Raw genomic sequence first — 115,343 nt, 5'->3', positions numbered from 1 at the left:
TCATCGATGCAAGAGATAAGCCAGAGAGTCCCGCGCACCCAAGGGCTTGGCCCAAGGAGACAGACTGCTCAAGGGCGGTGATTGAAGCCCTTAGGGCAAAGGGCTTTAGGATTGATGATGAGCTGCTGCACCGCTACCATATCTGCGGCTCTCCAAAGACCAAAGATGTGTAAAAGTGGATTCTAGTGATATGCTTATACTAAGCTTTGCAAAGCGAGTGGATCGCCACACTTTGCCTTACACTCGCAATGACAGCATAAGTAGATTCTAGCAATGCCGCAAAATCTGCGATCGCTTAAGCCAACGCCCAAAGTGCAATTTCCCAAAAGCAGGTATAAAATGGCTTCTATGACTTTTTGCGATTCTAGTTTTAATGCGCGTGTGCCACAAGCCCAGCACGAGTGCAAAGGCTCTAGGTTTTTGGGCTTTGTTGTGCGTGAGAGTGCGCTAGAATCCACTTTAAGCGAGCTTAAAGGCTTGCACCCAAAGGCAGTGCATTTTGTCTATGCTTTGCGTGCGTATCAAGGGGGGCAGATTATCGAGCGCAGTAGCGATGATGGCGAGCCTAAGGGCAGCTCTGGCGTGCCGGTGCTCAATGTCTTGCGCGGGTGGGAGATGATTGATAGCGCGGTGGTGGTGGTGCGATATTTTGGCGGGGTGAAGCTGGGTGTGGGCGGGCTTGTGCGTGCCTATACCCAAGCTGCCAAGCTTGCCCTAGAGTCTGCCAAGGAGCTAGGCGAGATCGTGCCATACATAGAGCGCGGGGAGAGGGCGGTGTGTGTGGGATATGGCGAGCTTAGGGCTATGCACTATCGCGTGAAAAAGCTAGGGCTTAGAGTGGTGGGGGAGGAGTTTGGGCAAAATGCCGTAACACTCCATATACAAGGCGATCTAGCCGCGCTGCAAGAGCTAGAGTCCTAGCAGGGCGCGCTCATCTGGGCTCAAATCGCCTTGGTCGCTTAGGTAGAAATATTTGCGCAGCACAAGCAGATTGCAGGCTTCTTCTATGCGCGGATTTTGGAAAGCTTGGCAGTAGGTGTTGGCATTGTGGATAATCTCCTTTGCGTCTTTTGGGTGGGCTGTGAAAAACTCCAGCAAGGCATCAAGATTGCCATAGTCATCATCAAGCAGGGCGTAATGCACATTTGCCTCTAGCTTTTCTTCCATAAACCAGCTTTCATAGCGCGGCTTTGGCATTATGCAAAGACTATTGCTCCCTAGGATCCACTTTAAGTTGCTTGCTACATCATTGCCCTCTAGGCTTAGGAGGAATTTATAGTGTAAATGCTTATTTTTAGGGACTTTGGGCGTGGTGAATTCTGGGTGCTCGCTCGGTGCGCCTGTGTGCCCAATGTCGCAGAGTGGGTGGGAGAAATATTGGTGCAAAAAGCGGCTTCTATGCTCCTGCGGACACGCCCCACGGAAAAAGAGTAGGTCGCGCTTTTTGTCATAAGGGATAGGGTCGTGGATAAAGCTGAAGTGGCGGTGTTTTTCGAGCTGGAGGAGGATGCTGTTTTCTTGCGCAGGCGTTGTGGTGGTGGATTCGGCTTTTGGGCTAGAATCGTGGATTTCATCGCCGCGCTGCGTCGATAGACACTCGAGTCTTATCTCCTTGCGCGGCTCGAAAAACCCCGATTCTAGCTCCAAAATCCTAGAATTCTCTGCCGAGTTGGTTAAATTTTTTGCTTCATCACTAGAATCCACTTTTTCTAAAGAAACTGCGTTTTTATTTTCGGCGTTGTTTTCTGTCATTGCGAGCGGTGCTTGCACCGCGTGGCAATCTACAAATTCTGCGCTAGCAGAATCACCACTCCTAGAATCCTCGTTCGCGGATTTATGGATCGCCACGCGAGCAAAGCTCACTCGCGATGACAGAAAAGAGGCGTTAGGGCTAGAATCCATTTTTTCGGTTTTTTCAAAAGTGGATTCTAGGGCGGTGGTTTTGTTTTCAGTTTGTTTTGTAAAGCCACTTTGGGATTCTAGGATTGTAGATGAGAAATTGGCGTTTTCAAGCGGTGGGCGCAGGGATTTATCTGGGCGATAATGAGCAAGCCCACCGCGCAGAATCGCCGATTTATCGCTACAAGCCGAATCTCCCGCCCCCCCCCTAGCTGAATGTATCGGTCGTGTCTTAGTAATCGCCGGCGAGCTAAGATAATAATTCACATCGCTAAATTCATAATTCCACACAAAATGATCTGGGAAGTAGCGCGTCCATTCATAAGAGTCATAAAAATACACGCTAGAGTGCTCTTTGGTGAGTTTATTATCGCGCAAAGCCCCAAAGTGCGGCGGCACGATCGTATCGCGCACAGGCTTGTGGCTAGGCAGGGCAAAGGGCTGTGGGCTAAAGTGGGAGTTTAGCTTGTGGTAGTGGGCTACACGCAGGGCGATAGTCTCTAGCGTGGCGCGATCTAGGGTAAAGATTGCTTGAATCTTGGAGCGTAGCAACGCCTGTGGGATCGCTCGTGGCAGGAGCATTCTGTATATGCCTTTTAGGTTGTAGAGGATTTTTGCGCCCATTTTGACTCCTTATTTTTTGTTTAGCATTGCATAGTAGCCACACGCCACGCACACAAGCAGGGCAAATGGCACTAGCACGCCCACTTCTGGCAAGACTACACCTGTGATAGAAAACTGACTAAGTGAAAAAAAGCTCCCCCACACAAGCAAAGCAAACACGATAAAGGCAAATCCCAGCAAGTAGAGATTCCCATAGCGTGCAAGGCTTGGGATATAGTAGGTGATGATGATCGCCACAAATGGCACAAACAGCGGCACAATGATAAGCGCGTAAAGCACCGCGCGGATCTTCTCGCTGCCGATTTTCTGCTCCTTTAAAAGCTGCAAAGATTGCAGGGCATCAACGATAGAAATCGATGGCTTTGCTTGAGAGAAAGAGTCTAGCACCTTTGGGTTGAAGTTTTTGAGTATGGGGAGCTTGGAAAAGGTCTTTATCTCTAAGCCCTTGCCTCCTAGCTCCCAAAGCTCTGGCACATCTTGGGTAATGGCATTATAAAGGATCCAATGCTCATCTTCAAACACGGCGTTTCTGGCTTGCGTGAAGCGCGTGAGATTCTGGCTAGGATCTAGCCCAAAGATGCGGATATTGCTCGCTTGGCGGATAAGATTGATCGAGCCAAAATAGACATAGTCATTGTTGTATTTGACAAAGAGGTCTGTCGTAGGCACGCTAGAATCCTTGGCGAAAAACTTCTCCACCTTTTCTTGCGCATAGGCAAAGGGCGTGGCATTTAGCCCGATATGGATACACGAGATAAGCACACTTAGCAGTAGCACCGGGCGCAAAAGCGTGCGCTTTGAGTAGCCTAGGGCGAGCAGGGCGGTGTATTGATTGGTCTTGATCAAAAACAAATAGCAAATCGCCATAGCAAGTAGCAAGGAGATGGGCAGGGTGAAATTCATCGCGTATAAAAAGTCATAGACAAAAAAGAGGATCAAAAGATTGGCAGAATCGGCAAAGTGATCGATATACTGCAAGCTATCAATACTCACAAAAAACAGCCCCAATGCTAGGAAAATCACCACAAAATAGCGCAGGTAGTAGGAGGCGATGAAGAGGAAGAGTCTAGTGGGCATAGTTAGGACTTTGCGTGGGTGCTGTGGTGGTGGATTCGGCTTTGTTTGGTTTGGGCGTTGGCTTTTGCGCGCTTTTGCGGGAGTCTGCGGCGTGGGCTTGCTCATTACCGCTAAGGTAAATCCCTTCGCCCACGCCTTGACAACCCACAAAATCATCGCAAAATCCTGCCGCCTGCGAGTTGGTTAAATTTTGAACTTCATCACTAGAATCCACTTTTTGTAATTCTGCGTTTTCATCAATGCCTACGAGATTTTTATCAAACACGCTTTTAGTTTTTTCGTTTTGCGGTGTTTCTATATTTTGGGCGTTTTCCCTAGAATCCTGTGCCGAGTTGGTTAGATTTTTTGCTTCATCACTAGAATCCACTTTTTCTAAAGAAACTGCGTTTTCATTTGCGGCGTTGTTTTCTGTCATTGCGAGACACTGCGTAGCAGTGGCGTGGCAATCCATATTTTTTGCGGTAGCAAAAATGGGGGTATCACTAGAATCCACTTTTTGCGTTTTTGCGGTGGGGTTGTCAAAAGTGGATTCTACATTTTTCACATTTGGGCTAGAATCTAGAGGGAAGAATAAGGCTGATTTAGTCGCTCGCGTGGCTATGGCGTGTGCTTGAGATCTGGGGCTAGAGTGCTTGCTTGCTGCGGATTGACTCTTTGTAGAATGGCTAAAGTGGCTTTGTGTGGCGGCAAAATCCCTTGTGATGATGAAAAATAGCAAGCCCCTCACGCTTTTATCAACAAGCTCCATTAGCGTGGTGTGCGGTAGCGTGAAATCCCCTAGCACAAAGTCTATCACCTGCTTGTGTTTGGGGATTTGTGCTTGGTCTTGTGCGGGGGCTTCTTTGATCCCAAAGCGCAAGCGCACATAATCCTGCCGATGCAGTGCGCTATCAATGGACTTTAGCCCATTGTGTCCGCCGCTACTGCCGCCAAGCTTGTAGCGGATCGTGCTAAGGGGGAGGTCTAGCTCATCGTGGGCGATACAAAGCTGATTGATTTTGTAAAAGCTTGTGATAGCGGCGATGGAGCTGCCTGAATGATTCATAAAGGTCTGGGGCTTTGCGATATGGATATGTGGGGCAAGCGTGGCGATATGCGCGTGAAACCTACTTGTATCGCGCATTTCAAGCTCCAAGCACTCACACAAGCGATCAATGATGATAAAGCCGATATTATGGCGGTTTTGGGCGTATTTCTCGCCCGGATTCCCAAGCCCAGCGATGAGTAAAGGACCCTGCTTTTGTATTTGTGGGAGATACTCTGCAAGCAAAGATCGCGCACTGCCTCTAGAGATGGGCAGGCTTTGTATTGTGGAGATTAGGTGCTTTGTGCGTGCAGGCATAGCCTACCTTGTGGGCAAGGCTATTTTGCTTTGATACAGCTAATGACAGCGACAGATTCGTTCTCGGTGATTTTCACGCCATCAATTTGCGGGAGATCGCGCACAAGGATAGAGTGCCCCACATCAAGCGCGCTTACATCAAGCGTGTAAGATGATGGGAGATTTTCTGGAGCGGCTTTGACGCGCACGCGCTTTTTAGCGATGAGTATCACGCCCTTGTTTTTCAGCCCCACGGCTGTGCCTTGTGCTTGCACGGGGATTTTGTAGTTTGCTACCACGCCCTTTTGGGCTACCATAAGATCGATATGCAAAATCGTGCCATACACGGGGTCTTTTTGATACTCTTGGATCACGACATCAAGGGTCTTGCCACCGACTTTGACAGGGAAGACTAGAGAAGTCTTTGTCTTGATCGTGCGGATAAAGTCATTGATCTTAAACGCGCAGTGGATATTCTCCACACCTTTTGCATAGATATTGGCAATTAGATAGCCATCTTTCCTCAAGGCTTTTGCATTTGCCTTTGAAATACTCTCTCTAATTTGTCCTTCAAGCATTCTGTGTCCTTTGCAGTGAAATAAGCGCGGATTGTAGCGATAGTTTGCTTAAACTTCCTAGAATGCGCGGTAATAGTAATGCAAAAAGTGGATTCTAGTAGGCAGCACGCAAGCTTATGCTAGCTAGGCTAAATGCCTAGCACTTTTGCCCAGACCCTGCCATCAAGCCTTAGCTCCATTGTTACTTGGCAGATCCCTTGCTCGCACGCGCTCTCGCGCACTTTGGCACCGCGTATAAGGGCGTTTAGCTTTGTTTTGATACTAGAGTTTTTTAGCATCATATTTTGCACTGTGTCATTGGCGTTTAGCTTGATCCCATACATCTGCTCGCCCAAATGCCTATACGCATCGATGATCGCTGCTCGCTTGGCAAGGGCTACTGCTTGGGCTGGGGAGCAAGACTCATTAGGAGCTACGCCGATCCCCACCGCCTCTATCTCAAGGACATCTTGCTCTGGCACAGAGACAACGGCTGGATTCTCATAAGCAGGGGTCTCAACGATAGCGACATTGGTATCTTCTTGCTGTGTGCTGGCTTGCTCAAGATCTGGGGCGGGCTTGCTCTTGGCAGCCATTAGCGTGCAAGCACTTGCTAGATATAGGCTTGCGACTATGGATAGCGCGCGTGATAGGGCGCGATTGTTGTGGTTTGTCATTGGATCTCCTTACATATAAGTAATGCTAGCTATATCGACACGGCGCGGATAATTTTAAATGCGCTTAAGGGGGTGGATTGGCTAGCTTTGTAAAGAGACTTTGTAAAGAGGCTTGGCTTTATGCTATGTCTTATACTATAGGATTCTAGGGCTAGGATTTACAGATTTACAAGAAAAGCTGCTAGAATCTAGCCTATCACATATCAAGGAGCAAAAATGCTATCAAAAGATATTGTTACCTATGCGAAAATGCGCTATGAGCTAAGGGCGTATCTCACCTTTCTTTTCACGCAAAATATTAAAAACTTTATGCCAGAGCCTAGCTTTGAAGTCGTGCTAAGTGGGCTAAAACGCATAAAAGATGAGATTAAGGTCTTTGATGCGATGTATATTTTGGATAAAAATGGCACGCAAATGAGCGATGTGCTACAAAGCAATGGTATCATCGAAAATACGGGGAAAAACTTCTCAAATCGTGCCTACTACTATGAGGCATTAGATGAGCAGCGATGTATCATCACAAATCCTTACCCCTCAAAGATCGATGGCAATCTTGTCGTAACGGCTGCCTATCCTGTGTATAATCAAAGCCACGAGCTGCTCTTTGTGGTGTGTATTGACATTCATCTGCGTGATGCGCTTAAAATCAGCTCACCCAATCGCTTGTTTCACATTTTTTCAATGCTAAGTGTGGGAATGTATTGCGTGCTTTCACTTGCACTAAGTTTTATCGCTATCTTGCTTGTGGTAGAAGGGGTGGTGAGGTTTTGGTCAGAAGATATTTTGCAGTTTCAAAGCTTTGATATTAAAGATATTTTTGAATCTACGATTTTGCTGACTCTTGCCCTAGCGATTTTTGATCTGGTCAAAGCGATTTTTGAAGAAGAAGTGCTAGGCAAAAATGTCGGCAGAAGCTACACCGTGCATAAGACAATGATCCGCTTCCTTGGCTCTATCATCATAGCCCTTGCCATTGAAGCCTTAATGCTTGTGTTTAAATTCACCTTTTCAGCTCCAGAGCAGCTACTCTATGCGGTGTATCTCATCGCTGGCGTGGCATTTTTGCTCATTGCTCTAGCTATCTATGTGAAGTTTGCCTATGGGGTGGGCAAGAAGTCCTAAAATAGCAAAGATTTATGTCATACTGAGTGCGGCGAAGTATCTCATCAAGTGGATTCTAGGATTTAGTGCTAGGGCTGCTTGTGGGGTTGTGCCATAGCTTGGGCTTCTAGCTCTAGGAGCTTGTCGTAGTTTCTCTTGCTGCACTCTAGCAGCTCATCAAACTTAAAGCCTAGCATAACAATGCGGTAAAGATTAGGCTTATGCTTTTTCCAATTATAGAGTGTTTTAGTATCAATGCCCAAAATCCCCGCCATATCACGCTGGGAGAGCTGCTTGCTGCTTGTAGCCTTGGGGGTGCGTGGCGTGGGAGTCTCTAGCGTGGGGCTTGACATAAGCGACCTTCATTGAATTTTTGCAAGGATATAAACTCTTAGCATAAAAATAAACAAAGTAATATTTACTTGATATATTACTTTTATAGGTAATTATTACTGATTATTAAGTGTAGTTAAAACTTTTTACCGATACACTCCCAAAGGATTTTGACAAGGCGCAGGGCGCAAATATAGGGCAAAGGTGCGGTATGAAAGTAGTGATTCTAGCTGGTGGGCTTGGGACAAGGCTTGCAGAAGAGACGGATATAAAGCCAAAGCCTATGGTAGAGATCGGCGGCTATCCTATTTTGTGGCATATTATGAAGCTTTATGGATTCTATGGGTTTAATGACTTTATTATCCTAACAGGCTACAAATCCCACATCATTAAAGAATACTTCACAAGCTACACTATGCGATATAGCAATGTAACTATCGATCTCTCCACAAACTCCCTGCAAATCCATAGCAGCAACGCCGAGCCTTGGAAAATCACCATACTCTACACCGGACAAGCAAATATGACAGGCTCTAGAATCCACCAAGCAAGAGACTATGTAGGCAATGAGTGCTTCGCGCTCACTTATGGCGATGGGCTAGGGGATATTGACTTACACGCGCTGCTAGACTTCCACAAGAAGCACAAAGGCGCGGTAACGATGACTTCTGTGCTACCTGAGGGGCGATTTGGCGCACTGCACTTTGATGAGAGTGGAGATAGGGTCAGCTCTTTTTATGAAAAGCCCAGAGGTGATGTGATGAGCGGAGATGCGATGAGCAAAGATACTAGCGCGCAGCAAGGCTGGATCAATGCTGGGTTTTTCATCTGTGAGCCTAGTGTGTTTGAGTATCTCTCAAGTGATGAATCTTGTATCTTTGAGCAAGAGCCACTGCACAATCTAGCTGCTTCGCGCAATCTCTATGCCTATAAGCATTATGGATTCTGGCAGTGTATGGATACTTTGCGCGATAAGCATAAGCTTGTAGAGCTATGGAGCAGCGGCAAAGCTCCTTGGGCATTATGGCAGCACACCACCACAAAGGACTAGTATGGAACTACAACGCAACGCAAGCGAGCTTACAGGGATTCTAGGGGCGGAGAAAATAGAGCTTCTGCAAGCTATCAATGACCCTATTTTATGGCGCAGCTATCGCGATACTTACGCCAAAGCGCAAAAGCTAGAGGTGCTTACGCCCTATCCCTTGCAGATAGATTTTGAGCTCAATGCTACTTGCAATCTCGCCTGCCCTATGTGCCCGCTATCAATGGAGCATAACGCAGAAAAATCCCATATCAATTTCCCCTATGAGCTGTTTTGCAAAATCATCGATGATGGCGTGCCAAAGGGCTTAAAGGCGATCAAGCTAAACTACCTAAATGAGCCACTGCTGCGCAAGGATTTAGAACGCTTCATCACCTATGCCAAAAAGGCGGGCGTGCTTGATGTGTATTTCTCTAGCAATGGACTTTTGCTGAATGAAAATCGCATACGCTCTTTGGTGGATTCTGGGCTAGATCGCTTGCAGATCTCTATTGATGCCAATTCCAAAGACATCTATGACATTATCCGCCCGGGTGGGGACTATAAGCGCGTGGTAGAAAATGTCCTAGCCCTTTTAGCCTACAAAAAGCAAAGAGGCTCGCTAACACCGCTTGTGCGGGTGAATTTTGTCCGCACACAGCGCAATGAATTTGAGCTGCAAGATTTCCTAGCATTTTGGCAAGATAAGGCTGATATGATCGGCGTGCAAGAGATGGTGCTACCCACAAAATCCAAAGAGACCATACGCTCCAAAACCACGCAAAAAAAGCATAATTTCTCCTGCTCCTTCCCCTATAAGCAGCTTGTCATCACTGCTGAGGGTAGCGTGCTGCCTTGCTGCACCTTTTGGGGTGAGAAGCTAGCTTTAGGCAATATCCTAGAATCTTATAAGCAAAGCGGGCGCGTGGATATAGAGGGCTTCTGGCTAGGGGAGAAAATGCAAGAGCTTCGCGCTTTGCATAAGGCAGGGGGATTTGCGAAAAGTGCTATTTGCAAGCAGTGTGTGCTAGGGGCGGTTGATGAAGCCTAGCCTAGAATCCACTTTTGAAAACGCCCAAAATGTAAGCGAGCTGCAGGCGGCAAAAGTGGATTCTAGAGAAAAAATGGATTGCCACGCCACTGCTAGCGCAGCGGCTCGCAATGACAGCACACAAAACGCTTACACAAGCATAAGCACCGCTTGCAATGGTGGTGAAAAAGTGGATTTTAGTGTGAAAGTGGATTTTCAATCCGCTTACAATGGCGGTGAAAACAGCCTTTGTGAAAAGGTGGATTCTACAAACGCACAAGAAATATCAAAAGTGGATTCTAGGAACGCGCAAAATCTACATAAGCAAGCTGACTCTACCTTTTTGTCATCGCGAGACTTCCGCAAGGAAGTCGTGGCGATCCATAAAGGCGTGAAAGCGGATTCTAGGAGTGATGATTGTGCTAGCGCAGAATTTGTGGATTCTAAAGAAACATCGGCTTGCGCCGAGCGGTATCCCTTGTTTTCTAAAGAAACTTCGCTTCGCTTGTTTTCTAAAGAAACCTGCTTCGGCTTCGCCTTGCACCGCTGTCGCTTGTTTTCTAAAGAAACATCGCGTTGCTCGTTTTCTAAAGAAACTGCGTTTTGCGATGACAAGCAGCCAAACGATTCTAAGAATTGCGGTGGGGCTTTGCGGGCTTTGGGGCAGTTTGGGGGTGGGAGTTACCTAAGCGGTAATGACTGCCCCCAAACTGCCCCAATCGCGTCAAATTGCTTACCCAAAGCTGAATTGATCGCACCCAAATTTCATATCTTTTTCAACGCCTCCACCCCCTACCTCAAATATCTATCCGTGCTTTTACACAGCATTGTAGCCCACGCCAATGCCGCTGATAGCACGCCTTTTAGCTTCCATATTTTGCTAGATTCTAGGGGCTTTGATGAATATAGCCCCCAAGAGCTAGCCAAGCTACCTGCTCTAGAATCCTTGCTAAATAGCGTGCATTCTTGCACGATTATCACGCACGATTGTGCCGCGCTTTTAGATACCTTGCCTGTGGAGGTAAATCCCTCTCGAGTGATTTATAGCAGGCTATTTCTCGCGCGTTTTGTTGATTTGCGTGTGGAGAAGTGCTTATATCTTGATGTAGATATGCTAGCACTTGGGGATATAAGGGAGATTTTTGCAAATGATTTGCAAGACTCTATCATCGCAGTAGCAAGAGATGTAGTAAGCACACAAGCCCCACTACCAGCCAAAGATCGCTCCAAAGCCCCCTATGTCTTTGGCAAAAAGCACTGCTACTTCAACTCTGGAATGATGCTAGTCAATCTCCCCAAGTGGCGTGCGTGCAAGATCGAGCAGCAGGCATTGGCATTTTTGCAAGCATATAGCCCTATATGCTTTGATCAAGATGTGCTAAATGCCATAATTAGCGATCAAATCACCTTGCTTGATATATGCTGGAATTTTCAAATGCAGTTTTATAATCAATATAGATTCTATGAATACCGCATAGCACAAGGACTATCACGCACCAATCCCCTAGCACAAAGCTTTCATAATAGAAAGCTTATCCACTATGTCTGCGAGCCAAAGCCGTGGGACTCCCCCTATCTCGCGCTAGATTCTACGCATTTGCCGATGTTTGGCTATGAGCGTGCGATCTGGTGGGATCTAGCACGGAAAACAACGCCCTTTGCCAAAGAGCTTGCAGAGCTAGAATCCAGCTTTGCAAGCACTGCGCTAGAAGACTACGCCCACGCACTAAGCAAGGATCTGCAAGCAATGCAGCTGCGAGTGGATAAAATCATAGCCCTACTCAAAAACCCTCTAGGCTTTGTGTATCGCGCGTGCAAGGCGAGATTTACACAATAATCTCTTGCAAAGCTACTTGCTAGAATCTAGCAGGGCTAGCTCATCTGCCACGCTTGCTTCAAAGCTCTCCCTAGGCTTAATCAGTCTCGCCCCATCAGCATAAATCCCCACTTCTGCTGGGCGCATTCTGGCATTATAGGTGCTAGCCATAGAGTAGCCATACGCCCCAGCATTGCTAAAGCCTAGCAATGCGCCATTGTGCAAGGGGGGCAGGGCGATATTTTTGCAAAAGGTGTCGCTGCTCTCACACACTGGTCCTACAATGTCAGCTTTTGGCATTGGCTTTGGCGTTGCATTTGAGCGATAAATCGTGGATTCTGCGGCGCGGGCTTGCTCATTATCGCCTAGATAAATCCCTTCGCCCGCGCCTTGAAAGCCACGATTTCTCATCTCAATTGCTGCCGCCTGCGGTTTTTTATCAAACACACTTTCTGCATTTTTCTCCAAAATCCTAGAATCCTTTGCTGGCTCGCTTAGAGTTGTGGCGGTGCTAGAATCCACTTTTTCTAAAGAAGCTACGCTTTGTGCTTGTGAGTTAGCGGAAGTTTCACAAGTGGATTCTAGAGTAGTATCCTCGCGGCAGGATTTTTGAGCTAAAAATGGGGCTTTGCAAGGCGATTCAAGGGATTTACCTTGCGTGGTAATGAGCGCAGAATCGCCGCCGCAATCGCCATTTTTAGCCAAAAAGCCAACGCGATCACTACAAGCCGAATTCTGTAAAATAATAGGCTGGTGATATGCACCATACAACGCCGGTCTCACAAGATCATTCATACCCGCATCGACAATGACAAATCGCTTTGACTCTGTGAGCTTCTGGCTAATGACTTGCGTAAGCAGCAGCCCACTATCGCCCACAATCCTTCTGCCCGGCTCGCAAATAATAGTCCAATCACAGCCACTAAGCGTGCTTAAAATGCCTTGCGCATAGCTATATAAATCAATAGGCTTTTCATCTTCATAGCGTATCCCAAGCCCCCCGCCGATGTCAAAAAAGCGCAGATTGACCCCAAGAGCTAGCAGCGAGCGCGCAAGATCAGCGATCTTACGCGCAGCTTGGGTGAGTGGCTCTAGATCTGTGAGCTGACTACCTATGTGAAAATGTATCCCCACAGGCTCTAAAAATGCGGATTTATGGGCGTAGAGATACATTTGCTTGGCACTCTCCATATCCACGCCAAATTTATTTTCGTGTAAGCCTGTGGAGATGTAGGGGTGGGTTTTGGCGTCGATATTAGGATTGACGCGGATAGAGATTCTGGCTTTTTTGGGGGATTCGGCTTGGCTTGGTTTTGGCGTTGCATTTCTAAAGAAACCTGCTTCGGCTTCGCCTTGCACCGCTGTCGCTGGTTTTGAGCGATAAATCGTGGATTCTGCGGCGCGGGCTTGCTCATTATCGCCTAGATAAATCCCTTCGCCCGCGCCTTGAAAGCCACGATTTCTCATCTCAACTGCTGCCGCCTGTGGCTCGCTCACATTTTGGGCGTTGCCACTAGAATCCACTTTTTTATTTGCGGCGGATTTTTCCAAACCGCCCTGTTTTTCTTCTTCAAGGATTCTAGGAATTGCGGTGGGGCTTGCGTAGTTTTTTGGGGATTTGGGGGCAGAGCTAGACTGATGGTCTGCGGTTGCCTCCAAATCCCCAAAATCTGCGGAATGACTACCCAAAGCCGAATCCACGAGCGATTTAGCTATCGCCTCTACACGCTTCAGCTCTTCAAACGACTCCACATTGATAAACAAAATCCCAAGCTCCAACGCTTCTTTTATCTCATCATCTTTTTTGCCCACACCAGAGAAGATGATTTTATACTTAGGGATTCCAGCTAGCAGTGCGCGCTTGACCTCGCCGATCGACACGCAGTCTGCCCCGCTGCCAAGCTCGGCTAAAAGGCGCAGGACGCTAAGGTTGGAGTTTGCTTTCAATGCGTAGCAAATAAGCGATTTACGCGCGTTAAAGGCTTGCTTAAAGCTAAGAAAATTGCGCTTGATTTGCTCCATATCATAGACATAAAGCGGTGTGCCATAAGTGTGTGCTAGCTCTTGTAGAAGCTGGATTCTCTCAGGGCTAAGGTGGCTTTTTGCAGTCATTATCTATCCTATTTGGTAAAACTTTGTGGCTATGCTACACGCGTAATGTTGCGAGTAAAACGACAAAAAATAAGCTAAAATTCTACCAAAATTATGAAAAGTTAGGTGTGTAAGGTCGAGTATATGGAAGAACTGCTCTTTTATCTTAGTTTGTTTATCTTTGTGATTTTAGCCTGCATTATTGTCGTAGCGCGTTTTAGCAAGCCCGCTCCTGTAAGGGACTCTAGCGATGAGTATGAGATCATCAATTTTGAGACAATGCTGTTGCCGCTTGAGTTTTCTTCTAGCTCAAATGATCAATTAGCCCAAGCTGTGGCAAAGATGTTTGAGCATTATGATGAGCTAGCGATGACCACCACGCAAAAGCGATTTTTCCTCTACTGCCTTAGCAAGCACCCAAATGTCCAAGCAGATCTCGTGCTACAAACGCTTGATGATATGAGCAATCTAAACCCTAGCATAGCCAAAGAGCTTGAAGCAAGTGTGAAAAAGGGGCTTGATAGGCGCGATCTAGTCAAGCGAATGGTCTAGCTAGATCTAGCAATGGAGCTAGTAGAATCCACTTTTATCCCGCTGTTTTTGGTATTTACTAGTGCGCTGGCATTGTCTTTGGGGCATTGCGTGGGTATGTGCGGAGGCATTGTGCTAGCTTTTACACAGATGAAAAAGCCTAGCTGGGTGGGGCATTTGGCATATAGTGTGGGGCGATTGTGTAGCTATGAGTGCATTGGCATAGGCTTTGCGCTGCTTGGCAGGGCATTTGCTCTAAGCTATGTGTGGCGTGAGTGGGCGAGCGTGCTTGTGGGGGTGCTGCTTATCATCTACGCGCTATGCTATGGCTTTTTCCCAAGGATCTTGCGCTTCTTAGAGCCAAAAGTGGATTCTAGGTGGCTTGGCAGGGCTTTTGGCACATTGCTGCATTCGCGCTCTTTATGGAGCTTTTTTGGCATTGGGGTGCTAAATGGCTTCCTGCCCTGTGGGCTGGTGTATTTTTTCGCTCTTTATACGCTAAATGAGCAGATTTTAGGGCTTAGTGGCGTGATGGGGGCGGTGTGTGTGATGGGGGTGTTTTGGCTAGGGAGCTTGCCTAGTATGCTAGGGCTAGGCACATTAGCTAGCGTGCTTCAAGCCTATCAAAAGCAGGCATTTTGGGTGAGTCTTGTGGCGATGCTAGGGCTTGGTTTATGGAATATTTATACAGGCATTACTATAATGCAGGGCTAAAGGAGTGTGATGAAAAAGGCGGTGTTTTTTGACAGAGATGGCGTGATCAATAAAGATCTAGGCTATGTGTATAGGCAAGAAGACTTTGTCTTTAATGATGGTATTTTTGATGCGCTGCGCTTTTGCAAGGAGCAGGGATTCTTGCTTTTTGTCATAACAAATCAAAGCGGCATAGGCAGGGGATACTACACGCTAGATGATTTCCGCGCGATCACTACATATATGCAAAATGAGCTAAAAAAGAAGCTTGGCTTTGGCTTTGATAGTATCTACTTCTGCCCCCATACAGAAGAAGAAGACTGCCTATGCCGCAAGCCTAGAGCTGGTATGATAGACCAAGCCAAAAAGGACTATGATCTAAAGCTTACTGAGTGCTTTATCATCGGTGATAAAATCACTGATATGCAAGCAGGGCAAGCAGGTGGGATCCGCCATAAACTCCTTGTAGGCAAGCTCCCTAAAGAACGCTTCGCCAAAATTGATCATCTCCACATAATCCCAAACACCTTGGCAATTTGCGAGAGTATGCAAACTATCCTTTCTATATAGGAGTGTAAAATGTCTATCCCCAATCCAAAAATCCCCGAGCATTTGCTCCCTGATCTAGCTGGCAAGAGTATCCTTATCACCGGTGGCGCGGGCTTTATCGGCAGCTCACTTGCTGCTTACTTCCAAGCCCATCATAAAGATACGCGCATAATCGTGCTAGATAAATTCCGCGATGGCGAGTGCTTCCCAAGTGGGAATCCCACTTCACTAGGGCATTTTAAAAATCTCTTAGGTTTTAATGGCGATGTGCTAGCCCTTGATATTACCAAAGGCTTAGAGATTTTAGAGAAAATCCACTTTGACTATGTCTTCCACCAAGCTGCCATAAGCGATACCACTGTAAGCAATCAAAAGCTAATGATAGAGACCAATCACCACGCGTTTTTAGAGCTTTTGCATATCACGCTACAAAAGGGCGCGAAGATGATTTATGCAAGCTCGGCAGGCACTTATGGCAACACGCCTGCCCCAAATATCATAGGCTCTGGTGAGAATCCAGAAAATATCTATGGCTACTCCAAATTGCTTATGGATAATAGTGTGCGTAAAATCCTAGCAGACGCTCCAAGCACGCCAATCGTGGGGCTGCGCTACTTCAATGTCTATGGCAGGAGAGAATTTTACAAGGGCAAAACCGCTTCGATGATTTTGCAGCTAGGCTTACAGGCGATACATTCTGGGCGTGTTAGGCTCTTTGAGTTTGGTGAGCAGATGAGAGATTTTGTGTATATCGATGATGTGGTAGCGGCAAATGTGCTAGCGATGAATGCGCAAAAAGGCGGGATCTATAATGTGGGCTTTGGGGTAAGCCGTAGCTTTAATGACATTATTGCGATTTTGCGCAAGGAGCTAGCTGCCCTAAGTGCGCATAAAAATCTAGCACCCCTAGGGGATTTCACGCTTGAATATATCAAAAACCCTTACACATTTTTCCAAACCCACACCCAAGCAGACATCACGCAAACAACCAGCGATCTAGGCTATACCCCAGCATATAGCCTAGAAGATGGCATAAAAGACTATATACAGGCAATTTATGCCCTATCTCAAGCAAAGGACTTGCTATGCTAAGACTGCATAATAAAACCCCTAGAATCCTTGTCATAGGGGATTTGATGGTAGATCACTATATCTGGGGGTCGTGTAATAGAATCTCCCCAGAAGCTCCTGTGCAAGTAGTCAATGTCAAGACCGAGAGCAATCGCCTAGGTGGGGCGTGCAATGTAGGGGCAAACCTTAACGCCCTTGGGGCAAGGGTGAGTATGTGTGGGATCATCGGTGATGATAGCTTAGGCAAATGGCTTGTTGGCGAGCTAGATCGGCTAGGGATTGATGTCTCTTACATTATCCCAACTAATCGCCCCACCACGCAAAAAAGTAGGATTCTAATCTCTCATCAGCAAGTTTTGCGTGTCGATAGGGAAGAATCCACCCCCATAACGCCCCAGCTAGAAGATGAGCTATTTGAGCTGCTATGCCATAAGCTGCATAATTTTGATGCCATTATTGTGAGCGATTATGCTAAGGGCTTGCTTACTCCAAGTTTCACAAAGCGGATCATCAGCCTTGCTAGAAGCTGCAATCGCCTTGTGCTTGTTGATCCAAAGGGGAGCGATTATGCCAAATACAAAAACGCCACACTACTGACGCCAAATAAGCTTGAAGCAAGCCTTGCTACACAGATACAAATCACTGATGATACAAGTCTAAAAGCTGCGATGAAAAAGCTCCAAGCTCTATGCAAGCTTGATATTTGCTTGGTTACACTTAGTGAAGATGGGATTGCTATTTTGCGTGATGATAGCCTAGTCAAATCCCCCACCATTGCTAAAGAAGTCTATGATGTAACAGGGGCTGGAGATACGGTTATAGCTGCCTTAGCCTTTGGGCTTAGCAGTGGGCTTGATATTTATCAAGCAAGTGATTTTGCCAATGCGGCTGCGGCGGTGGTGATCGGCAAGATCGGTAGTGCGAGCGCAAGCTTGAGTGAGATTATAAGCTTTTTGCACGATGGGGTATATGCGGATTCTAAGGTCATCAGCCAGCAAGAGTTACACGCACTGCTAAAGAGCCTACACGAGAAAAAGATCATATTCACCAATGGCTGCTTTGATATTTTGCACGCGGGGCATATTTCGTATTTGCAAAAGGCAAGGGAGCTTGGGGATGTGCTAATCGTGGGGCTAAATAGTGATAGCTCGGTGAAAAGGCTAAAGGGCGAGAGCCGCCCCATAATCCCCCAAGAAGATCGCGCCGCAGTGCTAGCTGGGCTAGAGTGCGTGGATTTTGTCGTGATCTTTGAAGAGGACACGCCTTTAGAGCTTATTAAGCTCATTAAGCCTGCTGTGCTTGTAAAAGGCGCGGACTACACGGGCAAAGAGGTTGTAGGCAGTGAGTTTGCTAAAGAAGTCAAGCTCATAGAGTTTGTGCAGGGCAGATCTAGCACAAGTATTATTGAAAAAATCCGCTCACACACACCATCACACAAGGAGTAAGAATGCAGAGCTTTATCCATAATGAAATCACTGAGAGTATCGCCACACTGCAAGCCACGCTTGCATTACAGCCACAAATCGAGCAAGTAGCAAGGAAGCTTAAGGCGGTGTTAGATTCTGGCGGGAAAATTATCGCCTTTGGCAATGGTGGCAGCGCGGCAGATGCGCAGCATTTTGCCGCGGAGCTTAGTGGGCGGTATAAAAAGGAGCGCAAAGCCTTGGCTGGGATTTCTATCACCACAGATACTTCAGCACTCACTGCCATAGGCAATGACTATGGGTTTGAGTTTGTGTTTTCTCGTCAAGTCGAAGCACTTGCGCACAAAGGGGACGCGCTCTTTGGCATTAGCACAAGTGGGAATTCTGCTAATGTGCTAAAAGCCTTTGAAGTAGGGCAAAAGCTTGGCTGCTACTGCGTGGGGCTAAGTGGCAAGGGTGGAGGCAAGATGAATGAGCTTAGTGAAAATCTCGTAATCCCAAGTGATAATACCCCTAGAATCCAAGAAGCCCATATCCTTGTGATCCATAGTATTTGCGGACTACTTGAAATGGATTATTAGGCTTAATACTCCACGCCGATCTCTCGCAGTCTTTCACGCAAAAGGCGCATTTGGATATTTTTGTCAAAGCACCATTTAGGTGCGAGCAAGCTCTCTTCGTGCGCACCAGCACTAATGCGGTGGATCACCACTTCAGGCGGGAGTATTTGGATAGATTTGATGATTAAATCCGCATAGGATTCTAAGTCGATTGGGATATAGCGATTAGCGTGATACATACGCGCTAAAGGTGTGCCTTCTATGACATAGAGCGGGTGGATTTTAATGCCATCAATCCCCCACTCAAGCACCTTTTGTAAAGAGTGTAGCATCATCTCGCTATCTTCACCCGGTAGCCCATAGATTAAATGCGCGCATACTTTGATCCCACTTGCTCTTGTTGCAGCAAATAGCTCTTTGATCCCCTTGCTTGTGTGGGCGCGATTGATCTTGCGCAAAGTTTCATCAAAGACTGATTGCACCCCATACTCCAGCCAGATCTCCGCGCCATTTTTGACAAACTTCCCTAGCATAGCAAGCACCCTAGAATCCACACAATCCACGCGCGTGCCGATACTTAGCCCCACGACATTAGCAAAGCCCAAAGCCTTGCTAAAAAGAGCTTGCAAGGTCTCTAAAGGCGCGTAGGTGTTGGTATAAGATTGGAAATACACCATATATTTTTGCACGCTAAATTTGCGCTTGTGAAATTCTGTATGCCACAAAAATTGCTCTTCTAGCTGGCTTAGCTGCTTAGGCAGCAAGGGGTTTGTGGAGAGATTTGGACGCATTGTGGGGCTAGAATCCACTTTTGGCACTTTGATCGCACTTGGCGAGAAGCTCTCATTGCAGCAGTAGATACAGCCGCCTTTAGCCAGTGTGCCATCGATATTAGGGCAGGTGAAGCCTTGCAGGGTTATGGGGATTTTACGCACGCGCTGCCCAAAGCGTGCCTTGAAATATCGCCCAAGCGTTAGCAGCTCTCTAGCTTGCAAGAGTGTGTGTGGCGAGACTTGGGATTGGTCAAAAGTGGATTCTAGGCTACGAGAGCGCGCAGAGTCAAAAGTGGATTCTAGCATCGCTGGGATTATCGCTTATAGATAGAATCCACATAGCAGCCATCAAAGCAGGCTTGGCAGTAGGAGAGCTTTTCTTGCTTTGGCTTGCCTACTACCGCGCTAGATTCTATGCTTTTTTGTAAGCCTTCTAGGGATAAAAAGCCTAGATAATCTGCGCCGATGAAGCTCTGCACTTCCTTTAAGCTATGGCTTGCACAGATTAGCTGCTCTTTTTCTGGGGTATCTACACCATAGTAGCAAGGAGCGATTGTGGGGGGCGCGGAGATTAGTAGGTAGATTTTACGCGCACCGGCTTGGCGCAGGATTTTGATGATTTGCTTGCTTGTGGTGCCTCGCACCAAAGAGTCATCAATCACGATAATATCTCTGCCTTTGATGAGTCCGGCTATGGGGTTTAATTTAAGCTTTACTTTTAGCTCCCTTGCTTGTTGCGTTGGCTCGATGAAGGTCCGCCCTACATAGTGATTGCGGATAATGCCTAGCTCAAAGTCTATGCCACTTTCTTTCGCATAGCCTAGGGCTGCTGCCACGCCAGAGTCTGGCACCGGGATCACCATATCAGCTTTGAGCTTATGCTCTTTTGCTAGCTGCTTGCCGAGATTTTTACGCACTTCATAGACATTGCGCGAGAATACCACGCTATCAGGACGCGCGAAATACACATACTCAAACACGCAGGGAAATGGCGTGGGGGCTTTGTAGTGATAGGATTTGTAGGTGGGGTTTGTCGCGCTTTTTTCAAAGACTAGCATTTCTCCGGGCTCAATATCGCGCACAAACTGCGCACCGATTAGATCAAAAGCACTCGTCTCGCTTGCCACAATGTAGCCTTGCGTGCCATCGTCATTTTCTATCTTGCCTAGGCTTAAGGGGCGCAAGCCATAGGGATCACGGATAGCAAACATCTTGGTGCGCGATAAAATCACTAGGGCAAACGCGCCATCGATTTGGCAGATGGATTCTATAATGCGCTCACTTAGCGTGGCACGCTGGGATTTGGCGATTAGGTGGATTAGCACTTCTGTATCAAGGTGGCTTTGGAAGATTGAGCCTTGTATGGTGAGATCATCGCGCAGTATATCGGCGTTGGTGAGATTGCCATTGTGGGCGATAGCGATTTGCCCAAGGGAATAGCGAGCGAAAATAGGCTGACACTCATTGATACTATCTTCGCCTGCGGTGGAGTAGCGATTGTGCCCGATAGCAGCAAAGCCCGTGAGATTTGCCAAAATCTCTGGCTCAAAGACTTGGGTTACAAGTCCGTTGTTTTTATATAGGGAGATTTTTTGGGCATTGCTTACGGCTATCCCGCTGGCTTCTTGCCCTCTGTGCTGCATAGCAAATAGCCCATAGTAAGCTAGGATATTGGCATTTGGCGCATTATACACGCCAACGACCGCGCATTTTTCTTTAAAATCTGCTAGTTTTGATGGACACATAATGACTCCTTAAGTGTGGTGGATAGGCAGAGGGCAAAAACTCTCGATAATGCAGCCCTCGATAGTAAAACTATTGACCCCATCACTATGCGTGTAAGTGATATTAAAATTTTGCGCATCAAGGGTGTTTTTGATGATATACATTCCAAGTCCAAAGCCCTGCGAGCTAGGCTTGGTAGAGTCCTTGAAGTAGGGCTTGCAGTAGTCTTCAAAGGGCATTGTAAGTGGTGCGCCGTAGTTAGAGATGATGAGATTGCGTCCATCGGATTCTAGGGATACTTTGCCATCGGTGCTGTATTTAATGGCATTATCGATGAGGTTTTTTACTGACATTGCAAAGAGATCAAAATCAGCTTTGATTAGGTCATTGGGGCAGTGGTTTGCTATGGGAGAGCATTCTAGCCTATCAATGAGAAGCATTTTTTCTACATAGCTTACAAGCTCTTGCACGCTAAATTCACTTTTTTGGAGATTGTAATTGTGCGAAGAGAGCTGCTCGATTTTGGCAAATTCATCGATTAGGAAATTTAGCCGATCAAAGGCAGAGACTAGGCGTTGCTTTTGCGTGGGGTTTTCTACCATTTCAGCAGTGATTCTGCCCTTGGTGATGGGGGTCTTTAGCTCGTGCATAATGGAGCGCAAAAAAAGCGTGCGAGAATTATTAAGCGCATTTATGCGCTTAATCGCTTTGTGAAACTCGTTTGCAAGCTCGCCTATCTCATCTTTTTGCGGGATCCTGCAATCTACCTGCACATCGCCTTTGGCAAATTTCCTAATCTGTCTGCGTAGATAAATCATCGGCAGCAGTGAGCGTATCACTAGGGCAAAAAGTAGCACCAAAATCACTGATCCTATTAAAATGACTAAGTAGTAATTAACATAAAAACTACGCATAGAATCCTTATATAAATACACTTCGCCCTCACTCACGACCAAGATCAGCAAATCATCTTGGATCTCCACAGATCGCAGAAAGATCCCGGGCGTGTCATAGGGGATCGGGATTGATTGGATAATGGCTTGGCGCAAGCGATTGTCGTTGATTTGTATAAAGCCCACTTCTTTTAGGTAGTTTTGTATGGTTTCAAGGTTGTTTTCTTGGGAGATTATGCGGTTAAAGACAATGCTGATTTTCTCGTATTTTTCTTTTTCATTAGTATTATCATATCGCTCGGCTTGAAATTTTAAGAAGTAAAATGAAAAGGCAAAAAAACTCCCCATAGCAAACAAAAATAGCATAGAGATTTTAAAAAATATTGAGTGTTTCATAGAGTAGGGGCGTGGCGTTTAAAATTCAAGCTTATAGCCCACACCACGCACAGAGATGATATGCTTTGGCTTTTTGGGGTCATCTTCGATTTTGGCACGCAGTCGCCCGATGATCACATCAATGCTTTTATTAGAGCTTTCTGGGTTTATGGATTCGGATTCTATGGCGATGGCTTCACGGGTAAAGACATTGCCCTTTTTGCTAATGAGCAGTGTCAAAATCTCGTATTCTGCGCGAGTGAGACTAAGCTTTTTATCGTGGAAGTAGATTTCACGGCTATTTTTATCGATACGGAAAGTTGGGCTTGCTTCTTTGATCTCATCTTTTTGGGGTTTGTTGTTGTAGCGGCGCAGGAGTGATTGGATCCTAGCTAGAAGCTCTTTGGGGTCATAGGGCTTTGGCAGATAGTCATCAGCCCCACTCTCTAATGCCCGCACTTTGTCATCGACATCACTACGAGCTGAAGAGATGATAATGGGGATATTTTTTTGCTTGGCGACTCGCTTGCACACTTCAAGCCCATCAAGATTAGGCAGAGTCAAATCAAGCAGCAATAGATCAAAATGCTTGGCATTGATCGCGCTCATACCAGTGTAGGGCTCATCATAGCTTGTTACATTTATGTCGTGTTGGGAGAGATACTCGCTCAAAATCTCTGCAAGCTCTACATCATCTTCTATCATCAAGACTTCTAGCATAGTATTCCTTTGGATAGCTATTGTGGGGCGTATCGTATCAAAAATAGTTTAAATAATGGATAAAGATTTGCAAAGAGTGAAAGAGAAGGGCTACTGCTGGAGGGGGGTGCAGTAGCCCAAGTAGCGCAGCTTTGGAGGGGATAAGCTACGCTACTGCCTTAAAGGCGAGCGGATTGTAGCGAGTTTTGGTAAATATGGCTAGAATCCAGCTCTTGCTAGGCTGCGTTAGTGGGATTTGCGCTTGAAGTCAAATGTATGGAGAAATTTGCGTGCGCGCTCGGTGGCAGGATTGGTGAAAAACTCATTAGGCGTGCTTTCTTGCACGATCTTCCCAGAATCCAAAAACACGATTTTATCGCTCACCGCCTTGGCAAAGCCCATTTCGTGCGTTACGATCATCATCGTCATACCAGAATCTGCTAGCTCTAATATCACATCAAGCACCTCTCTTACCATTTCTGGATCAAGTGAGGCGGTTACTTCATCAAAGAGCATAAGCTTTGGGTTCATACACAATGCCCGCACGATCGCTACGCGCTGCTTTTGCCCGCCGCTTAGCTCCTTGGGGTAGTGGCGTGATTTGGATTCTAGTCCTACGCGCTTTAGCAGGCTTTTGGCTTGGTCTAGCACTTCATCGCGCGCGCGTTTTTGCACCTTTATGGGTCCTAGCATAATGTTTTCTTCTACGCTTAAGTGTGGGAATAGCTCATAGTTTTGAAACACCATACCAATGTCTTGGCGCACCTTTGTGTAGTCTGTGTGCTTGGTGTTGATCTGCTTGGATTCTAGGTAGATCTCGCCTTTTTGCGTGGATTCTAGTCCGTTGATACAGCGCAGAAGCGTGGATTTGCCGCAGCCGCTAGGTCCTAGCAGAGTCAGCACGCAGCCTTTCTCAAGCTTTAGCGTGATGTCATCTAGCACAAGATGATTGCCATAAGATTTGCATAAATGTGTGATTTGAAGCATTTAGTGATCCTTTAGATTCTAGGCTTTGGCGCGATTTTCTAGGGATTTGGCTAGGCGTGAGAGCGGAAAGCACATCGCAAAATACCCCACAAGCAATGCGCCATATACGCTAAAAGCCGCAGTGGGGATAGAGCGGTTGGCTTCGATGATCTGGCGACCGACTTGTAGCATATCGGCAATACCGATGAAAAGCAAAAGAGCGGTTGTCTTAATCATACGGGTAAAGAGATTGATAAGCCCGGGCAAAAGTCTTTTGCTAGCAATGGGCAAGATGATGAAAATCTGTGCTTGCAGTGGCGATAGCCCAAGGGATAGGGCAGATTCTCTTTGATGTTTATCGACACTTGATAATGCCCCTCGCACGAGATCTGCCATCTCCGCTCCACCCCAGAAGCTAAAGACTAGCACCGCTACGGCGATGTTTGATAGGCTTATATGGAGGAGTTGCGGCAAGCCAAAGTAGCAGACATACAGCAAGGCTAGAATAGGGATAATGCGCACCGATTCTAAATAGAGCTTGCACACTATGCGCAAGATCATAAAGCGCGATAGCATCATAAACCCCACAACTATGCCAATGACAATCGAGCAAGCAATCGCCACAAGCGCGATAGAAAAGCTCACCCCAAGCCCCTGTAATAAACGCAAAAGATTATTCCCAGCAAATAACACTTCCATAGCTATCCTTATAGTCGTTTTTGCAAATGCGCTTCTAGCGCGCTTGCTGCTAGCGATATGGGCAAAAGTATCGCGATATATACGATAAGCAGCATACTCAATGCCTCGTAAGTTTTGCCATATAGATCAATAATATCTTTGCTAATGTATAAAATATCTGCTAGTGCCAAAATCCCAACGACAGAAGTTTCTTTGATGAGGAAGATGACATTTGCCGTGATCCCGGGCAGGGCTACACCTAGGGCTTGGGGCAAGACTACAAAGCGCAGTATCCCAAAGCGCGATAGCCCTATGCTAAGGGCGGATTCTACTTGGGCTTTGTGGATACTACTAAGCCCTGCGCGAAAGCTCTCGCACATATACCCACCCCCTAGAAATGCAAGTGCTGAAGTCGCGCAAGTAAAGGCAGAGAGCGTTATGCCAACTTTTGGCAAAGCAAAGTAGAGGAAAAAGAGCTGGATAAGCAAGGGGGTATTTCGCGCAAGCTCGACATAGCTTGTGATAAGCGCGTGTAAAGCCCGCAGGAAAAAGGCTTTTATCTTGCTACTATGGGCGATCTCACGCTCACACTCCACAAGCACGCAAGCACACACAAGCCCGATGATGATAGCTAGGGCAATACCGCAAAATGATATTTCAAGTGTCAGGATCACGCCGCTTGTAAAAAGCCCGATATGCTCCCACATAAACGCAAAATCAAGCATAATCTCTCCTTGAATGCTTGCTGAAGTGTCTAAGCTTAAAGCGCGCGATTATAGCATAAGTGGCATAGCGCAGTGCCTAGAATCCACTTTTGCAAACGCGCAAAAAGTGGATTCTAGGGGGTGGGCGATTCAGTCTTGAGTGAGCAATGTGGCAGTGTTGCAGCTTATGGCAAAGGCACGAACGCTAAGTTTGCTAACCTTTACCATAAGCCGCAAAGCTACCGCAGCCCCACCGCAATGCTTAGAATCGTGCGGCAGTAAAACAGGTTTTGTAAAGCAAACCAAGCTTTTTGAAGTAAAACAGGCTTTGTGAAAACGCCTGTTTCCGTCATCGCGAGCCGATGAGATCGGCGTGGCAATCCATAAGCAAGGCGCAACCGCGCTTCTTTAGTAATCCATAGACAATAAAACGCATAATCACAAAAAGTGGATTCTAGTGACGCTAAAAATCTACACCAGCAAGCCAACTCGCCCTATCTGTCATCGCGAGCCTTGTGCCAACAAGGCGTGGCGATCCATAACAAAACGCGGATTCTAGGATTAGGCTTTGTGGTGGGGGGATAGTAAATAAGATTTTTAATTGTATGATAAATATCAATGCAATAAAGCCAAACTTAAAACAAACAAGATAGAATCCACTTTTACACGATTTACGCAAACAAACTTAAGGTTACACAATGGCAAAAACAAAAGTAGCAAACACCAATCTCCACGATGCAAAGAAAAATAAAAAAGATGAGTTCTACACGCAACTAAGCGATATAGAAAACGAGCTGCAACACTACAAAGAGCATTTCAAAGATAAAATCGTCTATTGCAACTGCGATGACCCACTGCAAAGTGCCTTTTTTGAATACTTTTTCAAAAATTTCAAATGGCTTGACTTAAAGGCTCTTATCACCACTTGCTATAAAAGTCAAAATTACAGAGAAGTAAGCACAGAAGATTCCCCCAAAAAAGCCTATGCGATAAAGATCCACAGAGATGATGTGATAAAAGATGAGCTAATAAACCCACAAAAGCACTCCATTGATGATGTAGATAAAGTTTTATCATCAATGCACCCACTTAAACAAGTAGAAGCCGTTCTCTCTCTCTCTCTCTCTCTAATAGCCAAACACAATCACAAGAAACACTAAAAGCCTTTGAAGCTAATAAACATAAGCTTTTTGAAAATTTTAGAGCCGAGCTAGAATCTGGACTGCCCAAAGAATCCACACAAAACAAAAGCAAAAAATCCTATAAACAGCCTAGCCTTTTCCCACTTGATGAAGATAAAGGGCTAAATAATGCAGGGGATTTTAGAAGCAAAGACTGCATAGAGCTGCTTAAACTTGCAGATATTGTGGTAACAAATCCGCCTTTTTTACTTTTCCGTGAGTATGTCGCACAATTAGTGGAGTATGGAGAGAAAAAGAAAAAAGAGAGTGGGAAAGAATTAAATTTTGTGATATTGGGAAATCAAAACGCTATTACCTATAAAGAAATTTTTAAACTCATTAAAGAAAATAAGCTGTGGCTGGGCAGGACTTTATCTTATGCTGCTTTTAAAGTGCCAAACTACTATGAAGAAAGAAGCAATAGATTTTGGATTGATGAAAATGGGCAGAAGTGGCGAAGTTTTGGCAATATTTGTTGGTTCACAAATTTAACACATAAAAAACGCAATGAAATTTTAGAAACTATCGCTAGTTACAAAAAGAATCCAGAGCAATACCCAAAGTATGATAATTATGACGCTATCAATGTGGATAAAACTATTGAGATTCCGCTAGATTATGATGGGGTTATGGGCGTGCCGATAACTTTCTTAGATAAACATAATCCTAAGCAGTTTGAAATAGTGGCTTTGGGGATAGTTGGTTCGGTAGATTTTACTTGTAATAAAAAAATGGAAGTTTTGGATAAGTTTGGCAATAGCACAGGAAAATTTACTTTTAATGCTAAAGGCACACTTTATAGAAAGTTTAACCCACACACTGACAAAACTCCAGCTTTTAAGGATTGTGAAAGTGGAGAGCTTTATTCTAGCATTTACGCCAGAATCCTAATCCGCAAAATCGCTGAAGTCGATGAGCTAAGAAAACTTGAATTTGAAAAAATGTAATAAGGAGCAACAATGCAAATAGACAAAACAGAAATCAAAATAAAAGAGCTAATAGCAGGATACACAAGAGATGAGGAGAGTAGCCAAATAGTCGCCTATGCAGATTCTAGCGGAGTAGCAAGGCTTAACATACGCCCCAAATATCAAAGGGAGTTTGTGTATAAAGAAGCCCAAAGAAATGCCGTGATAGATACGATACTAAAGGGCTTTCCTTTAAATATAATGTATTGGGTGAAAAATGTGGATTCTAGTGCGGAGTGTGAATATGAAGTGCTAGATGGACAGCAAAGAACTATAAGTATATGCGAGTATGTTAAAGGGAGCTTTTCTGTGCTGTGGAATGATAAATCGCAGTATTTTCATACCTTATCCAAAGACTTGCAAGAGAAGTTTTTAGACTACAAGCTTAATGTGTATGTGTGTCAGGGGAGTGATAGCGAGAAGCTAGAGTGGTTTAAGACTATCAATATCGCAGGAGAGACACTAACTAACCAAGAGCTAAGAAATGCAGTATATGCGAGTGTGTGGCTAAGTGATGCAAAGAGACGATTTTCTAAGCCTAATGGACTAGCGGTGCTAAAGGGAGCTAAATATCTAAATGGCAGTGCATTGCGACAAGAAGTTTTAGAGAGTGCTATTGCTTGGATAGTGGATTCTAGGAAAGATGAAAAGATTTGCGAGTATATGGCTAAAAATGCCATAGATTCTAAAAATGCTGATGAGCTGTGGGAGTATTTTGCAAAGGTGATAGACTGGGTGGAGATGAAGTTTGAAAAATATCGCAAAGAGATGAAAGGGCTTGAATGGGGGCTTTTGTATAACCTCTATAAAGATAAGCCACTAGATGCTAAAGAGCTAGAATCTAAAATTATAGAGCTTATGCAAGATGATGAAGTGGGGAATAAAAAGGGCGTGTATCCATACTTGCTAAGTGGTGATAAGAAGCATTTAAGTCTAAGGGCATTTAGTGAGAGTGTAAAAAGGGCGGTGTATGAGAGGCAAGGGGGCGTGTGTGCAAATAGCGATGGGCATATAAAGGGCGTGAAATGCCCTAACGAAAAGCAAAAGCTTGATATTGAGCAAATGGAGGCAGATCATATAGTGCCTTGGAGCAAAGGCGGAAAAACGGAGAAAGAAAATTGTCAAATGCTGTGTGTAAAGTGTAATAGGGCAAAGAGTGCTAAGTAGATTCTAAAAAGAATCTAAAAGCAAGTGGCTAGAATCTAATATCAAGGCATATTGCGCACGACTTTTTTCAATCGCTTGATGTATATCTTCAAGCAAGTCTTTGCCATATTCAATGCCAACAGATAGGCGGATAAGATTTTCAGCTATCCCCATAGATTCACGCAGATCTTTAGGGATAGAGGCGTGGGTCATACTCGCAGGGTGGCAGAGCAGACTCTCCACGCCCCCCAAACTTTCAGCTAAAACGATAATACGCGTGGATTTAAAAAAGATCCTATAATCATACTCTGGCTTTAGGATAAAGCTTAGCATTCCTCCGCCACCGCGTGCTTGAGAGCTTTGCACTTCATATTCACTATCACTTTTTAGTCCCGGATAATACACTTTTTCTACCGCTTTGTGTTCGCTTAGAGCTTCTGCTAGAAACAGGGCGTTTTCACAATGTCGCTGCATTCGTAAGCCTAGCGTTTTCATACCACGGATAAGCAAAAAACTATCAAATGGCGCAAGCACTCCACCAATGCTATTTTGCAAGAATCCTATGCGTTCAGCCAAGCTCTCATCATCTACCACCACAAGCCCGGCTACAAGGTCGCTATGCCCGCCAAGATACTTTGTCGCAGAATGCACCACAATATCAATGCCAAGCTTCAAAGGCTGCTGGAGATAGGGCGTCATAAAGGTATTATCCACGATACTTAGCACGCCTTTTTGTCGGCAAAGCTGGGCAACTTTTGCCAAAGGCGTAACGCTTAAAAGCGGGTTGGCAGGGCTTTCAATCAGCACGGCTTTGACTTCAGAGGTTAAGGCAGCATTGAGCGCGTCTAAATCCCTTGTATCCACGATTTTATACACGATACCAAAGTTGTTAAAGACTTTATCTAAGATTCTAAAAGTCCCACCATAGACATTTTGTGAGATGATGAGGCAATCTCCACTTTTAAATAGGCTCAAAATCGTGCCAAGAGCTGCCATACCAGAGGCAAAGGCAAAGCCATATTTCCCGCCCTCACATTCAGCAATAAGGCTTTCAATCCCATCTCTTGTAGGGTTTTTGGTGCGAGAGTATTCATAGCCTTTGTGTTTGCCTAGCTCATCTTGTGCGTAAGTAGAGGTTTGGAAAATAGGCGTATTTACCGCCCCTGTGCGTGGGTCTGTGGTAAGTCCCCCGTGGATTAGTGTCGTATCAAAGCTACTTTGCATAGAAATCCTTAAGTTTAAATTTGATGCCAAAATAGGATTCTAGCAAATCTTTGATAACGCCCCCTAGAATCCGTGTTTGATCTAGAATCCACTTTTTTAAAGTGGATTCTAGTGCTATGGATTGCTTTGCGCTGTTGCTAAAGAAGCTTTGCGCTGGCTTTGCCACGCAGATGGCAGCCGCTCTCTGCGTATCTAGCTAGGGCTTGGAGCAGCCCTAGAGCTATTTGTATGATTCAAGTAGGGTGGTAAGATCTGTGCCTTGCAAATGCGTAGAATCTATAATGCCTTGCAAAAGCTCTTGTTCATAGGATTCTAGCTTATTGTCAATGAGCATACACGCCGCAAGATCTTTAAGCAAGGTCTCAATAAACGCACGCGCTTGTTCAGCCTCTAGCACATCGATGATTTCTCGCAAATAGCGCAGATAATTGGTGTGATCAAGCTTGATAATACGCGTATCATTCACTATGCTATCAAAGACTTTTTCTGCTATATCGCCTAGCTCTCTTGCTCGCTCGTGCATTTTTGCTTTTTGGAGCTGCTGCTGCTCTTTGGAGTTTTGCGGGTGGTTTAAGAGCATTTTATACAGACTAAAGAGGGCTAAAAACTCTTCATACGCTATTGCCTCTTGGGTGATGGGAATATCTCCTTTGCGGATAGTATCGATGAGTGCTTTCCGCTCTTCTTGCACAAGTCGCGGGAGGGCAAATTCATTATTGATCTCCATAAACGCCACACAAGCGGAGATAAGCTTGCTATTTTCTTGATTGTATTGGCTTTTGACATTGTTTAAATATCGCTTGGTGTGTGTGAGAAATTGCCCACGCAATTGCGCAGATAGGCTTAGCTCTTTGTCTTTATCGCTTTTGCGTATTTCTTCTACTAGCGTTGGATCAAGGATAGCAGAGTCAAATAGCTCCAAAAACTCCTGCCAATTTGGATTATGCTGTGTTTGTAAAAATCCATAGACACTTACTATCTCATCAGCCGCTGGAAAGATGAAAGGGTTTAGCACTCTTGTGGGCTGCACTTCAAATTGCCCTTGCTGTATGAATTCATCAGTCTTCTGCTCTTTGCCCCTATCTTTTGCCGAGCTGCTTATAAGCTTATACGCACCATAGCCGATAGCTGCTGTGCCTGCTGCTGCTCCAGCTACCAATGCCACAGGCGCAGCTGTGATTGTAGTAAATAGCGTAACGCCAAAGAGTCCCCAGCTTGTCGTAGTCGCCCCTAGTGTCGCCGCAGCTCCTGCTCCAGCTACTCCGCTAAGCCCTATCGCTGCTGTCGCTCCTGCGTATTCCAATACACCTACTTGATTGCCTAATGATTTGTGAAAAACTGCCGAGTAAGCCTCCTTGTAAGTAGTATTTCGCTCTTCAGGACTTGCTTTGCTAAGAATCTTAATAAGTGTTTTAATATTTTTAGACATAACAAGCGTTTTGTAGCTGTCTTTCCACTGCGTATTTCTTGGCGTGAGTCCTAGATCTCCTGCTTTTAGTTCAGCCATTTTGTCTCCTTTGTCGTTATTTGAAGTCGTTTTTCAACGCCGCTAAAATTTCTCTAATAAGCTTGAAAAACTCTTTTGTCGCATTTGTCGCGCCTACAAGCACCTTAGAAAGCGTGCCATCTACTTGTGTGCCACCTTTTTGCAGCTGGTCAAGATAGCTGCCGATAGTCGCTCCAAGAAATGTCGATAGCAGTGCCAAAATCCCGCCAATAAGCGGCACCGCGCTAAGAAACAGCCCAAATATCGCGCCAATAAGCGTGCCTAGTGCCATATTTGGATTCTGGCAGATAAAGTCCCAAAGCTTCACGCAAATGATCCTGCCGATATAGACAAGCTTGCCGCTTATGATTTTTGTCGTCTCAAAGAGCGTGCCCATCTTGCGTCTAAAATCCGCTGCGATAGGGGCAGGTAGATTTAGCCCGCTTATGATTTTCTCAATTAAGACATTGGATTCTTTTGGCGTGAAGCTTGTGTCATCAAACTTCACTAGCTCTGTTAGTGCTACTGATTGTGTCATTGGTATCTCCTATGAAATAATTTGCAAAATGCGGCTTGAGACTCTAACAAAAAAAAAAAAAAAAAACAAGTCAAGTGTAAAGCGCGTGGATTGCTATGTGGCAAAAGTATTATGCCGCTAAGGTGTGGCGCGAGTGGATTGCGCGAGATGTGGGCAGAGATTGCAAAAGTGGATTCTAGGCTAGAATCCACTTTTGATCTAGGCTAGCTATACCTGTGGAGATTGAGAGTATGGGTGCAAGATCGCAGGATCTGGGAGCATACACACAGCCGAAGGGTCCTTGCCCTCATAGTCAATCTTGCTAAGCAAATCGCGTGCGATATTGAGCCTAGCAGCCTTTTTGTCATTAGAATTTACAATGATCCAAGGTGCGAAAGGCGTATGTGTGCGTGAAAACATCTTTTCAAATACGGAGGTGTATTCATCCCATAAGTCAAGGGACTTAGAGTCAATCGGGCTTAGCTTCCACATTCTAAGCGGATCAGTCTTCCTGCGCTTGATTCTGCGCTTTTGCTCATCTTGCCCCACATCAAGGAAGTATTTGAAAATCATCGTCCCGCTAGAGATGAGCATTTGCTCAAGATTGCTTACTTGATAGATAAACTGCTTATATTCTTCTTGCGTGCAAAAGCCCATTACACGCTCCACACCCGCGCGGTTATACCAGCTCCTATCAAAAAACACAATCTCCCCTCCACTTGGCAGTGTGCTAATGTAGCGTGTGAAATACCATTGCGTTTTTTCAATTTCTGTGGGCTTTGGCAACGCCACGATACGAAATCCTCGTTGATTCAAATGCTCTGTGAGAGCTTTGATCGTCCCGCCTTTGCCCGCTGCATCGCGCCCCTCTAGGATAATGACGATTTTTTGATTGGTCTTTTTGACCCAATTTTGCAACTTCAGTAGCTCGACTTGAAGCTTCTCTATCTCTTTGAGATAAAATTCCTCGCGCAAGCGTCCATTCTTTTTTTTATAGATCTCTTTGGCGCGAGATTTGTCGGACTCTGGGCGAATGGTGATTGCCTTTTTGGACTCTTTTTTGCCTTGCTGCATAGCCACTCCTTAAGCAAATGTAAAGCTACTATTATATGGGATTAACTTGAAAGATACTTTAAAAATTTTAAGCAAATTTGCTAGAATCCTATCTTCTTAAATCCCACAACCCACAAAGGATCACAATGGACACTGCAGCAAGCAAGATGATTATGTTTCTTCATATAGATATGGATTCTGCTAGGGTGCTTTGTGCAGAGATGATTGACACACTGCATCTCATCTGGGAAGACAAAGGCTCTTACGCACTTCTGCAAGGCAAGCAGGCGCATATCGATGCATTTGAGCTATGGGTGAAGGGGTTTTTCAAGCAGGGTGTAATCCTTGGAGAATGCCTAGAATCTATCGCGCTAGAGAGACTTACAGCGCAAAATCTCACCCTAGCAACCGCAGAGAGCTGCACTGGTGGGCTGCTAAGCTACCGCTTCACGCGTATTGCTGGGGCTTCTAGTGTCTTTGTTGGGGGGATTACTAGCTATGCTAATGTGATTAAAGAGCGGATTTTAGGGGTGGCACACGATGATTTGCGAGATTTTGGCGCAGTTAGTGAGCCGGTGGTAGGGCAAATGCTACGCGGAGTCTTAAAGCAATGTGGCGCAGATATTGCCATAGCTAGCTCTGGCGTAGCAGGACCTAGTGGCGGAAGTGCGCAAAAGCCTGTTGGGTCGGTATTTTTAGGCGTGCAAGCTGCCGGCAAGCCGCCTATGATAGAGCAGCACTTTTTCGCAACCAATAATCTTAATCTAGCTAGCAAGCACCACCCCATTGACTACACGCAAACCACTATCTCCTATCATCTCACCGCCCGAGAATATATCCAGCTTGAAGCCTCGACCAAAGCCCTAGAAATGCTCATTAAATATTTAAACACAATGTAAAATACTCTTGACAAACAATGATAAAAACCCTATAATCTCGCTTTTTATTTTGACCCGCTAGCTCAGCTGGTAGAGCAATTCCCTTTTAAGGAATGGGCCGTTGGTTCGAATCCAACGCGGGTCACCAGTATGATTAAGTAGTGGCCCCTTCATCTAGTGGTTAGGATACCACCCTTTCACGGTGGCTACAGGGGTTCAAATCCCCTAGGGGTCACCACTTTTTCTCTCTTGCTATTCTTATTTTAGTTTATTTGTGTAGTGTTTGGTCGCTTAGCTCAGTTGGTAGAGCGCCACCCTTACAAGGTGGATGTCACAAGTTCGAGTCTTGTAGCGACCACCATTGATGATAAACTTTCATATTGAGCTACAATGTAAGGCGCAGATATGAAGCGCAAAATGGAGCGGTAGTTCAGCCGGTTAGAATACCTGCCTGTCACGCAGGGGGTCGCGGGTTCGAGCCCCGTCCGCTCCGCCACCTAACCAACATATAACTTTTATCACACTTAGTCGCTAGAAATGGAGATTTAATTAGAAATGCTACGAGCTCTTATTGCAAATTTACGCATATATAAATCTCGTGGAGATGAGGGGGGGGGGGGGAAACACTTCTCCTAAGCTCAAGCTATCTAATAGCCAAGTAGCATATCTACACGATTCTAATCCCAGTAGCTTCTATTCTAGCTGTGCATTGCCACTTTATTGCACTGCGCTATTTTTGCTTCCTGTTGTTTTGCTGCCATTTACGCCATTTTATGCCTATATATTTGGGCTATTTATTATGGTCGGTTTTTCTGCATATATTCCTAAAAATTTTAGAATCTTACTTAGCATAACGCTGTGTTTATCTATCGCGCTAATTTATGCAAGTCGCTTGTATTTTAATCTCGCCACAGATTCTGATGATGATTTTTCGCGCTATTATCAAAACTACCTTGATGTCTATGATGGACTCTCTGGGGCTATGACACTATGGGGTGGGGGCTATGAAGTTGGACTGCCTATATTCTATAAACTCCTTTCGATATTGCTGCCAAAGCTTCCGCCGCAATATGTCCTATTTTGCACTGCATTATTTGCAACCACATTGATGTATATATGGCTTGAAATCTATGGGCAAAATTTTGTTACAGATAAACAAAAAGCCGCATTGATCGCCTTTAGCTTGTATATCGGCGTGTTTATGGAGACACTTGGGCTTACTCGACAGGGGCTTGCAAGCATATTTTTGCTCTATGGCTTTTTTGCTAAGCCTATACACATAAAATTGCTCTTTTTCATTATCGCAGCTAGTTTTCACCTAAGCTCCATTGGCATTATCGCCCTTTGCTATATTGCATACTATTTTCCTAGGCTTACGCTAGCTGTCTTTGTGGCATTTTTTATCGCGTTTATTATAGGGGCTTCTTTTATCAATACACATCTAGTGGAGAGCGCGACATTTTTATATAAACATTTTCCTAGCAGAATAGTGGAATACATTCTCCACTATGTCAATGCCAATGGCTACAACCCCTACTATCTCATCTACACCAACATTATGAAAAGCATCATTATGCTCTGCATTGTTTTCACACTCTTTGTTATCACGCCTAATGACACTCTTAAACGCTTTAGGGTCGTGATTCTTATAGCATTTGTCATATATATCACAAACATTATCCCGGGTAGGAGTATGATGCTTGTGTGTGATACATTGTTTTGCTTTATTATTTTTGTTGTTTTTAGGCATTTTTTTCATCTCACACTAGTATTTTTCTTCCCTTACTTTCTTAAGCTTATGTATAACTATTTGTTTTCAGGTGATCACCCTGAGACTAGAGCTATGGAGCTATTTTTCTCCTATCCAGAGGCAAGCCTATATCCGTTTTATTACTTTTTCCAAGGAGCATTGCTATGAGATATTATGATGATTTTGCCATTGTGGCGGTGTTTATCAAGCGTAAAAAGCTTTTTTTTATTTCTTTGTGTGTTTGCTTGATTTTAGGTGCATTTTGGGTGCAAAGCCAAATCAAAGCTATCAAGCAAGAGCGCGCACTCTACCACGACTCACAAAGTAGCACACAAGAAAAGGCATTGCAATATGGCTTTATACAATACAACAGAACTCAACAAATCCAAATAGCAGACAAAGTGATCCAAGACACACTTGCGCAATTCGCACAAGAAGACAAAATCACGGATTTTCGCAGCCACCTTGCGACACCATTTTTCTCTATCTATGTTGTTTTTTATACACACGATAATCCGCTTCCTGCAATTATCCAAGCCCTAGAATCCCACCCCGTTACCCAAGAGGTCAAATCAACCCTCGCTGCACTGCTACCAGCTTTTAAGGACAAAGAGCAAGCAGCCTATGCAAAAATGCTTATTAGCAATGGATTTTTCAAGATTGCTGATATACCACACTACATTGAAGACCCATCGCAAAGACCGATCAACAAGCACTACATACACCTTGACAAAGAAAGACTCTCGCAAAAAGGATATAGCATAACTTCCACAGAGATCATCAAACACCACCAAAGCCTTAATAGCAATAAAATCTGGGTATTTATGATCGTTTGTAGCATTATGATAAGTGTGTTTATCATCTTTGGTGTAGAAAACTTCGCCAACCTACGCCAAAGACTCAAACAAGCAAAAGTGCCGCAGGCTGATAGCTATATCAGCTCTTAAAAGTGGATTCTAGGGGTAGGCGATTCAGCCTTGGGTGAGCGATTCCGCAGATTTTAGGGATTTGGAGGCAACCGCAGACCATCAGTCTAGCTCTGCCCCCAAATCCCTAAAAAGCTACGAAAGCCCCACCGCAACTCTTAGAATCGTGCGGCAGTAAAGCAGGTTTTGTAAAGCAAAGTAAAGCAAACCAAGCTTTTTGAAGTAAAACAAGCTTTTGTGAAAACGCCTGTTTTCTCTCACTCGCGAGCCGATAAAGTCGGCGTGGCGATCCATACTAGAATCCACTTTTGTAATGCGTGCTTGTTGTGCCATAAAGATCGCCATAAAGATCGTTAGGCAAGCTTGCTTCTCTCTCCCATAGTCGCCAATATCGCGCATACATCGTAGTAGGATAGGCTTGAAGCTTGCTAAGCTCATAGCACGCATTGCTAACCCCAAGCACACAAGCCCTAGAGTAAAATGCCCTAGCACGCATAAGATCGCTTGACTTTTTATCGCCAAAGAGTAGATTCTGGGCGACATACAAGCACGCTATGCCATCGCCTTTGGCACACCAATGTGCTGGGATTGAGAGATCGCGTGTTTTTGGCTTTGAGAGACTAAAGCCACTTGCCACACTTGCCACGACCAAAAGCAGCACAAAAGCTAGCCCTAGATACATCATCAACGACCGGATATGTGGGTGTTGCATACAGCTCCTTTATGTGTGCATTACGCACGCTTGAATGCACTACTAATTCTACTACATCGCACTTTTTGTAAAACATTGTAGCGAGCAGTGCTGCCCTTAACCTTTAAGCTTGACTAATCCTTTTTTAGCTAGAATCCACTTTTACTTTTCACTAGGATTATGTATGGATTCTCGCGCAGATACAAAGCTGTTTTTTTATGTCAGTGCTTTGGTGATTATCGGCGTGGTGATGAGCTACTCTCTGCCTGCCTACACCACACTTGCTTATCATTATGGCACATCACACTTTTTCCAAAGAGAATTTGCGAGTGCTGTGCTTGGGATTTTGCTTATGTGGATGATCGCGCAAATCCCCCCAGAAAAATACTTCTTAAAGTTTGGGTTCTTGCTGTTTTTTGTGGCATTTATCCTTATGCTGCTTATGCCATTTTTGCCAGAGAGTCTAGCGACTTCCGCGGGCGGGGCGAAGCGGTGGATACGCCTGCCATTTATCTCTATCGCGCCAAGCGAGTTTTTCAAGATCGGCTTTGTATTTTTCCTAGCGTGGAGCTTCTCACGCAAGTTTGTCGATAATCACAAGCGCACAATCACGCAAGAAATCCTAGTGATCTTGCCTTATATCGCTGTATTTTTTATCGCGGTGCTGCTTATTGCCGTGCTGCAAAATGACTTGGGGCAGGTGGTGCTGCTAGCTCTCACACTTGTGGTGATGCTTATCGCTGCTGGTGGGAGCGTGGGGCTATTTGGGATTTTGCTGCTTGTAAGCTCTGTGCTTGCTAGTATATTTATCGCTATATCGCCGCATAGGATTCTACGGCTTAAGCTATGGTGGGCAAACGCCCAAGACTCTGTGCTAGCGATTTTGCCCCAGAGGTTTGAGCAGTATTTGCGCGTGGAGAATCTCCCAGAGCCTTACCAAATCTACCACGCTACCAATGCCATACACAATGGCGGCTTGCTAGGGCAGGGGCTAGGCAATGGCAGCATAAAGCTAGGGTTTTTAAGTGAGGTGCATACTGATATGGTGCTAGCAGGCATTGCTGAAGAGCTAGGATTCCTAGGGCTTTGCGTGTGTGTGGGGCTGCTAATGCTTGTAGTCTTTCGCGTGCTTAAAATCGCTAATCGCGTGCAAAATGATGTGTATTATCTCTTTTGCATAGGGGTATCTATGCTTGTAGGCGTGAGCTTTATCATAAACGCCCTAGGCGTAGCTGGGCTTATCCCGCTAAAAGGCATTGCCGTGCCGTTTCTTAGCTATGGGGGTAGCTCTATGCTAGCAAACTGCCTTGCCATAGGGCTTGTGCTAAGTATCAGTCAAAAAGCCCAATACGAAAAGTCCTAGTTTATGTCTCAAAGCAAGCCCCTAGAATCCACTTTTGCCCCCCACACCCCCACGATCCTAGCCCTAGTTGCCCCCACCGCAAGCGGTAAGACAGAGCTTGCCATAGAGCTAGCCACTGCTTTAGATGCAGAGATTTTCTCCATAGATTCTCTAAGCATTTATAAGCATATCAATATCGCCTCTGCCAAGCCCAGCCAAAAAGCCCTATCCCAGATCCCCCACCACGCCATAAATATGCTTGAGCCAAGCGAGCATTGCAGCGCGGAAGTCTTTTGCACGCTTTTTGCCCAAGCTCTGCAAGCGTGTCAAAAAGAGTTTTTGCTCATCGTAGGCGGAAGTGGATTCTACCTAAGCTGCCTGTATGAAGGGCTATCAGCTATGCCTAGATTAAGCCAAGAAGAGCAAGCAGGTATAGAAGAGCGCATACGCAATCTAGCTAGCCCTTATGCCTTTTTAGCCGATATTGACCCACAAAGTGCGCAGAGCATAGCCCCAAGTGATACTTATAGAGTGCAAAAGCTCTTAAGTATTTACTTTGCTACACAGCTCGCCCCAAGTGTGTATTTCGCCACGCACACTAGATCCCCCCTAATCCCAAAGCCACCAATCTACACCATACACACGCCAAAGCCAGAGCTTCACGCACGCATAGAGGCGCGCACCAAGGCTATGCTAGATTCTGGGCTGCTTGATGAAGCGCGGTTTTTGCTAGAAAACTATGGGCGATCTATCCAGCCCTTTAAAGCCATAGGGCTAAAAGAGTGCCTTGATTATTTTGACGGAGAGCTAGAATCTAGCGAGCTAGAGCCGCTTATCGCCACCCACACGCGCCAGCTTGCCAAACGCCAAGCCACCTATATCCGCGCCAAATTCCCAAGCGCGCAAGTAGAATCTAGTGAGAAGCTCTATGATCGCATTATGTGCGAGATCTAGGCTATAATTGCATACTATTACACTACCATTTAAGGAGCGATTATGAAACTGCGATCATTGTTTGGATTCTGGGAGTATAGGGGTGCTAGCCTAAAGCGCAAGATCCTAGGGCTCCCACTTGTAAAAAGCCATAATGTCCTAAGCCTACTTGTCTTTGGACTCCCACTCATACAAAGGAAGAGATATACAAGTCTCGTAGCAAACGGGGGGGGGGGGGAACTCCTAAGTAAGCGTATGCTTGCGTTTAATAATCATATCCATATCACTGATTATGCTTTTAGATTCTGTGGGATTTTGTGCTATGCTACAAGAAATTATCGCAAGCTTGTGCATCTCACAGCTTTAAAGCCAAATGGACTACTTCAGCCCACGCTTACTAATGACCCAGATATACTTCCAAAGCTTGCCAAACTCACAGCAGGTATGCCACAAGAAAGCGTAAATCTAGCCTATACAATCATCACACGAGAAATACAAACAAGCCCAATATCAAGCCGCACTAGGCTTTGCTACACGCTCACACAGCAAGAGCTTGACGCCCTACACACACTTGCCCACGAGTTTTATGCCAAGATTCTGCCCTTAGCACCAAATCTATGCTACTACAATGGCTACTTTCTCCCAGAAGACAATCTTGAATGCTCTGTGTTTTTCTACAAACACGGGCTTGATACCCTGCGCCACCTTGATCGCTTAAAGACTAAGGACATCATCGATGTAGGCGGCTATATCGGCGATAGCGCATTGATCTTTCAAGACTATACGCAAAAATCTATCCACTGCTTTGAGGCGAGCAAAAGCACCTATGAAAAGCTACTTACAACCCTACGCCTAAACAACACCACACGCATTATCCCTATCAATAACGCCCTAGGAGCAAGAGAAGAGAAGCTAGCCATTAGCGGCGGAGGTCTTGGGGCGCATTTAATCAAAGAGCAAAATGACTTAAACAGCGAAATGACAGAAGTTATCACGCTAGATTCGTATGTGCAAAAGCACAATATCCAAGTGGGCTTTATCAAAGTCGATATAGAGGGCTTTGAAATGGAGTTTCTACAAGGTGCCAAGCACACCATCTGCACGCAAAAGCCCACAATGCTACTAAGTATCTATCATCAAGCAAGTGATTTTTTTGGCATTAAGCCCTTGATAGAGTCGTGGAATCTAGGCTATACATTTCGCCTATACAAGCCACTTGATGACACCATATCCGTAGAGACCGCGCTTATTTGCGAAATGCCCTAACCGCGCTTATGCAAAAGTAGATTCTAGGATTTGTGATAAAAATGCCCACATTCTGTTATTGCGAGCCTTGCGACAGCAAGGCGTGGCAATCCACAAATCCACGCAAGTGGATTCTAGGTGATTAAGCATAGTTTATGCTACTTTTTAGCTACAATTATCCCCAAAATCACAAAAGGATCGCCCAATGCCAGAATCTAGTGCGCAGCAAGCCTGCAATACTTCTGCCCTAATTGAGCTAGAGATGCCAAAAATGGTGCGTGTCGTGCTACTAAATGACAACTACACCACCCAAGAATTTGTCGTAGAGATTTTGCAAAGTATTTTTCACAAAAGCTTGATAGAAGCCCAGCAAATTATGCTTGAAGTGCATAATCACGGCAAGGGTGTGTGTGGGATCTATCCCTATGACATCGGCGAGACAAAGACCCAAGAGACAATCCAAGCTGCCAAAAAAGCCTCCTACCCGCTCAAAATCTTCACAGAATCCATCTAGCATAATGACAAGCCCCGTTTTTAAAGACATCATTAACCGCGCTGTAAAAATCGCTAGAGAATCCCAGCACGAGTATTTGACAATCGAGCATATATTTTTAAGCCTTTTAGAGCACCCAAGTGGCAGGGAGTTTTTGCAGCCATTTTGTGAGATCAGCACAAGCGAGCTGACAAAGCCCCTGCGTGCTTATCTCACCCACCATATCCCTACAAATGCTAATATTTCTCTACCTAAGGAAACTCTAGCCTTGCACCGCGTGTTTGAAGCGATGCTAAACCACGCGCGATCTTCTGGCGATGAGCATATAGAGCTATGGGACTTCTTGGCATTTGCCATTGAGGAAAAAGACAGCTACTGCGCCAAGCTCCTTAAAGCCGCTAATATCACGCGCTTAGATATTTTGCAAAATATTCCAGCCCCAGATTCTAGTCAGGATTCTAGCCAAGAATCTAGCAAGGATTTTTCTACCTCTAGGAGCTTTGGCACAAGGCGGCAAAAAGCCCTAGAGCTATTTGCCAAAAATCTAAACACCCTAGCTAGTGCAGGGAAAATCGACCCTCTCATCGGGCGCGATGATGAGCTACAAAGAATGTGTGAAATCCTCTGCCGCAGGAAGAAAAACAACCCCATTTTGCTAGGCGAGCCGGGAGTGGGCAAAACTGCCATAGTAGAGGGGCTAGCCCTTGCTATCACACAAAATCGCGTGCCCAAAAAGCTAGAAAACGCGCAAGTCTATGCGCTTGATTTGGGGGCTATGGTGGCTGGGAGTAAGTATAGAGGAGATTTTGAAAAGCGGCTAAAAAGTGTGCTAGCAGAGATAGAAGAGCTAGATAATGTCATTGTCTTTATCGATGAGATCCACACGCTTGTAGGGGCTGGGGGGACTATGGGCGGCACAATGGATGCGGCAAATTTGCTAAAACCCGCACTAGCAAATGGGACATTTAAGTGCATTGGGGCTAGCACCTTTAGCGAGTATAAAAGCACCTTTGGCAAGGACAAAGCCCTTTCGCGCCGCTTTTGCACGATAGATATAAAAGAGCCAAGCCTAGAATCCTGCTTAGAGATTTTGCACGCGCTTAAGCCATTGTATGAGAGCTATCATAATATCAGCTATGATGAGAGCGCGCTGCAAGCCTGCCTAGATCTATCCCACCGCTATATCAATGACAAATTTCTCCCGGATAAGGCGATCGACCTACTTGATGAAGTGGGAGCGAGTCTCACGCTTAATGCCCCATTAAAGCGCGTAATCACGCAAAAAGATGTCGAACACACCATAGCCAAAACCTACCATATCCCCAAATCCCAGATAAATGCCAGCGAGCGATCACAAGTCAAATCCCTAGAATCCAAGCTCAAAAGACGCATTTTCGCCCAAGAGCAAGCCATAGAAAAGCTCGCGCGCGCGATCAAAATCGCTAAGGCAAATCTCACAGAGCCTAATCGCCCCATTGGGAGCTTTCTTTTTAGCGGACCTAGCGGTGTGGGCAAAACAGAGCTAGCAAAAGAGCTTGCCAAGCACTTGGGAATGCACTTTGAGCGATTTGATATGAGTGAATACTCCCAAGCCCATAGTGTCGCCACGCTTATTGGCGCACCTGCTGGCTATGTGGGCTATGAAAATGGCGGGATTCTCGTAGATAAAGTGCGTAAAAATCCCCACTGCGTGCTAGTGCTAGATGAGATAGAAAAAGCCCATAGCGATATTTATAATATTCTCTTGCAAGTTATGGATAATGCCACGCTTACTGATAATATGGGCAATGTCGCGCATTTTGAAAATACTATTCTTATCCTTACTTCTAATGTCGGCAGCAAAGATGGCAATGCCATAGGATTTACCAAAGATAGCTCCCTGCGCCAAAACGCCGCGCTAAAGGATACATTTAGCCCAGAGTTCCGCGGCAGACTTGATGGCATTATCCACTTTAGCCCACTCACCAAAGCCACATATAAAAAATCGCCCAAAAGGTGCTTAGTGATCTAAATGCCACCCTTGCTACGCGCCATATCGTGCTAAAGCTGGATTCTAGTGCGCTAAATGCTATCACTAATCAAAGTTTTGAGAGCGCGCTTGGGGCAAGGGAGATCAAAAAGCTTATAGACACGCATATCAAAGTCGCTTTAAGCGAGCTTATCATCGATGGTAGGCTAGATTCTGGGGGGCTTGTGTGGATTGATTATAGCAATGGGGCTTTCACGCTAACGCCAAAAATACTTGCGCCTTCAACACCCAAACACCCTAAATCTAGCAAATCCGCCAAGGCTAGCAAACCACGCACAAAGGCTTAGTATGACAATCAACGGACAGATATTTACCCTAGACTCTCTCCCCTTGCAGAGCTATCTCACAGAGCATAAGCTTGCCATAGAGACCATAGCCATAGAGCTAAATGGCAAAATCGTGCCTAAAGATGAGCTTGCTACGCTTGTGTTTAAACAAGGTGATGTGGTAGAAATCGTAAGCTTTGTAGGAGGGGGGTGATGCCAAGCCCCAAAGATCCAGCCCCGCTTTTGCATATCACGCTAAATGGCGCACCCCTAGCCACGCACGCACGCACAAGCCTAGAGCTTTTCCAAAGTCTTGGGGGCAAGGAGAGTGATGTGTGGATTGTTAATGGCTTTGCCACCAAAGAGCCTATAGCCCTGCAAAATGGCGATGAGCTATTTTGCATACAAAAGGGCGTGCTACCGCCAAAAGACGCGCTAGATTCTATGATGAGAGCACGCCACACGCCAAAGCTACACGAGAAGCTAAAGCAGGCAAAAGTCGCTATCTGTGGGCTTGGGGGGCTAGGCTCTCATATTGCTATAATGCTTGCTAGAAGCGGAGTAGGCGAGCTTGTGCTTATAGATTTTGATGTGATAGAGCCTAGTAATCTCAACCGCCAAGCCTATGAGATAAGCGATCTAGGCAAGTATAAAACTAACGCCTTGCAAGAACATATCCGCCAAATCAATCCCTACACCACCACGCATATCCACACGCTAAAGATTGATGAAGATAATCTCCCCACGCTTTTTGACGGCGTAGATATTGTGTGCGAAGCCTTTGACAACGCCCTAGCTAAAGCAATGCTAGCCCAAAACTTCCACAAGCATTACCCGCGCACCTTTCTCATCTGCGCTTCTGGGCTAGCAGGCTATGGTAAAAGCAATGCGATCCAAACCAAGCAGTTTGCGCCCTATCTCTACATCTGTGGTGATCAAGTCAGTGCGGCGCAAGTGGGACAGGGGCTAATGGCTCCAAGGGTTACTATCTGTGCGGCACATCAGGCGAATTTGGCACTAGAGCTTATTGCTACAAAAAGTGGATTCTAGCAAGGGATTCGGTCTTGGGTAGGCGATGCGGCAGTGTTGGCGTTTTTGCGGAAGGCACGAACGCCAAGTTCGCTAACCTTCCCCAAAAACGCCAAAGCTACCACAGCCCCACCGCAACTCCTAGAATCCGGTTTTACAAAACAAGCTCAACCCCTAGAATCCACTTTTGAAAAAACCGCAGAATTACAAAAAGTGGATTCTAGGGAAAAGTGGATTCTAGCGACACCGCTCCTTGCTTTGTCATTACGAGCCTTGTGCCGCAAGGTGTGAAAACAAGCAAAGCGCAGTTTCTTTAGTAGTCTATATGCACAACGCCCAAGCCCCTAGAATCCACTTTGCCACTTTATACGCTTCTAATAAAATCCGCGCTACAATCGCGACACTAACCACCAATCTAGCTATCGTAGATTCTAGGCTTACTAAGCCCACCAAAGGCATATAATGATCACAAGCGCATCGATTGAAAATCTCAAAAACCGCATTGATATTCTTGAAATCATAAGCCACTATCTTGAGCTAAAGCGCGTGGGGAGCAATTATGCTACGACCTGCCCCTTTCATAATGAAAAGTCCCCAAGCTTTATGATCTCACCGAGCAAGGGGATCTTCCACTGCTATGGCTGCGGCATAGGGGGCGATAGCATAAAATTTGTAATGGAGTATGAGAAGCTAGGCTTTGTCGAAGCCATTGAGAAAATCGCTGATATGCTTGACTTCCGCCTAGAATACGACAGCAAAGAGCGCGTGGAGCGCACCGACACCCTAGAGAAAATCGCCGCTTTCTACCACACTAGCTTGCTAGACTCCGCGCCTATGCTTGCCTATCTCCACAAGCGTGGTATTGATGATAGATTGATCGCCCAGTGGAATCTAGGATTTTGCCCAAGCCACGCTAGACACCAAGCCTTTATCAACGCCCAAAATCTCCCCACAGATGAGCTGCTAAAAAACGGCATCATCGGCAAAAATGAGCAGTATAATCAGCCCTTTTATCCGCGTTTTGGTGAGCGCATTATGTTTCCTATCTACTCGGCAAATGGCAAGGTCGTGGGCTTTGGTGGGCGCAGTATCAAAGAAGGCGCAATGGCAAAATACCTAAACTCCCCCCAGAATCCACTTTTTAACAAATCGCGCTTGCTTTATGGCTACCACCTAGCCAAGCAAGCGATTTTTGCTAGCAGGCAAATCATCATCACAGAAGGCTATATCGATACCATAATGCTCCACAAAGCTGGCATAAACAACGCTGTCGCCACACTTGGCACAGCTCTTACCAAAGAACATATCCCCTTGCTGAATAAAGGCGAGCCAGAGATTATCCTAAGCTATGATGGCGATAAGGCTGGCATTAACGCAGCCTTTCGCGCAAGCAGTATGCTAGCACCTTTAAGCAAAAAGGGCGGCGTGGTGATCTTCCCCGATGGCGCAGACCCAGCAGATATGATCCTAGCAGGCAGGGAGCAAGAAGTGGAAAAGCTTTTTGCAAGTCCCACGCCATTTATCGAATTTGGTCTTACAATGATTGCAAGCAAGCATAATCTCGCCAACCCCCTTAGCAAAGAAGACGCGCTTAAAGAAATCAAAGCCTTTTTACACACCCTTAGCCCCCTTATGCAAGAAGAATACGCGCAATTTAGCGCAGATCTTCTCCAAGTGCCATTGCAATTTTTGCACCCCAAAGCCAAAGCCCCAAAGCCAAAGCCCATCCAAGCCCCAGAATCTAGCGGCGATAAATTAGAGCGGCTCATCTTGCGCTATATGCTTGAAGATGAAGCCCTGCTTAATCAAGCCTTGCTCTATATTGATAGAAGTATTTTTACCGAGTATCAAGCAGCCTTTGATGCCCTGTGTGCCAATGACCCTAGCCACCCACAGCTTTTGGGCATAGCCCTAGATCCGCTGCCTTTGTGTGAGGGGGGATTTGAAGCGGAGCTGCGCATATTTATCCTGCGCTTTTTAGAATCCAAACTCAAGCAGACAAAAGATCTCGCGCAAATTTCCCAACTTCGCGCTAAGATTCTATCTCTTAAAACTACCAAATCCACAGAAAGGAAACTACAACCAATATGACAGCATTAGCACTTTTTAGCGGTGGGTGTGATAGCCTCATTGCGATGAAGCTTCTCACACTCCAAGGGATCAAGGTCAAAGCCGTGCATTTTAACATAGGCTTTGGGGGCAATAAGGACAAAAGCGAGTATCTGCGCAATGCCGCAGAGCAAGTGGGCGCAGGGCTTGTTTTGATTGATATTAGAAAGCAGTTTTTTGACAATGTGCTTTTCACGCCCAAATACGGCTATGGCAAGTATTTTAATCCGTGTATCGACTGCCACGCTAATATGTTTGCCCAAGCGTTTTTGCGGCTTGATGAGCTAGGGGCTAGCTTTGTGATAAGCGGAGAGGTGCTAGGGCAGCGTCCCAAATCCCAGCGCAAAGAAGCCCTAGATCAAGTAAGAAAGCTTGTGCGTGGCTTTGGGAGTGATGAGAGGTTTGCGCATTTGCTAGCACAAGATAAAGTGGATTCTAGCAAGCCGCAGTATTTAGATGAGCTGCTGCTGCGACCGATGTGTGCCAAGCTCCTAGAGCCAAGCTTCCCGGAGAAAATGGGCTGGGTAGATCGAGAGAAGCTGCTTGATATAAGCGGCAGAGGGCGCACGAGACAGCTTGAGATGGTGAAAAAATGGGGCTTTCAATATTATGAAAACCCCGGCGGAGGCTGCTTGCTTACAGATTTAAGCGTGGCAAATAAAATCAAAGATCTAAGCGCGCATAGGACAATGGTGCTAGAAGATGTGGCATTGGTAAAAGTAGGGCGATATATGGTGCTGCCAGATGGCGCGCGCTGTGTGATTGCTCGCAATGATGAGGAAAACAAAAAGCTCTCCGCCCCCAACCCAAAAATGTCGCATATCACTCTGCTAGATTCTAAAGGACCGCTTGGGCTTGTAGAATCTAGCGCGAGTGATGGAGATAGAATCCTAGCAGCGCGTTTAACGCTTGCCTATGCCAAACACAGCGGGGCAAAGGAGCGCGTGCAGGTGGGAGAATCTATCCTAGAAGTAGAGCCGCTTGACAAGCAAAAAGCACAGGAATTTTTATTTTTCAAAGCATAGGGGTCGCTGGCGTGGTTGTGGGATTTGTATGTGCTTCAAGGGAGCTTGGCTCAAATATCGTGTATGCCAAAGCATTATACGCGATTAAGGCGTTGTTTGCTTGCAGGCTCATAGTCTTTGGCAATGCCACGACTACTGCGCTCTACTCACAAGCAAGCCATATTGATTTGTTGCTAGATATTGGGGCTGATGTGTGGGATCCTAGCTTCAAAGAGAATGTTAGTAAGCAAATCGCTATAATCAATAGCTTTGCGTGTGATTATCTTATCCTAAGTGATAGCAAAAGCTCATTTCTGCGCTTTGGGCTTGCTACCAATGCCAAGCGCGTGCTATGTGCTAGGAAGTTTGTGAGCCTTTTTGCGTGGCGTGCTAGGACTCTGCCTATTTATGCTAGCCGCACATACAAGCAAATGAGCTTTGAAAATATCCTGCTACACTTAGTGCGGCTCATCAATCCCAAAGCCTTTGACACCGCTATTACACGCCTTGATTTTTCTCCTGCTAGGCTTTGTGCGCCAGAGTCTATCCAAGCCCAAGTTGATACAATCCTGCGCTATATCTATCAAAAGCGTTTTGCCAAATCGTGTTTGGGGGGGGGTATAAGTCTAGGCTAATTGTGATCAATCCCTTTAATGTCAATAATGCCTACTCGCTCCCGCAGCACGCGTGGCTAGAGCTTATAGCGCAAGTGTGCAAAACCCACCAGGTGCTAGTGATCACTTATCCTGCTGTGCATAGGGAGTTTATGCAAGCTTTGAGAAGCTACAAGCAGCAGCGCAATTTTAACTCGCGCAATCTTATAATCTTTGCCAACAACAAACTCCCCCACCTTATCGCGCTAATCACTCGCGCAAGTGTGTGTATCAGCCCAAGCACAGGCACAACGCACCTAGCCCTAAATCTAGGAGTGCCAAGCATAGGGCTTTATGCCCAGTATGACAAGCCGCGCTGGGGGCATAAAGATCTGCGCTATATCACCCTAGAATCCCCAAGAGATCAGCTCACACACGCCCAATGCCAAAAAATTATCCAAGCTACCGCAGCCTTGCTTGAGCAATGCCTAAGGGAAATTTAAGGATCTTTAAAAATTGCTCCGCTCACCACAGCCCTTAAAGTCTTATATGAGATAAACACCACCGCAAAAAATGCCATCACAAGCCCCAAAATCCCTAAAAGTCCATAAAAGCATTTAAATTCAATCATATATAAATCAAAGCTCGCTATCCCAAAGGCACACAGCGGAAAGGTAAAAGCCCACCACGATGGCGCGAAGTTTAGCTTAGTAAAGATATTGCCCAGACTTAAAAGCAATAGCACGAAAAAGAGTGCGACATTAAAGCCTATAAGGCTTAAAGCATTATGCACGCCAAAAAGGCTATGAAAATCCACGACAAAAATGCTAGGTGGAGCGATAAAAATAAAAAGTGTGGGGATAAACTTAGATTCTAAACTCTGCTCAAAGATTAACCGCTGCATAATCATCGCACTTAAGAGAATCCAAAAAAAGCAGCCGATAGAAAAGAAAAAGAGCAATAATTCCTTTGGTGCTATTATTAAGCCACCACTTAAAGGAACGATTAAATTGCCTACAATAGGTATAAACCACGCAGGGGATAGCAAAGCACTCTTCATACTCTCTTTAAACCAAAAGCTCATCACATAAAGACTTAGCACAAGTTGCAAAGCACTTGCCACATAAAAAAGCCCTAAAATCCCTTGCCATAGCAAATCTACCCCGCTACTCAAATCACTCCAAAACGCCACGATGATAAGCATACTAATGGGGATACTTGATAGGAAGTTAATTTTGACTTGATGTTTTAAATCCGCTTTAAACGCATTAGAGTGATAAAGCATTTTTGCAGAGTAGCACACAAGCAAAAGGGCAAAGACAACTACCGCCAACACAGCAAAGCTACATGCTCCCCACCATAAAAATGGTGCGATTACCCCTTGCCACGATGGGCTAGAATCTAGGCTGGATTCTAGTGCGTTTGCTCCGCTATGAAGTGCTGTGCTATTAAAGGACGCATTTGCAAGTGCCGCGCTCCCAAAAGCTACACTTGCTTTTTTCAATACAAGGCTTAAGCCACCTATCCCCATAACTGAAGCAAATAATGCGATAGGTAGATTTGCAAGTTTAGATTCTGCTGGGATTTGTGTTTGGCTTGTGGAATCTAGGCTTGATTCTGTATTGACATTTCGCATAGCTTGGTCCTTATTTTGCGTGGATTTTATATCGCTCATTTTAGCACCTTTAATCCCTTTTGCTATTTCAACGCTCCCTATCATTTTATCCCATCTTACCACAAGACTATGTCGCTCTACAATATAGTGGGAATCTATCTCGCCACTAAACATTGCGCGTAAAATGGGCATTTGCCTTGAAAATGAATACCGCTAAATGCTTAAGATTCCTTAAAAACATCCAAGATTAGTTGCACACTCCATAGTTATAAACTATCGCTTAGATTCCACCCAGCAAGATTTTTGATCGTTTTATTAAGCTGGTAATGATAAAGCACAAGCCCTATGAAAAACGCTAGTCTTTGCTCTAAGAGGTCTCACTCTTTGGCTCAACACCTCCAAATAGCATAGCCTTGATAATCTTTAGACTTTTCATCTCATCGCCTTTTTAGAGATATATCAAACTCCGCTCTTGCGATGTGAAAATATAAGTGAAATACCACAAAATATCACACACTTTCATACTATTGCTATCTACCCTTACAGCTCCGTTTTTAGCACCGCGCCATTTGCGGCGTTGCTTACAAGCAGGGCGTAGCGTTTGAGCCATTTGCTTGTTATCTCTTTTTGTATTGGCTTCCATTTAGCTTTGCGTGCTTCTAAAGTCTTAGAATCCACTTTTAGCTCCAAGCTCCCACGCGAGACAGAAATCTCTATTGTATCACCATCTTCAATGAGTGCGATAAGCCCCCCTTCAGCAGCCTCTGGGCTTATATGCCCGATACAAGCCCCCCTTGTCGCCCCGCTAAATCGTCCATCAGTGATGAGTGCTACGCTCTCACCCAAGCCCATTCCCATAATAAGACTTGTAGGGCTTAGCATCTCTTGCATTCCCGGTCCCCCCTTTGGTCCTTCATAGCGGATAACCACCACGCTCCCCGCCTTTACTTTGCCTCCTGCAATGCCCTTAATCGCTTCATCTTGGGAGTTAAAGCAAATCGCCTTGCCGCTAAATTCTTTCATAGATTCTGCCACGGCAGCGACTTTTAGCACCGCCCCTTGCTCGCAGAGATTGCCAAAAAGGATTTTTAATCCGCCCACTTGCGAGTAGGCGTTGTCATTATGGCGGATAATGCTAGAATCTGTGATGTTTGCGTTTGCTATTCTCTGCCCCAAAGTCTCGCCGGTGATTGTGAGAGCGTCTAGGTGCAAAATAGATTTTTCTCTTTTAGACACTTCATTCATCACTGCTGAAACTCCCCCCGCACGATTTATATCCTCCATATGCACGCTACTTAATGCCGGGGCGATTTTAGCAATATGTGCGACATTTGCAGCGATGTTATTAATAGATTCTAGGTTAAAATCCACTTCCGCTTCTTTGGCAATGGCTAACATATGCAAAATCGTATTTGTGCTGCCCCCCATTGCCATATCCACGACAAAGGCGTTATGCACGGCTTTTGCACTCAAAATATTGCGGAATCTAAACTTTTCACTTAAGCTAGAATCTAGGGCAATCTCCACAATGCGTCTAGCCCCCTGCCTTAGCAACTCTTCTCGCTCTGGCGTTAAAGCCGGAATCGTGCCATTACCCGGTAATGCTACGCCCATAGCTTCACACAGCGTATTCATAGAGTTTGCGGTAAACATTCCGCTACAACTCCCCCCACTAGGACAGGCTTGGCACTCTATCTCGTGCAATCTTTTTTCACTAATCTTGCCACTTTCATACGCCCCTACTGCTTCAAATGCGGAGTTTAGATCCAAAATTGTGCCATCACTCAAACGCCCTGCTTTCATAGGACCGCCGCTTACAAAGATTGTAGGCACATTCACACGCAACGCCCCCATAAGCATTCCGGGCACAATCTTATCGCAGTTTGGTAGGCAAATCATCGCATCTAACGCGTGGGCGTTCATCACAGATTCTATACAATCAGCAATGAGTTCGCGACTTGGCAGAGAGTAGAGCATACCGCTATGCCCCATTGCGATACCATCATCTACGCCAATGGTGTTAAACTCAAAAGGCACACCCCCAGCCTTGCGGATTTCATCTTTGACAATCTCAGCATATTTGTTTAAGAAAAAATGCCCCGGAATAATGTCAATATAGCTATTTGCTACGCCGATGAAGGGTTTGTTGAAATCCTCATCTTTTAGCCCTGTGGCTCTTAGCAAACTTCTGTGTGGGGCTCTTTGATGTCCTTTTTTCACAATATCACTTCGCATAGAATCTCCTTAGTATTTTGTAGTAAATAATTATACTTTAAGATTCTTAGAATCTAGAAGATTGTCATTTTGAGTGGTAGCGAAAATCTGTTGTGTTTGTCATATTGAAGGGCTTTAGCCCTGAAATATCTCTTTTGGATTCTGTATTGTTAGATACTAGCTCACGCTCAGTATGACAAGGGGAAGTGGCTTTGTCGCTTCAAGGCTTTAAGCGAAATATCTGCTAGATTCTATAAAGTGGATTCTATATAGCGTTCAAGTTCTAGCTCTAGGGCTTTTATTTTCTCTTGTGTAGCGGCAATGCTAGATTCTATCTTTTGTATATGAGTTACTATTTTTTCTTGCACGGATAAAGGTGGTATGGGGATAGGTAGAGTGTGCAGGGTATTTAAATTTATTTTTGAAGTATGCACACCATTAACCTTGTTTTCGTTAATCCAATCAGCAATGTATCCACAATTCAAAACATTAACAACATAATCAACCATACTTTCATCTTTTAGCCTAATTAATGCAAGGCTCACAAAAATACTAAAATCAAAATTTAATGTATTTTTAATGGCTTTGCCTAAAGTTCCTATTCTACAAAATAATATATCATTTAATTTTGGGTTACATCTTTTTGAAAGATTATTGTGTTCATCTTGTGATATGTATTTTACATTTGACAAGTCAAAGTAGCCTTTAGAAATATTTTGTATTGACAAAAATGGAATCCCACTCAATTCATATTTTGGGGTTTTATGAGTCCCATCAGTTATTTTCTCACAAATCTCGCCGAGTGTTTTGACTTCCCAGCCCTCTTTTGGTGGGGTAGGGATAGAATCTAGCAGGGCTTTTAAGTCTAGTCCCGTCATTGCGAGATTTTGCGTAGCAAAATCGTGGCAATCCATAGATTCTGTAAAATCCGCTTTTATGTTGTTTTGTGGATTATGGAAAGCTTTGGCTTCGCCTCGCAATGACAATGTATCAAAATCTCTTTTAGATTTTATTGTCTTTAGATTATTCGCTTCGCTCATAATGACAAATTTAGATTCTATGTTTGTAGATACTTCGGCTATCGCCTCAGTATGACAAGAGAGAGGGTTAGAATGATGAGTAGGGGAGTTGGTATGACAAGTGGAAGTGGTATCAGTATGACAAGGGGTAGAATCAGTGTGGCAAAGGTTTATAGCAATGCTTTGATTATGCCTTGTGTTCCAGCGGTCTAAATCTTTAAAGCGGACGATGAAGACCTTTTGCCTTTGTGCCTCTTGCTTTTTTTCCAGTCCAAGTGCTATATATATATATGCCTCTATCTCATCTTTTAGGCGTTTTTCTTCAACTTGTAAGGCTTTGATTTGTGCTTTTATAGATTCTATCTTGGCGACTATTTGTTTTTGAATCTTAAGGGGCGGCAGGGGGATTTTGGCGTTGAGAAATTTATTTTCATCTAAGTAGTGTCGTCCTGTTGTGCCACCGCTACACGCCTTGCAAAAATCAATAAAATATTTGGTTGATGTAAATAATGCTAGAAAATACGCATTTACCTTGCTTGTGTCAATATCATAAGTCCAAAAATTCCCTGTGATTATGGCGTTATGAATATCTTGACTTACAACTCCAAATGCACCATTTCTAGCATCAATTTTTGAGATTAGAAATTGTCCTTCTTTGATTAAAAATTGATTTTTTGTGCCGATTAGAGAACCTTTTAAAGTGTCTCGCAAATGGCAACCTTGCCCTTTTGTCTTAATCGTTACTCTTTTGTAAGTTTCGTTATTTTGGATTTTTATTTGCGTTTTGTTTCTGTGCAGAAAAGTTGAAATTTGCACTAGCGGAAACTTTGAGTTTGCAAACATTTCCTTATCAAAAAGATTGCTTTTTAAATCCCATAACTTCAAATCCCTAAACCATACAATTTGCACTTTGCTCATTTTGCTCCCTTTTATGAGATATGTAGAAAAAAATTGAAAAATTCGACATATCGCCGTGATGTGTCGAAAAAATGCAAAATTTTTAACATATCAGCTCCTGACTTAGAATCTCAAAAAGCTTAATGTTGATAAAATATTTGTTTCTGCCTATTTTTATGCAATCTAAGATTCCTAATTCTTGACAGATTTTCAAATAAACAGAGGCTGTGTGCCGATGAACTTTTAAGCCTTTTTCTATGGATTGTATTTTTGTATAAGGATGTGAAAAGAGCAGTTCTACAAAGTCTTTGCTATAAATGGTATCCTTTTGCTTTTGGAGTGTCTGGCTTATCTCTTGCATCGCTAAATCAATAGCCTTTATCCTAGATATTGTCGCATATGAAGTTTTCTCAACACCAATCAACACATACTCTATCCAATCGTTAAAGCTTGCTGTTTTACTGACTTCTTCTAAAAGTTTGTAATACTTATCTTTTGTCGCAATGATATAGGCACTCAAATACAAAATAGGCAAGTCTAAAAGCTTATGATAAACAAGATAGAGGATATTTAGGATTCTGCCTGTTCTGCCATTACCATCATAAAAAGGGTGGATTGTCTCAAATTGATAGTGAATGATAGCAAGTTTTATGAGTGGGTCTAGCTCATCGGTATCATCATTGATGTATTTTTCTAAATTGCTCATAAGTCTTTTAATATCATCTGCATTTTGAGGCGGGATATGTTTTATCTCCCCTGTTAGTGGGTTGGTTAGTGTTGTGCCACTTTGGGTTCTAAAACCCGCATTGTTTCTCTCTAGGTATCTTTGGATTTCTAAAATATGTTTATTAAGCAGTAGGTTATCTTTTTGCAAGAGCTTAAAACCTGTTTTAAGGGCTAATTCGTAATTTTGCACTTCTTTTGCGTTTTTGGTGATTTTAGTTTCATCAATTTGGGCTAAAAAAAGCTCATCGTGCGTTGTGATTATGTTTTCAATAGCGTTGGAATCCTTTGCTTCTTGTAAAACAAGGGAGTTGATTAAAATATCTTGATTTGGGATAATTTTTGCAAATCCATTAAGCTCGGCTAATTTTCTTGAAGCAGTAGTTAGTAGCTTATAGATTTTAGGTGTTAGATTTAAACTAACTGGTAATTCTTGTGGGATAAATTCTTGCATTATTGATTCCATTGTATGTTGTATTCTTGTAAAAACTCTCTAAAATGGCTTAAAATCCCCTTTTGCTTTAAGGACTTTTCAAGCACTTTGCCATTCTCATCTTTATGCACTTCATAGCTATCTAGTAGCTCATTTTTGACATTTTCGCCCATTTCGCCCGTGCTAGTGATACCCACAAACTCCGGCTCTGCCATAAATATGGGGTAGTCAAAGTCTATTTTGGTGTGTTTGAATGCTTGCTTTTTAATACTAGATTCTAGCTCTTTTAGCTCTTTTTTGGCTCTAGCTTTATCTTTGGCGGTGTATTTGGCTATCTTTTCGCCTTTTGCTTTGCGATAGTTGATAATGGATTCTAGTTTGTCTAGCGTCTCTTTGTGCTTTTGCTTTAGCTCTTTTGTGTGTTTTTCTACGATAGAGTTAAACTCATTTTGCTCATTTTGGCTAAATTTTTGTAGGAATAAAATAGAGCTTTTCACACTCGCCTTACTGCTTGTGAAAGTCTCTTGTGGTAGTGAAATCACAGCGCGTAAAAATGCCCTGCCTTCTACAAACTCTCGCACATATTCCGCATTTGGCGTATTAAACACACCCTCTGGCAAAACGATTCCCATTCTACCACCGGGCTTTAGCAAATCTAGGCAGCGGTTTATAAATAAATGCTCGGTTTTATCGGATTCTAAATTGGGCTTTAGGGCAAAGAGTGAGGCGATGGGCTTACCAATGTTGTCTAGGATTTTGCGTTGGGCGTTTTGGTAGGTCTCTTTGCCATAGGTTTTATAGTAGTTTTCTATCTGCTCTTTTTTCTCTTCTATGTAAGAAACTTCGCCATTGTTGTTTAGGTAGGTTTGGGCATCTTCGGCTCGTATGGTGTTTTCTTTCCTTACATTTGAGCCAAAGGGAGGGTTGGTTAGGATTATATCAAAGCGGTTTTCAAAGATTCCATTGATATTTAGTAGCCCATCGTGGTGGTGGATCCCGCCGTGTCCATCGCCGTGCATTATCATATTCATCTTAGAAGTTCTTGCCATTCTATCATTTGCATCTGTGCCATAAATGCAGTGGTTTGAAAGCTTGAAAAGTCTTGTGCCTTGCGTGTCGGTCTCTAGCTGTTTTTCTAGCTCATTCTTTTTACTAGTTAGCTTTTTTGCTTCTGTGTCGGTGATGTTGTTTATATCTTTAACTATGGATTGTTTATAGGCTTCATATTCTTTAATAATATCTTGCTGGATAAGCTCACGCACTTTGCTAAAGATTCTAATCAAAAAGCCCCCACTTCCGCTTGCAGGATCGCAGGAGACTTCATTTTCTTGTGGGTTTATCATCTCTATCATAAATTCTACAATGGGTCGCGGGGTGAAAAACTGCCCTAACTCTCCCCTAAAAGTCTGCCCTAAAAACTTCTCAAATGCCACGCCTTTAATATCGCTTGAAGTGTTGGACAGATTGTAAATTTGAAGTTTTTCTATGATTTTATAAATAGTGGCGTTTTTTAGCTCAATTTTTTCGTTATCTATGAAAATTTGGTCTTTTGCAAATTCTTTTTTCGTTTCATTAAAGAGCCATTCTAGGTAGTTTGGATTATATTTTTCTGCCTCTTTTACATATTCTATTGTAAATTTATTATCCGCCTCGCCCTTTATGAGCTTTCTCTCTACATACACTTTCATAAACAAAATTTTTGCGATTTCATCAAAGGCTTTTGTGGGGTCAAACTTATCATTATCGCGTATGTGGCAGTGGCACTCCCATAAGATTTTAGCAAACTCATCTTCTTTAAAAACAACTAAATCTTTGAGTAGTTTATCTATCTCTTTATCACTTGCGTTATTTTCTGGGATATTGGCTATCTCTTGGGTGAAGCCGGGCATTTTATCCTTTATCACACGCCAGAATCTTGTCTCATAGCTATTATGCGTTACAAAAAATGGGGCGTTAGTGAGTCTCGCATAGCTCTCCCCTTGTGCATAATCTCCCTCGCTTATGCGAATGGTATCTGCCTTGCACTCTACGATGATTAAGGGTGGGTTTTTATCCTGCTTATCTTTGGGGCTTTTCCATATTACGATATCAGCCCTTACGGCGTTTTTACCACTTTGCGTTCTTTTCTCTTCTTCCATTTGCTCTAGGGTGTAGCCATAGCTATTAACAAGCGTGCAGACAAATTTCTGTCTTATAATCTCTTCTGGTGTAGCGACTTTGTATTTTTTGCCTAGTGGGCTATATATCTTTCCTTCTTTGCTGTATTGTAGCTCTAGCATTTGCATTAGTTTCCTTATGGGATTTAATTATGGAATTTTACCATTAAATAAATAATTGTTTAGAGTGGGTGTTGGCTCAATACAATGTAGCTACAATGCAAGGCTACAAATAGATTCTAAAGGGATTTATTTTCACTCTAGTAAGGGGTTAGATTCTAGCACTTGTGAGACGCCAAGTGATGAGAGTAGGGCAGGCACTCTCAGTGGAATCTATCCGCGATTTAGAGGGAGCTTTGATTGTGAGAAGCAGGGTTTGAGTAAGGTTGAAAAAGGCATTTGCAATAGCTTTTATACTCTGCGTGATGATGTGAGCTTAAATGCGATGTTTGAATATGCGCTTGCTTTTGCGTGGAGCAATGAGCAAAAATCTAGGCTTAAAAAAGAGCAACTACAATGGCTAAAAGAGCGTAATATGAAATGTGTTAAGGCAAAAGATGGCGGAGAGCTTTTAACCTGTTTGTATCAAGCGATAAATCATCGCATAAAAGAATTGCACGAAACAATAGATAAATCACAACAAGTAACGCTAGAGCTAGTAAGCCAGATAGGTGCGGTAAAAATCTATGAAAATCCAAGCCTAAAATCCCCTGTGCTTTATACAAAGATTCTAAATAGTGAGGGGGAAAATGCAAGAAGGGACTATGGGGCGATACTACTTGCACCAAAATCTCTTAATGGTTTTACAAAGATTATGTTAATGGAGTTTTCAAAGGATACAAATCCTAATGGTAATGCCATTGTAGGCTATGTGCAAAATGCTAATGTGAAAGGGGATAAGAAGCAAGAGAGCGCGTTGAGATAAGCGGAGTGGTGGCAAAAATAATAGCGATTCAAATGCTAATATTTGTTATGAATAAACTTGTAGAATCTAGCTAACACCAACAAAAGACACAAGGAGTGAAAGTGTCATTACAAAATCTTTGTGCTAAAAGGGAATTATTTCTTGCGCAATATGCAGATATGGAAAAACCTATCCAAACTTTGCGTGAGTTATATAAAGATAATAGTGAAAAACTCGTTGCTGTTGAGAGTTTTAATAAGTATATGGAGCAAAAAAGTGAAGTATTTGATGATTTTCAAGACATAGATAATAAAAGGCAAAAAATTGATGAGCTTGATAGGCAAATACATTACGCTGTGTGTGCGATATTGCAAAATATCAAAAAGGAATCGCAGACAAAAAAAGATACATTAGAGATGACAATAAGATATTTGCGGGAATTGCAGATTCGTTATGATACGCAAGAATTTATCGAGTCGCTTAAAGGTGTGGGAAAATATGTAGGCAAGCATTTATCTCTGCTTATTTGGATTCCAGCTGTCATTGGGGCATTGATTTTGATAGTTTATTTTGCTTTTAATGCTCAATATTTGCCAACTATTAGCAAGGATAGTGTGCTGTATTATGCTTTTGCTACGACTGTTTTGGGCATTTTTATTGCTTTCGTGCTAAGTATGTTTTTTCTTTACCCTATTTATGCTATTCATCGCATATTTTATGGTAAGCCAAGACCAAAAAATACATTAAGCATAGTTTTTGCTTCTATTTATGTATCGCCCATTGTTGGGCTTTTTGTGCTTATTGCAGCGGTAGAATTAGGAAGTGATTTTATAGATAAGGAATTTACCACTGCGCTTATTATCACACTTGTTATGTGTGTTGGCTTGGCGATAGGATTCTTAAAAATTACATTACATTTTAGTTTTAAAGAGATAGGACTATTTTGCTTATCATCATTTTTGCTACTCTCATTTTACTTGATAATAATCCAAATGTTTAAGTTTGTTGATTTTGGATATTTTGCCTTATTTTCTGTTTGTTTGATTGTTTGCTTAATATCCTGTATGGCGGTTTTGGCATTTGAGTGTTTTAATGTGATAAAACTTTCATTTATGGCTGGTGGTTTGTTCCTAGTAGTTACGCTTTTCCTTTCAGGTTCTCTTATTGTAAGCAAATTCCACATAGGCAACTACACAGCAAAAAAGCTTGTATTTACACAAGAAGCCATAGAATCTATTGCTTTATGTCAGCCAACACAGGGTGCAAACAATACGCTTATACTTTCTAAGATAAAGGTTATTTCTTCACTTGGAGAGTATATGCTCATTGAGTGCAGTGGTATAAAGGAGCCTCAAAAAGTCCCAATGCGATTTTTGGTAGGGGAGACATTACATTCAAGTGTAGATAAAGAGTGGATTCAGTAAAAATATCAATAACTAGACTATTTACAAGCCTAGACACTAGAATCTACTAGAATTTTGGTGATTCCCTTTTGCCCATAAGCAGTTATGCCATTTGGGTTGATAGGGCTTAAGTTTTTTATGAGAGATAGGTGAGTTGCGGCTTTATAAGGCTTTAGTCGCGCAACACAATGCTAGAATCTTGCGAAAGACTGCACATAAACTTGCTAGAAGATATTCCTTGTGGTGTGGGCGTTTAGGATTGTGGGATTCAAGAGTCTTTGTCTCGCAAGGCTTGGATATATTCTCTATATCGTTTATCAAGCTGTGTTTTTAGCTCCTGCATAGATTCTTGGGCTTTGTGGCAGTCCATATCTGCTATGTGGGCTTGCTTCTCTAAGATCTCTATGCGTTCTAGCAGATACAAAAACGCCTGCTTGCTTACATCAGGGAGCAGGGCATTTGTCCCGCTGCTTTGGGCTAGGCATAGCTCACTGCTTGGTTTGCTTGCAAAAGTGGATTCTGGCTTTGGCGTGATAATGCGTGCTGGTATGCCTACGGCGGTGCAGCCTTGGGGCACATCTTTGATCACGACAGAGTTTGCGCCGATTTTGGCATTTGCACCGATAGTAATATCGCCCAAAACCTTTGCCCCAGCCCCTACAACTACACCATTTTCTAGCGTGGGGTGGCGTTTCTCTCGTGCTAGGCTCACGCCCCCCAAACTCACGCCTTGATAGATTGTTACATCATCGCCTATAATCGCCGTCTCGCCGATCACCACGCCTATGCCGTGGTCGATAAACACACGCCGCCCAATGTGCGCCGCTGGGTGAATGTCGATATTTGTCATAAACTGCGCAAATCCCATAATCATACGCGCTAGCACCCTAAAGCCACGCACATAGAGACTATGAGCGAGTCGATAATGCACAAGCGCGATCACGCCCGGATAGTTGAAAAACAGCTCGATTTTAGATTTTAGCGCGGGGTCTTTGCGCGCTGGGGTGGAGAAGTCTTCTTTGATGAGAGTAAAAAGGCTAGGGGCTTGCATAGTGTCTTAATCCTTACTGGTCTTTGGTGATGGTGCGTAAATAGCCATTTTCACTAAGCATTACATAGAGCATTCCTAGCACTTCTTTTTTATCATCATCGCTAATGCCAGAATCATCAATGCGCTGCTTCAAAATCCGCTCGATCTCCTTGGTGTCATAGTCTAAGTCATCTAGCACATCAAGGATATTTTGCGCCTCAAGCAGATTTTCTATCTCATAGCCCTTGTTGAGATCATCATCAAACACCACGCTAAATTCTGTGGGGTGGGTGAAGAGATTATGCCGCATACCTAGCACCTCTTGATACGCCCCCACTAGGAAAAATCCTAGGAAATACTCTTCTTTCATCACATCAACATCGTGCAAGTATAAGGGCTTTTTGGCATCAAAGGCGATCTCGCCATCGCTATCACAAGTAATATCCCAGAGGCTTGCACTTCTAGTGGGGCGGCGATTGAGCCTATCTAGTGGCATCACAGGGAAGCTCTGCCCAAGCCCCCAATAATCCGGCAAGCTCTGGAAAAAGCTGCAATTAAGCAAATATCGCTCTTGGACTTGCTCTTGGATTCTAATAATGTCGTTGTGATTTTTGTGCTTTAGGAGTTTTATGACTTTTTTGATGATTAAATGCACGAGGATTTCGGTGTTGGAGCGATCAGTTAGATCGATATAGCCTAGATCAAAGAGTGTCAAAAGCGACTCCATATGATCAAGACTATCGTGCAAATACTCAATGGCGTTTTTCTCACTCACACTTTGGTAGAGATCGAGCATTTCGGCGATTAGCGGGGGGTTGTTTTCTTTCAAGCGCAGGGCTTTTTCATCATACTCTTGGCTAAAAAGCTCTAGCACAGGGGCGACTAAAACGGCGTGGTTTGCCGAGACAAAGCGACCGGATTCTATGAAAATATCCGGCTCTTTTTCTTGCTTGTTGCGCACGATTTCTTTAAGCGAGAAGACCACATCGCCGCTAAACTCGCTTAGTGTGTAGTTGCGATTATTTTCGCCCTCGTGCTGGGTGTATTCTACGGCTAGTCCGCCACCGATATTGACACAAGTTAGGTTTTTTGCCCCCATTTTGCGCAGCTCTGTGTAGATATTGCCCACTTCACGGATCGCCTTTTTAAGCGGAGAAATATCGCTGATCTGGCTGCCTATGTGGAAGTGGATCATTGTAAATTGCGCTAGGAGCTTGGAGTCTTCAAGCCGCCGTATCGCTTCTAAAAGCTCGGTAGAAGTTAGCCCAAATTTGGCATTGATCCCGCCAGACTTGCCCCATACGCCTGTGCCTGTGCTGTGTAGCCTAATACGCAAGCCGATATTAGGGTAGGGTGCGCCAAGCTCTTTCGCCACTTGGATAATGGATTCTAGCTCATTTAGCCCTTCAATGGTTAGGGTGATGTGATGCCCCATTTTGGCAGCGATAAAGCCTAGGGAGATCATCTCTTTATCCTTAAAGCCATTGACTGTTATGGGGGCATTGGCATTGGTATAAGCCATAGCGACAATAAGCTCAGACTTGCTGCCTGCCTCTAGCCCATAGGATAGCCCTTGCACGCAGTCCATAAGCGGCAGCACAAAGTTTGGCATTTGATTGACTTTGAGCGGGAAAACGGCTTTGAAAGAGCCTTTATAGTGGTATTCATCAATGGCAGTTTTAAAGGCATTAAACAGCTGGCTTATTTGCTTGTGGATTAGATGAGGAAAGCGCACAAGCAAGGGACCTTTGTAGCCTTTCTCGCGGATTTCTTGCACGATCTCAAGCAAGGCAGGCTTGTTTTGGTAATTGACTTTCACAAGCCCATCTTCGATGATAAAATCATCATTTGACCAATATTTGATCCCATAATCCACCATTTCACACTCCTTACTATACACACTTATTTTGGGGCTTTACGCATAGGGTGGCATTATACAATGTTTATAAACCTGCGCGGCATAATTTGCTACTTAAGCCTAGCTATCATCGTGGCTAGCTCTCCACTCTGCCCTAAGCGATAGAGGGCAAAGTCATAGCGGATAGGATCGTGCGGGCAAAATCGCCTAAGGGCTATGCTTACTTCTAGCACGGCTTTTCTATCATAGCTTTTGCGCTTTAGCAGTGAGAGAGCGCGACTTACACGCAAGGTGTGGGTATCAAGCGGGAGGAGCAAATCACTAGGGGATACAAGATCTTGCCATAGCCCTAGATCGATATGGTCTTTGCGCACTAGCCAGCGTAGAAACATAAGCCACCGCTTCAGCGGCGAGCTAGGCGATACGCCTACAAGAAAGCTAAAGCCTTGGGAAAATGTCTTGCTAGCTAAGAATCTCGCGCGGTAATCTTGAGTGAAAAAGGGCGCATAAAGTGGGCTAGCTAGAATCCTGCTTGCGTGGAGATAGATGGCTTGGTGCAAGGCGTTAATGATAGCTAGCGGCGTGGCTTTGTGGGCAAAAGTGGATTCTAGTCCGCCTTGGTCGATAATGCACGCTAGGCTTGCAAAGAGGAGCTTGACATCGTCGCTTGTTTGGAAGCGGTAGTAGGGGAAGGTGGTGTGCAAAATATTTTCTAGTCTAGAGGATTCGGCTTTGCTTGGTTTGGGCGTTGGCTTTTGGGCTAGAATCGCGGATTGCTGCGGCGAGTCGGCGGTTACATACGCCAAAGTATGCGCCCTTGACTCACCTTGCAAAGCCACGATTCTAGCCTCAAAATCCTGCCGCCTAGCTGCTTGGCTACAAAACACATTTTCAGCATTCTGGGTGAAATTCCTAGAATCCACTTTTTTATCGTCATTGCGAGCCTTGTCGCTAGGCAAGGCGTGGCAATCCATAGTTTCAAAACTAGAATCCACTTTTGCCTGTGGCGCGGTTATACTTTGGGCTTTGTTCTCAAAAATCCTAGAATCCTGTGCAGAGTCGTTTAAAATTGTCGCGGTGCTAGAATCGTTGTGGCTTGCGCTAGAATCCACTTTTTTATCGTCATTGCGAGACACTGCACCAGCAGTGGCGTGGCAATCCATAGCTTTTGTGCTAGCAGAATAATCATTACTAGAATCCACTTTTCTAAAGAAGCTTCGCTTTGTGTTTTTTGTGCTTGTGGATTGTCGCGCTTTGTCTTGCGCCAAAGCTCGCAATGACAGAGATAGGGCGTTTGCCCCACAATCGTAGCTTTTTTCAAAAGTGGATTCTAGTGAGATAGCGTTTTCACACTCGGCTTGATTTTCTTCTTCTAGGATTCTAGGGGTTGTGGTGGGGACCGTGTAGCTTTGCAAAAATGGGGGAAGGTTAGCGACCTTGGTGGTCGTGCCTTTGCCACAAAGTGCAACACTGCCGCATTGCCTACCCAAGACCGAATCCCCACCAAGCAGCCCAAAATCTAGCCTCCGCAAAAACCCCACGATAGCCCCCACGCTCCCATACGCAAAAAGCGCGCATACAAGCGCGATAGCGGGGAGATTGGCGCGATGAGAGTTTTCATAGACGACAAGCAAGGGGTCTAGATTTTGCTCGCTAATTGCTCCTGCGCGATTATGCGCATAGTAGGCGTGATCTAGCAGATCTTGCAGCAATGCCTTAGTATATCTAGGCATATAGCCCCTTGTATTCTGTATATAGCACTGCGCCTAGCCCATAGCATAAAGCGCACATTATGCAGCCTGTGAAGCACTCTAGAGCTGCCCACGCCCTAGGGCTTTGAAAAAAGCTAGAAAACACCCGGACCCCATACCCCACGCCAAAATACCACACAAATGACACCCCAATAAGCCCTAGGAAAAACACCCCCTTCGCGCTAGGATCTGTAAGCGTGGCACTCACGCCGCCGATAATGACAAAAGTATCGATGTAGAAGTTTGGGTTAAGGAGTGTTAGGGCTAGGGTGCTTGCTATGGCGCGTTTTTGCGTGGTGGCTGCGTGGCTGGATTCTAGGGATTGCTGCAAGTTTTTGCTTGTAAGAAGTCTATATGCACCCCTAAAGGAGCCAAAGGCATAAAAGAGCAAAAACCCTATCCCACACCCCCCAAGCACAAAAAACCACACGCTGCCTTGATTGACTGCCCTGCCTATGCCAAAGACACTAAGCCCCATTACTACAATATCGCACGCCAAGCACACGCAAATCACGCTAAGGATATGGCTACGAGCAAGCCCTTGCCGTATCACAAAGGCATTTTGCGGACCTATGACTACGATAAGACTAATGCCAAGTAGCATACCTTGCATAAATACATTAGCAGCACTCATAGCACCTCTATTTGAAGCTTTGATTTGAATCTTTGATTTGGCGGATTCTAGCCTAATGCGCGTAAAAATACACTATAATCAAGGCTTTGTTAGATTTAAGCTAAAGGGCAAAAGTGCGTAGGGTGCTGGTGGTTGTGTGGGTGCTGCAAGTGTGTGTGCTGCTTATGCAAGCAGACTCTAGCTCTACTCAAGATCACACGACAAAAGATCGCACGACCACCGCTATACCATCAAGCCAGCTGTATCAAGACCTGCCAGAATCCTTGCAGAACAATCTCTTGCTTCAAACCCCAGCAGAGCAAAACGCCCCCATAAATCCAAAGACCAAATATATCCAGCTAGCAAACAATCTCCCTATTTATATTTTGCCAGCATATTACAGCTTTAGCCCGCCATATTCTAGGAATGACATTCCCGTGGAGATGAAGTTTCAAGTGAGCTTTCGCGTGGTGTTTTTGGAGCAGCTTGTGTGCAAATATTGTAATTTTGACTTTGCTTATACACAGACACATTGGTTTCAAATCTATAATGCCAAAGATTCTAAGCCTATGCGCGATATAAACTTTAGCCCAAGTTTTATGTTTAACTACACCAAGCAGCTAGCATTTTTAGGAGGCTATATCACGACAATGCGCCTAGGCTATATCCACCTAAGCAATGGCGAGCGCAAGGATAATCTTGTCGTAGGAGAAGCAGATATTCGCAATGATGGCTTAAGCAAAGATGATCCGGGCTGGCTTCGGCGGTCTAAGTCTATTGATCGCTTTATCGCCCAGATTGATTGGCAAAGGGGGCGATTTGGGCTATCGCTTCGAGCGTGGGTGCCTGTGGGCAAGCATTTGATCAGCGATATGGGGGATAATGACAATCTCACCTCTTATATCGGCTTTGGGGATATGGCATTGTCGTATGAGTATAAAAGACATCTTTTTGAACTCTATGTGAATAATATTTTTAATAACTACTTTAGCAAGGAGTATTGGGACTGGAAGGGGCGGCTTGAGCTTGGCTATACTTATCGCTTAAGCAAGCGCGTGGGCATATATTTTCAAGTGATACACGGCTTTGGGGATAGCTTGTATGAGTTTAACTACTCTCTAACGCGTGCAGGCTCTGGGCTACGGCTAAACTTCTAAGGCTAGATTCTATGATGATAAGTGAAAGCAAGGGGGCGAGTGGTAGCAGAGCAAGCAAGGAGATAGCACAAACGCGTGGCATTAGCGTTGAGATATTGTGCGAGAGTGGGCAGGAGATAGGCTTAGGGCATTTGTATCGCTGCATAAAGCTTGCTAGGATCTTGGCGCAAATCCCAGAAGTCGCTCACATAGCACTCCATAATCGCGGTGATTTTACCCCAGAGTTTGGCAAGATTGTGCCTAGCGATCTTGGTGCTAGAATCCACTTTTTTACACACGAGTGGTTTTGTGAAGATACCCTATCAAGCGTGCTTAGAGAAAAAAAGCCTAAAGAAAGCGTGCTTGCCATAGTCGATAGCTATATGGCTACTAGGGAGGTATATGCGCATATCAAGCGACAAGCAAGCGCGCTTATCTGCCTAGATGACACACTGCGCGATGTGTATCCACCACAAAGCTATATCCTAAACCCCACGCTAGAGGCTAGCACACATTTTGCGCCTAAGCCTTATCATCTTTGGTGTGGGGAGGAGTTTGCTATCGTGCCGCAATACGCGCAAATTAAGCCTCAAACACCGCACGCTTCAATCCCATTAACAAAGCATATTTTTGTGAATTTTGGCGGGGTGGATTCTGGGGATTTGACACAGGCATTTTTGCAGGGCTTGCGTGATTGCTTGGGGGCTAGAGTAGGCTCTGTGCATTTTCATATCGTGCTAGGTGGGGGCTATGCACATACACTTTGCCCATCGCTTGTAGCAGAGCTTAGTGAAGCTATCACTATCTATCGCGACCTTAGCCCAGATGCGTTTCTCTCTCTAGCACAAGCGTGTGAATGTGCCATTAGCGCAGGGGGTGGAAGTATGCTAGAGCTGCTTACCCTGCAAATCCCTAGCATTATCCTAGAATCCGCCTCCAATCAACGCGCCCAGATCGCGCACTTTGCAGATAAGGGGGCGATTATAAAAGCCCTAAGTCCTAGAGATGCGCTATATCAGCTAGCTAAGGAGTTTGGCGTAGATTCTCTAAGTATCTGCTCTAGCGCAAAAGTGGATTCTAAGCGATTGCAAGAGCTAAAAACCGCGCTAGCAGGGCTTAGACTAGGATCTGCCCTGCCGCAAGCCTTGCGACATCTAGCCCAATTACTACACACCACATCGCACGCCCCCACCAAGCCCAAATAAGTAAAAAAAACATTTACCTAATACAAAAAATAGTGTAGAATATTTATACATCACATTTGAAAGGACACGCAATGGGGACAATCACTCTTACCAACAATGAAACCAATCAAAGCTGGGATTTTGATCTCATCGAATGCACCAGAGGTCCAAAGGCGGTGAATTTTTCTAAGCTTTTTGAGACGACAGGGATTTTTGCCTATGATCCGGGCTATGGCAGCACAGCAGGCTGTGAATCCACAATTAGCTATGTCAATGGCAAAGATGGCGAGCTACTCTATAAGGGGATCCCGATCCAAGAGCTTGTTGATAAATACAAATTTACCGATATTTGTAAGCTACTCATTAGCGATGAGCTACCCAAAAATGCGCAAGAATCGCTAGATTTTGACTTAGAGCTGCGCCATAGAAGCTTTTTGCACGAGCGATTGAAGGGGATTTTTAGTATTTTCCCAGATTCTGCGCACCCTATGGCAACGCTCTCTGCGCTTGTTTCTGTGCTAGCCACACTCTATTATGATCACAAAGAAATGGACGATGAAGATGACTATCAAACAATGGCACGAAGGATCATCGCCAAAATCCCCACAATGATAGCCTTTTGCTATCGCAACTCTGTGGGTGCGCCATTTATCGAGCCAGATATTAGTAAAAGCTATGTAGAAAACTTCTTATATATGCTTCGCGCTTATCCGCACGGCAGGCTTAAGCACACGCTAAAAGGCGAGCAAGAAATCACGCCCCTTGAGGTAGAAGCATTGGATAAAATCCTAAGTCTCCACGCCGATCACGGGCAAAATGCCTCCACTACAACCGTGCGCAATGTCGCTTCCACAGGCGTGCATCCTTATGCTGCTCTTGCTTCTGGGATCAACGCCCTATGGGGTCCAGCACACGGCGGGGCAAATGAAGCGGTGCTGTGCCAGCTTAATGAGATCGGCGATGTGAAAAATGTCGCACGCTTTGTTGAGAAGGCAAAAGACAAGAATGATCCATTTAGACTTATGGGCTTTGGGCATAGGGTGTATAAAAGCTACGACCCACGCGCCAAGGCGATTAAGGCTCTTAAAAATGAGCTTGATAAAAAGGGTATAAAAATGGACCACCGCCTAAGCGATATTGCCGAAAAGCTTGAAGAAGTCGCCCTGCAAGATGACTACTTCCAAGCGCGCAATCTCTATCCTAATGTGGATTTTTACAGCGGTATTATCCTAACTGCGCTAAAGATCCCTACACAGCTCTTCACGCCGATTTTTGTGCTAGGGAGGATGCCGGGCTGGTGTGCGCAGCTTATCGAGCATTCTAAAAACACTCGCGCTAGGATCACTCGCCCAAGGCAAGTTTATCTAGGCAAATAGCCGATCTCTGCCCATCCTTTAAAAGTGGATTCTAGGGGGTTGGCGATTCAGCCTTGGGCGAGCAATTTGACGCGATTGGGGCAATTTGGGGGTAGTCATTACCGCTTAGGTAACTCCCACCCCAAATTGCCCCAAAGCCCGCAAGGACCCCACCGCAACTCTTAGAATCGTGCGGTAGTAAAGCAGGCTTTGTAAGCAAACCAAGCTTTTTGAAGTAAAACAGGCTTTGTGAAAACGCCTTTTCTGTCATCTCGAGCCTTGTGCCAGCAAGGCGTGGCGATCCATAAATCCGCGAAAGTGGATTCTAGTGTGAAAGCCCTTTTCTGTCATTGTGAGCCGACAACGGCGGCAGGGCAATCTATTTTCTATTTTTCTCACTCTCTATATCTCCCACTCCCACACTCTACTAGAATCCACTTTTACCCAAAGTTCCCACACGCCCACAACCCCACAAATGCACCGCTAGAATCCACTTTTTGTAGGGGTTGTGCGAGGATAGTTTAGTGTAAAGTGTCATAAAATCTATGTGATATAGGCTCACTAAGATTTATAGTTATCATATAAAGTTTTTGCATATTTATCAATTCCCTGCTATAATTGCCAAAATTTTTACAAAGGATACACAATGGCAAAGAAAATGGCATTTCAAACAGAAATTAAGCAGCTGCTAGATCTTATGATCCATTCACTCTATTCAAACAAAGAGATTTTCTTGCGCGAGCTTGTAAGCAATGCTTCTGATGCGCTTGATAAGCTTAATTATCTCACTATTAGCGATGATGGGTTTAAGCATATCGCCTTTGAGCCGCGCATTGATATTCACTTCGATGAGAAAAAGGGCGTGCTAAAAATAGTGGATTCTGGGATTGGTATGAGTGAGCAAGAGCTCATTGACAATCTAGGCACAATCGCAAAATCCGGCACAAAAAGCTTCCTAAACGCCCTAAGCGGCGATAAGAAAAAAGACTCCGCACTTATTGGGCAATTTGGCGTGGGATTTTACTCAGCCTTTATGGTGGCACAAAAGGTAGTGGTAACGACCAAAAAAGCCGCGCAGGAGCAAGCCTTTAGCTGGGTGAGTGATGGCAGCGGAGAGTATGAGATCACTGAATGCAAGAAAGACACGCACGGCACAGAGATCGCGCTATATTTGAAAGATGATGAGAAGCATTTTGCAAGTCGCTGGGAGATAGAATCTATCATCAAAAAATACTCCGATCACATTGGCTTCCCTATTTTTCTGCACTATGAGGAGACAAAATACGCCACAGAAGAGGAGAAAAAAGAGGGCAAAAATGATGAAGTGCTACAAAAATGCGAGCAGCTAAACACTGCCAAAGCCCTGTGGAAAATCCCCAAAAATGAGCTAAAAGAGCAAGATTATAAAGAGTTTTACAAAGGCTTTGCCCACGATAATAGCGAGCCACTAAGCTATGTGCATACAAAAGTGGAGGGCAATTTAGAATACACCACGCTCTTTTTTATCCCCTCTGTCGCGCCCTTTGATCTCTACCGCGTGGATTATCGCTCTGGGGTGAAGCTCTATGTCAAGCGCGTGTTTATCACTGATGATGACAAGGAGCTTTTGCCCCAGTATTTGCGCTTCGTGCGTGGGGTGATTGATAGTGAAGATCTCCCGCTTAATGTGAGCCGCGAGATTTTGCAGCAAAATAAGATTCTAGCTAATATTAAATCCGCTAGCACCAAGAAAATCTTAAGCGAGATAGAAAAGCTCTCCAAAGATAGCAAGAAATACAAGGGCTTTTATGAGCAGTTTGGCAGGGTGCTAAAAGAGGGGCTATATAGTGATTATGAAAACAAAGAAAAGATTTTAGAGCTTTTGCGATTTGATAGCAGTAAGGCGGAAAACCTTAGCCTAAAGGACTATAAGCAAGCAATGCCAAAGGAGCAAAAAAGTATCTACTATATCATCGGTGAGAATAAAGATCTGCTGAAAGCTTCGCCATTATTAGAGAAATATGCAAAGCTTGGCTTTGATGTGCTGCTTTTAAGCGATGAGGTCGATGGCTTTGTAATGCCAAGCGTGGGAGAATACGACAAAACCCCGCTAAAAGACGCCACAAGCAAAGAGGCTTTGCAAGAGCTTGGAGAAGAAAAAATCGATGAAGAGACCAACAAGAAATTTGCGCCTATCGTGCAGGCTTTCAAAGATGCGCTGGGCGAAGAGATCGCTAGCGTGGAGCTAAGTGCTAGCCTAAGCTCGCCTATCGCGCTTTTGGGCGAGGAGCAAAATGCGATGATGGTAAATCTTATGCGTCAAATGGGGCAGGAGCTGCCAAAGGGCAAAAAAAGTGTGCAAATCAATGTCAATCACAGCATTTTTAGCAAGCTTATAAAAGTGGATTCTAGCAAGGCGCAAGAAGTCGCGCATTTGCTCTATGATAGTGCTAGGCTCCTAGAATCTGGCAGTCTTGATAGTGCCAAAGACTTTAGCCAACGCCTCTACGCACTCATTGATGAGAGCTTGAAATAGCCAAAACCTATGATAAAGCTTTGCAAGCAGATTGTCTCTAGCGCGTTTTCTAGTAGCTATAATGCCAAGATGTTTATGCTGTTTCTTGGCTATGTTGTTGTGCTTGCTATCTTGCTACCTAGTGCGCTAGAGATGATTGATACCCGCTCCTTGCCTGCTAGCTCTCCGCTAGAATCCACTTTAGACCCCGCGCTAGAATCCACTTTTTTGCAGTATTTTTATCTAGTGTTTTTGCCTTTTATTGGGGCTATTACATTGTATGCGGAGAATTTCATAGGGATTTTGGTGCTATTTTTCGCGCTGATCCTTAGCGATAGGCTGAAGATTTTCCAGCATTATGTGCTGCTATTGCTACTCTATTTGCTTTGTGCCTATCCTAGCTTAGTTTCTAGCGATCTTGTGCCCGGATTTCACGCAAGTGTGCTAGAGGCTTTGGCTCTGCTTAGCAATGAAAATTACGCGATGCTTTTTGCGCTGTATGGGGGCAAAATCGTGTGGGTATTTCTTGCTTTGGCGGTGTTTGAATGGGGGTTTTATTACTTCAAGCGTTTGGAGATCCCGCGTGTGGTGTGGGAGAATCTAGGCTTTGTATTTGTGCTATATGTCGTGGTATTTGGGATTTATAGCTATGATAGCAAGAGCTTGGTGCTGTATTGATAAGGAGAGATTATGCGTGTGTGCAAAGTGCTTTGGGTGCTGTTATTTGGGCTTATGTGCAGCGTGCTAAATGCTAGTGAAAGCTTGCTTGGTGTGAGTGCTTATACACTTGGCAAGGTGGGGCGATTTGAAGTGGAGTTTATGCAGCTTGGCGAGTATGAGATCGCTGTGCCTTATGAGATAGAAAATGCCTTTTTGCTCTTTTCTTCCTCGCAGGTAAGTGGCATTGTGGGGTGTAATAACTTCTTTGCTCCATATCAAGTGCAAGGTGGAGGCAAGGTGCTAGTCGTGGGGGCAGGGGGCTTGAGTAAAAAGATGTGTGCTAAAGCCCTAGAATCCAATCTTGAAGCTATTTTTGCGCGTAATTTTAATGGGCGATTTATCGTGCAGGGTAATGATGAGTATATAGAGCTTGTGGGGGAGAGTGGATTCCGCATACGACTTGTGCCTTCACTAAGCCTTGAGCCTTAGGGCTTTGCTTATCTCTTGTGTTTGGGCTAGCTTTGAAGCCTAGCGACAAACCCACGATCAAGCCCCGCTAAGTCTGTGTAAAACTCTGCTTCATAGCCGCTAGATTCTAGCACTTGTGCTAGGCGGTGCTTTTGATCATAGCCCATTTCGCACACAAGATAGGGGATTTTGTGTGTGCTGCACTTGGCGATTAGACTCTCAAGTATTTCACTGCCTTTTTCGCCGCCAAAGAGCGCGCTACTAGGCTCATAGCTAAGAGATTTTGCTATGGGGTAAGATGTGGCGATATAGGGAGGGTTTGAGAATACTAGCGAGATGGAGCTAGTATCTATGCCATCAAGCAAGGAAGTATGCCTAAGCATAATGCGCTCTTGTAAGTCAAAATGCGCGATATTGCGCGCAGCGGTGTGCAAGGCTGCTTGGCTAATATCTGTGGCGATGATAGAGAGTTTTGGGAATGCACGGGCTATGGCTATGCTAAGTGCCCCAGAGCCTATGCCCACTTCGATAAGCGTTAAATGTGGGCTTTGATCGTGGCTTAGAGTCTCGCATACTTTTTGCACCAAAATCTCACTTTCTGGGCGAGGGATTAGCACACTAGGATCCACAAATAACTCAAAGTCTAAAAAGCTTACCCTATGTGTCAAATACTCTATCGGGCAGCCTTTGGCTCTTTGATCAATGAGAGAGAAAAACCGCTCTTGCTCCCTAGAATCTAGCTTTTGCCTATCGTGTGTGTGTAGCCATACGCGCTCTTTGCCTAGCACAAAGCCTAGCAAGATTTCAGCTTCTAGCCTTGCTCGTGGTGCGGGGGCTTGGCAGATTTCTTGGTGGTTTTTTCTTGGTGGTGGGGCTTCTTGAGAAGTGGCTAGATGGGCTTGGCGCAAGCAAGCAAGCGCGTGTTGTAGGGCTGTGTTTATGTCCATCGCGCTAGGTCAATGTGCTTGCGGTATATCAAGGGCTTTTAGCCGATCTAAAAGCGGCGGATGTGTATAGTGGAAAAACACATAAGCAGGGTGGGAGTGGGGGAAAGTTTTGTTCTCATTGACAAGGCGGATTAGGGCTTCTTTTAGGCAGTGTGCGCTAGTGAGTGAGACACTATAAGCATCTGCGCGGTATTCTGCCTTGCGGCTAAAATAGCCGATAAGCGGCATTAGCCAAAAGGACACAATAGGCGCGATCAGCAGTAAAATCGTCAGTGAAGTGGCGTGGTTGTTTTGCAGTCTCAATGTATCAAACAGCCCCGCAGGCAAATGCCCAGCGACAAAAAACAGCCCAAAGAGCAACACGCCAGAGAGCAGCAAATTGACTATTATGTCTTTGTGCTTAAAATGCCCAAGCTCGTGGGCTAAGATCGCAAGCAAGCCCTCAGAGCTTACCTTTTCTAATAGTGTGTCAAATAGCACGACTCTTTTCGCACTCCCCAATCCACCAAAATACGCATTAAGCCTGCCATCTCGCCTGCTTGCATCCATCACAAAAATCCCATTTGCCTTAAAGCCAGCTTTACTCATAAGCTCTTGGATTTTGTCTTGGAGGTTTTGGTTATTAAGCGGTGTGAAGGTATTAAAAATAGGTGCAATAAGCGTGGGATATAGGGCATTGATCACTACCATAAGCAAAAATACCACGCCAAATCCCGCTAGCCACCAATACGCATAATCCATCACAATAAGCAAAAGCCATAGCACCAAGAATCCAAACACTGCTATAAGCGCGAAGCTCTTTAGTGTATCGATGAAAAAGATCTGCCAAGTTACATTCGAGAATCCATAGAGTTTATCTAGTCGCAGCTGCTTATACGCGCTAAGAGGAAGTTGCAAGAGAGCGTTAATCAGCACAAATCCTAGCACAAAGATGATGAAGCCAAAGGCTGCTTCTTCTGCCAAAAAGTCTTGCCACGCCGCAAGTCCAAAGCTCACCCACGCGATAAAAATCAGTGCTTCAAAAATATGGCTAATTATGGATAAGCGCAAGTTTGCCAAAGAGTAGTTAGCAGAGATTGCATAGTCTTTGGGCTGGAGTATTACGGCTTGTCGCTTGGCAAAGGCTTTGATATGGTAGATTTGTAGTATATCAATCACAATGCTAGGAATGGTCAAAAAAAGCACATAACAAAGGCAAAACATCATCATACTTCATATCCTTACAAACATATAGGCTACGCATTTAGTAGCCTTGATATGCTAAATATTGTAAAACAAAAATATAAATCTAAAAATAATAACTTTGTAAGGGGTTTTTGTATAGGATTGTAAGCATAATCATAGGTGATACAAGCGCAGATGCGCAATGTTGTGTAATATTGTGTAATGTTGCGCAATGTAATGTAAGGATTAAATTGTAAGGATTCAATAATGGCACATACAAAATACATATTTGTTACAGGAGGGGTGTTAAGCTCACTGGGGAAAGGGATTTCATCATCATCGCTAGCGACCTTGCTAAAGCAAAGTGGCTATAAGGTCAATATCCTAAAAATCGATCCATATATCAATATCGATCCGGGCACGATGAGTCCGCTAGAGCACGGAGAAGTGTTTGTAACAGCCGATGGCGCAGAGACGGATTTAGACATAGGGCATTATGAGCGATTTTTAAACACAAGCCTTAGCAAAGGCAATAATTTCACCACAGGGCAGGTCTATCTCTCTGTCATAGAGAATGAGCGCAAGGGCAATTATCTAGGAAAAACGATCCAAGTAGTCCCGCATATTGTCGATGAGATAAAAAGCCGCATAAAGGCTGTGGGCAAGGGCTATGACTTCTTAGTCATCGAGCTAGGAGGCACGGTAGGGGATATTGAGGGGCTGCCATTTTTGGAGGCTATGCGCCAGCTCAAACACGAGCTACCCAATACGCAAGTCTTAAGTATCCATGTAACACTTATCCCGCTCATTAGAGCAGCAGGTGAGCTAAAGACAAAGCCCACCCAGCACTCTGTGCAAGAGCTACGCCGCATAGGGATCACACCGCAAATCATCATCGCTAGGGCTGAAAAGCCTCTAAGCAAAGAGCTTAAGAAAAAGCTTGCGATGAGCTGCGATGTGGCTGATGATAGCGTGATTGAAGCCCTTGATGCTAAAAGTATCTATCAATGCCCGCTTAATTTCTTAAAAGAGGGGATTTTAACCCCTGTATCTAGGCATTTCGCGCTTGAGCCTATCGCGCCAGATATGAATGAATGGGATATGTTGGTAAAAAAGATCATCTCGCCAAAAGATGAGGTTACAATCGCCTTTGTAGGGAAATATCTCCACCTAAAAGAATCCTACAAATCTCTAACCGAAGCCCTAATCCACGCAGGGGCAAACATCGACACACGCGTGCATATTAAGTGGATTGATAGCCAAGCCCTAGAGCATACACAAGGCGAGGAGCTAAGTGATGTTGATGGGATTTTGATCCCCGGGGGCTTTGGCAGCCGTGGCATAGAGGGCAAGATTTTAGCGATCCGCTATGCTAGGGAGCATAAAGTGCCATTTTTAGGGATATGCTTGGGAATGCAGCTAAGTATTATAGAGTTTGCCCGTAATGTGCTAGGCATAGAAAAAGCGGATTCTAGTGAGTTTGCCCCTGATACTTCCTACCCATTTATTTACTTGATAGAAGACTTCATCGATCAATGCGGCAACTCCCAGATCCGCACGATCAAGTCCCCTATGGGCGGGACTATGCGGCTTGGTGAGTATGAGTGCGTGCTACGCCCTAAAAGCCATATCGCCACTGCTTACAATCACGCCAAAATCATCAAAGAACGCCACCGCCACCGCTATGAAGCAAACCCCGCCTACCGAGCCTTGCTAGAAAAAAATGGTATGACTATCAGCGGTGAGTCAAAGAGCGGGCTTATTGAAGCTATCGAGCTAGAGAAGCACCCCTTTTTCATCGGCGTGCAGTTCCACCCAGAATTTACCTCGCGCTTGCAAGCCCCAAATCCCATCATCTTAGCCTTTGTGAAAAAGGCACTAGAATCCAAATCTAACCCAAAGAGCTAAGATGTCTCATCGCCCGCTTAGTAAAGAGGACATCTACACCCTTTTACACAATCGCACCAAGCAGTGGGACTTCCCCACGCTATCGACCCTCCCTCACCCATATCAGCTCAAATCCTGCGAGCAGGCGTGTAAATTTCTAGCCCAAAAAATGCGCGAGAATCCAGAGTGCAAGATCTTAGTGGTGGGGGATTATGATGTTGATGGGGTGATTGCTAGTGTGGTTATGATGAAGTTTTTTGCCTTGCTGGGCTATCAGCACATTAGCTATGTGATCCCAAGCCGCTTTAGCGATGGCTATGGTGTGTCAAAGGCGATCATTGAAGCTAATCCAAGCGATGTAGTCATCACCGTGGATAATGGCATAACCGCCTATGAAGCCGCAGAGTATTGCAAGCAGCAGGGCATCGCGCTTATCATCACAGATCATCATATCCCCAAAGATACGCTGCCTAATGCGGACTTCATCATAAATCCCCAGCAAAAGGACTGCACCTTTGCGCAAAAAGAAATTTGCGGTGCGCTTGTGGCGTGGTATTTTTGCGCGGGGCTAAAGATCGCCCTAGGGGCTAGTGTGGCAATCACGCCGCTTTTAGAGCTTGTGATGCTAGCAACTATTGCTGATATGATGCCGCTTACTCAAATCAACAAATGCATCGTGCTTTATGGGCTAAAGCAGCTGCCTAGCTCGCAAATCCCAGCCCTGCAAAAGCTGCAATCCCGCCTAAAGACGCGCTATATCACTGCTACGGATATTTCCTTTTCACTCACACCTTTACTCAATGCTGCTGGGCGTATGGAAGAAGGGCGCATTGCTAGTGAGTTTTTGCTGCTAGATTCTAGTAGCTTAGAGGCAAATATGCACGCAAGCCAAGAGTCTAATGCCCCCATTAGCACGCAGCTTGCTAGGGCGTTGGATTCTGGGCTAGAGTCGTTGCTGCGGCTCAATCAAAAGCGCAAAGACACGGCAAAATCTGTCCTAGAATCCGCCATAGCCACTGCCATTGTCTATGATAATGCCGTGATTGCAAAGGGAGAGGATTGGCACGAGGGGGTGCTAGGCATTGTCGCTGCGCAAATGGCAAACCACTACAAAAAGCCAGCTATCGTGCTAGCACGCACTAAGGAGCTAGGGCTAGAATCTATGCTAAAGGGCAGCGCGAGATCCTATGGCGAGGCGGATTTGATGAGTGTGCTGCTTGGGGCTAGGGAGATTCTAGGGGAGTTTGGCGGGCATAGCAAGGCGGCTGGGCTTAGCGTGGAGTGTGAGCGATTTGATAGATTGTGTGCGTATTTGGAGGGCTTGTGCGAGCTACCACAATGCCAAAGCACGCAAGAGGGGCTTGAGATTTTGCCTATTGATGTTAAAGATATTGACACAGAGCTATTTGCACTTTTGCAGAGATTTGAGCCTTATGGGCAGGGCAATCCAAAGCCTATCTTGCAAGCTAGGCTACAAATCCGCCAGATAAGCCCTATAAAACAGCATAAAAAGCTGCGGTTTTTTGGCACGGATCTTTGGGGGATTTGCTTTTTTTGCGAGCAGGAGCTTAGGGTCAAAGAGTGGATTCTAGCGAGCTTTAGTATGCAGATGGATGCGTATAGGGGGGTGCCGATGATGGTGTTGCAAGAAGTGGAGAGGCTGTGAGAAAGTATAAGGATTCGGCTTTGCTTGGCGGGGATTCAGCTTGCGGGCTAGAATCGCGGATTTCATCGCCGCGCTTCGTCGATAGACCATCGAGTCTTATCTCCTTGCGCGGCTTGAAAAGCCACGATTCTAGCTCCACAATCTTAGAATCCCAAAGCGGCTTTACAAAACAAGTTGAAAACCTAGAATCCACTTTTGAAAGCAATACCGCAAAACAAGCGAAGCGGTGCAAGGCGAAGCCGCAGCAGGTTTCTTTAGTAATTCCTAGAATCCTTGGAGAAGACAATCAGGGCGATTTTGAAAAATCGGTTGTGTCGTCATTGCGAGCGAGCTTTGCTCGCGTGGCAATCCACAAAAACAACGCCAAAATCCTAGAATCCACTTTTGAAAATTACAAACACAAAACACAAAGCATAGCTTCTTTAGAAAAAGTGGATTCTAAGATTGAAGCCTTTTTATTGTCATTGCGAGCCGACTTGTCGGCGTGGCAATCCACACAAACAAAGACTCACAACCTAGAATCCACTTTTGAAAAATCGCAAAAAGTGGATCGCCACGCAATCGCTGCCGCGCTTGCTTGTAATGACAAAGTGGGGGGAGTGGATCGCCACGCGGATTTTCAATCCGCTCGCAATGACGGAGCAATAGCCGCAAGTCAAAAAGTGGATTCTAGGGAAAATGCAAAAATTTTAAACGAGTCGCAAAATACAAAAGCCCAAAGTGTGTTTGATAGCGAGGCGGCAGGATGTTTGATGAAAAAGCGGGGTTGTGCAGCCTTTTGTGCGGAGATAAGCCTAGTTGGCTTTTCCACAAACAAAAGGCAAACTCCCCGCTTTTTCGCAAAACAAGCAAAGCGGTGCAAGCCGAAGCCAAAGCAGGTTTCTTTAGTAAAAAGCCAATGCCTGCACTACAAAAAGGCACTTTAATGCTAACCCATCAAGACTCTCGCCTAGCCCAAGCCCTTGATCTAGATGAGTTTCTCACACATTTTCACACCTATCTAGCTCGCCCCAAGCCGCTTTATCTACAAGGCGATATGCAGCTCTATCACACGATGTTGCGCGAGATGGATTCTATGCAACTCCCCTCTTTGCCAGCTCTTGCGGACTTCTCTCACGCATTTTTACTCCTGCAAAAGCGTGGCACGCTAAGCTTGCAAGATATTTGGGGCTTTGCTAGGGAGCTAGAGTTTTTTGCCACTTTGCAAGAGGCTTTGCACCCTTACCCAGAGTCTCAATTCCACGCTTTTGTGGCAAAGATCCTTATCCCAGCGCATTTGCTTCAGGCGTTTTGTATCTTTGATGAAAAAGGCGAGATACAAGCAGGGCGATTTGCTCATATCGATAATATCCGCGCACAGCTCTCCAGCACGCAAGGCTCCATCCAGCAAGCTCTTAATGCCCTGCTAGCAAAAGAGAGTCTAGCCCCCTATCTTGTGGATAAGCAAATCCACTTCATCTATGATGCGCAAACCCTTTTGCTAAAGGCGGGCTACACGCGCGCGCTTAAGGGCTCTGTGCTTGATCGCACGCAAGGGGGGTTTTTCTATGTGCTGCCAAGCGAGATCGCTAGGCTCTATGATAAGCTCCAAGAGCTGCGCGATGTGTATGCTCTAGAGGTGCGCAAGCTTTGTGAGAGTCTTAGCGAGATTGCGCGTGGGGAGCTTAGGTTTTTGCGGTTTTTGGATAGGCAGTTTGATGTGGTGGATTTGTTGTGTGGGAGGGTGGGGTTTGCGAGAGATCTAGGGCTAGAGTTTGTTTTAGCAAAAGTGGATTCTAGTGGTGGGGATTCGGCTTTGCGCGATAAAGCAGGGAGTTTGTGGCTCGCTTCGTCGATAGACACCCAAGTCTTATCTCCTTGCTCGCCACTGCACAACCCTGCTTTCTCATCGCAAATCCTAGAATCCCAAAATGGCTTTACAGAAACAGCTCAAAAGGTAGAATCCACTTTTGAAAGCCCTACCGCAATTCCTAGAATCCTAGAAAAAGAAAAAGGGGCTGGGCGTGAAAAATCCTGCCGCGAGCAACTTCAAGCAAAATTCGCCCAATCCCTAGAATCCCAAAATGGCTTTACAGAAACAACGCAATCCCTAGAATCCACTTTTGAAAAATCGCAAAAAGTGGATTGCCACGCAAGCACTATCGCGCTTGCTCGCAATGACGATAAAAACGGCGTTAGTAAAAAAGTGGATTCTAGGGAAAATGCTGAAAGATTAAACACGCCGCAAAACGAAAAAGTAGAAAGTGCGTTTGATAGCGAGGCGGAAGGATTGTGCGACAACAACGCAGAGACTGAAAATGTGTTTGATAAACAAGCCGCAGGCGGCAGGATTTTTCTAAAGAAACTTCGTTTTGTGGGTTGCGCGAGGCGAGGCGAGGGCGAAGGGATTTACCTAGCGGAGAGCCAAGCCCTCGCCGCAGACTCCCGCAAAACAAGCGAAGCGCAGTTTCTTCAGAAAAGCGCGCAAAACAAGCGAAGCGCAGTTTCTTCAGAAAAGCCAACGCCAAAACCAAACAAAGCCCAATCCTCTAGCAAAACCATAATCCTTCATAGCTTCTGCCACCCTATTTTGAAAAACCCCAAACCCTTAACCCTTACCTTTGACAAAGGCTTGCTGCTGCTTACAGGCGTCAATGCCGGGGGCAAGACAATGCTGCTAAAATCACTCCTAAGTGCAGCCTTTTTGGCAAAGCTTTTGCTGCCTATGAAAATCAACGCCCACAAAAGCCATATCCCCCACTACAAGCATATCTATGCCATTATCTCAAACCCTCAAAGCTCTAGAGATGATATAAGCACTTTTGCAGGGAGGGTGCTAGAGCTTAGTCGGCAGCTAGATAAAGATGATATGCTTTTAGGCATTGATGAAATCGAGCTAGGCACAGATGCGGACGAGGCTGCTAGCTTGTATAATGTGCTTTTAGAGCTTTTGCTTGATAGGCACGCCAAGCTTGTAGTAACCACCCACCACAAACGCCTAGCCGCCCTTATGGCGAAAGATCCTAGGATCCAGCTAGCAGCAGCGATGTTTGATGTGGAGAAATCTTGCGCTAGCTATACATTTTTGCACGGCAGTATTGGCAAAAGCTATGCCTTTGAAATCGCACAGAAATTTGGCATACCAAAGCATATTATCGCGCGAGCCAAAGAGCATTATGGCAGTGATAAAGAGCGGCTAAACGCCCTTATAGAGCAAAGCAGCAGCCTTAGCCTAGAGCTAGAGTCCAAAGCCCAAGAGCTACAAAAGCGTATCCAAAAGGCTCGCAATGCCAAAGAGGCTTATAGTGAGAAAATCGATGAGCTAGAGCGGGCATACAAAGCAAGGGAAAGGGAGCTAGAATCCACTTTTAACAAAGCCTTACAAGCCCTAAAAGCACAGGCAAACACGCAAGAAGATCTGCATAGAAACTTCAACCGCGCACACGAGATTGTGCGCCACAAGCCCAAGTCTCCGCCTAGTCCAAAGCCTGTGCATAAGGAGTTTGCCACAGGGGATCTGGCACGCTATGGAGAGTGCAATGCGCGTATCCTCCGCAGTGAAAAGCGGCATTGTCTTATCGAGCTAGAATCTGGTATGCGCCTAAAGGTAGAAAAAAGCCAGCTTAAGAGCCCAAGCAAAGCTAGCTTACAAGCACACAATGCGACAAAAACGACTCTATCTTATACCCCAAAGGCAAGTGTGAAGCTAGACTTACACGGCTTGCGAGCAGAAGAAGCCTTGCAAAAGCTTGGGGATTTTATCAGCGATAGCTTAATCGCGGGCTTTGATGAGGTGCTGATTTTCCACGGCATTGGCACAGGGGTGCTCTCAGCGGTGGTAAAAGACTTTTTGCAAAATCACCCTAAAGTCGTGTCCTTTAGCGATGCGCCACCAAATATGGGCGGCTATGGCGCGAAGCTGGTGCGGCTATGATGAGATTGCTTGTGTGCTGTGTGCTTGGCGTATCAGTCGCGCTAGGTGCGAGCATAGATTGTGCTAGAAAGAGTGCGGATCCTGCGTGCAAGCATAGGGCATTTAGCTTTGTGGGGGCTAGGGATTTTGTGCGGTTTTTTACCCCAGCTCCTACGCCTATTGCCATAGATTCTAGGGCGAAAGAGCTAGAATCTAGCTTGGGTATTTTCCCCCTAGTTGCTAATCCATTTGCGCCATTTATCCACGATCAAAGCCCAGAGTCCTTGGCATTTGCCCCAAGCGCAATACTTCGCATAAGTGCCAAAGCCTTTGAAAAAGAGCTAGCATCAAGGAAGAGATTATTACAAGCACAAGCCGTGCTATTTCAAGCGATGAGAGATGATCAGGCAAAGCGCGATGATAAGGAGATCTATCTCACTCTAGCAATGCTAGAGTATCGCCTAAATGGATTCTACCATTTGCGCACTTTGGCGGCATATATCCGTGCATATTTGCACGCAGGCGGGAGCAAGGAGCGTGTGCCTAAGCCCCTTGCGCCTTTCCTAGATTCTAGGGCAGAAGTAGCCCTGCCTAGTTTTAAGCGCGTTGTGTCATCATTGCTGCTAGAGCATTCTACAAATGCCCCAGCAGCTAGTGCGCATTGGTTTGTTTCTAGCTATGGGCAGAGTCAAGAGGCTTTTGTGCGTATTTTTACACAAGGGGCGCGATCTTGTGTGGGGATTATCACTAAGGATTCTAAAGGGGTTGCCACAACGCAGGGTGTTGCCTGCTTGCCGTATTTTGTCGATGAGCTATTGCTGCTGCCTTTTGATGAAAGGCTCTATATCATCGGGGGCGATAGAATCTATCTTGTCCCAAGTCCGCTATTTACGCACCCTGCGCTTACTTATGCCATTATGCACTATCAGGAGAAAAATCGCCCAAATCTTTGCCCCTATAGCGCGCAGCTGCGTGATGATGGCAAGGAAGAGCATTTAGCAAGCGATCTTGCTCGTGCGGGCTATGGGGTGGATTCTAGTAAAAAGGCTTTGAGCAAATGGCAAGAGGACTTTGCTTTGGGCGATGAGACAATGCGTGTGGAGTATCTAGGGTATATTGATGTGTTTAATGATGGCTCTAGTGTGCCTGTGGCTCGCACGCATACAAGCATTGTCCCATATCTGCCCTTGTATGAGGCATTTACCCTTGATCCTACAAGCTTGCAAGCAGATATTGTCTTAAGCCATCCTAGTATGGCGATCAATGGGCGGATTGCTTCGCTATTTTTTATCCGCTATGAGGGTGAGATTGTCGGCTGTGTGCGCGATGAGCGACATAGAGAAGAAAGGCTTTTTAGATTCTATAAAGATAGCCCGCCTAAGCTTATTAAGCATAATCACCTAGAAAGCTCACTACACTCCATAGAAGAGATAGCCCCCCTGCCTAGCACACCACAATCTGCTTGCTATTTTGATGGGTCTAAGCACAGCTCAAATCCACGATACAAAGATAGCCGATATGGGCTTTTGGCACTTGGGGAGCAAATTATCTCACAAGGGCGTTTGTGTGATGAGACATTGCAAAAGGCACTTGTAGCCTGCAAGAATCTTGCCACAGAAAATGATGCGCTAGAATGTCGGCTTGATCGCATAAATAAGGCGATAGAAAATGTGCTATAATCTAGGGCAGATGCAGTGTATATCTTAATGAAGAAAGGTTATGTATGAGAGGGTTTAAGGTGTTTAGTGGCAATGCACATAAAGAGTTTGGGCAGGAGTTTGCCAAGCATTTAGATGTCGTGCTTAGTAAGATTATGATCAATCGCTTTAGCGATGGCGAGATCGGCGTGCAGATCCAAGAATCCGTGCGCGGCAAAGATGTCTTCATAATCCAGCCTACTTGTATGCCAACTAATGACAATCTTATGGAGCTACTCATTATGAGCGATGCTTTTAAGCGCAGCTCTGCTAGCTCTATCACGGCAATTATCCCCTACTTTGGCTATGCGAGGCAGGATCGCAAAGCCGCCCCACGCGTGCCAATTACTGCCAAGCTTGTGGCAAACCTTATCCAAAATGCGGGCATTGATCGCGTGATCACTATGGATTTACACGCAGGGCAGATACAGGGCTTTTTTGATATTCCGGTGGATAATCTCTATGGCTCTATTATTTTCCAAGACCATATCCGCAGCAAAAAGCTCCCAAATCCCATCATCGCTAGCCCAGATATTGGCGGTGTGGCTAGGGCTAGGTATTTTGGGCAAAAGCTTGGGCTTGATTTGGTCATTGTCGATAAGCGCAGGGAGAGGGCAAATGAAAGTGAAGTGATGAATATCATCGGTGATGTGAGCGGTAAAGATGTGATTTTGGTCGATGATATGATCGATACTGCTGGGACAATGTGCAAAGCCGCTCAAGCACTCAAAGATAAAGGTGCTACTTCTGTGATGGCTCTAGGCACACACGCGATTTTAAGCGGTCCGGCGATTTCTCGCATACAAGAGAGCGTGCTTGATGAGGTGATTGTAAGCAATTCTATCCCTTTGCATAAAGCGTGTGAGAAGATCACCGTGCTAAATGTTGCGCCATTGTTTGCGGAAGTTGTGCGTAGAATCTACCACAATGAAAGTGTCAATTCACTATTTATGTAAAGAGTGGCTATGGTTTTTGAACACGAGATCCCAGAGGGGACGAAGCTGTATTTTGGCAAGAGTGCTAGGATCAAGCGCGAGCTAGAGAGTGCGGCGTGCGAGATATTCTATCGCCATAATTTTGAAGAAGTGGTTACGCCGTATTTTTCTTACCTTGAGCATCAGCAAAACTTCTCCGATCGGCATTTGATCCGCCTAAGTAGCCAAAACAATCACCAAATCTCTCTGCGCTATGACTCCACAATCGATACTATCCGCACGATCACCAAAAGGCTAGGGCGAGCGACTAGCCATAAGAAGTGGTTTTATATCCAGCCTGTGTTTAGCTATCCTACTAATGAGATTTATCAAATCGGCGCAGAATCCATCCACGATGGAAATTTGCAGAGTATGATTGGCATTGGGCTTGAGATTTTGTCTCGTTGTGGTGTTAAGGCGATCTTGCAATTTAGCAATATTAAGATTCTAGAGCTTACCCTAGCAGAAATTGGCATAGATAAAGACACTTACAGATCCCTATCACTGCGCCAGATCGCGCAAAAAGCACGCTTTGTGCAAGATCTTTTGCGTATCAATAGCTTGCACGATCTTGATAGCTTCTTGCCAGATGCGCCGATGTTTGTGCGCTTTGAGCTAGAGCGATTATCCCATAAAGCGCACGCGTGTGGGTATGAGCATATCCTAATCTCGCCGCTTGAGTTGCCGCTTGTGGATTATTATGATGATGTGGTTTTCCGTATTTTTAGCGAGAATGACACGCTTGTGCTTGGCGGTAAATACAATATCCAAGAGTGCTTGTGCTGTGGGTTTGGGATTTATGTGGATAATGTGATTGGTCATATTCTGGCACATAATTTAGCAAAAGAGTAAGGAGAGTATATGGCAGATTTGATTGTGGGGATTCAGTGGGGTGATGAGGGCAAGGGCAAGATTGTCGATGTGCTGGCAAAGGATTATGACTATATTGTCCGCTATCAAGGAGGGCATAATGCTGGGCATACTATTGTTGTGGGTGATACAAAATACGCCTTACACCTAATCCCTTCGGGTATCATCACGCCTAATTGCCTAAATATCATTGGCAATGGCGTGGTGATCGAGCCTAGCGCACTCATTGAAGAAATGCGACAATTTGGCGGCGAGCAGGCTTTGCTTGGGAGGCTGTTTATCTCTGATAGGGCGCATATTATCCTGCCCTTTCATCAAAAAGTGGATTCTAGCCTAGAATCCACAAACGCCATAGGCACGACCAAAAAGGGCATAGGACCTTGCTATACGGATAAAATCGCGCGTATAGGGCTAAGGGCGTGTGATGTGCGCAACTTCCCCGCACAAAGGCAAGCTATCACCGCGCGTTTAAGTGAGCGCGTGCAGAGCTTGATAGAATCTGGCGTGTTAGATTCTAGTGTAGAAGAGCTTGTGCAAGCAAGCTTAGAGTCCCTAGAATCCGCCCATAAGATTCTATCGCCCTTTATCACTGATACGACTGCGCTACTTTGGGAAGCACAAGAGCAGGGCAAAAAGATTTTGCTAGAGGGCGCACAAGGCAGTATGCTTGATATTGATCACGGCACTTACCCCTTTGTAACAAGCTCGACTACCATTGCCGCAGGATCTTGCGCTGGGAGTGGGCTAGCCCCGCGCGATATTACTAGCGTGCTTGGGATTATGAAAGCTTACTGCACGCGCGTGGGACACGGACCTTTCCCTACTGAAGATCGTGGTGAGTATGGGAGGATCTTGCGCGATAAGGGCGCGGAATTTGGCACGACTACGGGACGCGAGCGGCGGTGCGGGAGCTTTGATGCCCTTGCTGCGCGCTATGCGTGCAAGCTTAATGGCTGTGATAAAATCGCGCTAATGAAGCTTGATGTGCTAGATGGATTTGAGACAATTGCTGTGTGTGTGGCATATCAATACCAAGGGCGAAAGATTGAGTATGTGCCAAGTGATTTAGAAAATGCCACGCCAATGTATGAGATCCTGCCCGGCTGGGCTGGAGAGATGAGCAAGGGGGTGAAAAGCTATGATGCCCTGCCAGAAAATGCAAAGGCGTATATCGCGCGTTTAGAGGAGCTTGTGGGGGTGAAAATCGCCCTTATCTCAACAGGTGCAGAGAGAAGCGAGATCATTTATCGCTAGAATCCACTTTTGATGAAAACACCATTTGACAAGCTTATCAAAGCCCAAGAGCAAAAGCTCTCTTTATGTGAGCAGCATATTGTCCGCTACAACAACGAAATCGCCGCCAAGCAAAGCCAAGTCAATGGGCTAATCGAGCAAATCGCCACGATGAATCTCCCGCAGTCAGGGGATTTTAGTGTGTTTCTCCAAGCCAATGCCAAAAGAAGGGCGTTTGTCTTTGAAATAGATTCTATACAAGAGCAGATCGCCCACGACAAGGCGCGGATACAGGAGCTAGAGCAAGAGTATCGGCTGCTGTGTATGGAGTTTGAAAAGCTTAAACATATCCGCGATAAAGAGCGCGAAAAGTTTCTTAAAGCACTTAAGCAAAAAGAGCGCAAAGAGCTTGATGAAATTGCAATCCTACTTTACAAAAAGGAGCCATTGTGAGAATTTTAGTAGCAGTGCTGGTGTGTGTGTTGTCTGTGGTCTATGCGGAGAAAAAGGAGCCAAATCCTGACGCGCTTTTGCAGTGTAATGCAATCTTTGAAGCGCGTAAAGATGAAATCGCTCAAAACTTACGCACCTTGAATGAAAAAATGCAAAATCTCGAAGCCTACAAAAATGCCACACAAAATATCCTAGATCAAAAGCAGGCAAAGCTACAAGAGCAAGAGCAAGCCTTGAAAGCTAAAATAGAAGAAGCTACCAAAGAAGCCCAAAAGCAAGCAAAACTTCAAGATGATAAGAAAAAAGCCATAGAGGCACTGATCGCTAAAAATGAAGCCTTGCTAAAAGAGATCCAATCATCTGCAAACACTAAAGTCGCAAAGAGTTTTTCTGGTATGAAAGATTCTAAAGCCGCGCCAATTATCGCAGAGCTAGATGATGCAGAAGCAGCGACTATACTCTCATCACTCACTGCTGCGGAGATGGCAAAGATCCTAGCTAAAATGGACGCCAAGCGCGCCGCAGAGCTTACTAAAATCATCGCCAAAGGACCGCCCTTTAGCAATGATAAGCCAAAATCTAGTCCAAAAGTAGCAGAGGTGCCCGGCGATAGCCCAAAGGCTCCTGAGCAAGATCAAGTAGATTTCCAAGAAAATGGCGGGATCTAGTCTTATCCAGCCTTTTAGATGATGGCACACTGCTTGGCATAGATCAAGCAGTGTAGATTCTACACGATAGCATTAGTCGCATTTCTAAGGTGCAAGGTCCCACTTTTCTTCATTTATACGAGATACTTACACTACTTATCAATGGATTTTTATTTAATTTTTAAGGTATTAACTAATCATTAGAACAAGTGGCAGTATATTGATATACCCCAAACAAAGGAGTATATATGAAAGTATTATTCACCATAGCCTTTGCCTTGCAAAGTGCTTTATATCCGTTAGCGGCAGAAGTGCTAGAATCTAAGCCTGCTCCTGTGGTGCAGCATAAAGTCCAGCCGCCTAAAGATAGGTCATTGCAAGTTGTTACATCTAAAGGCTACAAGCTGTGCTATGCACCTACTTTTTCAAGCTACGCAGCTCATTACTCTTATATTGGGCTTGTGGATTGCTCATCAAGGAGGGCGATCCCAGCTAGATTTGATGCCTTTGGGCGCATTGGCTTTAATATCAACAAAACTTGGCTTTGCTTGACTGCGCCAGATTCTGTATGGGCGAGAGAAAAGACATTTGACTATCTCTTCCTTTCCCCTTGTGTCATCAATCTCAAAGCCCAGCAGTGGAAAGTCCAAAATGGGCGGTTTGTCTCACGCGAGGCATTTTATAGCATTAAAGATGATGGTAGCTATCTCTATGCTGCAAAGCCAAGGGATAAAAAGCTCTTTTTTCATAAGCTCTCACCAAGTATGACAGAGTGGTCAAAAACAATCGCTATGCCCGGGAATCTAAGTATTTTTATGTGGATTGGCTGGGATTTGATCGATCGCTATGGACAGCAACGCTACTTTTTACGCAGTAATTATTCTGATAAAAACACGATGATTTTATACTACAACCTAATGAGTGGGCATATCGCAGAATACTATGAGCCAACAGGGCGATTGTATTGTATGTATTCTGATACACGCAAGCAGAATTGGGACTGGGTGTGGTGGGCATTGTGCGATGATACAAAGCCCCCTAAAGTCAATCGCGCATATTTTAAGCCTATCCCTGTGGGGCAGAATCTCTACTCCTTTGAGGATAAAGATGGCAATATCCTGCGTGTAACGCGCTATGGATATTATTGGGGTGTGCCTTATACGGTCAATAAGCGATATATCGCCAAAGACACGGGCAAAAGCCCTACCTCTGCCTTTGTTGTTGATCCTTATATGGAAGTGTGGCTGCGCTTTATTTATGCGAATGCCGGGAGGAATTTGCATAATTGCCCAGCTCCGGGGCATTGGCTTGGGGATCCCTATAAGAAAAAGACAAATATCCCGCCCTTGCCACCAAGCTTTAATCTAAGTGAGCAGTGGATACAGCGGCTTTTTGCCATTGATTACAGCACAGATATGACAACCCCTGCAAGTGGGATTTGCGGTGTATGTCTGCTACAAGCATATCAAATGATAGCCGAGCTACTGCATTTTCAAACCCCTCTTACAAGTGGCGGATATTTTTTTGACACAGCACCGGGTAGGAATCCTTTTCCCTCCTTTCAAGCTAGAAACTCTATCTTGCACCAAACGCTAGAAGATATTATGAGCTACTATAATTATCCTGTTACAGGGCGTAGGGATTCGTTTTTGCGCAATGTGGAGAGGGCGTATGCAAGCAGTATTTCTATGCTGCCGCAGTATGATTGGACAATGCTTGGGCAAGGGGTAACACAAGCTGAAGTAGATAGCCTTATGCAACGCGTGATCAACTCCCCTGCTGGGAGTGTGTTTCTTTTTACAATGGCGAGATTTGATCCAGATTTACGCACGCTAACCGCGCACGCTGTGCCTGTTTTACGCTTGCAAAGTGGCGTGGTAACAATCCCCGCAAACTCTCTTGTAACTATGGAGGAGTATCGGGCGAGATTAGTGCCTGCAAATAGTGTAGCCGAGCTTAGAGAGCGGCTGGGGCGATTTGCAGGGAGACATATCAATGTCGTGGGGCTTGGGGTATTTTCAGTGGATAGGGCATATCGCAATGGCTTTGAAGGCATTGTGTCTTTGAGTGATTGCAGTGGTGATGGGAGCGATAGGAGGGGGAATGGACTTTTGCCCTTGCCAGAGCTTTTAAATCAGTGCATAAGCGGGCGGTGTGAATACTAGATCTAGCCTTAGAGCCAAGTAGCCATATCACGCTAATGTGTGCTAGAATTGCGCAAGACTCAGCAGGGGAGAATCTATGCACGAATCTACACAGCCTACCACACAGGAAAAAGATCTTACACAAGCTTCATCTAGCCTAGATTCTAGCGCGCAAGACTCTAGGCTACCACCTAAGCTAGAATCCACTTTACTAGATTCTGCCAAAGACTCTCTGCTAGAATCTAATCTCAACTCCACAGAATCCACCCTGCTAGATTCCGCTCAAAAATCCACCCCGCAAGAGCAACGAGTGATAAAAATCATTCTAGGTGTGGGCATTGCCCTTGTGCTTGGCATTATCGCAGCGATTGTAGCAAGAGTGTATCTTGGAGCGTCTTTTAAGGTTTCAGCCTTGCTTGGCATTATTGCCCTGCTTGTTACACTCTGGACGAATAAAGCCCTGCCGCTAGGCGTTGTCTCACTTTTGCCTATTATCCTTTTCCCAAGCTTTGGCATACTTGATACCAAAAGTGCTACGGCAAATTATGCTAATCCTATCATTTATCTCTTTTTAGGTGGTTTTATGCTCGCTACCGCCACAGAAAAAATTGGGCTTCATAAAATCATCGCTAAAAAGTTTCTCTCCCTTTTTCCGCAAAATCCTAAGGGCGTCATCTCTGCTTTGGGGCTTGCCTCTTGTGTGCTTGGCACAGCTTTATCAAACTCCACCACCGCGATTTTGCTCCTGCCTATTGCCTTATCAATCACGCAGGATTATTTTCTTAAAATGCGTTTTTTACTCGCTGTGGCATTTGGGGCGAGTATCAGCGGGATTACAACGCCTATTGGCTCACCGCCTAATCTTATCTTTCTAGGATTCTTAGAAAAGCTTGGCTTTGATGGCATAAGCTTTACCACTTGGATTTTTATGATGGCTCCGCTTACTTGCCTTATGCTTTATACGATGATTTATATCCTATCTTTTGGCACACAAGCTCATAGCGTGGAGTTTAAGGCGTTTGAAAATATACAAGTGCGTGCTGAACATAAGCGATTATTATTTTTCATCGCGCTTTTGCTTGTTGTGTTATTTTTAAACTCGCCCATTAAGCCTTTTTACAATGGCTTGGGGCTAAATGAAAATGTGATTTTACTAGCCTTTGGGCTACTTATGTTTGTGCCAAAGCTTGGGTTTTTGGATTGGGATGATTCTAAGTCTATCCCTTATGAGCTGATATTTTTGTTTGGTGCGGGGTTTTGTATCGCCACTGCCTTTTCTCAATCCGAGCTTGGTGGGGTGTTTGAAAGCTATTTTATGCAATTTGCTAATTTGCCATTTTTTGTATTTTTACTCCTTGCTTGTGTTTGTGCGATTATCGCCACAGGCTTTTTAAGCACGACAGCACTGATTGCTATTTTACTCCCTATCATCTACACTGCTACGCAGTCGTTTTTAGTAGCAGATGAGCCGACAATCACAATGCTTGCTATCACAATTTGTGCGAGCTTTTCTTTTATGGTTCCTATCTCCACGCCGCCTAATGCCATAGTCTTTGAAAAAGGCGGTATCAAAGTGTGGGATATGGTGCGATTTGGCTTTTTGCTTAGTGTTGTGGGGATTGTAGCGGTGAGTATCTTTGCCTTTGTATATTGGCGGTGGTTTTTGGGGTAGATTAAGAGCAGGCTAGGATTTAGACAAATGGCTTTGTGGTGTGCTTTGTGGCGTTTGGGGGGCTAGTGTTTGGGGGGCTTGCTTTTTTTGCGTTTGTGGTCTTGAAGCATTTTTTTAAAATCGCTCAAATCCTCTTCTGTGGCGATGATGTCTTTGGAGTCTAGCGGGAGCTGCTGCTCTTGCGTGGCTTTAGATTCTAGTGCGCCCATACCCTCTAGGGCAAGATCGGAGTAAAAGTCGCGTAGCTCGATTTGCAGGCGTTTATTTTCTAGCTCAAGGGAGGAGATGTGGATTTTTAGCGTGCGGTTTTCTTTGAATGCTACGCGATATTTTTTATACACATCTTCGCTAAAGATTTTTTGCGCGGGTTTTGCTTTGGCTATGGAGCCATCTTTTAGGTAGATTTGCACGCTTTTTAGACTGCCGGGTAGGATCTGCTTGCGCGATTCTTGTAGCTCTAGCTTGGCTTTTTTGGCTTGGTTGATGATTTTTTGCACGCTGATTTCATCGTGGAGTTTGGCTAGCTCATTGCTCGCATTGCGTTTTTTGGATTCTAGCTCTTGGATTTGCTCTTTTAGCGCACTCTCTTTGGCGCGCAAGTCTTTTAGCGTGGCTTGTGAGCTTAGGATTTCATCTTTGTAGCTTTGCAGCTCTTTTTGCAAGGAATCTGCCTTATCTATGATCACTCCAGCAAGCTCCCAGCTCTCCTTGATCTGCTCTAAAGTCAGCTCATCGGCGTGCTTGACAAGGTCTTTTAGCAAGTCTTTTGTAAGTGGGGTATCCATAGATTCTCCTTGAGCTTCTCCTTGATCTGCCTACTCTAGCATTTCTAGCCGCAGTAGTAGCATATCTCTGCCTTGCGTGATTTGCACACTCTTGCTCGCGCATTGTGGGCAAGTGGCGTAGTCTTGCTGCTTTGGCGCACTAGTAGTGCCACAAGAGCTACACGCAAGCATTATGGGCTGGATTTGTATCTCTAAATGCGCGTGCTTTGTGTAAATGCTCTCTTCTTTAAAGGTCTCAAACGCGCTTTGTAGCAAAGCTACTTCTATGCCGCTATGCTCGCCAATACCCACGACAATCTTCTCTATCTTACTCGCACCAGAATCTAGCGCGTAGTGATCGCATTGCTCTAGTAGGGCTGTTACGACAGAGTATTCGTGCATTGGGTGGTCTTTCTTCTCGTATTTTGTGGATTTTAGCATATTTTGGTGTGTTTGTGGTTGCGCTATGAAGTCTGCTATAATGCCCCAAATCTTTCAACCTCTTAAGGATACACTATGCTAGAGCCAAACACCGCTACTTCAAGCACACTTCCTCCGCGCTATAAAACAAAGCAGATTCTAGTTGGCAATGTCGCTATCGGTGGCGATGCGCCTATATCTGTGCAGAGTATGACATTTACCAAGACCAAAGACATACAAGCTACAAAAGAGCAGCTAGATCGCTTGGCTTTGGCTGGAGCGGACATCGTGCGTGTGGCAGTAAGCGATCTCAAAGATGCCCACGCGCTTAAAGACTTGCGCTCTATCTCGCCCCTGCCGCTTGTCTCTGACATACACTTCCGCTATGAATACGCGCTCATCGCTGCAGAATCGGTGGATTGCATACGCATAAATCCGGGCAATATCGGCTCTAAAGACAAGATCAAAGCCGTAGCTGATGCGTGCAATGCTCGCAATATCCCTATCCGCATAGGGGTTAATGGCGGTAGTTTAGAAAAGCAGTTTGAAGAGAAGTATGGCGCGACACCAAAGGGTATGGTGGAATCCGCTTTATACAATATCAAGCTGCTTGAAGACTTTGGCTTTACTAATATGAAAATCTCGCTAAAAGCTAGCGATGTGGAGCGCACAATGGCAGCATATAGAATGCTACGCCCACTTGTGGAATACCCCTTTCATCTAGGCGTTACCGAAGCGGGGACGATGTTTCACTCGACCATTAAGTCTTCTATGGCTCTTGGCGGGCTGCTTATGGAGGGTATTGGCGATACGATGCGCTGCTCAATCACCGGCGAGCTAGAGCAAGAAATCGCCCTAGCGCGCGCGATCTTGCGATATAGCGGGCGGCAGAAGCAGGGCATTACTATCATCTCCTGTCCTACTTGTGGGCGCATACAAGCAGATCTAGTCAGTATGGTAAAAGAGGTGGAGAAGCGACTAAGCCATATCACCACGCCGCTGCAAGTAAGCGTTATGGGCTGTGCGGTGAATGCTTTAGGAGAGGCAAAGCACGCGGATATTGCCATAGCCTTTGGGCATAAATCTGGAATGATCATTAAAGAGGGCGAAGTGCTACGCAAGCTCCCAGAAGAAAAGCTCCTAGAATCCTTTGTCGCAGAAGTGGAGCAAATGGCACAAGAACGCGCCCAAGCGCAGTAGCCATAGAGAGATACTAGCGATAGAAAGCCTAGAATCCACTTTTTCAAAAGTGGATTCTAGGCTTGGCTTATGGATTGCCGCGCCACTGCTGGCGCAGTGTCTCGCAAGTGAGAGAAAAAGGGCGTTGTTTGAAAAGTGGATTCTAGGATTGAAGTTAGTTTTAGAGTAAAACGATTCTAAGAATTGCGGTGGGGCTGTGGTAGCTTTGCGTGATTTTAGGGTAGGAGTTACCTTGAGCGGTAATGACTGCCCTAAAATCACGCAACACTGCCGCATTGCTCGCCCAAGACTGAATCGCTAGACAGATGAATCGCCTAAGTTGAAAAAGTGGATTCTAGGGCTAGAGTCTTTGCTAGAATCTATTGCACCCTAGTAGCGTAGGGTTTGTTTTAGCAAGGATTCTATATCCACTTTATGTCCCAAAAGCTCTTGATAGATGATGTAGTTTGCTAGCACTTTCATACCATAGAATCTAGGCTCTTCATTGGCGATTAGCTCCATAGAGAGCCAGGGCTCATATTTGCGATTTTTTACAAATAGCTGCCCCTTCGCCAATGTCCTGCGCCAAAATCCCGGACCGCCATTATACGCATACGCGACAAAAAGCGGGTGCTTAAACTCATCGTTTAGCTCTTCTAAAAACATCGTCCCAAAGGTGTAGGCAAACTCTGGCTTAAACAAATCTTCTAAAGTAACCTTATGTTTTATCTCAAGCTTTTTGGCAAAGGGCTCTAAGTTAAAGGGCATAATCTGCATCATACCAAGCGCGTAAGAGCGCGAGACAAGAGCTGGGATAAAGTGGCTTTCTTGCTTGGCTATGGCTAGGCTCATCGCCTTTTGCTTATCATCGCGCCAATGCACCAAATCCACATAGGGCATAATGTAGTAATTCACGCTATATTTAGTGATACGATTGCTGAAATGCGCTAGGTGCGGAGTGGTATCAATCGTGTAGAATCTATTGACTTCTTCTTCATAGCGTGTCATATCCTTGATAGAGCCGATACTATCTCTTGCTACTTGCCACGCAAATGGATCGCTGATATTGATAGGGGGCTTTTTTAGGATTAGCCCATCAAAGCTTGATACAATCTCGTAATTTGGCTTTGTTTTTAGCTTTTGATTCGCATAGATAGAAAAAATATCCACAAATTTACTTGTCTGTAAATCGTGCAGAAACGCCACATTGCCGCTTACAAGGTATTGCCAAAACATCGCCCTATCTTTGAAAAACGGATCAATAGCTGCATTTCTTGATCGCTCAAAATACCGCAGTGCTTGCTGCTTGGAGTCATTGAGTAGCTCATTGATCCCTAGCAGGAAGAAAGTGTTGCTATCTGAAGTGGTGATGTCTGCTTTGGCGATTGCTTGCTTAAAGGCTAGGAGCCTAGAATCCAAAATGATATGCTGCAACACGCGGTTAAAGGAGCTGGCGTTTTGGTTGGCAAGTCTTTGGATCGCTTTTGGATCTGGGCTTTTGGCAAAGATTTGTAGCTTTTGCTGATAGGTTAGGGCGTTGAAAATCTCGGCAAAGACTTGCGCATTTGCGGCAAACATTGCTTGAGCTATATCGCTAGATCGCAGGATTTGGATTTTTGCAAGGAGATTTGGGCTTTTGGCTAGCTTTTGCTGCAAGGTGGTGATTTGACTAGCGGGCATTGTAGGGACTTGGGAGAGCTTTAGCCCAAAGGCTATGCACTGCTCATCTTGCTTTACAAGCTCGGTGATAGGGAGCTTGGCGCAGGCGATGTTCTTGGGTATCTTGGGGTGGTAGCCCTTGGCTTGCAGGGCGGATTTGAGCTTGGGGATCTCTCTATACACAAGATCATACGCTTTAAGCGATTCTTCTAGGCTTGTGTCTTTATCGCTGATAAATTCCCAGATATAAAAATCCCTTGCAATGCCTTTAGGCTTGGATCCTAGCTCTTTTAGAGTGAGCAAGGGCTTGGCAGATAGGGCGGCACATAGACAAAAAGCAAATAGTATAAAACGCATTTTCCCTCCTTGCTAGCGAGCTAGGGCAAACGCCACTTGCATAATCACTTGATCCAAAATCTGCAGCCCAATAATCACTGCTAAAGGCGAGAGATCCACACCATTAAACACAAGAAAATATAGCTTCCTGCGTGCAAAATCCAGCACCGGATAGCTTAGGCGGTAAAGCACCTGCACGATAGGGTTGCTAGGATCTGGACGCACCCAGCTAAGAAAGACTGCAATAATTAGCACCCACATATATGCCCAAATTAGCATATGAAGCATATTGGCGATAGAGGTAATGATAATTCCCATTTTTTCATCTCCTTTTTATTAGTGGATTCGGCTTTGGGGCTTAAATCGTGGATTTCATCGCCGCGCCTCGTCGATAGACGCCCAAGTCTTATCTCCTTGCGCGGCTTGAAAAACCCCGATTTAATCACCCAAATCCTAGAATCCTGTGGCGTTTTAAAAGCACATTTTTCAGCCTTTTTATCAAAACGAGCGAAGCGAAGTTTCTTTAGAAAACGAGCGAAGCGAAGTTTCTTTAGAAAACGAGCGAAGCGAAGTTTCTTTAGAAAACAAGGGATACCGCTCGGCGTTAGCCGATGTTTCTTTAGAAAAATCCTTCCGCTTGCGACTTAACCTTTGAGCCTTTTTGTCAAACATCTTAAAATCCTATGGCGTTTTAAAGCGTTTTTTCAAACGCGGATTCTAGGTTTGTGGATTTTTGGCATTTCCCTAGAATCCACTTTTGAAAAAACTTTTTTGTCGTCATTGTGAGCCTTGCGACAGCAAGGCGCGGCAATCCATTATTTTCTTTAGAATCCATTTTGTATTTTTGTCCGCAATTTCTAAAAGTGGATTCTAGGAGTGCGATAAGGTTTGTGGATCGCCACAAAAATCCTTGCGGATTTTCTCGCAATGAAAAGGAGGGCGATTTTTCAAAACCGCCCTGATTATTTTCTTTAAGGATTCTAAGCTTTGCGGTAGGGCTTTCAAGGCGCGCCCACAGGGATTTATCTAGGTGATAATGAGCAGGTCCCCGCCGTAGAATCCACGATTTATCGCGCAAAACAAGCGAAGCGGTGCAAGGCGGGGGCACGCAAGCAGGTTTCTTTAGTAAAGCCAAATCCCCACCAAACAAAGCTAGCTCCCCGCACACACCACAACCTCCCGCAAATATGGTCGCAAAATCGCATAGAGCTTGGATAAATCCGGTCCGTGGCTAGCACCTGTTAGCAAAATCCTAAGGGCTTTGAAAAAGCCCTTGCCCTTTAGCCCACTTGCTTGCATCGCTTGGTCTTTGAAGCTCTCATACTCTAGCGGGGCATTGACAGCGATCGTGCGCAACGCTTCCGCTAGAGCGGCGCATTCTTGTGAAAAATCCTGCCCCTCATAGAGCGTGCTAATGTCCTTTGGCGAGAAGATCGGGCTAATCTTATCGCGCAGCTCATTGAGTGTGCTGGCTTCTTCTAGGTAGATTCTAGCTAGCTTGCCCATAGACTCATCGCTACTCTCTAGCAAAAGTGCTAGATCACTATCGCTAAGGCGCGATAAATGCGCGTGATTGACAAAGCGCAACCGCGCTAGGTCAAAGCGCACGGGGGCTTTGGCGATTTTCTCAAGGCTAAACCACGCGATCGCTTCTTCTAGGCTAAAGATTTCATAAGGCGTGTGATTGCCCATACTGATTAGGTAGTTGCAAATCGCACTTGGCAGGAAGCCCTGCTCCAAGAGCCACGCCACGCTTGAAGCACTATCGCGCTTGCTCATCTTTTTGCCACTCTCGCCTAGGATTATGGGCAAATGCGCGTATTCTATCTGCTTTTCATAGCCTAATGCCCTATGGACTAGAATCTGCTTTGGCGTATTGCTTGTATGATCCTCGCCGCGCACAATCGCGCTAATATCATAGAGCATATCATCGCACGCGCAGGCGAAGTTGTAGGTAGGCACGCCATCTTCTCGCATAATCACAAAGCTATCTAGCTCATTTGGCGCGAAGTGTAAATCGCCCTTGATACTATCGTGGTAGGTGATCGGCTCTAGGGATTTGCGTAGGCGGATCACAGGGGATTTACCAGAGTCTTTCTCGATCTCCGCCCAGCTATCATCATAGCGGAATGCCCGCTTTGCTGCTATGGCTTCTTGCTTTTTGGATTCTAGGAAGTCTTTGGAGCAGTAGCAGTAAAATGCCCTGCCATTGTCGATAAGCTTTTGGGCTAGCTGATTGTGATAGGGGAAATTGCCACTTTGATAGACCAGATCGTCCCACAATAGCCCAAAGAGCGTTAATATCTGCAAGATCTCTTTATCGCTTCCAGCGATATTGCGCGCGACATCAGTATCCTCTATGCGGATCAAAAACCGCTCGCCACGCTGCTTGGCAAGGATATAGTTAAAAATCGCGGCGCGCAAGTTTCCTATGTGCATATCGCCTGTGGGCGATGGGGCAAAACGAAGCATAAACAACCTTTGTGAGATGTAAAATAGTGAATGAAACTGCCGCGCATTGTAGCATAAAGCGACTAATGCTCTTACTATCGCTAAAGATTGCGAGCAAGCGCGGTAGTGATTGCGCGGCATCTCGTGCATTTCTGTCATTAGCAACGCTGAAGCAATCCACTAGAATCCACTTTTTGTGCTGATTAGTAGCCTTTGAAAATATCTTGGTGTCGCCCTATGCGATAAAGGCTTAGAATCTCTACACTTCGCTTATACACAATTACTAAATCGCCTTTGATATGGCATTCTCTAAAGTCTTTATAATCGCCCATTAGTGGATGGTCTCTCAATGCTGGGGCTAAAATATCATCACCTGCAAGTTGCTTAATCACTTCATCAATATCGCACTCACTCCAACCTTGCTTTAAAACTTTCCTGTAATCTTTTTTAAAGGTGTTTTTGATGTCAATTTTTCTCATCAATCATCGCTCATTAAAGCTTTTTTTGCTTCATCAAAGGTATCAAAAACGCCTATACTTGTGGCATTGTTTAAAGCATTGATAGTCTCATCATTTGGCATAAGCCTTTGAGTCAATGCCTGTTTGATAGCATTTTCTTTTTGCGTGGTTTTTTCTATCTTTTTATCCAGCTTTACTTTTTGGCTTTGAAGTTTTGAGATAGCTGCTCTTGTGGCATTTAGCTCGCCTTGTAGTTTTCTCTCGCTGTAAGTGCTGTAATCTATCATTGTCTCCACTCCTTTTGGCTTCTTTACTTATTTCACTTGGGAAATATAGCAAATTATAGAAAATACATATCGCACCTAAGAGGATCCACTAGAATCCACTTCCTTTTTGTCATTGCGAGCGGATTGAAAATTCGCGTGGCAATCCACTTTCACACTAGAATCCGCTTTGTCTTTGTGGATTGCTTCGGCTACGCCTCGCAATGACAGAATCTGCTCTCCTATATATCGCCCTTTGTTAAAAAATGAGTTTCAAAAAATTTTTTTTCTTCATCATCAAAATTATAAATTTCATAAAAACACTCCCTTATCCTTTTTTCTAAACTTTCGTCTCTCTGTAAATGAACTTGTTTTGTAAGCTCTATAATTTCGTTTGCTATGTGCTTATTAAATTCTGTGATTTTGGGGATTGGGATTTTTTCTAAAGGGTCTTTTTTCCACTGCCAGCCTGTATCATCTAGCTTGGTATAGACTTGCTCTAAGTAAAATAACGCCATAGGTGTGTTTAACGCAGAGCAAAGATAGTAGCAATCTTGTGTTTTATCATTTATGGTTAATAAAAAAGAGCCAGCCATTGTAAAAAGCCCATTTTCATCAACTACAAAAGAGTTGCCTTTTCTGGCTAGCTCCGCCCATATAATCTTCCCTTGATACTCTCTTTTTGGGAGTTTTAGCTCATCACAGAATCTAAAGGCTTCGCATAATTCTTTCTCAAAATTTTCTATAAGCAGTTTTGTGAGCTTAGGAAGCCTACTATCAATGGCTGATATGAGAAGTAGGGCTATGATTACCCCCCCCATAGATTCTATAAGCTCTATTTCATCATCGCTTAGGTTGTAGAGCTTATAGACTAGGTTGTCTAATTTAGATTCTAGCTCTTGGATTGCCACGCCGATTTCATCGGCTCGCAATGACGAAGAAATGGCATTGGGGCTAGAATCCATTTTTTGTGTGTCATTGCGAGCGGCTTGGTGCGCGTGGCAATCCATAGCTTCTACACTAGAATCTACTTTTTTCTTTTCTAGTATTTTCTTTTCTAATATTTCTTGCACGATTTGTATAAACTCTACTTCAGTCTTAGAATCTACTTTAGGGATAGGGAGTCGCTCTATCTTATCTTTAGCACCATAAGCGTATTTTCCTGTTTCTACTAAATTTGTCATTTGCGTGATAAGCCACTTATACAAAGTGCTATTCATAAGCCCTAGAATGTAAAGCAATTTGTCATTGCGAGAAGTCGGCACGACTTCGTGGCAATCCATACTAGAATCTGCTTTTTGTGCTTTATTTTTATGGATTGCTTCGGTCGCTTCGCTCCCTCGCAATGACGGAGATGGGGCGTTGTCGCTAGAATCTGTCATCATAAAAAGCGAGTTGTTAAAATACATTGTTTCTTTAATATGGGTGAAAAAATACTCTCCACTTACAGGATTCCACACAATCTTTTCTTTTTCAAACTCTTGGTAATACGCAATATTATCTTGCGTTTCAAACCATTTGTTTGAAGTCTTTTTTCTGCACCCTTTTTCTCCGCTTTGGTCTATGCGTGGGCGGTAAGATTCTAAATAATTTCTTAGTGCTGGATGGTCATCAATGTTTAATTTTAAAGCTGGGAAAGTGCCTATTATCCACAATCCCGCCCACTCATAGCTATACCGCTTAATATCCCTGCCACGCAAAATAGGCTTTATAAGCTGCTCTGTGCGCTGCCTTTCTGTTAAGTATATGACACCTTTTTCTCTGTCGATTATGGGCTTTGGGCTAGTCATTTGAAACTCCTTTGAGATTATTTGCGATAGTGATTAGGCTTCTTTCTCGTAGGACATCGCTATGTTTTCTAAGCTTATCGGCGACTTTGTAGCCCTCTTTTATACTAGCGATGATGACTTCTAGCCCATTTACTCTGGCGCATTTGAGTGCAGGTGTGATGTCTGTATCTTTACAAAATATGATGACTTTGTCTGCTAGCTTTTGGTAGGCAATATGGGAAATATCAAGCCCTAGTAGCATATCGACTTGTTTTTGGCTTATGATGGGTCTGCCATTTGGGTCAAAACCAGAGATTTTAAGCTCTCCTAATCGCACCGCAAAATACTCTTCAAAGGCAATATGCTTGATAAAACTACTTACTTGCTTGTGTATTTTGCGTATTTTCTCGCTTGTAGTGCTTGCATAGGCGGTGATTTTACTCTGGATTTCTTGGGGGAGAGAATTGGCTTTTTTATCTATCTCATCTTGTGAAAGTGGCAATGCCGTGTAGAAAAAGATTTTGCTAATATCTTCGCTTGTGTCAATAAAAGAATGGATAAGAAATGTAATATCTCTAATGCTGTTGTAGTTGAAAGTAATATCGCGGCGATTGATATGCGTGCGCTGGATATGGTGAATGTCTAGGCGCAGATTCTCCCAGTCGATAAATACTGCGACTTTTTTCATACGACTTCCTAAGTGCTGTTTCATAGTGCTTCTTCATAGATCAAGGAAAGAGTATAAACATAAAAGCACAGCTTAATCCCTGATTGCACCGAATTAAGTGGTGTGCAATGCTTCGGGGGATTAAGCTGTGCTTTTATGGCTGGGATTATCACAAAAGCACGCTTAAATATCGCTTACGCAAGGCTTTGAGCGGCTAGTCGCTAGCTAGATTTGGGTCATATTGACTAAGTGGATAGGGCTTTAGTGAAGCTTGCGTATCATCACAATTGCTTAAAATCTCATCTCGTTTGTGTGAGTCTATGATAAAGGCTTCGTTATAGCCTGTTTTGATTCCATAATTTATAGAAATATCCCATTCTTTTAATGGTGTGCCGATTGCTTCAATTTTAGCTTTAAGGGCTAGGGCGGCGGGATTTGCAAAGCTAAGGGAGCTTGCGCTTAGGCTGCTTGCAGGCAGGCTTACGCGCTTGGTGTGGATGGTCGCAGAGAGATAGGGGCTGCTGCTTAGCAGGGCTTGATGGCTCGCGCCACTTTGACTAAGTGCTAGGAAGTAGAGATTGTGGCTAGGGGCTTTAGACTCTTTAGATCCTTTTGCCTCCTTAGGCTCTTGATCCTTTAGAGTTTGGGGCTGGGACTTTAGCACGGTGGTTATGGCGGTATCCACAGTGGCAGACTCAAAGGCTTTGATACCATTTAAGTCATAGTGAGAATCTAGACGCGGTAGGAGCAGCTCGCGTAGATTCTGCCCATATTTGGCGCGGCACCATTTGTTGCTAGTGATGAAGCTTAGCACCCCGCTAGGCTTTAGCAGCTCCAAGCCTTTGGCATAAAAGTAGGTGAAAATATCAGCACTTGAGTCGCTAAACTTGATGGGGGCTTGCGGCTCTAGGCGCAGGGCTTCAAACTCTTGTAGTATCTCTTGCTTTTGGGGGATTTTCTCTTGGCGGATATAGGGAGGATTACCGATCACGATGTCAAAGCCGCCTTTCTCAAACACAGGAGCGAAGAAAAAGCGATAGAGGAAGAGCTTGTCTGTGTGGAAGTCATAGCGCGCATAGTCGTGCAGGAGAGAGTCTAGCTCTGCTTTGAAGTCTTCTAGGGCTAGGGATTTGGCTTGGGCTTGTGCCTGGGCTTTTTGCATGGTCTTTGGCGTGGCGTTTTTTAGGAGATTGTCTATCTGGTCTTGCTTATAGGCTATCTCTTTGTCGGTGGCTTGGCGCAAAAGGCTCAAAATCTCTTGCTTTAGGGCTTGCTTTTGCTTGGGGGTGTGGGACTCGTAGTAGTCTAGGAATATAGCTTCAAGCTTTTGCGCGGCGGTAGAGTCTAGCAAGGTGCGCTCCTGTGGCTTGCCATAGTCGCGCTTAAGCTGCTCATTGGTATCTAAAAGTGTTTGAGGCTGCTCTAGGTGGCTAGCAAGCCTAGGCAGCACAGGGATACCACAGATGGATTCTAGCAGGGAGTTGCCCTGCATAAGCTTGAAGTCTAAGTTTGGCAGAGGGCTAGGGCTAGACTCATCAACGGCAATGGAGAGCCAAAATCTAAGCTTAGCTATCTCTATGGCATCAGCATCAATATCTACGCCATAGATTTGATTGGCGATTATTTGGCGTTTGTGGGCGGCTAGCTGCTCTTCTTTGAGCTCTGGGCAAAGCGCGTGGATAGCTTCTAAAATCTCTAGCAAAAGCCCCATAGGGAAAGCCCCCGAGCCTATGGCGTTGTCTAGGATTGTGCATTCTTGGAGGAGGGATAGGATTTGGGATTGTGTGGTTTGGGGTAGGTGGCTTGGGTCTTGGTGGAAAATGAGATTATGGATTGCTTGGCTGATTTCTGGCGTTGGCTTTGCCGCGCTTTTGCGGGAGTCTGCGGCGTGGTTATCAAACACATTTTCTACTTTTATGTCGTGCGAGTCGCTTGCATTTTGAGCGGTTTTATCAAAAGTGGATTCTGGGCATTGGGCGGTTTTCCTAGAATCCACTTTCGCGCTAGAATCGCTTAGATCTGCTTGGGCTATGCTGCCTAGGAGCTGGATCTGCAAGTAGCGAGTCAGGGCGTTTTTACACATAAAATGCACGATAGGTCGCCGCGTGTAGAATGCGCCTGTGTCTTTGTTGTAGTCGATTAGGTTTTCAAAGACTTTGCCTAGCATTTCTGGGTCGATGGAGATTTCGACATTATCGGGGGTGGATTCTTCTATGGTGAAGTGGTAGCGGTCAAAAAGCTCAAAAATCGCTTCAAATTGGGTGTTGTCTAGGGCTTGCTCTATGGCGATATGTCTATCAAAGCTGTGGTGTTCCGTGGCGGGTAGCTTTGCTTCTTCAAAGAGTCCGCCATTTAGGAAGGGGATCTTGCAGCCTAGCTCTTGGCTATAGTCGCCTTGTCGCTTGGTGTTTAGACTCTCAAAAAAGAGCGGGCAGAGAAGCTTGGCATAAAAGCTCTGCCCCTGCTTCTTAGCGCGAGCAAAAAGCGTGCGGAAAAAGTGCTTATCGCCACTGCCCCACTGCTTGCCTTGCTCCACGCCTAGCCAGCCCTTTTTCTGTAAAAAATACAGAAAGATAATGCGCCCTAAGAGCTTTTTGACAAAGGCGGAGGTGGCTTGCTCGCCGCTTGCGCCTTGGTAGCCATTTAGCGCGTTTATGACGGCTGGAGAGGCGTTGAGAGTTTGGCATAGGCTGTCATAGAGCTTTTTATACTCCGCATAAAACTCTTTTGTTACGGGCTCTAGGGAAAAGACTTCTTCTAGGGTGTCTTTGCTTTTGGCTTTGGAGTCTATGAGATCTTTTAGCTGCTTTTGTGCGGTGTGGGTGGGGATAGAGTCTCCTAGAGTGAAGCTTTGGCGGCGGAGGTTGCTATGGGTGGATTTATTAGCCTCAAAGTCAAAGCCTGTGGTGATAAGGCTTAGGCGGAACTCTTTTGTATCGCTTGGGTCATAAAAGCACGCTAGGATATGGGAGGCATTGTCTTTGGCGATTTTGGCTAGCTCTTGGTGTAGGGTAACTTTGGCACGAGTGGAGCTTGTCTCAAAGGCATAGACTTGCAGGATATGGCTAGATTCTAGCTCTATTTCATCGCAGATTGGGGTGTAGGCGTGGATAATATGCCCTTCTTTGTAGGGCGTGGTGGGGGAGTCTAGCAGCTGGGCTTGTGGGAAAGCTTGCTGGATAAAGTCTTTGAAATGCTCTAGGGTGTAGGGGGAGGTGGTGAAGGTTTGTAGGGGGGTTGTCATTGTTTGCTCCTTTGGTTGGTTTTCTGGGATTTGGCTTTGTTTGGTTTGGGCGTTGGCTTTCTAAAGAAACCTGCTTCGCTTCGCTCGCACCGCTTCGCTTGTTTTGCCGCGCTTTTGGCGGATTCTGCGGCGGGGGCTTGCTCATTACCGCTTAGGTAAATCCCTTCGCCCCCGCCTTGAAAGCCACCAAAATCATCGGCAAATCCTGCCGCCTGCGACTTGGCTATCAAACGCGTTTTGGGCGTTTTCGCCCTGCTAGTTGCTATCAAACACATTTTCAGCCTCTGCGTTTTTTCTGTCATTGCGAGCGGACTTGTCCGCGTGGCAATCCACTTTTTCTAAAGAAGTTACGCTTTGTGATTTTTCGGCATTGTGTAAAAAAGTGGATTCTAGGGCTCTCATTGCTTCGCCTTTGTGAAAGCAGAAATACTTAGCTCAATATCTGGCTTTGCAAGCTCTGTGGATTCTAGTGGCTCATCTTTTGGCTCATCGTTTTGGGCTTGGATTGTGAGTCCGTAGTTGTGGGCTAAGGCTTTAATGTCTTCTAGGCTTTTGGCGTTGTTTATGTCTTTGGCTAGGCTGTGATGAGAGCCTTTTTGCACCGCGGTGATAAGATTAGCCTTTAGCGTAGAATCTAGCTCATTTATATGGCGAAGCTTGAATAGGGCTTTTTGCTCTTGGGGGCTTAGGTTTGGACTGCTAGGGCTAATTGGGGAGCTAGCAAAGGGCAAAGTAGGCGAGCTTGGCTTGGTGTAGTGATCTAGCGCGGCTTGTGTGTGGGCGTGGTGCAGGGCTAGCTCATCATCGCTTGGCTTGTAGGGCTTATGCTCTATGTGGGCTTTGAGAAAATCAGCTAGCTCATAAAACAAGCAGGGCTTGGGGGCTGCTTCTTCTAAGAGGTCTTGGGATTTTTGGATATGGTAGGGGGCGAAGTTTTTCACAGCTTTTTTCAAGTAGGCGTAGCTTTGCGCGCTTGTGGAGCTAGAATCTAGCTGGATAAAGCAGCGCGACTTGCTAGGGAGGGCTTTGATACGAGCAAACTCTGCTTTGTTGTTGTAGTAGAGATCGCGCAAGTCGTTTTGATACTCTATATCTTTGCTTGGTTTTTCCTCTTTGGCTCGCACGATTTTAAAGAGCTTTTTGCTATCAAACTCTTCACTCTCATCATAAATCGCAGAATCCTCGCCCAAAGTGTAGTGGAAGCTTTGGATCTTTTGGCTGGCGATTGCGTTGATGTTAATAATGAGATCATTAAAGTGCGTGGGCTTGAAATTGTAAATATGGATTTGCTTATGGGGTGTGCCTATGCGGTTTATGCGTCCTATGCGCTGCATAAGGCGCGTGGAATTGTAGGGGGTATCATAATTTATGATGATATTGGCTCTATGGAGATTTACGCCCTCTGCTAGGACATCGGTGGTGATGATTACGCGCTTGTCATTTTGCTGCTTGTCTTTGGGGTAGTTGGCATCAAAGTTTGCTCGTATGCTAGATTCTAGCTCATCGCGGTTGTCGCTGTGGATATGGAGGAGTTTGCCTTGTAAGTGCGGGAGGGACTCTAGCTGGCTATAGAGATACTCGCTGCTTGATTTTGCTTCTGTGAAGATCACAATCTTTTGGTCTGGCTCTTTGGAGTATAAAAAGTCTTTAAGCGTATCAAGCTTGGGGTCTTGGGTGATTTGCTCCCATTTTTTAAGCAGGGTTTTGAGATTTTTTTCATCTGTTGTGAGCTTTTCTTCATAGTCTTTTTGAAAGTCGCTTGGGTGCAGGGCTAGAAGCTTACCTTGCTCTAAAAGCTCTTCTAAGGCTTGGTCGTTATCTTCATCTAGCAGTCTGTATAGCCGCTCTCTATTGTCATTATGCTTGGGGAGATAGATTGTATCTGTTTGAAATTGGCTAAGCATTTGCTCATAAGAGTGGATTTGCTTCTTTAAAGTGTCTTTGAAAGCTTTTATACTAGAGTCAAAGCGTTTGAATAGAATCTTTTGCATAAATATCGCAAGCTGGGCGGCTTGGTCTTTATAGAATCGATCATCTTTTTTAGCACCATAGGCAGCGCGGAACTTCTGCTTGCCCTGCTCGGTGAGATTGGGGTATATGCGGTAGCGCGCGTAGGTGTAGCCGTTTTTCTCCCCTATAAATTGCTTGGCTATGCTATTTAGCTCGCCTGCTAGGAAAAGTAGCGTTTGTGTGGCGAGATTATGCGAGATAGAGTCTAGGTCGTAGGTCAAATCGCTTGGCGATAGAATCTCGGGGAATATCAAGCCTTGCTTATTTTTGTCTTTAGTATAGCTGCTTTGTATATCTGCTCTGGTGCGGCGGATCATAATCTTTGCTAGCAGCTTTTCGCGTAGGGTGTCGCCTAGCTTTTGCAGGGCTTTTGTGTTTTCAATCTCTGCTGCTGTGGTAGAAGGGGGTAAGCCATTGGCTAGGTCTTCATTTTTCTTCCTGTTAAGCTCTTTGCGCTTTGCATTAAGCGTGGCGTAATCATCATTGATTTTTTTGAAAAATCGCTCTAGGCTTTGGTTTTCTACAATGGTGGTATCGCGCTTATTGCGGAAAAGGTGGATTTGCGTTTCTAAATCTGTGGGGGAGTTGTTTTGCGGGGTGGCGGATAGGAGGATTACTCTTTTGCGTGTGGAGATGGTCTGCCCGCTTGGCAGGGTGCGTGTGTAGGGGAATTGGCAGAGATTTTGCAGCTCTTTGTAGCGGTTGGCATCTTGATTGCGGAAGTTGTGGCTCTCATCAATGATGATAAGCTCAAAGCTCTCTTTGTCTTCTAGCTTGTGTAGGCTATCGTGTGTGGTGATCTCTGCAAGTATCTTAAAGTCGTTTTTATGCTTTTTCCAAGATTTCTGCACGGCTTTTGGCGCACAGATGAGGATCTTGCCCGTGATTTTGCTATCTAGCTGGAGCTTTTTGGCAATGACACAGGCGATGAGCGTTTTGCCAAGTCCTACCACATCGCTTAGGAAAAAGCCATTATATCGCTCTAATTTGTCTATGCCCTCTTGCACGGCGTGGATTTGGTAATTGTATGGTGTGTAGTTCGCGCTAGCGATTAGGGCTTGTATGCTGGAGTCTGTGTGTAAAAATACTTCGCCAAAGTGGCAAAGCAAAAGCTTATGATACATCTCTTTGGGGCTTAGGATTTTCTCTAAATAAGTCCCCCTTTTTGCTCTCTCTATATCGCTAGAATCCAGCGGAATCGCACTGCCCCATAGACTCTCAAACTCAAAGTGGCTAAAGGCTAGGTTGTCGCTGTTTTTTGAGAGAATATTAAACTCATAGTTGTTTTCTAAGCCATTGTGGCTAAGATTGCTGCTGCCTACAATCAGCGAGCCTTGGAAGTGTGGCTTGCTTGAATCGGTGTGGCTTTGGGCTTGGGAGTAGAAGAGGTAGAATTTGGCGTGGGCGTTTTTCTCTCGCACGATACGGATTTCTAGTTGCTTGGATTCTAGGGCGTGTTGTAGGGCTTGGATAGAGTCTTGCACTTGCTTGTCATAGGACTCTTTTTGTATGGATTTTTGCTGGGCTTTGATAAAGGCTTGGGTGAATTTGGCTTTGTTGGCGTTATTTAGGCGCGTTATATCGGCATTTGTTTGCTCTAGCTCAAACACAAGCGCATCGACATTAAGCCCCACAAGCAAGCGGATAGAGCTAAATCGCCCATAGCCCCCAGAATCCATAATGAGATTGTGCAAATGGATAAAGCCACTTGCGCGAAAATAGCCCATAAGAAAGGCTAGATTGGAGATATTTTTGTCTTCTAGGGCGTTTTTGAATTGATTTTTTAGCGTGTTGGGGGGCGTGTTGGTGGTGCAAGTGGAGTTGGCATAGGGGTTTTGCTTTTTAGGGCTTAGGGCTGCTTGGTCTGCTAGCTTAGTGGGGGGTGAAAGTGGATCTAGGGCAGAATCAAAAGTGGATTCTAGGCTGGATTCTAGGCTGGATTCTAGCTTGGGGCTGCTACTTTGCTGCTGCCCCCCCCCTAATTGATTTTTATTAGTTGTTAGCTTTGCATAATCTTGCATAATTCTCCCCTGTGATTTATGTGCGGTGTTATTGTAGCTTCTCTTTTAATAGCTCATTGACGCGGGCGGGGTTTGCACCCTTGCTTGTTTTCATCACCTGCCCTACAAAAAAGCCTAGGAGCTTGTCCTTGCCGCTTTTATACTCGGCGATTTTATCAGGGTTGGCACTTAGCACAGAATCTATGGCAGCAAGGATTGCTCCATCGTCATTCACTTGTGCTAATCCCATAGAATCTATGAGAGAATCCACATCGCCGCCGCGATTTTCCACAAGCACATCTAGGATTTCTTTGCCACTTTTGCCGCTGATTTTGCTCTCATCTATGCGTTTTACAAGTGTGGCAAGTGTTGTAGAATCTATCCCGCAAGTTTGCAGGGTATTCTCGCCCTTTAATCGCCCTAGAAGCTCAGTGGTAAGCCAAGTAAGAGAGCCTTTCGCACTTGCGCCAAGCTCTAGCATAGATTCAAAATATTTTGTCAGCTCAAGGCTTGAAGTCAGCACACCTGCATCATAGGGCTTAATGCCAAAGTCCTTGACATATCGTGCTGCTTTTTCATCTGGCATTTCTGGGATCTCTTTGCCCTCTTGCATTAGCTTTTCATCAATAAACACAGGCAGTAAGTCTGGGTCTGGGAAGTAGCGATAATCCGCCGCTTCTTCCTTACCACGCATTGAGCGAGTTACGCCTTTTGCGGTATCAAAAAGGCGCGTTTCTTGCACAACTTGCTCTGCATATTTGCCATCTTCCCACGCTTCAATCTGCCGCTCTACTTCGTATTCTATTGCCTTTTGGATAAATTTAAAGGAGTTTAGATTCTTAATCTCAACGCGTGTGTAAAGCTTAGAATCCCCTTTTTCACGGATAGAGACATTGGCATCACAGCGAAAACTGCCTTCTTGCATATTGGCATCACTTATGCCTAAAAACCGCACGATAGAATGCAGCTTTTTAAGATAAGCTATCGCCTCATCACTACTTCGCATATCTGGCTCGCTTACAATCTCTAAAAGCGGCGTGCAAGCGCGGTTTAAATCCACTTTAGAAAACTGCCCTTCGTGGATATTTTTGCCCGCATCTTCTTCTAGGTGAGCGCGTGTAACGCCGATAGTCTTTTTCTCTCCATTTGCTTCAATCTCAATCTCTCCACGCCCGACAATGGGGATCTCAAATTGGCTGATTTGATAGGCTTTGGGCAAATCGGGGTAGAAGTAGTTTTTTCGTGCAAACACAGAGTTTTGGTTGATTGTGGCATTTATCGCTGTGCCAAAGCTAATCGCCTTTTTCACCGCTTCTTTATTTAGCACAGGCAGTGCGCCGGGTAGCCCTAGACAAGTGGGGCAGACATTTTTATTAGGCTCTTGCCCAAAGCTTGTAGCACAAGAGCAGAAAATCTTTGTAGCGGTGTTTAGCTGGACATGGACTTCAAGACCGATGATGGTTTCAAAAGCTGACATTATTTCTCCTTTTTGGTTTTGGCGTTGGCTTTGCCGCGCTTTTGCGGGAGTCTGCGGCGTGGGCTTGCTCATTATCGCCTAGATAAATCCCTTCGCCCACGCCTTGACAACCCACAAAATCATCGGCAAATCCTGCCGCCTGCGAGTCGTTCAATTTTGGTGTTGTTGTCAAATCCTAGAATCCTGCGCTTGCTTGGCTTTTTCATCAAAAATCCTGCTGCCTGCGGCGTTTGTGAGTCTGCGAGTCGTTCAATTTTGGTGCTGTTGTGAAAACTCCTAGAATCCACTTTTTCACAAGGGCTATTGTTGCTGTCATTGCGAGCAAGCGCGGTAGCGATTGCGTGGCAATCCATTTGTTTTGCGCTAGTAAAAAAATTCCTAGAATCCGCTTTTTGATTATGGATCGCCACGACTTCCTTGCGGAAGTCTCGCGATGACAGAGTGGTGGTTTTGTCGGCTCGCGATGACAGGGAGAGGGAGTTGGCTTGTGGTGAAAAAGTGGATTCTAGGGTTTGTGTCTTTGGTGGTGTGGATTGCCACGATTTTGCTAGCGCAAAATCTCGCAATGACAGGAAATGGGCTTGCTTGCTAGAATCCACTTTTTTATTTGCGGCGGATTTTTCACACTCGGCTTGGTTTTCTTCTTCAAGGATTCTAGGAGTTCTAAAGAAACCTGCTTTCGTGCCCCCGCCTTGCACCGCTGTCGCTTGTTTTCTAAAGAAGCTTCGCTTTGCGGTGGGGCTGTGGGAGCTTTGCGAAAATTGGGGAAGATTAGCGAACTTGGCGTTCGTGCCTTTCACAAAACAAGGGACACCGCTCGCCGTAAGCGATGTTTCTTTAGTAATTTTCGCAACACTGCCGCATTGCTCACCCAAGACCGAATCCCCCTTAGAAAAAGTGGATTCTAGGGCGGCGATAGATTTGCGTATAGATTGCCACGCCGACAAGTCGGCTCGCGATGACGATAAAAGGGCATTGCTCCTAGAATCCACCAAAGATTTATCGCGCAAAGCCAAATCCCACATCACTAGAATCCACTTTTTTTCGGCTCTGCTGTTACTATCGCCACGCTTAGATTCTGTATCTCTGTGTGCTTGGCGATATAGGCATTAAGCGTGGCGAGATCAAGGCTAGCGATTTTCTCTAGCTCCTTTTTGCTAAAGCCTATGCCCTTATCCGCATAAAATTCATCAAACGCCCGCCCCAGCCGCTGCGATAGACTCTCATTGCGCAGTGGCTCACTCCCTAGGATAAATCTCTTTGCCGCTTGCAGCTCTTCTGCGCTCACGCCCTTTGCCACAAACTCTGCGATCGTTTTTCTCACCACCTCTAATGCCTCATCGCTAGAATCCACTTTTGTCTGCAAATATCCGCTCATATAGGGGAGGCGTGGGTTGATATTGTAGTGGATATATGCACTATATGCTAGCCCTCTTTTCACACGCACTTCTTCTAAAATCCTAGAGCCAAAGCCCCCAGAGCCTAGGATAAAGCTAGCGACTTTTGCTAGGTGGGACTCGCGCTCTAAATCTTCTAAATGCAGCGGTGCGCCAAAGTAGATGTAGGCTTGCTGTGTGGGGGCGTATTGAGTCTGTGTGGCGGGCTCTTTGCGCACGCTAAAGCTAGGCTTTGTATATGGCGTGCCTTGCGGGAGCTTGGATAAAATTGGCTCAAGCAGGGCTAGGGTGGCTTCTTTGTCTATGTCGCCGCCCATCACAATAATAAGCCGCTTAAGTGTCAAAGTGGATTCTAGGGCTTTTTGCACATCTTGCAAGCGGATTTTAGCGATGGACTCTTGCGTGCCTAGCTTTGGGTGAGCTAGGGGCGTGCCATCAAAAAGCACGCGATTTAGCAAGCGTTTGGCTAGGTAGTCGTAGTCGTTTTGATTGGCTAGGATTTGGGCTGTGATGGCTGTTTTTACCTTTTGTAGCTCTGTGTCGCTTAGGTTTGGGTCTAGGAGTAGCTCGCCAAGCAAGCTTATCGCCTGCTCTTTGTCATCTTGCAAAAAGTTTAGGCTAAAGCTTAAAGTCTGCATACCGCTTGATACACTAAGCGTGATCGCTCGCTGCTCTAATGCTTTGGCAAAGCCTAGATTCCCGCGCTTTTTGCTCCCCTTTTCTAATAGCTCTTCTATCACCGCACCCCTGCCTATAAGCTCTCCATCTTGGAGCTTCCCACCACCTTGAAACACCAATCGCACAATGCCTGCTGGGATCAGCGCGGAATGCTCGTAGATGACAGGGATTTGCACGCCTTGTATGCTAGCGTGCGTAAGCATAGCTTCTTTACTCATACTAACTCCTAATAGCAAGCTTGAAATACCAATAATGCCAACAGCCAATCTCACCAAACTAATCAAAATCGCTCCAAAATCTCATACGCTGTGTTGCGTTTAGCCGGTAGCTCGCCTATGTCTTTGATAAGGGCTATCATCTCCTCTTGGTTCATCGCATTGCGCGCACCTGCGGCGGCTACGACATTTTCTTCCATCATTGTGCTGCCTAGATCATTTGCCCCAAAGAGCAAAGCTAGCTGCCCTATGTGGCTGCCTTGCGTTACCCAGCTGCTTTGGATATTAGGGACATTATCTAGGTAGAGTCTAGAGCAAGCAAGCAAGCGCAAGTAGCGATTAGAAGTTGCTTTTTTCAGCTCTGGAAGCTCTTGTTGCAAGGGGGTATTATCTGGCTGAAAGCTCCATAAAATAAAAGCGCGAAACCCCCCTGTCTCATCTTGCAGCTCTCGCACCCTGCGCCAATGCTCAATGATGTCATCATCATTATCCACACTGCCAAACATCATCGTAGCAGTGGATTTAATGCCTAGCTTATGAGCCTGCCTATGCACCTCTATCCACTCACTAGAATCCAACTTTTTAGGCGCGATAATATCACGCACCCTATCGCTTAAAATCTCCGCCCCAGCCCCCGGGATCGAGCTAAGTCCAGCGGCTTTAAGGCGTGCTAAAACCTCTGGGATAGAGAGCCTAGAGACTTTGGCAATGTAGTTTATCTCAATGGCAGAAAAGCCGTGGATAGTGATTTTTGGGTATTTATCGGCGATGTGGCGCACAAGCTCTTCATAGTAGTCGATTTTAAGCTTTGGATGCACGCCTCCTTGGAAGAGGATCTGCGTGCCGCCAATGGCTAGAAGCTCTTCTATCTTTGTATCAATCTCTTCAAAGCTCAAAACATACTGCCCCTCTTCACCAAGCCTACGCTTAAATGCGCAAAATTTGCAATCCACCCAGCAGATATTGGTGTAGTTGATATTGCGATCAACGATAAAGGTCGTGAGTTTATCAGGGTGCAAAGCAAGCTTCTTAGCACTTGCCATTTCCCCTAGCTCTCGCAATGATGCGTTTTGTAAAAGCTCTTTTATCTCTGCATCGCTATAACGCTTTTGTAAAGATTGTGCCATTATCACTCCTTGCTGCTAGAATCTAGTCCCCATAGAGAACTCAAAGCTAGAGGTATAATCCCCTTCCTTTTGGTTAAATCGTTTGATTGGCACGACAATCACAAGCGGACCCATAGGAGAAATCCACTCTATCGCTAGCCCAGCTGATGCACGCCACTCCAGCCCATAGCTTCCAGACCCCAATACCCCATAGCCCTTAAAATCCGCCACGCCATTTGCTGTCTTAAAGCTCAAAAGCCCATAATCCACAAAGAGAGCCAAGCGCATTTTGGCTGCTTCTAAAATCCCATAACTTAGCTCAAGCGAGTTGGCAAACATACCATCGCCTCCTACCCATAGCCCATCGATATTGCGCGGAGTGATCGAGCCAGCGCGGAATCCACGGATTGTAGTAACACCACCGAGATAAAAGGTGCTATTTAAGGGCAAGAAGTCCTCTCTATCAAAGCGGAAGATATAGCCGCCTTGCGCTTTATAACGCGCGATCAAATCAATCCCAAGAAGCGAGCGCAGGTGATAGTAGAGCCCAAGCTTGGCATAGACTTTGACATTGCGCACCGTGCCTCCAAGCCCAGCAAACTGCGCGTAAGTAGAGGCGATCACGCCATTTTTGGGGAAGTAGTAGTCATCAGTATTGTCAAAATTGATCGTAGGCGTGAGTGATGAAGTGATGGGCAGGTGGTTGTCTTCATTCCACAAGCCGTGCCTATGCACTTCTGTCATACAATCATCTTTATCGCTAGGCTTGCAATCAGGGCGAGCAACCTTATCAGTGAAAATTTGATTTTTTGATGAGTAAAACTGCTCATAGAGATTGCTTGTAAAATCATAGGTCTTTACGATGTTAATATCATAGCCCAAGCTTACGCGCAAAGTTGGCGTTAATAATCGCCCAAGATTTAGGCTAAATCCACCGCTTTGCTCGATGTAGATGTAGTTGATATAGTAGTTTCCATAGATACTGCTAGAGGCGGAGAATTTCGAGTCAAAAATACGCGGATTTGAGAGCGTGATATTCCCAGAGAATTGCCGCCCATTATACTTGCGTGTCTGTCCATAGTAGTTGAAGTTAACGCTCTGCCCTGTCCCTGTGGAGATATTGGCATAGATACTCCCACTCTGCCCTGTGCCAAAGAGATTGCGCTCTGATACAGAGCCATTGATCATAAGCCCGCCATAGCTCCCATAGCCTAGCCCAAACTGCAGCTGCCCGGTGCGCCCTTCTGTCACACTTATGAGCAGATCCATAGAATCTTCACTTACGCGCTTTTCATCGATTTTGACATTATCAAAAAAGCCTAGCCGCTGGAGAGCGTTTTGGGATTCTGTGATTTTGCTTAGGCTGTATTCATCGCCCGGGGCTAGGAGAATCTCGCGCCGTATGATTCTATCGCCTGTGCGTGTGTTGCCAGAGATTAGCACATCGCCTATACGCACTTTAGAGCCTGTCTCAATGTGGTAGATGACTTTCACTAGCGCATTTTGCTCATCTTTATCTAAATCTGGGCGCACTTGGGCGAAAGCATAGCCCCTATCAGCGATAAGGCGTTTTAGCACTTGCGCATCTGTGCGTAAATCTTCGATATTAAACACCTCTTTTTTCTTAACATTAAGGGCTTTTAGCAAGGTGGCAATGGGGACTACATCATTATCAAGGTTAATTTCTATATCACTCACGCGGTATTGCACGCCTTCATTGATTTTGTAATAAAGCTGGGCGGAGAGATTATTGAAATTGGTCGTAAGAAATGGTGCGGAGACATTGGCATCTAAGAATCCATTGCGCATATAGACATCTTGGATTCTAAGGCTATCGTATTCTAGCTCTTGGAGTCGTAGCTTGCCATCGTTTAGCCCCCACATCCAGCCCATAAAGTCGCGCTCTTTGTTTGCGCTTAAGGATTCTAGCTTGTTGGTCTTAAGCTTCTTGCGCCCTTCATAATGCGCTTTTCTAATGAGAATATTATCCCCACGATTGACATTAAAGATGATCGCATACGCATCGGCGTTATCCGC

113 protein-coding genes, 4 tRNA genes and 2 pseudogenes (2 of these 119 only partly in view) are annotated in these 115,343 nt (G+C 45.1%); 62 read left to right on the top strand and 57 right to left on the bottom strand.

Going from position 1 to position 115,343, the window contains the following annotated elements; all coding sequences use genetic code 11:
- Both DX060_RS12485 and DX060_RS09200 read left to right on the top strand, forming a co-directional pair.
- Nucleotides 1–173, top strand: partial view of a menaquinone biosynthesis decarboxylase gene (locus DX060_RS12485; protein WP_115012367.1) — the final stretch only. 2,248 nt of this gene lie to the left of the window's left edge; only the last 173 of its 2,421 coding nucleotides appear in the window; the start codon falls outside the window, past its left edge; its stop codon occupies nt 171–173.
- A 166-nt stretch (nt 174–339) separates the two neighbouring features.
- Nucleotides 340–921, top strand: a complete 582-nt coding sequence (locus DX060_RS09200) for a YigZ family protein (RefSeq protein WP_181814269.1) — start codon at nt 340–342, stop codon at nt 919–921.
- On the opposite strand, the gene DX060_RS12190 is transcribed toward DX060_RS09200, so the two are convergent.
- From DX060_RS12190 to DX060_RS12425, 5 genes are all read right to left on the bottom strand, one after another.
- Nucleotides 910–2,523 (bottom strand): glycosyl transferase family 90, encoded by a 1,614-nt coding sequence (locus tag DX060_RS12190; RefSeq protein ID WP_258552284.1) that lies wholly within the window; start codon nt 2,521–2,523, stop codon nt 910–912. The two genes, DX060_RS09200 and DX060_RS12190, sit on opposite strands and share 12 nt — an antisense overlap.
- Before the next feature lie 9 nt (nt 2,524–2,532).
- On the bottom strand, nt 2,533–3,600 hold the full coding sequence (locus DX060_RS09190) for an LptF/LptG family permease (RefSeq protein WP_115012160.1): 1,068 nt from the start codon (nt 3,598–3,600) through the stop codon (nt 2,533–2,535).
- The gene (gene pth / locus DX060_RS09185) at nt 3,590–4,942 is read right to left on the bottom strand and encodes an aminoacyl-tRNA hydrolase (protein ID WP_115012159.1); all 1,353 of its coding nucleotides are present in this window, start codon (nt 4,940–4,942) and stop codon (nt 3,590–3,592) included. The genes DX060_RS09190 and pth overlap by 11 nt, the downstream gene beginning before the upstream one ends.
- Nucleotides 4,943–4,962: 20 nt before the next feature.
- Complete coding sequence (locus DX060_RS09180; RefSeq protein ID WP_115012158.1) at nt 4,963–5,499, bottom strand: 50S ribosomal protein L25/general stress protein Ctc; 537 nt, start codon at nt 5,497–5,499, stop codon at nt 4,963–4,965.
- Nucleotides 5,500–5,627: 128 nt separating this feature from the next.
- The gene (locus tag DX060_RS12425; RefSeq protein ID WP_115012157.1) at nt 5,628–6,155 is read right to left on the bottom strand and encodes an LPP20 family lipoprotein; all 528 of its coding nucleotides are present in this window, start codon (nt 6,153–6,155) and stop codon (nt 5,628–5,630) included.
- A 216-nt stretch (nt 6,156–6,371) separates the two neighbouring features.
- On the opposite strand from DX060_RS12425, the gene DX060_RS09170 reads away from it, so the two are divergent.
- On the top strand, nt 6,372–7,277 hold the full coding sequence (locus DX060_RS09170; protein WP_115012156.1) for a PDC sensor domain-containing protein: 906 nt from the start codon (nt 6,372–6,374) through the stop codon (nt 7,275–7,277).
- Nucleotides 7,278–7,345: 68 nt separating this feature from the next.
- Here DX060_RS09170 and DX060_RS09165 read toward each other — a convergent pair whose 3' ends face one another.
- Nucleotides 7,346–7,531, bottom strand: a complete 186-nt coding sequence (locus DX060_RS09165) for a transcriptional regulator (RefSeq protein ID WP_115012365.1) — start codon at nt 7,529–7,531, stop codon at nt 7,346–7,348.
- A gap of 269 nt (nt 7,532–7,800) precedes the next feature.
- Here DX060_RS09165 and rfbF point away from each other — a divergent pair, with 269 nt between their 5' ends.
- From rfbF to DX060_RS09150, 3 genes are read left to right on the top strand one after another with little or no spacing between them, the layout of a single operon-like run.
- Entirely contained in the window at nt 7,801–8,640 is an 840-nt protein-coding gene (gene rfbF / locus DX060_RS09160; protein ID WP_115012155.1) for a glucose-1-phosphate cytidylyltransferase, read from the top strand.
- 1 nt (nt 8,641) lies between these two features.
- Nucleotides 8,642–9,664, top strand: a complete 1,023-nt coding sequence (locus tag DX060_RS09155; RefSeq protein ID WP_115012154.1) for a radical SAM/SPASM domain-containing protein — start codon at nt 8,642–8,644, stop codon at nt 9,662–9,664.
- Nucleotides 9,654–11,480: a glycosyltransferase family 8 protein gene (locus DX060_RS09150; RefSeq protein ID WP_115012153.1), complete on the top strand. Its 1,827-nt coding sequence runs from the start codon at nt 9,654–9,656 to the stop codon at nt 11,478–11,480. The genes DX060_RS09155 and DX060_RS09150 overlap by 11 nt, the downstream gene beginning before the upstream one ends.
- Before the next feature lie 12 nt (nt 11,481–11,492).
- On the opposite strand, the gene DX060_RS12180 is transcribed toward DX060_RS09150, so the two are convergent.
- Together DX060_RS12180 and DX060_RS11690 are read right to left on the bottom strand one after the other, a co-directional pair.
- Entirely contained in the window at nt 11,493–11,870 is a 378-nt protein-coding gene (locus DX060_RS12180) for a hypothetical protein (protein ID WP_350338546.1), read from the bottom strand.
- Between the two features lie 339 nt (nt 11,871–12,209).
- Nucleotides 12,210–13,571, bottom strand: a pseudogene (locus DX060_RS11690) (type III PLP-dependent enzyme domain-containing protein); the annotation flags it as partial.
- 123 nt (nt 13,572–13,694) lie between these two features.
- On the opposite strand from DX060_RS11690, the gene DX060_RS09135 reads away from it, so the two are divergent.
- Genes DX060_RS09135 through DX060_RS09110 form a run of 6 tightly spaced genes read left to right on the top strand, consistent with a single transcriptional unit; the run spans nt 13,695 to nt 18,399 of the window.
- Nucleotides 13,695–14,102 carry a hypothetical protein gene (locus DX060_RS09135; protein WP_115012152.1) on the top strand — a complete coding sequence of 136 codons (408 nt, stop codon included), beginning with the start codon at nt 13,695–13,697 and terminating at the stop codon, nt 14,100–14,102.
- Nucleotides 14,103–14,114: 12 nt separating this feature from the next.
- A complete protein-coding gene (locus DX060_RS09130) occupies nt 14,115–14,795 on the top strand; it encodes a sulfite exporter TauE/SafE family protein (RefSeq protein ID WP_115012151.1) in 681 nt (226 codons plus the stop codon).
- Nucleotides 14,796–14,804: 9 nt separating this feature from the next.
- Nucleotides 14,805–15,344, top strand: a complete 540-nt coding sequence (locus DX060_RS09125; RefSeq protein WP_115012150.1) for a D-glycero-alpha-D-manno-heptose-1,7-bisphosphate 7-phosphatase — start codon at nt 14,805–14,807, stop codon at nt 15,342–15,344.
- Nucleotides 15,345–15,353: 9 nt separating this feature from the next.
- Nucleotides 15,354–16,415 carry an ADP-glyceromanno-heptose 6-epimerase gene (gene rfaD, locus DX060_RS09120; protein WP_115012149.1) on the top strand — a complete coding sequence of 354 codons (1,062 nt, stop codon included), beginning with the start codon at nt 15,354–15,356 and terminating at the stop codon, nt 16,413–16,415.
- Nucleotides 16,409–17,839 carry a D-glycero-beta-D-manno-heptose-7-phosphate kinase gene (rfaE1, locus tag DX060_RS09115; RefSeq protein WP_115012148.1) on the top strand — a complete coding sequence of 477 codons (1,431 nt, stop codon included), beginning with the start codon at nt 16,409–16,411 and terminating at the stop codon, nt 17,837–17,839. Before rfaD ends, rfaE1 begins: the two co-directional genes overlap by 7 nt.
- 2 nt (nt 17,840–17,841) lie before the next feature.
- Nucleotides 17,842–18,399, top strand: a complete 558-nt coding sequence (locus DX060_RS09110) for a D-sedoheptulose 7-phosphate isomerase (protein WP_115012147.1) — start codon at nt 17,842–17,844, stop codon at nt 18,397–18,399.
- A gap of 2 nt (nt 18,400–18,401) precedes the next feature.
- Here DX060_RS09110 and mnmL read toward each other — a convergent pair whose 3' ends face one another.
- From mnmL to DX060_RS09075, 7 genes are all read right to left on the bottom strand, one after another.
- The gene (mnmL, locus tag DX060_RS09105; RefSeq protein WP_258552330.1) at nt 18,402–19,358 is read right to left on the bottom strand and encodes a tRNA modification radical SAM protein MnmL/YtqA; all 957 of its coding nucleotides are present in this window, start codon (nt 19,356–19,358) and stop codon (nt 18,402–18,404) included.
- 107 nt (nt 19,359–19,465) lie between these two features.
- Entirely contained in the window at nt 19,466–20,896 is a 1,431-nt protein-coding gene (purF, locus tag DX060_RS09100; protein ID WP_115012145.1) for an amidophosphoribosyltransferase, read from the bottom strand.
- 9 nt (nt 20,897–20,905) lie between these two features.
- The gene (locus tag DX060_RS09095) at nt 20,906–22,165 is read right to left on the bottom strand and encodes an ArsS family sensor histidine kinase (RefSeq protein WP_115012144.1); all 1,260 of its coding nucleotides are present in this window, start codon (nt 22,163–22,165) and stop codon (nt 20,906–20,908) included.
- Nucleotides 22,166–22,183: 18 nt separating this feature from the next.
- The gene (arsR, locus tag DX060_RS09090; protein WP_115012143.1) at nt 22,184–22,864 is read right to left on the bottom strand and encodes an acid response regulator transcription factor ArsR; all 681 of its coding nucleotides are present in this window, start codon (nt 22,862–22,864) and stop codon (nt 22,184–22,186) included.
- 225 nt (nt 22,865–23,089) lie between these two features.
- Nucleotides 23,090–23,830: an amino acid ABC transporter ATP-binding protein gene (locus DX060_RS09085; RefSeq protein WP_115012142.1), complete on the bottom strand. Its 741-nt coding sequence runs from the start codon at nt 23,828–23,830 to the stop codon at nt 23,090–23,092.
- An 18-nt stretch (nt 23,831–23,848) separates the two neighbouring features.
- The gene (locus tag DX060_RS09080; RefSeq protein WP_115012141.1) at nt 23,849–24,508 is read right to left on the bottom strand and encodes an amino acid ABC transporter permease; all 660 of its coding nucleotides are present in this window, start codon (nt 24,506–24,508) and stop codon (nt 23,849–23,851) included.
- An 8-nt stretch (nt 24,509–24,516) separates the two neighbouring features.
- The gene (locus tag DX060_RS09075) at nt 24,517–25,212 is read right to left on the bottom strand and encodes an amino acid ABC transporter permease (protein ID WP_115012140.1); all 696 of its coding nucleotides are present in this window, start codon (nt 25,210–25,212) and stop codon (nt 24,517–24,519) included.
- 13 nt (nt 25,213–25,225) lie between these two features.
- Here DX060_RS09075 and DX060_RS12175 point away from each other — a divergent pair, with 13 nt between their 5' ends.
- From DX060_RS12175 to DX060_RS09060, 6 genes are all read left to right on the top strand, one after another.
- Nucleotides 25,226–25,351, top strand: a complete 126-nt coding sequence (locus tag DX060_RS12175) for a hypothetical protein (protein ID WP_258552282.1) — start codon at nt 25,226–25,228, stop codon at nt 25,349–25,351.
- 9 nt (nt 25,352–25,360) lie between these two features.
- Nucleotides 25,361–25,525, top strand: a complete 165-nt coding sequence (locus DX060_RS11515; protein ID WP_181814268.1) for a hypothetical protein — start codon at nt 25,361–25,363, stop codon at nt 25,523–25,525.
- Nucleotides 25,526–25,638: 113 nt separating this feature from the next.
- A complete protein-coding gene (locus DX060_RS11510) occupies nt 25,639–25,776 on the top strand; it encodes a hypothetical protein (protein ID WP_181814267.1) in 138 nt (45 codons plus the stop codon).
- Nucleotides 25,777–25,889: 113 nt separating this feature from the next.
- Complete coding sequence (locus tag DX060_RS09070; protein ID WP_115012139.1) at nt 25,890–26,351, top strand: adenine-specific methyltransferase EcoRI family protein; 462 nt, start codon at nt 25,890–25,892, stop codon at nt 26,349–26,351.
- Between the two features lie 62 nt (nt 26,352–26,413).
- The gene (locus DX060_RS09065; RefSeq protein ID WP_115012138.1) at nt 26,414–27,319 is read left to right on the top strand and encodes an adenine-specific methyltransferase EcoRI family protein; all 906 of its coding nucleotides are present in this window, start codon (nt 26,414–26,416) and stop codon (nt 27,317–27,319) included.
- Nucleotides 27,320–27,331: 12 nt separating this feature from the next.
- The gene (locus tag DX060_RS09060; RefSeq protein ID WP_115012137.1) at nt 27,332–28,507 is read left to right on the top strand and encodes a GmrSD restriction endonuclease domain-containing protein; all 1,176 of its coding nucleotides are present in this window, start codon (nt 27,332–27,334) and stop codon (nt 28,505–28,507) included.
- Nucleotides 28,508–28,510: 3 nt separating this feature from the next.
- Here the strand turns inward: DX060_RS09060 and DX060_RS09055 are convergent, their stop codons facing one another.
- The 5 genes from DX060_RS09055 to ppk2 form a co-directional block, all read right to left on the bottom strand.
- Complete coding sequence (locus DX060_RS09055; RefSeq protein ID WP_115012136.1) at nt 28,511–29,710, bottom strand: trans-sulfuration enzyme family protein; 1,200 nt, start codon at nt 29,708–29,710, stop codon at nt 28,511–28,513.
- Complete coding sequence (locus tag DX060_RS11505) at nt 29,700–29,876, bottom strand: hypothetical protein (protein ID WP_181814266.1); 177 nt, start codon at nt 29,874–29,876, stop codon at nt 29,700–29,702. Before DX060_RS11505 ends, DX060_RS09055 begins: the two co-directional genes overlap by 11 nt.
- Before the next feature lie 54 nt (nt 29,877–29,930).
- Nucleotides 29,931–31,217, bottom strand: a complete 1,287-nt coding sequence (locus DX060_RS09050) for a hypothetical protein (RefSeq protein ID WP_115012135.1) — start codon at nt 31,215–31,217, stop codon at nt 29,931–29,933.
- 16 nt (nt 31,218–31,233) lie between these two features.
- Complete coding sequence (locus tag DX060_RS09045; RefSeq protein ID WP_115012134.1) at nt 31,234–31,734, bottom strand: DUF2273 domain-containing protein; 501 nt, start codon at nt 31,732–31,734, stop codon at nt 31,234–31,236.
- 207 nt (nt 31,735–31,941) lie between these two features.
- Nucleotides 31,942–32,787, bottom strand: coding sequence for a polyphosphate kinase 2 (gene ppk2, locus DX060_RS09040; protein WP_115012133.1), 846 nt, complete (start codon nt 32,785–32,787; stop codon nt 31,942–31,944).
- 125 nt (nt 32,788–32,912) lie between these two features.
- Here ppk2 and DX060_RS09035 point away from each other — a divergent pair, with 125 nt between their 5' ends.
- From DX060_RS09035 to DX060_RS09005, 7 genes are all read left to right on the top strand, one after another.
- On the top strand, nt 32,913–33,665 hold the full coding sequence (locus tag DX060_RS09035) for a CinA family protein (RefSeq protein WP_258552280.1): 753 nt from the start codon (nt 32,913–32,915) through the stop codon (nt 33,663–33,665).
- A 51-nt stretch (nt 33,666–33,716) separates the two neighbouring features.
- Nucleotides 33,717–33,792 (top strand) — tRNA-Lys (locus DX060_RS09030).
- A gap of 15 nt (nt 33,793–33,807) precedes the next feature.
- A tRNA-Glu gene (locus DX060_RS09025) sits at nt 33,808–33,882 on the top strand.
- 47 nt (nt 33,883–33,929) lie between these two features.
- Nucleotides 33,930–34,005, top strand: a tRNA-Val gene (locus DX060_RS09020).
- A gap of 58 nt (nt 34,006–34,063) precedes the next feature.
- Nucleotides 34,064–34,140, top strand: a tRNA-Asp gene (locus DX060_RS09015).
- Between the two features lie 75 nt (nt 34,141–34,215).
- A complete protein-coding gene (locus DX060_RS09010) occupies nt 34,216–35,562 on the top strand; it encodes an EpsG family protein (RefSeq protein WP_115012132.1) in 1,347 nt (448 codons plus the stop codon).
- Nucleotides 35,559–36,341 (top strand): hypothetical protein, encoded by a 783-nt coding sequence (locus tag DX060_RS09005; protein WP_115012131.1) that lies wholly within the window; start codon nt 35,559–35,561, stop codon nt 36,339–36,341. Before DX060_RS09010 ends, DX060_RS09005 begins: the two co-directional genes overlap by 4 nt.
- Nucleotides 36,342–36,455: 114 nt before the next feature.
- Here DX060_RS09005 and DX060_RS10925 read toward each other — a convergent pair whose 3' ends face one another.
- Both DX060_RS10925 and DX060_RS09000 read right to left on the bottom strand, forming a co-directional pair.
- Nucleotides 36,456–36,653, bottom strand: coding sequence for a hypothetical protein (locus tag DX060_RS10925; RefSeq protein WP_147278828.1), 198 nt, complete (start codon nt 36,651–36,653; stop codon nt 36,456–36,458).
- Nucleotides 36,616–37,032, bottom strand: coding sequence for an SEL1-like repeat protein (locus tag DX060_RS09000; protein WP_147278827.1), 417 nt, complete (start codon nt 37,030–37,032; stop codon nt 36,616–36,618). The genes DX060_RS10925 and DX060_RS09000 overlap by 38 nt, the downstream gene beginning before the upstream one ends.
- Nucleotides 37,033–37,195: 163 nt before the next feature.
- On the opposite strand from DX060_RS09000, the gene DX060_RS08995 reads away from it, so the two are divergent.
- Genes DX060_RS08995 through DX060_RS08985 form a run of 3 tightly spaced genes read left to right on the top strand, consistent with a single transcriptional unit; the run spans nt 37,196 to nt 40,552 of the window.
- Complete coding sequence (locus DX060_RS08995) at nt 37,196–38,374, top strand: FtsW/RodA/SpoVE family cell cycle protein (protein ID WP_115012129.1); 1,179 nt, start codon at nt 37,196–37,198, stop codon at nt 38,372–38,374.
- A 3-nt stretch (nt 38,375–38,377) separates the two neighbouring features.
- A complete protein-coding gene (gene miaA / locus DX060_RS08990) occupies nt 38,378–39,307 on the top strand; it encodes a tRNA (adenosine(37)-N6)-dimethylallyltransferase MiaA (RefSeq protein WP_115012128.1) in 930 nt (309 codons plus the stop codon).
- A 42-nt stretch (nt 39,308–39,349) separates the two neighbouring features.
- The gene (locus DX060_RS08985; protein ID WP_258552277.1) at nt 39,350–40,552 is read left to right on the top strand and encodes an FkbM family methyltransferase; all 1,203 of its coding nucleotides are present in this window, start codon (nt 39,350–39,352) and stop codon (nt 40,550–40,552) included.
- Between the two features lie 6 nt (nt 40,553–40,558).
- Here the strand turns inward: DX060_RS08985 and DX060_RS12170 are convergent, their stop codons facing one another.
- Nucleotides 40,559–40,681: a hypothetical protein gene (locus DX060_RS12170; protein ID WP_258552276.1), complete on the bottom strand. Its 123-nt coding sequence runs from the start codon at nt 40,679–40,681 to the stop codon at nt 40,559–40,561.
- A gap of 55 nt (nt 40,682–40,736) precedes the next feature.
- On the opposite strand from DX060_RS12170, the gene DX060_RS08980 reads away from it, so the two are divergent.
- From DX060_RS08980 to DX060_RS08945, 11 genes are read left to right on the top strand one after another with little or no spacing between them, the layout of a single operon-like run.
- Entirely contained in the window at nt 40,737–41,045 is a 309-nt protein-coding gene (locus DX060_RS08980; RefSeq protein WP_115012127.1) for an ATP-dependent Clp protease adaptor ClpS, read from the top strand.
- A gap of 4 nt (nt 41,046–41,049) precedes the next feature.
- Nucleotides 41,050–43,035, top strand: a complete 1,986-nt coding sequence (locus tag DX060_RS08975; RefSeq protein WP_258552275.1) for an AAA family ATPase — start codon at nt 41,050–41,052, stop codon at nt 43,033–43,035.
- Nucleotides 43,020–43,340 carry a hypothetical protein gene (locus tag DX060_RS12165; RefSeq protein ID WP_258552274.1) on the top strand — a complete coding sequence of 107 codons (321 nt, stop codon included), beginning with the start codon at nt 43,020–43,022 and terminating at the stop codon, nt 43,338–43,340. Before DX060_RS08975 ends, DX060_RS12165 begins: the two co-directional genes overlap by 16 nt.
- 1 nt (nt 43,341) lies before the next feature.
- Complete coding sequence (gene thiS / locus DX060_RS08970; RefSeq protein WP_115012126.1) at nt 43,342–43,533, top strand: sulfur carrier protein ThiS; 192 nt, start codon at nt 43,342–43,344, stop codon at nt 43,531–43,533.
- A 29-nt stretch (nt 43,534–43,562) separates the two neighbouring features.
- Nucleotides 43,563–44,369: a thiamine biosynthesis protein ThiF gene (gene thiF, locus DX060_RS08965; RefSeq protein WP_408938847.1), complete on the top strand. Its 807-nt coding sequence runs from the start codon at nt 43,563–43,565 to the stop codon at nt 44,367–44,369.
- A 36-nt stretch (nt 44,370–44,405) separates the two neighbouring features.
- Nucleotides 44,406–44,639 carry a hypothetical protein gene (locus DX060_RS10920; protein WP_147278826.1) on the top strand — a complete coding sequence of 78 codons (234 nt, stop codon included), beginning with the start codon at nt 44,406–44,408 and terminating at the stop codon, nt 44,637–44,639.
- Between the two features lie 34 nt (nt 44,640–44,673).
- Nucleotides 44,674–44,811 (top strand): hypothetical protein, encoded by a 138-nt coding sequence (locus DX060_RS11500; protein WP_181814265.1) that lies wholly within the window; start codon nt 44,674–44,676, stop codon nt 44,809–44,811.
- Complete coding sequence (gene dnaG, locus DX060_RS08960; protein ID WP_115012124.1) at nt 44,811–46,439, top strand: DNA primase; 1,629 nt, start codon at nt 44,811–44,813, stop codon at nt 46,437–46,439. The genes DX060_RS11500 and dnaG overlap by 1 nt, the downstream gene beginning before the upstream one ends.
- A complete protein-coding gene (locus tag DX060_RS08955; protein WP_115012123.1) occupies nt 46,436–47,482 on the top strand; it encodes a 7-cyano-7-deazaguanine synthase in 1,047 nt (348 codons plus the stop codon). The genes dnaG and DX060_RS08955 overlap by 4 nt, the downstream gene beginning before the upstream one ends.
- 17 nt (nt 47,483–47,499) lie before the next feature.
- Complete coding sequence (locus DX060_RS08950; protein ID WP_147278825.1) at nt 47,500–48,096, top strand: hypothetical protein; 597 nt, start codon at nt 47,500–47,502, stop codon at nt 48,094–48,096.
- Between the two features lie 2 nt (nt 48,097–48,098).
- Nucleotides 48,099–48,557 carry a glycosyltransferase family 9 protein gene (locus DX060_RS08945; RefSeq protein WP_181814264.1) on the top strand — a complete coding sequence of 153 codons (459 nt, stop codon included), beginning with the start codon at nt 48,099–48,101 and terminating at the stop codon, nt 48,555–48,557.
- Here DX060_RS08945 and DX060_RS08940 read toward each other — a convergent pair.
- From DX060_RS08940 to DX060_RS08915, 5 genes are all read right to left on the bottom strand, one after another.
- Entirely contained in the window at nt 48,554–49,729 is a 1,176-nt protein-coding gene (locus DX060_RS08940; RefSeq protein WP_258552273.1) for an SLAC1 anion channel family protein, read from the bottom strand. The genes DX060_RS08945 and DX060_RS08940 overlap by 4 nt on opposite strands.
- 480 nt (nt 49,730–50,209) lie before the next feature.
- Nucleotides 50,210–51,904: a dihydroxy-acid dehydratase gene (gene ilvD, locus DX060_RS08930; protein ID WP_115012120.1), complete on the bottom strand. Its 1,695-nt coding sequence runs from the start codon at nt 51,902–51,904 to the stop codon at nt 50,210–50,212.
- Nucleotides 51,905–52,134: 230 nt separating this feature from the next.
- Nucleotides 52,135–53,745, bottom strand: a complete 1,611-nt coding sequence (locus tag DX060_RS08925) for a restriction endonuclease subunit S (protein WP_258552329.1) — start codon at nt 53,743–53,745, stop codon at nt 52,135–52,137.
- 157 nt (nt 53,746–53,902) lie between these two features.
- Nucleotides 53,903–54,976 carry a Fic family protein gene (locus DX060_RS08920; protein WP_115012118.1) on the bottom strand — a complete coding sequence of 358 codons (1,074 nt, stop codon included), beginning with the start codon at nt 54,974–54,976 and terminating at the stop codon, nt 53,903–53,905.
- Nucleotides 54,976–57,240: a type I restriction-modification system subunit M gene (locus tag DX060_RS08915; protein WP_115012117.1), complete on the bottom strand. Its 2,265-nt coding sequence runs from the start codon at nt 57,238–57,240 to the stop codon at nt 54,976–54,978. The genes DX060_RS08920 and DX060_RS08915 overlap by 1 nt, the downstream gene beginning before the upstream one ends.
- A 58-nt stretch (nt 57,241–57,298) precedes the next feature.
- Here DX060_RS08915 and DX060_RS08910 point away from each other — a divergent pair, with 58 nt between their 5' ends.
- Complete coding sequence (locus DX060_RS08910) at nt 57,299–58,036, top strand: lysozyme inhibitor LprI family protein (protein ID WP_258552328.1); 738 nt, start codon at nt 57,299–57,301, stop codon at nt 58,034–58,036.
- Between the two features lie 101 nt (nt 58,037–58,137).
- The gene (locus tag DX060_RS08900) at nt 58,138–59,439 is read left to right on the top strand and encodes a basic helix-loop-helix domain-containing protein (RefSeq protein WP_258552271.1); all 1,302 of its coding nucleotides are present in this window, start codon (nt 58,138–58,140) and stop codon (nt 59,437–59,439) included.
- A gap of 247 nt (nt 59,440–59,686) precedes the next feature.
- On the opposite strand, the gene cysE is transcribed toward DX060_RS08900, so the two are convergent.
- From cysE to DX060_RS08875, 4 genes are all read right to left on the bottom strand, one after another.
- A complete protein-coding gene (cysE, locus tag DX060_RS08895) occupies nt 59,687–60,469 on the bottom strand; it encodes a serine O-acetyltransferase (RefSeq protein WP_115012115.1) in 783 nt (260 codons plus the stop codon).
- A gap of 13 nt (nt 60,470–60,482) precedes the next feature.
- On the bottom strand, nt 60,483–62,327 hold the full coding sequence (gene speA, locus DX060_RS08890) for an arginine decarboxylase (RefSeq protein WP_115012114.1): 1,845 nt from the start codon (nt 62,325–62,327) through the stop codon (nt 60,483–60,485).
- Between the two features lie 89 nt (nt 62,328–62,416).
- Entirely contained in the window at nt 62,417–64,039 is a 1,623-nt protein-coding gene (locus tag DX060_RS12160) for a TIGR02757 family protein (protein ID WP_258552270.1), read from the bottom strand.
- Nucleotides 64,032–64,691: a LysE/ArgO family amino acid transporter gene (locus DX060_RS08875; protein WP_115012113.1), complete on the bottom strand. Its 660-nt coding sequence runs from the start codon at nt 64,689–64,691 to the stop codon at nt 64,032–64,034. The genes DX060_RS12160 and DX060_RS08875 overlap by 8 nt, the downstream gene beginning before the upstream one ends.
- A 113-nt stretch (nt 64,692–64,804) precedes the next feature.
- Here DX060_RS08875 and DX060_RS08870 point away from each other — a divergent pair, with 113 nt between their 5' ends.
- The 3 genes from DX060_RS08870 to DX060_RS08860 all read left to right on the top strand — a co-directional run bounded on the left by DX060_RS08870 (nt 64,805) and on the right by DX060_RS08860 (nt 68,366).
- Complete coding sequence (locus DX060_RS08870) at nt 64,805–65,827, top strand: phospholipase A (RefSeq protein WP_115012112.1); 1,023 nt, start codon at nt 64,805–64,807, stop codon at nt 65,825–65,827.
- An 11-nt stretch (nt 65,828–65,838) separates the two neighbouring features.
- On the top strand, nt 65,839–67,011 hold the full coding sequence (locus tag DX060_RS08865) for a hypothetical protein (protein WP_115012111.1): 1,173 nt from the start codon (nt 65,839–65,841) through the stop codon (nt 67,009–67,011).
- A 71-nt stretch (nt 67,012–67,082) separates the two neighbouring features.
- Nucleotides 67,083–68,366 (top strand): citrate synthase, encoded by a 1,284-nt coding sequence (locus tag DX060_RS08860; RefSeq protein ID WP_115012110.1) that lies wholly within the window; start codon nt 67,083–67,085, stop codon nt 68,364–68,366.
- Between the two features lie 31 nt (nt 68,367–68,397).
- Here the strand turns inward: DX060_RS08860 and DX060_RS08855 are convergent, their stop codons facing one another.
- Complete coding sequence (locus DX060_RS08855) at nt 68,398–68,616, bottom strand: hypothetical protein (protein WP_115012109.1); 219 nt, start codon at nt 68,614–68,616, stop codon at nt 68,398–68,400.
- On the opposite strand from DX060_RS08855, the gene DX060_RS10915 reads away from it, so the two are divergent.
- The 4 genes from DX060_RS10915 to DX060_RS08840 all read left to right on the top strand — a co-directional run bounded on the left by DX060_RS10915 (nt 68,595) and on the right by DX060_RS08840 (nt 71,988).
- Nucleotides 68,595–68,870 (top strand): hypothetical protein, encoded by a 276-nt coding sequence (locus DX060_RS10915; RefSeq protein WP_147278824.1) that lies wholly within the window; start codon nt 68,595–68,597, stop codon nt 68,868–68,870. The genes DX060_RS08855 and DX060_RS10915 overlap by 22 nt on opposite strands.
- Nucleotides 68,871–68,991: 121 nt before the next feature.
- Nucleotides 68,992–70,860, top strand: coding sequence for a molecular chaperone HtpG (gene htpG / locus DX060_RS08850; protein WP_115012108.1), 1,869 nt, complete (start codon nt 68,992–68,994; stop codon nt 70,858–70,860).
- 9 nt (nt 70,861–70,869) lie between these two features.
- The gene (locus DX060_RS08845) at nt 70,870–71,517 is read left to right on the top strand and encodes a hypothetical protein (RefSeq protein WP_115012107.1); all 648 of its coding nucleotides are present in this window, start codon (nt 70,870–70,872) and stop codon (nt 71,515–71,517) included.
- Between the two features lie 12 nt (nt 71,518–71,529).
- Nucleotides 71,530–71,988: an META domain-containing protein gene (locus DX060_RS08840; protein ID WP_115012106.1), complete on the top strand. Its 459-nt coding sequence runs from the start codon at nt 71,530–71,532 to the stop codon at nt 71,986–71,988.
- A 26-nt stretch (nt 71,989–72,014) separates the two neighbouring features.
- Here the strand turns inward: DX060_RS08840 and prmC are convergent, their stop codons facing one another.
- Both prmC and DX060_RS08830 read right to left on the bottom strand, forming a co-directional pair.
- The gene (gene prmC, locus DX060_RS08835; RefSeq protein WP_115012105.1) at nt 72,015–72,914 is read right to left on the bottom strand and encodes a peptide chain release factor N(5)-glutamine methyltransferase; all 900 of its coding nucleotides are present in this window, start codon (nt 72,912–72,914) and stop codon (nt 72,015–72,017) included.
- A 9-nt stretch (nt 72,915–72,923) separates the two neighbouring features.
- Nucleotides 72,924–74,123, bottom strand: coding sequence for a M48 family metallopeptidase (locus DX060_RS08830; protein WP_258552269.1), 1,200 nt, complete (start codon nt 74,121–74,123; stop codon nt 72,924–72,926).
- A 222-nt stretch (nt 74,124–74,345) separates the two neighbouring features.
- On the opposite strand from DX060_RS08830, the gene pyrG reads away from it, so the two are divergent.
- The 12 genes from pyrG (at nt 74,346) to DX060_RS08775 (ending at nt 91,213) form a co-directional block, all read left to right on the top strand.
- Nucleotides 74,346–75,986, top strand: a complete 1,641-nt coding sequence (gene pyrG / locus DX060_RS08825) for a glutamine hydrolyzing CTP synthase (protein WP_115012104.1) — start codon at nt 74,346–74,348, stop codon at nt 75,984–75,986.
- Nucleotide 75,987: 1 nt separating this feature from the next.
- Nucleotides 75,988–77,631 carry a single-stranded-DNA-specific exonuclease RecJ gene (recJ, locus tag DX060_RS08820; RefSeq protein ID WP_115012103.1) on the top strand — a complete coding sequence of 548 codons (1,644 nt, stop codon included), beginning with the start codon at nt 75,988–75,990 and terminating at the stop codon, nt 77,629–77,631.
- Nucleotides 77,628–78,557 carry a hypothetical protein gene (locus DX060_RS12155; RefSeq protein WP_258552268.1) on the top strand — a complete coding sequence of 310 codons (930 nt, stop codon included), beginning with the start codon at nt 77,628–77,630 and terminating at the stop codon, nt 78,555–78,557. Before recJ ends, DX060_RS12155 begins: the two co-directional genes overlap by 4 nt.
- Complete coding sequence (locus DX060_RS08815; protein ID WP_309473202.1) at nt 78,530–81,544, top strand: Smr/MutS family protein; 3,015 nt, start codon at nt 78,530–78,532, stop codon at nt 81,542–81,544. Before DX060_RS12155 ends, DX060_RS08815 begins: the two co-directional genes overlap by 28 nt.
- Nucleotides 81,541–83,202 carry a hypothetical protein gene (locus DX060_RS08810; RefSeq protein WP_147278823.1) on the top strand — a complete coding sequence of 554 codons (1,662 nt, stop codon included), beginning with the start codon at nt 81,541–81,543 and terminating at the stop codon, nt 83,200–83,202. The genes DX060_RS08815 and DX060_RS08810 overlap by 4 nt, the downstream gene beginning before the upstream one ends.
- A 44-nt stretch (nt 83,203–83,246) precedes the next feature.
- Nucleotides 83,247–84,176: a ribose-phosphate pyrophosphokinase gene (locus DX060_RS08805; protein WP_115012100.1), complete on the top strand. Its 930-nt coding sequence runs from the start codon at nt 83,247–83,249 to the stop codon at nt 84,174–84,176.
- 9 nt (nt 84,177–84,185) lie between these two features.
- Entirely contained in the window at nt 84,186–85,046 is an 861-nt protein-coding gene (locus tag DX060_RS08800; protein WP_115012099.1) for an ATP phosphoribosyltransferase regulatory subunit, read from the top strand.
- Nucleotides 85,047–85,055: 9 nt separating this feature from the next.
- On the top strand, nt 85,056–86,318 hold the full coding sequence (locus tag DX060_RS08795; RefSeq protein WP_115012098.1) for an adenylosuccinate synthase: 1,263 nt from the start codon (nt 85,056–85,058) through the stop codon (nt 86,316–86,318).
- Nucleotides 86,319–86,330: 12 nt separating this feature from the next.
- Complete coding sequence (locus tag DX060_RS08790; RefSeq protein WP_115012097.1) at nt 86,331–86,750, top strand: flagellar FliJ family protein; 420 nt, start codon at nt 86,331–86,333, stop codon at nt 86,748–86,750.
- The gene (locus tag DX060_RS08785) at nt 86,747–87,418 is read left to right on the top strand and encodes a MotE family protein (protein ID WP_181814263.1); all 672 of its coding nucleotides are present in this window, start codon (nt 86,747–86,749) and stop codon (nt 87,416–87,418) included. The genes DX060_RS08790 and DX060_RS08785 overlap by 4 nt, the downstream gene beginning before the upstream one ends.
- Nucleotides 87,419–87,645: 227 nt before the next feature.
- Entirely contained in the window at nt 87,646–89,562 is a 1,917-nt protein-coding gene (locus DX060_RS08780) for a DUF1561 family protein (RefSeq protein WP_115012096.1), read from the top strand.
- A 76-nt stretch (nt 89,563–89,638) separates the two neighbouring features.
- Nucleotides 89,639–91,213 carry an SLC13 family permease gene (locus DX060_RS08775; RefSeq protein WP_258552267.1) on the top strand — a complete coding sequence of 525 codons (1,575 nt, stop codon included), beginning with the start codon at nt 89,639–89,641 and terminating at the stop codon, nt 91,211–91,213.
- Between the two features lie 62 nt (nt 91,214–91,275).
- Here the strand turns inward: DX060_RS08775 and mua are convergent, their stop codons facing one another.
- Nucleotides 91,276–91,998, bottom strand: a complete 723-nt coding sequence (mua, locus tag DX060_RS08770; protein WP_115012095.1) for a nickel-binding protein Mua — start codon at nt 91,996–91,998, stop codon at nt 91,276–91,278.
- A 30-nt stretch (nt 91,999–92,028) separates the two neighbouring features.
- The gene (gene hypA, locus DX060_RS08765) at nt 92,029–92,418 is read right to left on the bottom strand and encodes a hydrogenase/urease nickel incorporation protein HypA (RefSeq protein WP_258552266.1); all 390 of its coding nucleotides are present in this window, start codon (nt 92,416–92,418) and stop codon (nt 92,029–92,031) included.
- Nucleotides 92,419–92,493: 75 nt separating this feature from the next.
- On the opposite strand from hypA, the gene ispG reads away from it, so the two are divergent.
- Entirely contained in the window at nt 92,494–93,597 is a 1,104-nt protein-coding gene (ispG, locus tag DX060_RS08760; RefSeq protein ID WP_115012094.1) for a flavodoxin-dependent (E)-4-hydroxy-3-methylbut-2-enyl-diphosphate synthase, read from the top strand.
- Here ispG and DX060_RS10910 read toward each other — a convergent pair.
- The 3 genes from DX060_RS10910 to DX060_RS08750 all read right to left on the bottom strand — a co-directional run bounded on the left by DX060_RS10910 (nt 93,538) and on the right by DX060_RS08750 (nt 95,889).
- On the bottom strand, nt 93,538–93,873 hold the full coding sequence (locus DX060_RS10910) for a hypothetical protein (protein ID WP_147278821.1): 336 nt from the start codon (nt 93,871–93,873) through the stop codon (nt 93,538–93,540). The two genes, ispG and DX060_RS10910, sit on opposite strands and share 60 nt — an antisense overlap.
- 93 nt (nt 93,874–93,966) lie before the next feature.
- Entirely contained in the window at nt 93,967–95,592 is a 1,626-nt protein-coding gene (locus tag DX060_RS08755) for a lytic transglycosylase domain-containing protein (RefSeq protein WP_115012093.1), read from the bottom strand.
- Between the two features lie 12 nt (nt 95,593–95,604).
- On the bottom strand, nt 95,605–95,889 hold the full coding sequence (locus DX060_RS08750; RefSeq protein ID WP_115012092.1) for a YggT family protein: 285 nt from the start codon (nt 95,887–95,889) through the stop codon (nt 95,605–95,607).
- Between DX060_RS08750 and DX060_RS10905 the strand changes: the two genes are divergently transcribed.
- The gene (locus DX060_RS10905) at nt 95,851–96,219 is read left to right on the top strand and encodes a hypothetical protein (RefSeq protein ID WP_147278820.1); all 369 of its coding nucleotides are present in this window, start codon (nt 95,851–95,853) and stop codon (nt 96,217–96,219) included. The two genes, DX060_RS08750 and DX060_RS10905, sit on opposite strands and share 39 nt — an antisense overlap.
- A gap of 43 nt (nt 96,220–96,262) precedes the next feature.
- On the opposite strand, the gene DX060_RS08745 is transcribed toward DX060_RS10905, so the two are convergent.
- From DX060_RS08745 to bamA, 17 genes and pseudogenes are all read right to left on the bottom strand, one after another.
- Nucleotides 96,263–96,739 carry a hypothetical protein gene (locus DX060_RS08745; protein WP_115012091.1) on the bottom strand — a complete coding sequence of 159 codons (477 nt, stop codon included), beginning with the start codon at nt 96,737–96,739 and terminating at the stop codon, nt 96,263–96,265.
- Nucleotides 96,724–98,043: a glutamate--tRNA ligase gene (gene gltX / locus DX060_RS08740; RefSeq protein WP_115012090.1), complete on the bottom strand. Its 1,320-nt coding sequence runs from the start codon at nt 98,041–98,043 to the stop codon at nt 96,724–96,726. Before gltX ends, DX060_RS08745 begins: the two co-directional genes overlap by 16 nt.
- Before the next feature lie 182 nt (nt 98,044–98,225).
- Nucleotides 98,226–98,501: a type II toxin-antitoxin system RelE/ParE family toxin gene (locus DX060_RS08735; RefSeq protein WP_115012089.1), complete on the bottom strand. Its 276-nt coding sequence runs from the start codon at nt 98,499–98,501 to the stop codon at nt 98,226–98,228.
- The gene (locus DX060_RS08730) at nt 98,501–98,767 is read right to left on the bottom strand and encodes a hypothetical protein (protein WP_115012088.1); all 267 of its coding nucleotides are present in this window, start codon (nt 98,765–98,767) and stop codon (nt 98,501–98,503) included. The genes DX060_RS08735 and DX060_RS08730 overlap by 1 nt, the downstream gene beginning before the upstream one ends.
- 75 nt (nt 98,768–98,842) lie before the next feature.
- Nucleotides 98,843–98,968: a hypothetical protein gene (locus tag DX060_RS12150; RefSeq protein ID WP_258552265.1), complete on the bottom strand. Its 126-nt coding sequence runs from the start codon at nt 98,966–98,968 to the stop codon at nt 98,843–98,845.
- Nucleotides 98,969–98,985: 17 nt separating this feature from the next.
- Nucleotides 98,986–100,479: pseudogene (locus tag DX060_RS12420) on the bottom strand (TaqI-like C-terminal specificity domain-containing protein); the annotation flags it as partial.
- A 46-nt stretch (nt 100,480–100,525) separates the two neighbouring features.
- The gene (locus DX060_RS08720; protein ID WP_181814262.1) at nt 100,526–101,200 is read right to left on the bottom strand and encodes an NYN domain-containing protein; all 675 of its coding nucleotides are present in this window, start codon (nt 101,198–101,200) and stop codon (nt 100,526–100,528) included.
- Nucleotides 101,201–101,393: 193 nt separating this feature from the next.
- Nucleotides 101,394–104,423, bottom strand: coding sequence for an Eco57I restriction-modification methylase domain-containing protein (locus DX060_RS08715; RefSeq protein WP_115012085.1), 3,030 nt, complete (start codon nt 104,421–104,423; stop codon nt 101,394–101,396).
- A complete protein-coding gene (locus DX060_RS08710; protein ID WP_147278819.1) occupies nt 104,420–104,698 on the bottom strand; it encodes a hypothetical protein in 279 nt (92 codons plus the stop codon). The genes DX060_RS08715 and DX060_RS08710 overlap by 4 nt, the downstream gene beginning before the upstream one ends.
- On the bottom strand, nt 104,679–104,825 hold the full coding sequence (locus DX060_RS11495; protein WP_181814261.1) for a hypothetical protein: 147 nt from the start codon (nt 104,823–104,825) through the stop codon (nt 104,679–104,681). The genes DX060_RS08710 and DX060_RS11495 overlap by 20 nt, the downstream gene beginning before the upstream one ends.
- A complete protein-coding gene (locus tag DX060_RS08705; protein WP_115012083.1) occupies nt 104,822–108,454 on the bottom strand; it encodes a helicase-related protein in 3,633 nt (1,210 codons plus the stop codon). Before DX060_RS08705 ends, DX060_RS11495 begins: the two co-directional genes overlap by 4 nt.
- Before the next feature lie 28 nt (nt 108,455–108,482).
- A complete protein-coding gene (gene gatB / locus DX060_RS08700; RefSeq protein WP_115012082.1) occupies nt 108,483–109,910 on the bottom strand; it encodes an Asp-tRNA(Asn)/Glu-tRNA(Gln) amidotransferase subunit GatB in 1,428 nt (475 codons plus the stop codon).
- Nucleotides 109,897–110,082, bottom strand: coding sequence for a hypothetical protein (locus DX060_RS10900; protein WP_147278818.1), 186 nt, complete (start codon nt 110,080–110,082; stop codon nt 109,897–109,899). The genes gatB and DX060_RS10900 overlap by 14 nt, the downstream gene beginning before the upstream one ends.
- On the bottom strand, nt 110,030–110,938 hold the full coding sequence (locus tag DX060_RS08695; RefSeq protein WP_147278817.1) for a hypothetical protein: 909 nt from the start codon (nt 110,936–110,938) through the stop codon (nt 110,030–110,032). Before DX060_RS08695 ends, DX060_RS10900 begins: the two co-directional genes overlap by 53 nt.
- Entirely contained in the window at nt 110,938–112,203 is a 1,266-nt protein-coding gene (locus DX060_RS08690) for a M16 family metallopeptidase (RefSeq protein ID WP_115012080.1), read from the bottom strand. The genes DX060_RS08695 and DX060_RS08690 overlap by 1 nt, the downstream gene beginning before the upstream one ends.
- 62 nt (nt 112,204–112,265) lie before the next feature.
- Nucleotides 112,266–113,327 carry a dehypoxanthine futalosine cyclase gene (locus tag DX060_RS08685; RefSeq protein WP_115012079.1) on the bottom strand — a complete coding sequence of 354 codons (1,062 nt, stop codon included), beginning with the start codon at nt 113,325–113,327 and terminating at the stop codon, nt 112,266–112,268.
- Between the two features lie 15 nt (nt 113,328–113,342).
- On the bottom strand, nt 113,343–115,343 hold the 3' portion of the coding sequence (gene bamA / locus DX060_RS08680; RefSeq protein ID WP_309473201.1) for an outer membrane protein assembly factor BamA. It continues 417 nt past the right edge of the window; 2,001 of the gene's 2,418 nt are visible here — the last part of the coding sequence; the start codon falls outside the window, past its right edge; it ends in the stop codon at nt 113,343–113,345.

The organism is Helicobacter canis, from assembly GCF_900451095.1.
Taxonomy (GTDB): domain Bacteria; phylum Campylobacterota; class Campylobacteria; order Campylobacterales; family Helicobacteraceae; genus Helicobacter_B; species Helicobacter_B zhangjianzhongii.
This window is presented reverse-complemented; position numbering and strand designations above follow the sequence as displayed.

Coding starts and splice junctions, on each gene's coding strand:
- DX060_RS08805 (WP_115012100.1), top strand. CDS start 83,247: ATGAGAGGGTTTAAGGTGTTTAGTGGCAATGCACATAAAGAGTTTGGG.
- DX060_RS08800 (WP_115012099.1), top strand. CDS start 84,186: ATGGTTTTTGAACACGAGATCCCAGAGGGGACGAAGCTGTATTTTGGC.
- DX060_RS08915 (WP_115012117.1), bottom strand. CDS start 57,240: ATGCAAATGCTAGAGCTACAATACAGCAAAGAAGGAAAGATATATAGC.
- DX060_RS09110 (WP_115012147.1), top strand. CDS start 17,842: ATGCAGAGCTTTATCCATAATGAAATCACTGAGAGTATCGCCACACTG.
- DX060_RS08830 (WP_258552269.1), bottom strand. CDS start 74,123: ATGATGATGTTTTGCCTTTGTTATGTGCTTTTTTTGACCATTCCTAGC.
- ispG (WP_115012094.1), top strand. CDS start 92,494: ATGCTAGAGCCAAACACCGCTACTTCAAGCACACTTCCTCCGCGCTAT.
- DX060_RS09125 (WP_115012150.1), top strand. CDS start 14,805: ATGAAAAAGGCGGTGTTTTTTGACAGAGATGGCGTGATCAATAAAGAT.
- DX060_RS12170 (WP_258552276.1), bottom strand. CDS start 40,681: ATGCTTAATCACCTAGAATCCACTTGCGTGGATTTGTGGATTGCCACG.
- ppk2 (WP_115012133.1), bottom strand. CDS start 32,787: ATGCAGCAAGGCAAAAAAGAGTCCAAAAAGGCAATCACCATTCGCCCA.
- DX060_RS12160 (WP_258552270.1), bottom strand. CDS start 64,039: ATGCCTAGATATACTAAGGCATTGCTGCAAGATCTGCTAGATCACGCC.
- DX060_RS09035 (WP_258552280.1), top strand. CDS start 32,913: ATGGACACTGCAGCAAGCAAGATGATTATGTTTCTTCATATAGATATG.
- arsR (WP_115012143.1), bottom strand. CDS start 22,864: ATGCTAGAAGTCTTGATGATAGAAGATGATGTAGAGCTTGCAGAGATT.
- DX060_RS09170 (WP_115012156.1), top strand. CDS start 6,372: ATGCTATCAAAAGATATTGTTACCTATGCGAAAATGCGCTATGAGCTA.
- DX060_RS10910 (WP_147278821.1), bottom strand. CDS start 93,873: ATGCGGCAGTGTTGCGTGATTTTAGGGCAGTCATTACCGCTCAAGGTA.
- DX060_RS10925 (WP_147278828.1), bottom strand. CDS start 36,653: ATGGCACAACAAGCACGCATTACAAAAGTGGATTCTAGTATGGATCGC.
- DX060_RS08775 (WP_258552267.1), top strand. CDS start 89,639: ATGCACGAATCTACACAGCCTACCACACAGGAAAAAGATCTTACACAA.
- DX060_RS09190 (WP_115012160.1), bottom strand. CDS start 3,600: ATGCCCACTAGACTCTTCCTCTTCATCGCCTCCTACTACCTGCGCTAT.
- DX060_RS08815 (WP_309473202.1), top strand. CDS start 78,530: ATGCCTGCACTACAAAAAGGCACTTTAATGCTAACCCATCAAGACTCT.
- DX060_RS09080 (WP_115012141.1), bottom strand. CDS start 24,508: ATGGAAGTGTTATTTGCTGGGAATAATCTTTTGCGTTTATTACAGGGG.
- DX060_RS09005 (WP_115012131.1), top strand. CDS start 35,559: ATGAGATATTATGATGATTTTGCCATTGTGGCGGTGTTTATCAAGCGT.
- DX060_RS08980 (WP_115012127.1), top strand. CDS start 40,737: ATGCCAGAATCTAGTGCGCAGCAAGCCTGCAATACTTCTGCCCTAATT.
- DX060_RS08730 (WP_115012088.1), bottom strand. CDS start 98,767: ATGATAGATTACAGCACTTACAGCGAGAGAAAACTACAAGGCGAGCTA.
- DX060_RS08860 (WP_115012110.1), top strand. CDS start 67,083: ATGGGGACAATCACTCTTACCAACAATGAAACCAATCAAAGCTGGGAT.
- miaA (WP_115012128.1), top strand. CDS start 38,378: ATGTCTCAAAGCAAGCCCCTAGAATCCACTTTTGCCCCCCACACCCCC.
- DX060_RS09155 (WP_115012154.1), top strand. CDS start 8,642: ATGGAACTACAACGCAACGCAAGCGAGCTTACAGGGATTCTAGGGGCG.
- mua (WP_115012095.1), bottom strand. CDS start 91,998: ATGGATACCCCACTTACAAAAGACTTGCTAAAAGACCTTGTCAAGCAC.
- DX060_RS08710 (WP_147278819.1), bottom strand. CDS start 104,698: ATGTGTTTGATAGCAACTAGCAGGGCGAAAACGCCCAAAACGCGTTTG.
- DX060_RS08735 (WP_115012089.1), bottom strand. CDS start 98,501: ATGAGAAAAATTGACATCAAAAACACCTTTAAAAAAGATTACAGGAAA.
- DX060_RS08690 (WP_115012080.1), bottom strand. CDS start 112,203: ATGAGTAAAGAAGCTATGCTTACGCACGCTAGCATACAAGGCGTGCAA.
- DX060_RS08875 (WP_115012113.1), bottom strand. CDS start 64,691: ATGAGTGCTGCTAATGTATTTATGCAAGGTATGCTACTTGGCATTAGT.
- DX060_RS08995 (WP_115012129.1), top strand. CDS start 37,196: ATGGATTCTCGCGCAGATACAAAGCTGTTTTTTTATGTCAGTGCTTTG.
- DX060_RS09135 (WP_115012152.1), top strand. CDS start 13,695: ATGGAAGAACTGCTCTTTTATCTTAGTTTGTTTATCTTTGTGATTTTA.
- gatB (WP_115012082.1), bottom strand. CDS start 109,910: ATGTCAGCTTTTGAAACCATCATCGGTCTTGAAGTCCATGTCCAGCTA.
- DX060_RS09150 (WP_115012153.1), top strand. CDS start 9,654: ATGAAGCCTAGCCTAGAATCCACTTTTGAAAACGCCCAAAATGTAAGC.
- ilvD (WP_115012120.1), bottom strand. CDS start 51,904: ATGCGAAGTGATATTGTGAAAAAAGGACATCAAAGAGCCCCACACAGA.
- DX060_RS08865 (WP_115012111.1), top strand. CDS start 65,839: ATGATGATAAGTGAAAGCAAGGGGGCGAGTGGTAGCAGAGCAAGCAAG.
- DX060_RS09200 (WP_181814269.1), top strand. CDS start 340: ATGGCTTCTATGACTTTTTGCGATTCTAGTTTTAATGCGCGTGTGCCA.
- DX060_RS09045 (WP_115012134.1), bottom strand. CDS start 31,734: ATGACACAATCAGTAGCACTAACAGAGCTAGTGAAGTTTGATGACACA.
- DX060_RS08795 (WP_115012098.1), top strand. CDS start 85,056: ATGGCAGATTTGATTGTGGGGATTCAGTGGGGTGATGAGGGCAAGGGC.
- DX060_RS08845 (WP_115012107.1), top strand. CDS start 70,870: ATGATAAAGCTTTGCAAGCAGATTGTCTCTAGCGCGTTTTCTAGTAGC.
- rfbF (WP_115012155.1), top strand. CDS start 7,801: ATGAAAGTAGTGATTCTAGCTGGTGGGCTTGGGACAAGGCTTGCAGAA.
- DX060_RS09095 (WP_115012144.1), bottom strand. CDS start 22,165: ATGAAACACTCAATATTTTTTAAAATCTCTATGCTATTTTTGTTTGCT.
- DX060_RS08720 (WP_181814262.1), bottom strand. CDS start 101,200: ATGAAAAAAGTCGCAGTATTTATCGACTGGGAGAATCTGCGCCTAGAC.
- DX060_RS11495 (WP_181814261.1), bottom strand. CDS start 104,825: ATGAGAGCCCTAGAATCCACTTTTTTACACAATGCCGAAAAATCACAA.
- dnaG (WP_115012124.1), top strand. CDS start 44,811: ATGATCACAAGCGCATCGATTGAAAATCTCAAAAACCGCATTGATATT.
- recJ (WP_115012103.1), top strand. CDS start 75,988: ATGTCTCATCGCCCGCTTAGTAAAGAGGACATCTACACCCTTTTACAC.
- DX060_RS09165 (WP_115012365.1), bottom strand. CDS start 7,531: ATGGCGGGGATTTTGGGCATTGATACTAAAACACTCTATAATTGGAAA.
- DX060_RS09085 (WP_115012142.1), bottom strand. CDS start 23,830: ATGCTTCAAATCACACATTTATGCAAATCTTATGGCAATCATCTTGTG.
- prmC (WP_115012105.1), bottom strand. CDS start 72,914: ATGGACATAAACACAGCCCTACAACACGCGCTTGCTTGCTTGCGCCAA.
- rfaE1 (WP_115012148.1), top strand. CDS start 16,409: ATGCTAAGACTGCATAATAAAACCCCTAGAATCCTTGTCATAGGGGAT.
- DX060_RS09070 (WP_115012139.1), top strand. CDS start 25,890: ATGGCAAAAACAAAAGTAGCAAACACCAATCTCCACGATGCAAAGAAA.
- DX060_RS09180 (WP_115012158.1), bottom strand. CDS start 5,499: ATGCTTGAAGGACAAATTAGAGAGAGTATTTCAAAGGCAAATGCAAAA.
- speA (WP_115012114.1), bottom strand. CDS start 62,327: ATGGTGGATTATGGGATCAAATATTGGTCAAATGATGATTTTATCATC.
- DX060_RS08810 (WP_147278823.1), top strand. CDS start 81,541: ATGATGAGATTGCTTGTGTGCTGTGTGCTTGGCGTATCAGTCGCGCTA.
- DX060_RS12180 (WP_350338546.1), bottom strand. CDS start 11,870: ATGAGAAATCGTGGCTTTCAAGGCGCGGGCGAAGGGATTTATCTAGGC.
- DX060_RS08715 (WP_115012085.1), bottom strand. CDS start 104,423: ATGACAACCCCCCTACAAACCTTCACCACCTCCCCCTACACCCTAGAG.
- DX060_RS08790 (WP_115012097.1), top strand. CDS start 86,331: ATGAAAACACCATTTGACAAGCTTATCAAAGCCCAAGAGCAAAAGCTC.
- DX060_RS12190 (WP_258552284.1), bottom strand. CDS start 2,523: ATGGGCGCAAAAATCCTCTACAACCTAAAAGGCATATACAGAATGCTC.
- DX060_RS08855 (WP_115012109.1), bottom strand. CDS start 68,616: ATGACAGAAAAGGCGTTTTCACAAAGCCTGTTTTACTTCAAAAAGCTT.
- DX060_RS09050 (WP_115012135.1), bottom strand. CDS start 31,217: ATGGCTGAACTAAAAGCAGGAGATCTAGGACTCACGCCAAGAAATACG.
- DX060_RS12175 (WP_258552282.1), top strand. CDS start 25,226: ATGCTTGCTGAAGTGTCTAAGCTTAAAGCGCGCGATTATAGCATAAGT.
- DX060_RS08940 (WP_258552273.1), bottom strand. CDS start 49,729: ATGAGCGATATAAAATCCACGCAAAATAAGGACCAAGCTATGCGAAAT.
- DX060_RS09055 (WP_115012136.1), bottom strand. CDS start 29,710: ATGCAAAGTAGCTTTGATACGACACTAATCCACGGGGGACTTACCACA.
- DX060_RS08975 (WP_258552275.1), top strand. CDS start 41,050: ATGACAAGCCCCGTTTTTAAAGACATCATTAACCGCGCTGTAAAAATC.
- thiS (WP_115012126.1), top strand. CDS start 43,342: ATGACAATCAACGGACAGATATTTACCCTAGACTCTCTCCCCTTGCAG.
- DX060_RS08925 (WP_258552329.1), bottom strand. CDS start 53,745: ATGTTTGCAAACTCAAAGTTTCCGCTAGTGCAAATTTCAACTTTTCTG.
- hypA (WP_258552266.1), bottom strand. CDS start 92,418: ATGCTAAAATCCACAAAATACGAGAAGAAAGACCACCCAATGCACGAA.
- DX060_RS09060 (WP_115012137.1), top strand. CDS start 27,332: ATGCAAATAGACAAAACAGAAATCAAAATAAAAGAGCTAATAGCAGGA.
- DX060_RS08985 (WP_258552277.1), top strand. CDS start 39,350: ATGAAACTGCGATCATTGTTTGGATTCTGGGAGTATAGGGGTGCTAGC.
- DX060_RS09130 (WP_115012151.1), top strand. CDS start 14,115: ATGGAGCTAGTAGAATCCACTTTTATCCCGCTGTTTTTGGTATTTACT.
- DX060_RS12425 (WP_115012157.1), bottom strand. CDS start 6,155: ATGACAAACCACAACAATCGCGCCCTATCACGCGCGCTATCCATAGTC.
- DX060_RS08840 (WP_115012106.1), top strand. CDS start 71,530: ATGCGTGTGTGCAAAGTGCTTTGGGTGCTGTTATTTGGGCTTATGTGC.
- DX060_RS10905 (WP_147278820.1), top strand. CDS start 95,851: ATGAAGCATATTGGCGATAGAGGTAATGATAATTCCCATTTTTTCATC.
- DX060_RS08705 (WP_115012083.1), bottom strand. CDS start 108,454: ATGCAAGATTATGCAAAGCTAACAACTAATAAAAATCAATTAGGGGGG.
- pth (WP_115012159.1), bottom strand. CDS start 4,942: ATGCCTGCACGCACAAAGCACCTAATCTCCACAATACAAAGCCTGCCC.
- DX060_RS09075 (WP_115012140.1), bottom strand. CDS start 25,212: ATGCTTGATTTTGCGTTTATGTGGGAGCATATCGGGCTTTTTACAAGC.
- DX060_RS08955 (WP_115012123.1), top strand. CDS start 46,436: ATGACAGCATTAGCACTTTTTAGCGGTGGGTGTGATAGCCTCATTGCG.
- htpG (WP_115012108.1), top strand. CDS start 68,992: ATGGCAAAGAAAATGGCATTTCAAACAGAAATTAAGCAGCTGCTAGAT.
- purF (WP_115012145.1), bottom strand. CDS start 20,896: ATGTGTCCATCAAAACTAGCAGATTTTAAAGAAAAATGCGCGGTCGTT.
- DX060_RS08750 (WP_115012092.1), bottom strand. CDS start 95,889: ATGGGAATTATCATTACCTCTATCGCCAATATGCTTCATATGCTAATT.
- DX060_RS09000 (WP_147278827.1), bottom strand. CDS start 37,032: ATGCAACACCCACATATCCGGTCGTTGATGATGTATCTAGGGCTAGCT.
- DX060_RS08685 (WP_115012079.1), bottom strand. CDS start 113,327: ATGGCACAATCTTTACAAAAGCGTTATAGCGATGCAGAGATAAAAGAG.
- DX060_RS08755 (WP_115012093.1), bottom strand. CDS start 95,592: ATGCGTTTTATACTATTTGCTTTTTGTCTATGTGCCGCCCTATCTGCC.
- cysE (WP_115012115.1), bottom strand. CDS start 60,469: ATGCAAGCCCCTAGCCTTTTTACTCTCATCAAAGAAGACTTCTCCACC.
- rfaD (WP_115012149.1), top strand. CDS start 15,354: ATGTCTATCCCCAATCCAAAAATCCCCGAGCATTTGCTCCCTGATCTA.
- DX060_RS08920 (WP_115012118.1), bottom strand. CDS start 54,976: ATGCAAGAATTTATCCCACAAGAATTACCAGTTAGTTTAAATCTAACA.
- gltX (WP_115012090.1), bottom strand. CDS start 98,043: ATGCTTCGTTTTGCCCCATCGCCCACAGGCGATATGCACATAGGAAAC.
- DX060_RS11500 (WP_181814265.1), top strand. CDS start 44,674: ATGCACAACGCCCAAGCCCCTAGAATCCACTTTGCCACTTTATACGCT.
- pyrG (WP_115012104.1), top strand. CDS start 74,346: ATGGCACATACAAAATACATATTTGTTACAGGAGGGGTGTTAAGCTCA.
- DX060_RS08780 (WP_115012096.1), top strand. CDS start 87,646: ATGAAAGTATTATTCACCATAGCCTTTGCCTTGCAAAGTGCTTTATAT.